The organism is Mesorhizobium sp. M0029 (assembly GCF_040323735.1).
Classification (GTDB): Bacteria; Pseudomonadota; Alphaproteobacteria; order Rhizobiales; family Rhizobiaceae; genus Mesorhizobium.
The window spans coordinates 366,135-480,430 of the sequence record NZ_JAMYVF010000003.1 but is presented as its reverse complement, the minus strand read 5'-3'; the positions used below and the strand labels follow the sequence as shown (position 1 = coordinate 480,430).

Below are 114,296 nucleotides of genomic sequence, written 5' to 3'. Positions count from 1 at the left end.
CCCGGTGTACACATCCGCAATTCTGGCCAGACCCCGGCGGCCGCTAAACCCCCCCCCCCCCTCCCCCCCCCGGGGGGGGTGGCCGGCCCCCCGGCCCGGGGGGGGGCCGGTGCCGCACCCCCACCCCGCTGCTGGGCAGCGACCCTCCCCACAAGGGGGAGGGTAAGGGGCGGCGCCATCCTTCGCCATGACACCATATGGATCAGAGGCTGGACATCGTGACCTCTCATCGTCTCTCATCCGGCGGTCTCATCGACCGTTCCACCCCCCTCACCTTCCGCTTCGACGGCACGACATTTTCCGGCTTCCAGGGCGACACGCTGGCGTCGGCGCTGGTCGCCAATGGCGTCAAGCTGGTCGGCCGCTCGTTCAAATACCATCGTCCGCGCGGCATTCTGACTGCGGGCTCGGAAGAACCCAACGCGCTGGTCGAACTGCGCACCGGCGCACGGCGCGAGGCCAACACCAAGGCCACGACGGCCGAACTCTATGAAGGCCTCGAAGCGGCCAGCCAGAACCGCTGGCCGTCGCTGCGCCACGATGTGATGTCGGTGAACCAGCTGTTCGCACCGATCTTCGTCGCCGGCTTCTACTACAAAACCTTCATGTGGCCGGCAAAATTCTGGGAAATGGTCTACGAGCCGGCGATCCGACGCGCCGCGGGTCTGGGTCGCGCGGCGGTCACCCCCGATCCGGATCACTACGACAAGGCCTGGGCGCATTGCGATGTGGTGATCGCCGGCTCTGGTCCGGCCGGTCTCGCCGCCGCACTCGCTGCAGGCCGCAGCGGTGCGCGCGTCATCCTGTGCGAAGAAGATTTTGCGCCCGGCGGCCGTCTGTTGTCGGATGGCGGCACGATCGACGGTCTGCCGGCCGCGGAGTGGCTGTCGCGCACACTGGCCGAGCTCAGCTCGATGCCGAATGTCCGCATCATGACCCGCACGACCCTGTTCGGCGTCTATGACGGCGGTACCTATGGCGCGATCGAGCGGGTCAACGATCATCTGCCGGTGCCGCCCGAGCATCAGGTGCGCCAGCGCCTGTGGCGCATCGTGGCCAAGCGCTGCGTCGTCGCCGCCGGCGCGATTGAGCGTCCCATCGTCTTTGCCGGCAATGACACGCCCGGCGTGATGATGGCGTCCGCCATCCGCACCTACGTCACACGTTATGCGGCGACGCCGGCAAAGCGGATCGCGCTGTTCACCAACAATGAGGATGGCTGGCGCACGGTCGAGACGGCACTCGGCGCGGGGCTGCAGATCGCGGCGGTGATCGACGCGCGGCCTGACGTCTCGCCTGCCCATCGTTCTCTCGCTTCCAGGAACGGCTTCACCGTGCTGCATGGTTCGGTCAGCGGCGTCGACGGCGGCAAGGACGGCGTAAGAAAAATAGCGGTGTCGCTGACCGGCGGCGCGCGCGCCGAGGTCGAGGCCGACGGGCTTGCCGTTTCCGGCGGCTGGAATCCGGCGGTCGGGCTCACCTCTTACCATCGCGGCCGGCCGAAATGGCGAGACGACATCGCCGCCTTCGTGCCGGACGGCGCGCCGCCCGGTATGGTCGCCGCAGGTGCGGCTAATGGCGACTTCGGGCTAGGCGCCTGCCTGCGCGCAGGTTTCGAGGCCGGCGCCGCAGCGGCGCGTGACGCCAGCCGGATCGGCAATGCGGGATCGGCACCGGTCGCCGACGACGAGGCGTTCTCGCTGACCCCGCTCTGGCATGTCGCTGGCAAAGGCAAGGCTTTCGTCGACCAGCAGCATGATGTCACCGCGTCCGACATCGAGCTGGCGCAGCGCGAGGGTTTTGAATCGGTCGAGCACCTGAAGCGCTACACCACGCTCGGCATGGCGACCGACCAGGGCAAGACGTCCAATGTCGCCGGCCTCGCCATCATGGCGGCGGTGTCGGGCAAATCCATTCCCGAGACCGGCACGACCATCTATCGGCCGCCTTACGTGCCTGTCGCCATCGGCGCCTTTGCCGGCCATCATCGCGACGAAAATTTCCATGCGACGCGGCTGACGCCGTCGCATCACTGGGCGGCCGAACAAGGCGCGATCTTTGTCGAGACCGGCCTGTGGAAGCGCGCGCAATGGTATCCGCGCGCGGGCGAGAAGGACTGGCTGGAATCCGTGACCCGCGAGGTCAAGGCGGTGCGCTCGGGCGTCGGCTTCTGCGATGTCTCGACGCTGGGGAAGATCGATGTGCACGGCCCCGATGCCGGCGCCTTCCTCGACCGCGTCTACATCAACACCTTCTCAAACCTTGCCGTGGGAAAAGCCCGCTACGGGCTGATGCTGCGCGAGGACGGCCTCGTCTATGATGACGGCACGACCTCGCGGCTGGCCGATGACCATTATTTCCTCACCACGACCACGGCGAAGGCCGGGCTGGTGATGCAGCATCTCGAATTCTGCCGGCAGGTGCTATTCCCCGAACTCGACGTGCAACTCACCTCGGTCTCCGACCAGTGGGCGCAATTCTCGATTGCCGGGCCAAGGACGCGAGACCTGTTGAAGGAAATCGTCGACCCTGCCGAGGACCTTTCGAACGAAGGTTTTCCATTCATGGGCGTGCGCGAAGTCGCTTTGCGCGGCGGCATCAAGGCGCGGCTGTTCCGCATCTCCTTCTCCGGCGAGATGGCGTTCGAGATTTCGGTGCCGGCGCGTTACGGTGAAGCGATGGCACGCAATTTGATGCTGGCGGGAAAACCGTTCGGCGTGACGCCGTATGGCACAGAAGCCCTCGGCGTCATGCGCGTTGAAAAGGGCCATGTCGCCGGACCGGAACTGAGCGGCACGACGACCGCCGCCGATCTCGGTCTCGGCAAGATGATGTCGACCAAGAAGGATTTCATCGGTCGCGTCATGGCCGGCCGCGAGGCGCTGGTGGCGCCGGACCGGCAGGTCGTGGTCGGCATCAAGCCGGTCGACAAGGCGCGCCGCCTGCGCTCCGGCGCGCACATCATCCCGAAGGGCCAGACGCCCGGGCCTGATAACGACCAGGGCTACGTCACCTCGGTCTGCTTCTCGCCGACGCTCGACCAGTGGATCGGTCTCGGCCTTGTCGAGCGCGGCCGCGAACGCATCGGCGAGATCGTCCACGCGCATGATCCGCTGCGCGGTGAAGACTACGATATCGAACTCTGCAATCCCGTCTTCTACGATCCCGATGGAGGGCGCCAGCGTGGCTGACTTTTTCTGGGATGTTCGCAGCCCGCTCGAGCGCGCGCTCGCTCCTGGCGCTTGCGGCCCGCAAGGCGATGCCGGTGTGTCGCTGACCGAGATCCGCAATTTCGACCTCGTCCAGGTGATGGCACGGCGCGGCAAGGCGGGTGATTTGGCCGAGGCCGCGAACGCTCGTTTCGGCGTCGCGGCTCCGGAAACGCCGAAGGCAGTTGGCACCGCTGATGCGACGCTGATCTGGTCGGGACCGGATCAGTTTTTTGTCCTGTCGAAGGGTGGCAGGACTGAGGTGCTCGCTCAGACCTTTGCATCTTCCGCTTCGCTATCCGACCAATCGCATGCACGCGTGCTGATCAGCATCTGCGGCCTCAAGGCGCGCGCCATGCTGGCGAAACTGTCGTCGATTGATTTGCATCCCGATGCGTTTCCGGTTGGCGCTGCTGCCGCGACCTCGATGGATCACACCAGCGTCACCCTCTGGCGTGGTGGTGACAAGGCGGATGGGCAGGCGGTGTTCAACCTCCTGGTGTTTGCGACGTTTGCCGAAAGTCTGTGGCACACGATGTTGGATTCGGCTGCGGAGTATGGTGTGGCTATCGAGCATTCCGAGGAGCTTTAGCTCGATAGTTTCAGATGTTGGCGCCGCCCCTCATTGCCCTGCCGGGCATTTCTCCCGGTATAGTGACGGGGAGAAAGAAGCTGGCCGCAGCCTCGGCGCTCATCCTGCAACGTTGGCGATTGGCGAAGCCGGCGACGACAGCGTCCTTCGCCCCGTTTACGAGGAGAAGATGGCGGCGGCCAGATGAGGGGCAGCGCTGACGTTCGGAAGATAGGGCTGATCGGCAAGGTTCGGCCTTAGCGACCGCGGCGAGAACGCCACCCTCCACCTTGCCAAACCCAACCGCGCTGCTATTCTTGCTGCTAAAATAATTTTACACACAGGCAAACTTGTTTCTCGAACCGCAAGGCTGAGATGAGCCAGTCGCCCTACCCCTCTGTCGCAGCCGGACCGCCGCGGCCGAGCCTCATCCTGAGGCCCGGCCAGATCGCGCTGCCGCCGGGCATGGAGCGGTATACGATCCAGGGCAATGGCGCGGTGCTGATCGAGGTCGAGGCCGGCGATGCGTTCACCGTGCGCAATGTCGAGGGCGGGCAGGCTTGCGAGTTGCTGGCCTGGGGCAGGACCGGCGCCACCGATCCTTCCATCCTCGGCGAAAAGTCCAACAGCAATGCCGCCGGGATCAAGGCGCTTCTGGCCGAGGGCGATGACAGCCTGGCTTCCGTCCGTCGTGGCCTTGAGCGCCGCCAGGTGCAGCTCGACGAGCCCAAGGCGGTGCGTGTGTTCGGCGGCGCAACGCCTGCCGGCACCGAGCAGGCATTCACGGTCACGCGCGACGGCGCGATGCTGATTGCCGCGCCCGGCGGGCCGATGCTCGTCGACGGCCATGATACGGCAACGCCGCTCACCGTCATGGTGCGCCGCGCCACCGTGCGCCTGAAGACAAAGTCGCAGCTGGCCGATCCGCTTGCCGATCTGGTGCTCGATCTGCGCGTCCATTCGGCGACAGCCGAATCCTATTTCGTCAAGGCCGGCGACTACCTGCAGATCATCGATGTCGACGGCCGCCAGTGCACCGATTTCCAGTGCTTCTCGGCGCGCAAGCTGGACAAGGGGCTGGACCATCCGCTCGACGTTACGACCACGCGCACGCTGATGGGGTCGAGCTACCCGATGCCCGGCCTTCACTCGAAATATTACGACCAGGACATGGAGCCATTGGTCGAGGTTATCCAGGACACGTGCGGCCGGCATGACGCCTTCGCGCTCGCGTGTGCGGCCAAATATTATGACGACATCGGCTATCCCGGCCACACCAACTGCTCGGAGAATTTCAATCGCGCGTTGGCCGACAAGGGCGTGACGCCCCGCGCCGGCTGGATGGCGATCAACTTCTTCTTCAACACGGAGATCGACGCCCATGGCGTGATGGTGTCGGATGAGCCGTGGTCGCGCGCCGGCGACTATGTCCTGCTCAGGGCGCTCACCGACATCGTCTGCGTCTCCTCCGCCTGTCCCGACGACACGACACCGGCCAATGGCTGGAACCCGACCGACATCCATGTGCGAACCTATTCCGGCCAACACAAATTCTCGCGAGCGATCGCCAGACGCATGAGCCCCGATTCGGAACCGAAAATGACCCGCGAGACCGCCTTCCATTCAAGCTTCGCCAAGCACACCCGCAACTTCGTGGAATACCGGGGTTATTGGCTGGCCAATTCTTTCGCCAAAGAGGGGCCGATCGCCGAGTACTGGGCCTGCCGGCAGGACGCGGTGATCATGGACCTGTCGCCGCTGCGCAAGTTCGAGGTCACCGGTCCCGATTCCGAAGGGCTGCTGCAATACACGCTGACTCGCGACGTCAAGAAGCTCGGCGTCGGCCAGGTCGTCTATTCCGCCATGTGCTACGAGCATGGCGGCATGATCGACGACGGCACGCTGCTGCGGCTCGGCAAGGACAATTTCCGCTGGGTCGGCGGCGATGACCTGTCCGGCGAATGGCTGCGCGAGACGGCAAAGAAGCTTGGCCTCAACGTGCTGGTGCGCTCGTCCACCGACCAGATGCACAATGTCGCTGTCCAAGGGCCGAAGAGCCGTGACATTTTGCGAGAGGTGGTCTGGACCTCGCCGCTGCAACCGTCGATCGACGAACTCGAATGGTTCCGCTTCGCTGTCGCGCGCATCGGCGGCGGCAATGGCATTCCGGTCGTGGTGTCGCGCACCGGCTATACCGGCGAACTCGGCTACGAAATCTGGTGCCACCCACGCGACGCCGAAAAAGTGTTCGATGCCATCTGGGAGGCCGGCCAGCCGCACGGGCTGAAGCCGATGGGCCTGCAGGCACTCGACATGGTGCGCATCGAAGCCGGGCTGATCTTCGCCGGTTACGAATTCTCCGACCAGACCGACCCGTTCGAGGCGGGCATTGGCTTCACCGTACCGTTGAAGGCCAAGACCGACGATTTCATCGGCCGCGAGGCTCTGATAAGGCGCAAGGAACATCCGCAGCACAAGCTCGTTGGCCTCGACATCGACAGCAATGTCGCCGTCGGCCATGGGGATTGCGTCCATATCGGCCGCGCCCAGATCGGTGTCGTCACCTCGGGCATGCGCTCGCCGGTGCTGAACAAAAACATCGCTCTGGCGAGGCTTGACGTCACCCACGCGGCAATCGGCACAGAGGTGGAGATCGGCAAGCTCGACGGTCATGCCAAGCGGCTGCCGGCGCGGGTGGTGGCCTTCGCTCACTACGATCCGCAAAAGACCAGGCCGCGATCCTGAGGGTTGCACCCCCGGCCCTTCGCAGGCTCAGGGCGTTCGAAGCTCGAAAGCAATTGGCTTTCCGTCCGCTACCGCGGACCGCTTCTCACCCCACAAGGGGAGAAGGACAAAGCGAGCGTTTCGCAACCGTGATGTGCACGACGCCACAAATCACTTGACGTGAAAGCGCGCCGGATCAATCTTCACTGTTAAGAAAAAAATACGACTGAGTGGAAACACTGGAGTCGTGCGGTCATGTACCGGGGAACAAGCTTCGCGAAGCCGAGGCATCACCGGCCGGGAACACAAAATGGGGAATTCAGACAGATGAGCACGATTACCACTGCCCTGGAGCAGCCCGCTGAAGGCAAGCTGCTCCGCAACATCGACTGGCGCGGCGCCTTCTGGGTGGCGAGCGGCGTTCCTGCCCTTGTCCTGTTTTCGATCGGCGGCATTGCCGGAACGACGGGAACGCTGGCCTTCGGGATCTGGATCGCTTCCATGATCATGGGCTTCCTGCAATCCTTCACCTATGCCGAGATCGCCGGCCTGTTCCCGAACAAGTCGGGCGGCGCCTCGATCTACGGCGCCACCGCCTGGCTGCGTTATTCCAAGTTCATCGCGCCGCTGTCGGTGTGGTGCAACTGGTTCGCCTGGTCGCCGGTGCTGTCGCTGGGCTGCTCGATCGCCGCCGCCTATATTCTCAACGCGCTGGCGCCGGTGCCGCTGTTCACCGAGGCGTCGCCGGACGTCGTCGCCTATATCGCGGCGCATGCCGGAACGGTGCCTGCCGACGCCATCGCCGCGGTGACCGCGGCGGCCACGCCGGCGATCCGCAACTGGACGCTGTTCAGCCACACGCTGGGTCCTGTCTCCTTCACCCTCAATGCCACTTTCTTCATCGGCGCGGTGCTGATGCTGATCATCTTCTCGATCCAGCATCGCGGCATTCTCGGCACCGCCAATGTGCAGAAGTATATCGGCCTCCTGGTCATCATCCCGATGCTGATCGTCGGTGTCGTGCCGATCGTCACCGGCCAGATCAACTGGGCGAACTTTTCGCCGCTGGTGCCGCTGGCGGCGGCTTACGCGCCGGAGCCCGGCTCGTGGAACATTGCCGGCTGGACGCTGGTGCTGGGCGGCATGTTCATCGCCGCATGGTCGACCTATGGTTTTGAGACCGCCGTCTGCTACACATCGGAGTTCAAGAACCCGGGCACCGACACGTTCAAGGCGATTTTCTATTCCGGCCTGCTCTGCATGCTTCTGTTCATCCTGGTGCCCTTCACCTTCCAGGGCGTGCTGGGCCTCAACGGCATGCTGGCGACGCCGATCGTCGACGGCTCGGGTGTCGCCGATGCACTGGCCGGCATGGTCGGGGGTGGCGCATTGATCCACAGCCTCTTGGTGATGCTGATGATCCTGGCGCTGGTGCTGTGCATCATGACGGCAATGGCCGGCTCGTCGCGCACGCTCTACCAGGGCTCGGTCGATGGCTGGCTGCCGCGCTATCTCAGCCACGTCAACGAGCATGGCGCGCCGACGCGCGCCATGTGGACCGATCTCGTCTTCAACCTGATCGTGCTGGCCATCGCCTCGGCCGACGCGACGAGCTTCTTCTTCATCCTCGCCGTGTCGAACTGCGGCTACATCATCTTCAACTTCCTCAACCTCAATGCCGGCTGGATCCACCGCATCGACAACGGCCACATCAACCGGCCTTGGAAGGCGCCGAGCTGGCTGCTCGGCCTCGGCGCCATCTTCGCCTATGTAAACGCCATCTTCATGGGCGCCGGCGCCAAGGTGTGGAACCCGATGGCGCTGTGGGCCGGCCTGATCACAGCCGCCTTGATCATCCCGGTGTTCTGCTACCGGCACTACGTCCAAGACAAGGGCAAGTTCCCCGACCACATGCTGGCCGACCTCGGCATGGCGGGCGCAGACCTCTCGGTCAAAAAGGCAGGCATGCTGCCCTACCTGACGCTGGTCGCCGGCCTGGTGGTGATGCTGCTCGCCAACTGGTACTTCGTCATCTGAAAGTGATGGCTTGAAAAGAATGGGCGCGCTTCGGCGCGCCCGTTTCTTTTTGTGGCAGACGTCAGCCGGCCTTGCGGATGACCGCTTCGGAGCCTTCGAAGAACCGGTTCGGCGGACGCTTCAGGCCGAGATTCTCGCGCAAGGTGGTGCCCTCATACTCGCGCCGGAAGAGCTTTCGCCGCTGCAGCTCGGGCACCACCTTCTCGGCGAAGTCGTCGAGCCCGGCAGGCAGATAGGGGAACATGACGTTGAAGCCGTCTGACCCCTCGGCAAGCAACCATTCCTCCATCGCGTCGGCGATGGTTTTAGGCGTGCCGACGAAGGCAAGGCCGGAATAGCCGCCGAGCCGCTGCGCCAGCTGGCGGACGGTCAAATTCTCCCGGCGCGCCAGCTCGATGACGCGCTCACGGCCGCTCTTGGAGGCATTGGTCTCGGGGATTTCGGGCAAGGGCGCGTCGGGGTCGAAGGCCGACGCGTCATGGCCGAGCGCGATCGACAGCGAGGCAATGCCGCTCTCGTAATAGACCAGGCTGTCGAGCTTGGCGCGTTTGGCCTGTGCTTCCTCGACACTGTCGCCGACGATGACGAAGGCGCCGGGCAGGATCTTGATGTCGTCGCGCGAACGGCCGAGCTTCTCGGCCTGGCTTTTGACATCGGCAAAGAAGCGCTGCCCAGCCGCCAGATCGGAATGGGCCGCGAAGATCACCTCCGCCGTTTCGGCTGCCAGCTGCCGCCCGGCCTCAGACGCGCCGGCCTGGACGATGACCGGCCAGCCCTGCACCGGCCGCGCAATGTTGAGCGGGCCGCGCACCGAGAGATGCTCACCCTTATGGTCGAGCACATGCAGCTTCGCGGGATCGAAATAGAGCCCGCTCTCGGCGTCGCGGATGAAGGCGTCGTCGGCAAAGCTGTCCCAGAGGCCGGTCACCACATCGTAGAATTCCCGCGCATTGTGATAGCGCTCGTCGTGCTCGACATGCTCGTCGAGGCCGAAGTTCAGCGCGGCGTCGGGATTGGATGTGGTGACGATGTTCCAGCCGGCGCGGCCGCCGCTGATATGGTCGAGCGAGGCGAAGCGGCGGGCAATGTGATAGGGCGCGTCGAAGGTCGTCGATGCGGTGGCGACAAGGCCGATATGGTCGGTGACGGCGGCAAGCGCCGACAGCAGCGTGAACGGCTCGAACGAGGTCACCGTGTGGCTGCGCCGTAGCGCCTCGATCGGCATGTTGAGAACGGCCAGATGGTCGGCCATGAAGAAGGCGTCGAACTTCGCCGCCTCAAGCGTCTGCGCGAAGCGCTTCAGATGGGCGAAGTTGAAGTTGGCATCGGGATATGAGCCGGGATAGCGCCAGGCCCCGGTGTGAAGACTGACCGGACGCATGAAGGCGCCGAGCCGCAATTGCTTGTTGTCTGCCATGGGATGATCACCTGATGCGAACGAGCATTGCCGCTCCGATATATAAGCAGGATCGGACGGCTTTGCCGCCCTGGAAAGGAATTCTGTTTTGCAAAACCGGCGCCGCGAAGCATTTTCATACAGGTGGCCGTTCAACCTATTTTGATGAACCCGCCTGGTGTTGAGATACTTGCCTGGGTGCTCGGTGGCACCGGCAAGGAGAAAGCCAGAACGCCGCACGTCAAGCGTACGGCGTTCCAGCATTTTCCAAGGTGCATCCTGTGCGCCGGCAGCGCCTACTCGGCGGCCAGCGCCAGTGGCGGCCTGTCATTGTCCTGCACCGCCTCATCAGCCGGCTTCTTGCCTTGCTTCGGCTCGCGGCCGAAGAACAGCGCGTAGCCTGCCGGCAGCACCAGAATGGTGAGTACGGTGGCGACGAGGATGCCGCCCATCATGGCGTAGGCGAGCGGTCCCCAGAACACCGCACGCGAGATCGGGATCAGCGCCAGCACCGCCGTCATCGCCGTCAGCACGATCGGCCGGAACCGGCGCACGGCCGAGCCGATGATGGCCTCCGATCGGTCCATCCCCCTGGCGATGTCCTGATCGATCTGGTCGACCAGGATGATCGAGTTGCGCATGATGATTCCGAGCAGCGCGATGACACCGAGGATGGCGACGAAGCCGAACGGCGCGCCGCTGATCAACAGAGCCGCCGCCGCACCGATGATGCCGAGCGGACCGGTGGCCAGCACGAGCATCGCCTTGCCGAAATGCTGCAGCTGGATCATCAGGAGCACGACGATGACGGCCAGCATGATCGGCGCCTTGGCAGCAATCGAGGCCTGGCTTTCGGCGGAATCTTCCGCACCGCCCTGGATCTCGATCTTGTAGCCGGGCGCCAGGCCGGCGCGCATGCCCTGCATGTCATTGTAGAGCTTGGTGACGACGTCGTTCGACTGCACGCCATCCGGCAGCGTGGCGCGCACCGAGATGGTCGGCAGGCGGTCGCGCCGCCATTCGACGCCCTGCTCGAGCACCGGCACCACCTTGGCCACCTGCGACAGCGGCACGAAGCCGCCGAAATCGGTCGGGATATAGACCGAGTCGACCGAGGACAGCAGGCTGCGGCTGGCGTCCGGTTCGCGGGCGACGATGGAAACCGTCTCCTCGCCATCACGGAAGTCATCGAGCGGCGCGCCGGACATCGCTGCCTGCAGCATCTGGCGGATGCGCTGCGAGGTGACGCCAAGCGCACGGGCGCGGTCCTGGTCGATGACCAGCTTCATCGCCGGTACCGGCTCCAGCCAGTCGTCATGGACGGCGCCGAGCAGCGGATTTCCGGCGAATTTCGCCTTCACCTGGTCGGCGATGCGGCGCACCTCCTGGCGGTCCGGACCCATGATGCGCATCTGCACCGGCCAGCCGGTCGGCGGGCCGAGGAACAGACGGTCGACCTTGGAACGGATCGAGGGGAAATCCTGCGCCAGGATTGAGCGCAGCTTGAGGATCAGCCGCTCGCGCGCCGGTTCGTCATTGGCCATCACCAGAAGCTGCGCATAGTTCGGATTGCGCAATTGCTGGTCGAGCGGCAGGAAGAAGCGCGGCGCGCCTTCGCCGATATAGGTGGCGATGAAGCGCTTGTCCTTGTCGTCCATCATCCGGGCTTCCAGCGCCTTGGCCTGCGTCTCGACTTCCTTGATCGAGGTTCCCTCAGGCAACCAGAGATCGACGAGGATTTCCGGCCGCGAGGATTGCGGGAAGAAGTTTTGTGGGATGAACTGGAACGCCCACAGGCTGGTGGCGAAGGTGACCAGCGTCATCACCAGAACGATGATGCGGTGGCGCACCGCCCAGCCGACCGTGGCGCGCAGCCGCCGGTAGAAGCCGGTGTCGAAGGCGTCATGATGGTTGCCGGCATGCTTGCGCTGCTTGAGGATCATGTAGCCCAGCCACGGCGTGAAATAGACGGCGACGAACCACGACACGACGAGCGCGATGCCGACGACATAGAACAGCGTGCGCACATATTCGCCGGCGGTCGAGGCGGCGAAGCCGACCGGGATGAAGCCGGCGATGGTGATCAGCGTGCCGCTCAGCATCGGGAAGGCGGTCGAGGAATAGGCGAAGCTCGCCGCCTCGATCTTGACCAGCCCCTCCTCCAGCTTGCGCTCCATCATCTCGACGACGATCATGGCGTCGTCGACCAACAGCCCGAGCGCGATGATCAGGGCGCCGAGCGAAATGCGCTGCAGATCGATGCCGAGCTCGTACATGATGGCGAAGGTGGCGGCCAGCACCAGCGGAATGGCAATGGCGATGACCAGGCCGGAACGCCAGCCGATCGACAGCAGCGAGACAGCAAGCACGATCAGCAGCGCCTCGCCGAGCGCCTCCATGAACTCGTTGACGGCGTCCTTGACAACCTCGGGCTGGTTGGAAATCTGGTCGACCGCAACGCCGTAGGGCAGCGCTTCCTCAAAGCGCTTGTAGGTCGCCTCGACATCCGTGCCGACGTCCCTGACGTTAAAACCCTTGGCCATGACGACGCCGACCTGGACGCTTTCGTGGCCGTTGAAGCGGTACTTGCGCTGATAGGGATCTTCGAGACCGGAACTCACGGTGGCAATATCGCCAAGACGTGTCACCTGACCACCGGCGCGCAGGCGCAATTCCCTGATGTCGGCAGCCCTGGTGACATCGCCCTCGACCGAGATGCGCACCGAGCGCAGGCCGGTGTCGACGGAGCCCGCCGGATCGACATTGTTCTGGCCCTTGATGGCGTTCTGCAGGTCGGTCAGCGTCAGGCCGCGTTCGGCCAGGGCCTTGGACGAGACGTCGATATAAAGCTTCTCCGGCTGGTCGCCGATGATGACGGCCTTCTCGACGCCCGGCGTCGTCAGCAGCATGTCGCGAGCCTGGGTGGCGAATTTCTTCAGCTCCGGATAGCTGTAGCCGTCGCCGCCGATCGAGTGCAGGGTGATGAAGGTGTCGCCGAACTCGTCGTTGAAATAGGGCCCGAGCAGGCCTTGCGGCAGGTCGCCGGAGATGTCGCCAACCTTCTTGCGCACCTGGTAGAAGGCGTCCTTCACCTCCTCTGCATTGGTGTCGCCCTTGATCTGGACGGTGATGATGGCGCTGCCGGCGCGGGTGTAGGAACGGACGAAGTCGAGGTGCGGCGTTTCCTGCAGCTTGCGCTCGATCTTGTTGACGACCTGGTCTTCCATCTCCTGGATCGAGGAGCCCGGCCAGATCGCCTGGACGACCATGACGCGGAAAGTGAAATCGGGGTCTTCCTTCTGGCCCATGCGCATCAGGCCGAGCGCGCCGGCAATGATGATCAGACCGAACAGGAAGCGCGCGATCGAGGGATGGCCGATGGCCCAGCGCGAAAGATTGAAAGGCTGCTTTTCAGTGCTGTCGGTGGTGGTCATCGGCGTCAGTCCAATTCGTTGATCGTGCGCGCATGGCTTTGCATGCAGCTAGGATATTCCGATGCTGGCTTCCGGGCGGCGAGGCTTTCCGAGCGGAGAGACACTCATCGCGGTGGGACGCGCGGATCGATGCGGGGGAACTCGATCTTGGCGTCTCGACCATCGGGCGCTCGCCGCCCGGAAACCCTGAATTCGCTTGCCCAGCCTTTTCGCCGAAGCGACGATCAAGCCGGCTTCATGCCTGCGGTCAGCGCAGGGCCTTTGCGGCATCGCCTTCCGCAGAGGCGGCCTGGACCGCATCGCCGGTCAGCTTGACCTTGAGATTCTCGGTCATGAACTGGGTGCCGGCGGCAACGACGACATCCCCCGGCTTGAGCCCGTCGGCGACGCTGACGCCCTCGGCGGTGAACTCCGCAACCTTGACCAGGCGCTCGTGCACCGTCTCGCCGGCGCGGTCGACGGTCCAGACAATCTTGCGACCATCCTTTTCCGCAAGCGCGCTGAGCGGGATCGACACCATCTCCTGCTTCTTGGCCACCGAGGCCTCGATGTTGGCGGTCATGCCGAGCAGCACGCGCGGGTCGTCGGGCAGCGAGACGCGGACGGCAAAGGTGCGCGACTGCTGGTCGGCGCTGCCGGCGACTTCACGCACTTTGCCGGAGAGCGCCAGCGCGTCATCGGACCAGAAGCTGGCCTTGACGTCCTTTCCCGGCTTGAAGGCGGCGATGTCCATTTCGGGAACCGCGATCAGCACTTCCTTTTCGCCGTCGACGGCGACGGTCATCACAGGCGTTCCGGCGCCGACCACCTGGCCGACATCGGCCGAGACCGCCGTGACGATGCCGTTCTCGCTCGCCTTGAGATCGGTGTAGACGACCTGGTTCTGCGCCTGGGCAAGGGTAGAGCGGGCGGCATCGCGCGTCGCTACCGCCTGGTTGTAGCTCAGCGTCGCCTGTTCGAGCTGCGACTTGGAGGTGAAGTTCTTGGCAAAAAGCTGTTCGGCGCGCTTGCGGGACAGATCGACCGTCTCGACCTGCCGCTCGGCGGCGTCGAGGCTGGCCTTGGCGCTCTTGACCGACAACTCATAGTCCGTGGGATCGATACGGGCTAGCACATCGCCTGTCGTCACATGCTGGCCGATGTCGACCAGACGCTCAGTGACCTTGCCCGAGATGCGAAAGCCGAGGTTCATTTCGGTACGGGCTCGCACCGAGCCGGAATAGGTGAGTTCGCGACTCTTTTCGGCCTGGCCGATCTCGACCACCTTGACCGGACGGATGATGTCCTGGACCTCGGTCTTCTCCTGGCTGCAGGCGGCGAGCCCGAGCGTGGCGACGATCAGGCCGGCGACCGGCAGCTTGCGGATGATGGAACTGGACAAAGACACTTTCGTACTCCCGACTGGAGATGAACGGTCGACACCGGCGCCCGGCGGGCGGCGGCTATTACTTCAGAGCCTTGATCGCGTAATCGATGAGATCGTCGGGCATCGCCCGATTGGTCTTGGCAAGGCACTGCGCCACCATTTGCGGGTGGCACAGAATGACGGTGGCGGCGCCGAAGCAGCGCGATGCGATGACCGGATCCTGGTCGGCAAACTCGCCGGCCTCGATGCCCTCGCGGATGACCTCGGCAAACAGGTCGTGAATGCTGTCGATATGCTTGTCGATGACGCCCCAGTCGCGCTCGAGCGCGACGATGACCATTTCGTGGACCTTCTGGTCGTCGAGCATGACTTCCAGCGTCATCTTGTACTGCGCATGCACGTAGCGGCGCAGCCGCTCCTCGGCGCTGATCGGCAACCGGGAAATCTCGTAGGCCATGTTGTAGCTGGCGAGGAGCATGCGGCCGCAGACGGCCTGGTGGATTTCGACCTTGGAGGCGAAGAAACGGTAGATATTGGCCGGCGACATGCCGAGTTCGCGGGCGATGTCGGCGACATTGGTCTTGCCGTAACCATAGTGCCGGAACAGGCGTTCGGCACAGTCGAGAATGCGGGTGACATTCTCCTGGCGGGTGGAGTCGGCCATTATGCTGGCGGCTTCGGACATGGCTCTCTGTCGATTTATGAGTGACGAATTTCAACTTTCGTCAGTCGTAAATCGAAAAGAGGGAAGTGTCAATGCGAATTCGACGTACGCGTATAATTTGGTGACAGAGGGTGTGCGCGAACTCGACCTTGCGCGTGCCGTTGCGCTCTGGAACTAAGATCCCTTCGCCATTTCCCGCAGCTGAAACTTCTGGATCTTCCCCGTCGATGTCTTCGGGATCTCGGCAAAAATCACCGCCTTCGGCACCTTGAAGCGGGCGAGCAGCGCGCGGCAGTGTTCGATGATCTCGGCCTCGCTTGCCACCTTGCCGGGCTTCAGCTCGACATAGGCGACCGGCACCTCGCCCCATTTGTCGTCTGCCTTGGCGACGACGCCGCAGGACGCCACGGACGGGTGTTTGTAGAGGGCTTCCTCGACCTCGATCGATGAAATGTTCTCGCCGCCGGAGATGATGATGTCCTTGGAGCGGTCCTTGAGCTGGATGTAGCCGTCGGGATGCATGACGCCGAGGTCGCCGGAGTGGAACCAGCCGCCGGCGAAAGCCTCGTCGGTCGCCTTCCTGTTCTTCAGATAGCCCTTCATGACGATGTTGCCGCGGAACATGACCTCGCCGATGGTCTCGCCGTCGGCCGGCGTCTTCTGCATCGTCTCCGCGTCCATCACCGTCAGGCCTTCGAGTGCGGCATAGCGCACGCCCTGCCTGGCCTTTCTGGCGCTGCGTTCGCCCTTGTCGAGACCGTCCCAGGCGGTGTGCCATTCGTTGACGACCGCCGGGCCATAGGTCTCGGTCAGGCCGTAGAGATGGGTGACGGCAAAGCCGGCATCGGCCATGCCTGACAGCACGGCTTCCGGCGGCGGCGCGGCAGCGGTGTTGAAGGTAACGGTCTGCGGGAAGTGGCGCTTGTCCTCATCGCTGGCGTTGATGAGCACCGACATGACGACCGGCGCACCGCAAAGATGTGTGACGCCGTGGTCGGCGATGGCATCGTAGATCGGCTTCGGCCGCACCCAGCGCAGGCAGACATGGGTGCCGGCCTGGACGGCCATTGTCCATGGGAAGCACCAACCATTGCAGTGGAACATCGGCAGCGTCCACAGATAGACGGCGTGCTTGGCGATGCCGGCATGGATGGTGTTGGTGTAAGCCATCAGGGCAGCGCCGCGATGGTGGTAGACGACGCCCTTCGGATTGCCTGTCGTGCCGGAGGTGTAGTTGAGCGAGATGGCGTCCCATTCGTCGTCGGGCATCGACCAGGCGTAGCCCTGGTCACCGCCGGCGACGAACGCCTCATAGTCGATCGCGCCGATGCGCTCGCCCTTGGGATAGGGTGCATCGGCGGCATAGTCGGGATCGTCATAGTCGATGACCAGCGGCTTCACCTTGGCCAGTGCCAGTGCCTGTTTGACGACAGCAGCGAATTCGCGGTCGACGATGAGCACCTTGGTCTCGGCATGGTCGAGCTGGAACGCGATGACGGCGGCATCGAGCCTTGTGTTGAGCGAATGCAGCACCGCTTTGGCCATCGGCACGCCGAAATGCGCCTCCAGCATGGGGGGCGTGTTGGACAGCATGACGGTCACCGTATCACCCTTGCCGATGCCGCGCTTCGACAGAGCCGAGGCGAGCTTCAGCGAGCGCTGCCAGAAGGTGCGATAGGTGATGCGCTGGCTGCCATGGATGATGGCGACATGATCGGGATAGGTGCTTGCCGCCCGCTCCAGATAGGTGAGCGGCGTCAGCGGCTGATGGTTGGCGGCGTTCTTGCCGAGATCCTGCTCGTAGGGACTGCCCATCCCGTGCTCCCCGAATTTTCATTGTTGAGAACTTCTAACCACAGCTTCCCGCCACGTCACCATCGGCGATTCCCGACCGGGCACATTTGGCGCAATGATCGTCCAGATTCGATGGGCAAAGAGGTATCGTGTACCCACGCCAGTTTGACTTTTGTCGAGAGCCGTGAATAATGTCAGCCGAGGAGACGGCATGGCGATCCGACCGGCAGAACAGCTTATCCACAAGGCCGCATGGCTCTATTATGCCCATGGCCTGCGCCAGGACCAGGTCGCCAGCCAGCTTAACATCTCCCGCGCCTCGGTCGCCATGTATTTGCGCAAGGCGCGCGAGACCGGCATCGTCAACATCTCGACCTCGACGCAGCTGTTCACCGACGACGTGCTTGCGCGCCAGCTCGAGGACGCGCTCAAGCTTGATGCGGTGTGGATCGCGCCGGAGAATGCCTATGTCGTCGACCCTTCGACGGACGTTGCGGTGCTGGCGGCGGGCGTCTTTCTCGAACTGGTCAAGAAGGGCGACCGGATCGGCGTCGCCTGGGGCCGCACCGTCTACACCATCGCCGACGTCATGTCCTATGCCGACCTGCAGGACGTCACCGTTGTGCAGCTCTGCGGCAATCTCGGCGCGCCCTACTCCTACCGTCCCGACCAGTGCACGATGGAGATCGCCCGGCGGCTCAACGCCAAGGGCCTCAATTTCTACGCGCCGCTGGTGCTGACGACGGAATTGCTGGCGCATGGGCTGCGCGCCGAACCGGTGATCCGCGAACAACTGGCCGATATTGCCAACTGCGATCTGGCGCTCTATTCGGTCGGCACCGTCGATGGCGACAGCCATGTCGTCAAATGCGGCGCGCTCAGCCCCGGCGAGATGGGGCTGTTGCGCGAAGCGGGCGCCGCCGGCGTCGTTGCCGGCCAGATCATCGATGCCACCGGCAAGGCGCTCGACTGCAGCTACAACCGCCGCGTCATCTCGGCCTCGCTGTCGTCACTGCGCCAGATCGAAAAGCGGCTGATGGTGGTGCAGGAAGACAGCAAGTTCGAACCGCTGCTCGCCGCGCTCGCCGGCGGACTCTGCACGCATCTCGTCGTCGGCGCCAGCATGGCGCGGCGGCTGCTCGACCATGCCGGAGCCAGTGCGGGGGCAAAAAAGGCTTCCTGACCAACGAAATCCCAGCAGCAGGCGCATTGTCATCAAGGCGTCGCGGCACTCCTGTTCACAGCAACATCAAAGACAGCAAAGCGGACATAGCGACATGAAGAACCTTTGGAATGACGGCGACGCGGAAAGACTGGTTGCCGACTATGCGAAAAAGGGCGTTGCCCGCGACCTCGCGCTGCGCGTCTACACGACCCGGCTGCTCGGCGGCGAGCCGCGGCTGGTGCTGCATGGCGGCGGCAACACCTCCTGCAAGACCAAGGCCACCGATCTCGTCGGCGACGAATGGGATGTGCTGTGCGTCAAGGGCAGCGGCTGGGACATGGGTGTGATCGAGCCGCAAGGCCTGCCGGCGGTCAAGCTCGGCGCGCTGCTGAAGGCGCGTGCGCTGGCCAGCCTCGCCGACGAGGACATGGTGGCGCTGCAGCGGGCGAACCTCATCGACCCCGCCTCCCCCAATCCATCGGTCGAGACGCTGCTGCACGCCTTCCTGCCGCATAAATTCGTCGACCACACGCATTCGACCGCGATCCTCGCCATCGTCGACCAGGCGGACAGCAAGCCGCTGATCAAGACCGTGTTCGGCGACAAGATGGGGTACGTGCCCTACATCAAGCCGGGCTTCGACCTCGCCAAGGTGGCCGCCGATGTCTACGACGCCGACCCCGGCGTCGAAGGCCTGATCCTCGACAAGCATGGCATCTTCACCTTCGGCGACGCTGCGAAGCAGGCCTATGACCGCATGATCCATTATGTGAACGTGGCCGAAGACTATGTGGCGAAGAACGGCAAGCCGAAGGCAGCGAAAGCCGCACTGCCGGCCAAGCTCGCAACGCCGGCAGCGATCGCGCCGATGCTGCGTGGCGCGGTGGCGGTGGCGCGTGGCGAAGGCCGCTTCGACCGCATGATCAGCGATTTCCGCACTTCGGACGCCATCGTCGATTTCATCAACTCAGCCGGCATTGCAGACTATGCCGGACGCGGCGTGTCGACGCCCGACCTGTCGATCCGCATCAAGACCGGACCGATGGCGGTTCCGGCGCCAGACGCCGACAAGATTGGCGACTACAAGGCCGTCATCAAGAGCCATGTCGACGCCTTCGCCAACGACTATCGCGCCTATTTCGAAACCAACGATGCGCTGGACGACGTCCAGCGCACCATGCTCGACCCGATGCCGCGGCTGACGCTGGTGCCGGGCCTCGGCATGTTCGGCCATGGCCGCACGCTGAAGGATGCGAAGATCGCATCTGATGTCGGCGAGATGTGGATCGAGGCGGTGCGCGGCGCCGAGGCCGTCGGCAGCTTCCATCCTCTATCGAAGGCCGACCTCTTCCCGCTGGAGTACTGGTCGCTTGAGCAGGCCAAGCTCGCCTCCAACAAGCCGAAGCCGCTGACCGGCCAGGTGGTGCTGATCACTGGCGGCGCCGGCGCGATCGGTGCTGCGACGGCAAAACTGTTCGCCGCCAATGGCGCGCATGCCGTCGTCGTCGATCTCGATGCGGCCAGGGCGGCCGAGGCGGCAAAGGCAGCCGGCAACAATTCGATCGGCGTCGGCGCCGACATCACCAACCCGGCCGAGCTGCGCGCCGCCTTCGACAAAGCTGTCGCTGTCTATGGCGGCGTCGACATTCTGGTCTCCAACGCCGGTGCCGCCTGGGAAGGCCGCATCGGCGAGCTCGACGATGCCCTGCTGCGCAAGAGTTTCGAGCTCAACTTCTTCGCCCACCAGTCGGCGGCGCAGAACGCGGTGCGCATCATGCTGGAACAGGGCACCGGCGGTGTGTTGTTGTTCAACACCTCCAAGCAGGCGGTCAACCCGGGTCCGAAATTCGGCGCCTATGGTGTGCCGAAGGCGGCGACGCTATTCCTGTCCCGGCAATATGCGCTCGACTACGGCGCGCACGGCATCCGCTCCAATGCGGTCAACGCCGACCGCATCCGCTCCGGCCTGTTGACCGACGCCATGATCGCCAGCCGTTCCGGCGCGCGCGGCGTGTCGGAGAAGGAATACATGTCGGGCAATCTGCTCGGACAGGAGGTGACGGCAGAAGACGTGGCGCAGGCCTTCCTGCACCAAGCATTGGCCGAACGCACCACCGCCGATGTGACGACGGTCGACGGTGGCAACATCGCCGCAGCGCTGCGCTAGACATAGACCTGGAGCGGTTCATCGTTCACCAAAACGACGAACCGCTCTCCCACCTGAAGGACTCCAGGCGGAGAACTGCTTTTGCAGGTCGTGCTGAAAAACTGCTCGAACTGGTCAAAATCCACTCCAATCCTTGGCCTATTGCTCGACCACTTTAGGGCGCGCCTTGTGTTTCGCATGCGAGCTCCGACCCTGATCCTTGGTGGAGTTGTCGATGGCTGCGAAGAGACTTCGTGTCGGCGTGCTGTTCGGCGGGCGCTCCGCCGAGCATGAGGTTTCGCTGCTTTCGGCAACCATGTCATGCGTACTCTGGATCGGCGAAATACGACTCCGTTCCCACCTTCGTCACCCGCGAAGGCCAATGGCTGCTGAGCGATTTCAAGGACGGCGCGCTGGCGACACCGTCTGATGGGACGCAGCTTTGCCTGCCGCATGGCGGATGCTGGCGATCCCGCCAAGGGCGCCGCATGACCTGCCTGCCATCGAATATGGTGTTCCGGTGCTGCACGCCTGCATGGCGAGGACGGCGCGGTGGCTGGTGCGCGTCGGGCGGTCATGATGCAGGGGCAGATTCCTAACAGATATTGTTAGATCTTGTTGGCTGCATTATAATGTGGGTATGAAAAACGAACCTATGCGCACCCTCACCATATCCCTTACCGCGCAGCAGATAGCTCGCCTGCAAAGCGCTATCGAAGGTGGCGGTTATGCTTCCAACAGCGAGATTGTCCGCGACGCCCTGCGCTTATGGGAGCAGCGCGAGGAATTGCGCACGCTCGAACTCCAGCACTTGAAGCGGGCCTATGCCGACGGGATGGGCAGCGGCAAGCCAGTGGCTGTCGACCACACCGAGTTCATTCGCAGCCTGAAGGCAGAACGCCGCGCCCGTGGCTAGCCATCGGCTCACACCGCGCGCTTCGCAGGATTTGCGAGACATCTGGCACACCATCGCCGCCGACAATGAAAAGGCAGCAGACAGACTGTTGATGCGCATTTTCGAAAGACTGGAGCTGGCGGCGCAGCACCCCAAGATGGGCAGCGCACGGCCCGAGTTAAGCGCAACGGCCCGCGTGCTCGTCGAAGACCGCTATATCATCATCTACGAGCCGCAGCCCGATGGTGTTATCGCTGTGGCGATTGTCCCCGGGATGCGCGATCCAGACCATTGGTTGTAGGCCGGCAGGCTTACCATCAATATGAAAAGAGCGGCCCATAGCCGCCCTTCGCATCTATCAGACGACCGATCCTACTTCGCGTTCGGGTTCGGCATCCAGGCCGGCATGGCGACATCGGCATGGGCGAATTGCGGCAGCTTGGCCGACAGGTCCTCCATGTTCTTGATGTCCTTGTCGATCAGGTCCTTCTGGGTGATCAGCGTCGGCGGCACGACGACGTTGTGGCCGGGATCTTCACCGGCGAGCAGCTGCGCCAGCGCGCGCACCGAGACCTGGCCGACGACGGCAGGGTTGGTGGCGGCGGTGGCGGCCCAGGCGCTGTCGGTCTCGCGCATGGCCGCGATGTCCGAGGTAGAGATGTCGGCGGAGTAGATCTTGATCTTCTTGTTCAGCCCCGCCTCGTCGACGGCGATCTTCACACCCTTGGCGAACTCGTCATAGGGCGCGAACATCACATTGATGTCGGGATGCGCCTGCAGCACCGAGCGCGCCTGGTTGGCGACCGAGTTGGCGATCGGGTTGTCGAGCGTGCCGAACATCGCGACTTCCTTGATGCCGGCATGTTTCTTCTTCACGTCGACCCAGGTCTCGTTGCGGCGGTCGAGCGGCGCGATGCCAGCGACATAGACATAGCCGGCGTTCCAGCTCTCGCCATTGTCCTTGACCGCCTGCTCGAGCGCCAGGCGCGCAAGGTCCTTGTCGGACTGTTCGATCTGCGGGATCTTGGGGTTTTCGACATTGACGTCGAAGGCGACGACCTTGATGCCGGCATCGACCGCGCGCTGGGCGGCGTCCTTCATCGATTCCGTCAGGCCGTGCTGGATGATGATGCCCTGCACGCCGAGTGCGATGGCCTGGTCGACCATGTCGGATTGAAGGGCGGCGTCCTGGCGGCTGTCGAGCACGCGCAGATCGATGCCGAGCGCCTTGGACTGGGACTCGACGCCCGAGAGATAGGCCTGGAAGAAATCGCCGGTCGAGAGATAGCGCACCAGCGCGATCTTGACGCCGGGCTTGTCGAACGGCGCCGGCTTGTCGGCGGCAAAGGCCGGGACCTGCATCAGCATTGTTGCGCCGGCCAATCCGAGCGCGACCTTCCCCAAAAGTCGTCTTGTGATGTTCACGTTCTTTCCTCCGTTTGTTGAACCCAAAACTGTCCCGGCAGCCATTCTATCTCCTGCCCCGGCCGGAAAGGGCGAAGGTAAAGACAAGGGCGACGACGAGAACCACGCCCTTGACGAAATCCTGCGTGTAGTAAGGCGCGTTCATCATCGTCAGGCCTTGCAGCAGGATGCCGACGAACAGCGCGCCGATGGCGGTGCCGAAGGCGTTCGGCTTGGCGGCGCCGAGCACCGCGTAGCCGATCAGCGCCGCGGCAACCGCATCGAGCAGCAGATTATTACCCGACGCGATGTCACCGCGTCCAAGCCGTGCGGCCAGCAAAATCCCGCCGATCGAGGCAAAAACTCCTGAAATGACGTAGGCCCAGATTTTGTATGCCTTGACAGGCGCGCCGGCGAGTTCGGCGGCCCGTTCATTGCTGCCCACCGCATACATCATGCGGCCGAAGCGTGTGTATTCGAGGAAGAACCAGATCAGCACGGCGAGCACGATCAGCACGACCACCGAGACCGGAATGAGGTTCGGGATGAAGAAGTCGAAGCGGTGGCGGCCGAGCGCCAGGAAGGCGTCGGAGAATTTGCCGTTGGCGACCGAGCCGTCCGGCATTGTCATACCGGTGGCGATGGAGCGTCCTTCAGTCGGGATGCGCTGGAGGCCGACGAGCAGGAACATCATGCCGAGCGTCGCCAGCAGATCGGGCACGCGCATATAGACGATCAGCCAGCCATTGATGAGGCCGACAAGGGCGCCGATGAGCAGGCAGATGAGGACAGCGACGACAACGTTCTGCTCCAGCACCACCATGACATAGGCAGCCGCCATCATGGCCGATGTGGCAACCGAGCCGATCGAGAGATCGAAGCCGCCGACAACCAGTGTGGCGGTGACGCCCAGCGCCAGCACGCCGGTGATGGCGACCGACTGGAAAATGAAGACGGCACTTTGCGGCGAGACGAACCCGTCGGCGGCGATGGCGAAATACGCGATCAGCCCGAACAGAAGCACGATGAACCCGTAGCGGATAGCGTAATCGCGCAGCGTCATTCAGCGCCCGCCGTCAATACCCAACTCAAACCCGTGCACTCCATTCCAACCCTCAGTTCTTCAATCATCGTGGCTCAGGCCGCACTGTGCAACGGCCCGCCCGCGACTTCGGCCAGCAGACGGTCGAGATCGACATCGGCGTTGCGGTGTTCGCCGACGATGGTCTGCTCGGACATCACCAATATGCGATCGGCCGTCTCCAGTGCCTCGTCGAGTTCGGTGACGAACAGCAGCGTGGCGCGGCCATTGGCGCTGGCCCTCAGCTTGGCGGCGATGTCGCGCCTGGCGGAGATATCGACGCCCTGGAACGGTTCGTCGAGAATGAACAATCGGGCGTCCTGCGCCATCCAGCGGGCCACCATCACCTTCTGCTGGTTGCCGCCCGACAGAGTGGTCATGTCGTCCTTCTCCGAGCGGCAGACGATGCCGAGATCCTCGATCTGCCGGCGGGCAATAGTGCGTTCAAGGCCGCGTTTGAGAACTGAAAAGCGCGACATGCGCTTGTGGAAGGGCAGGCTGATGTTTTCCTGGATGTTGAAGCCGCCGACGATGCCGTTTTCGCCACGGTCCTTGGCGACCAGAAACACGCCGGCGGCGATGGCTTCGCCCGTCGACCCAGGCGCATAGGGCTTGCCATATAAAGTCATCGTACCGGACAGCGGCTTGCGCAGGCCGAACAGCGTCTCGGCGAGCGCTGTCTTGCCGACGCCGACGAGGCCGGTAATGGCAACGACCTCGCCGTCGCCGAGAGTCAGCGAGAATGGCCGGGCACCAGGGGCGATGCGGAAGGCATCGACGGTCAGGATCGGCTCGGCAGAACTCCTGGCTTCGATGCGGTCAAGATGGATCTTGCGGCCGAGCATGGCGTTAACGGCGCCCTCATAGTCGAGAGGCTTGCTATCGAAGACGCCTGAGATGACGCCATCGCGCATCGAGACGATGCGGTCGGCCAGCCGCCTGATATCCGACATGCGATGCGAGATGTAGAGGATGGCGACGCCCTGCTCGCGCAAGCGGTCGAGCAGCGCAAACAACCGGTCGGCCTCGGCGCTGGACAGCGACGAGGTCGGCTCGTCGAGGATCAGCACTTTCGGCTGGTGCGCCATGGCGCGCGCGATGGCCACCATCTGGCGATCGGCCAGCGACAGGTCGCTGATGCGGGCCTTGAGGTCGATGGCGAGCCCCATGCGGTCGGCCACCGCTTTGGCTTCGCGGCGCACCCGGCCGGGGTTGAACAGCAGCGGCGCGCCCTTGCCGGTCAACCGGTCGAGCGTCAGATTGGTGGCGACATCGAGATCGGCGACGACGCCGTCATTGATGTTTTGGTGCACGGTAACGACACCGGCGCGGATCGCCTCTGCCGGCGTGTTCGGCGCAAAGTTGCCGCCAGCGAGGTGCATGATGCCGCCTTCATGGTCGTAGACGCCGCTGATGATCTTGACGAGGGTGGACTTGCCGGCGCCGTTGGCGCCCATCAGCACGGTGATCTCACCGGCATGCAGTTCGAGCGAGACGCCGCCAAGCACCTCGATAAGGCCGAAGGATTTCCTCAGCCCGTCCACGCGGAACACGGCATCATTGCCCATTCGTTCCTCCCTGACGATGACGCTATGGGCTACGTGATCAATTGTCAACTCGATTGACAATTGCCAGTCAGCTTCCTAGCTTGGCCTCACCGCCATCGCTCCACTATGATTGGAGCGAGCAAGCGGGAGGGTGAGGAATGACTGCGAAATTGCCGTTTGAAGCACTGTCGGTGGAGACGCTTGCAACGCGCCTCGGTACGAACGAAGCGCTGTGCGCCAAAATCGGCAAGGGCCCTTGGAAGGTGCGCGAGGTCGGCGACGGCAATCTGAACCTCGTCTTCATCGTCGAAGGCGGCTCGGGTGCGGCCGTGGTCAAGCAGGCCCTGCCCTATGTTCGCCTCGTCGGCGACAGCTGGCCGTTGCCGCTCAAACGCTCCTTCTTCGAGTATCACGCGCTGACGCGGCAAGAGGCGCGCGCGCCGGGCTCGGTGCCGGCGATCCTCCATTTCGACGAAGCCCAGGCGCTGATCATCATGGAATATCTGGCGCCGCCGCACATCATCCTGCGCCGTGCCCTGATCGACGGCCGCGAGTTGCCAAATATCGCCCGCGACATCGGCCTGTTCATGGCCCGCACTTTGTTCCGCGGCTCTGATCTCTCCATGCCCACCAAGGACCGCAAGGCCGACCTGGCGCTGTTTGCCGACAATGTCGAGCTCTGCGGCATCACCGAAGACCTGGTGTTTTCCGACCCATATTTCGATGCCAAGCTGAACCGGCACACCTCGCCGCAGCTCGACGGCCTGGTTGCCGAACTGCGCGCCGACCGCGACCTCAAGGTCGAAGCGCAGCGGCTGAAGCATATCTTCGCCGCCAACGCCGAGACGCTGCTGCATGGCGACCTGCATTCGGGCTCGATCATGGTCACCGACACCGAGACGCGGATGATCGATCCGGAGTTCGCCTTCTACGGTCCGATGGCCTTCGATGTAGGCATGCTGCTCGCCAATTTCTGGATGTCCTACTTCTCGCAGCGCGGCCATGAACAGAAGGGCAAGCGTGACGCCATGCGTGCCTATCTGCTCGGGGTGACCAACGACACCTGGACGGTGTTCCGGGCCGAGTTCTCGCATCTATGGCGCACCGAGCGCACAGGCATGCTTTACCAGAAGAGCCTGTTCGAGGATCAGGGCGACATTCTCGCCTCGGAGCAGGCGCTCGACCATGTGCTGCACCAGATCTGGACCGACCTCTTGGGCTTTGCCGGCATCGAGGTGCACCGGCGCATCCTCGGCCTCGCCCACAATGCCGATTTCGAGACCATCGAGGACGAGGATCTGCGAGCCTCCTGCGAGGCCAAGGCGCTAAAATTCGGCCGTCACATCGCCGTCAACCGGCGCCAGATTCACGGCATGGACGAGGTCAATAATCTGGCCGCTTTGATCGAACGGGAGAGCAGGATTTGAACGTCGGCGAGCGCCACTACCGCACCATCTGGCTGAGCGACGACCAGCGTTCGGTCGAGATCATCGACCAGCGCTGGCTGCCGCACGAGTTCCGGGTCGAGACGATCGGGAGCGTTGCCGGCATCGCCACCGCGATCCGTGACATGTGGGTTCGTGGCGCGCCGCTGATCGGCGTCACCGCGGCCTACGGCGTCGCCATCCAGATGGCGGACGATCCGTCTGACGAAGCGCTCGACGCGGTGTGGGAGACGCTGCACAAGACGCGGCCGACTGCGATCAATCTACGCTGGGCACTGGACGAGATGCGGCGGTTCCTCAGGCCGATCGTATTGGGACAGCGCGCGGAGGCGGCCTATAAGCGCGCCGCGGAAATCGCCGACGAGGATGTCGATCTCAATCGCGCCATCGGCGAGAACGGGCTTGCCATCATCAAGGAGATCGCGGCACGCAAGAAGCCGGGCGAGCCGGTCAACATCCTCACCCATTGCAACGCCGGTTGGCTGGCGACGGTCGATTACGGCACCGCCACGTCGCCGATCTATCTCGCCGTCGAGGCCGGCATTCCGGTCCATGTCTATGTCGACGAGACGCGCCCGCGCAACCAGGGCGCCCAGCTGACCGCCTGGGAGATGGCCGGCCACGGCGTGCCGCACACGCTGATCGTCGACAATGCCGGCGGCCATCTGATGCAACGTGGCGCGGTCGACATGGTGATCGTGGGCACCGACCGCACCACGGCCAATGGCGACGTCTGCAACAAGATCGGCACCTATCTCAAGGCGCTCGCCGCCTCCGATAATGAGGTGCCCTTCTACGTCGCTCTGCCCTCGCCGACCATCGACTGGACGGTGGGTGATGGCCTGACCGAAATCCCGATCGAGGAACGCTCCGGTGACGAGGTGTCGCTGGTCTGGGGCAAGACGGCGGACGGCAAGATTGCGCAGGTGCGGGTTTCGCCCGAAGCGACGCCGGCGGCAAATCCGGCATTTGACGTGACGCCGGCACGGCTGGTGACGGGGCTGATCACCGAGCGCGGTGTGGCCAAGGCTTCGCGCGAAGGGTTGAAGGCAATGTTCCCCGAACGCGGATAATCTCCCCCTCGAGGGGGGAGATGTCGCCAAAGGCGACAGAGGGGGTCGGCGCGTCCTGACGCGACCTCCCAGCACCGACAGATGACGCTAGCGCTCCAGTCGAACCGACCCCCTCTGGCCTGCCGGCCATCTCCCCCTCAATGGGGGAGATTAGCGCCTCACCGGCTGGCTACCGGATTTCAGCCCTGCAACAAGAATTGCGGCCTCGATGGCGGCTGACGGTTGCGGTTCTGGCGAAATCCGGCCAGAAGCATCTGGCCGGCAACCGGCCGGCCCGCGACGTTGCGCTTGAAACCAGATACGGGAGACTATTGGGTGGCTCGCATAACACTGAGACAATTGCTCGATCACGCCGCCGAGTACGGCTACGGCGTACCCGCTTTCAACATGAACAATATGGAACAGGGCCTCGCCATCATGGAGGCGGCCGAGGAGACCAAGTCGCCGGTCATCCTGCAGGCAAGCCGCGGCGCCCGCGCCTACGCCAATGACGTGGTGCTGGCCAAGCTGATCGACGCGCTGGTCGAAATCCACCCCGACATCCCGGTGTGCATGCATCTCGACCATGGCAACAACGAAGCCACCTGCGTCACCGCCATCCAGTACGGCTTCACCTCGGTGATGATGGACGGCTCGCTGAAAGAGGACGGCAAGACGCCGGCCGACTATGCCTACAATTCCGGCATCACCCGGCGCGTCGTCGACATGGCGCATTGGGGCGGCGTGTCGGTGGAAGGCGAGATCGGTGTGCTCGGTTCGCTTGAGAGCGGCGGCGGCGAGCAGGAAGACGGCCACGGCGTCGAAGGCGCGATCAGCCACGACCAACTCTTGACCGACCCAGTGCAGGCGGTCGAGTTCGTCAAGGACACCCATGTCGATGCGCTGGCGGTGGCCATGGGCACCAGCCACGGCGCCTACAAATTCTCGCGCAAGCCGGACGGCGCGGTGCTGGCGATGAATGTCATCGAGGAAATCCACCGCCGCCTGCCCAACATGCATCTGGTCATGCACGGCTCGTCCTCGGTGCCCGAGGACCTGCAGGAGATCATCAATAGATATGGCGGCCAGATGAAGCCGACCTGGGGCGTGCCGGTGGAAGAGATCCAGCGCGGCATCAAGCACGGCGTGCGCAAGATCAACATCGACACCGACAACCGCATGGCGCTGACCGGCGCCATCCGCAAGGTGCTGACCGAAAACCCGTCGGAGTTCGATCCGCGCAAATATTTGACGCCGGCCATGGCGGCGATGCGCAAGCTGTGCAAGGAGCGCTTCGAGCAGTTCGGCACCGCCGGCAATGCCCAGAAGATCAAGCCGTTGCCGGTGGCTGAGATGGCCAAGCGGTACAAGTCGGGCAGCCTTGATCCGAAGTTTGGCTAGGGCTCTTAATGGATAAAAAAGGCCGGGCGCGAAAGCGGCCCGGCCAAAAGAAGGTCAAGAACCTTCAGAGGGGAACACCGTTCGGTGGAATGGGAGGAAACCGCCGAACGGTAATTCCTATGTGCGCGCATTCGCTGCGGTTGGCGACGAACGGCTTTCTAAAACAACGCGGGATGCAGAAATTTCGTTCTTGTCTTCGAAGATTTCAGCCGGCTGAGGCGCCAGTTTCCAGGAGATCGGCGTAGTGCCGGCGCGCCACGTCGGGATGCGAGCGCAGGCGGCTTTTCAGCACATTGGTGCCGACATTGCGAAACAGCGGATTGTCGGGATCGCTGGCCGGACCCCGCGCCTCGGCCGCCAGTTCCTCGGGCAGGTCGAGCAGCGGAATCGTGGCGTCGAGCCGGGCGCTGAAGAAGAACGGGACCGAGACGCGCTCGACGCCGGCCGGCGGTGTCACCACACGGTGGACTGTCGCCCGGAGATAGCCGTTCGACGCCAGTTCGAGCAGTTCGCCGATGTTGACCACCAGCGTGTCGGGCAGCGGATCGACGTCGACCCAGGCGCCGTCATATTCGACCTGCAGGCCCTTGCTCTCGTCCTGCAGCAGAAGCGTCAGGAAACCGCCATCCTTGTGCGGGCCGACGCCCTGGTTGTCGCCGGTGGCGTCGCGGCCGGGATAACGCACGATCTTCATGCGATGGTTGGGCTCGGCCCGGTAGATCGGATCGAAGGCGTCCTCGGCCTGGTCGAGCGACAAAGCGAAGGCCCTAAGCAGCCGGATCGCCACCGCGGTCGCCTTGGCCTGCCATGCGAGCAGCGCCGGCTTCAGCTCGGGCAGCGTGGCCGGCCACTGGTTGGGCCCTTGCAGCCGCGTCCAGGCGGGCACGCCGGGGCCTTGCTCGATGGCCGGGCGTTCGACGCCGATGTCGAGCTGTTCGCGCCAGTCGGCCTTGCCTTTGGTCAGCTCGCCGCCGGCGCGCGTATAGCCGCGGAACTGCGAGGACTTCACCATTTCGATCGCCAGTTTGTCGGCTTCCGGCAAGGCAAAGAACCGGCGCGAGGCGTCGAGCACTTCTGCGGTATCCGCAGCCGATATGCCGTGGCCGGTCAAATAGAAGAAGCCGACATCGCGCGCGGCCGTGCGCAGGTCGAAGAGAAACGTTCGCCGTTCCGAAGCGCCCTGTTCGAGGCGGCCGAGATCAAGCACGGGTACGATCCTGGGCATGGTCAAGCTCCTTGTTCCGCTGTCACGGTGGCACGCAGGCCGGTCCGATCAAAGCAACGCGCAATCCAATCTCGGCGCCGATGGAGAAAGCCGGCGCTGCGTTTGGCAGCCTGCCGGCAAATAACGTTCGTGGCCGCTTATCCGCGCCGGTCCAGCCTGGCGACCAGCCGGTCGCCGACCCACTGGATGCCGCAAACGAGGATGATCAGCACAATGACCACGGCGACCATGACGCTGGTCTCAAAACGCTGGTAGCCGTAGCGGATGGCGAGGTCGCCAAGCCCGCCGGCACCGATGGCGCCGGCCATGGCCGAGGCGCCGATCAGCGTTACCAGCGTCACCGTGAAACCAGCAACGATGCCGGGCAAAGCTTCGGGCACCAGCACCTCGCGGATGATCGTCCAGCGATTGCCGCCCATGGCGCGTGCCGCCTCGATCAGGCCGCGATCGACCTCGCGCAGCGACACTTCGGCGATGCGGGCATAGTAGGGCGTCGCCGCAATCGACAACGGCACGATCGCCGCCCAGGTGCCGATCGAGGTGCCGACGATCAGCCGCGTCACCGGGATCAGCGCCACCAGAAGGATGATGAAAGGCACCGAGCGGAAGCCGTTGATGACGGCGCCGAGCGCGCGGTTCACCCACAGGCTTTCGGCAATGCCGCCGCGCTCGGTGGCAATCAATGCCAGGCCGAGCGGCAGCCCGAAGACGAGCGAGATGAGGCCCGATGCCGCCGTCATCAGGACCGTCTCCCAGATCGAGCGCAGCAGAAGTTCAAACAGAACCGGCGACATGGCCAAGCACCTCCACCCGTGCGTCGCGGGCCTTCAGGAATGCGATTACTTTGGACAGATGTTTCGGATCGTTGCCCGCGACCGCAAGGAACAGCGTGCCGACCGGCTGCTGCTGGACATGGTCGATGCCACCATGGACGAGGCGGAACCGTCCCGGCACGGCCACCGCAAGATCGGACAGCAGCGGACCGCGCGCGGCCTCACCGGCGACGTCGACCCTGAGGATGAGCTCGGCGCCGCCTCCGGGAGCAAGCCGGCCGGCAATCTCGGCCGGCAGTTGCGGGCGGATGCCGCCGAGCAGGCTCCTGGTGATTTCGGAACGCGGCTCGGCAAAGACCGACCACACCGGGCCTTGTTCGACGATGCGCCCGGCATCGATCACCGCGACGCGGTCGGCGATCGAGCGGATCACCTCCATCTCGTGGGTGATGAGCAGGATGGTGAGGCCGAGCTGCCGGTTGATGTCTTTCAGCAAGGCCAGGATGGAGCGCGTCGTCTCCGGATCGAGCGCTGAGGTCGCCTCGTCGGACAGTAGCAGCGCCGGCCGCGCGGCCAGCGCCCTGGCGATGCCGACGCGCTGCTTCTGGCCGCCCGACAGCGAGGACGGATAGGCCTTCGCCTTCTCCGACAGGCCGACGAGGTCGAGCAATTCGGCGGCGCGCGCCAGCCGTTCGGCCTTTGGGCGGCCCTCGATCTTCAGCGGCAGCGCGACATTGTCCTCCACGGTCTTGGCCGACAGCAGATTGAAGTGCTGGAAGATCATGCCGATGCGACGCCGCAGCGGCTGCAATTCACGCTCGCCGAGCCGGCCGATCTCGCGGCCCTCGATGAAGACGTCGCCGGAGTCCGGCCGCTCCAGCCCGTTGAGGCAGCGGATCAGCGTCGACTTGCCGGCGCCGCTGCGGCCGATGATGCCGAGGATCTCGCCCTTCTTCACCGTCAGCGAGACGCCGTCGAGCGCAGGCGTCGCGCCGAAGCGGCGCTTGAGGTCGACGAGGCGTACGACATCTTCCTGCCCGGCCGATATATTGACCGGACCGGATGCTTCGGCCGTGACGTGCTGGTTCATCTCACTGTCCGTTTCGACGCTCGACAAATGCGACGGCGGCCCGCTCAACAGCGGGTCGCCTGCTCCTGACAACCAGGCGCCGATCAATAGGCGCTGATCCCGGTGCCCTTGTAGACCTTGTCGAACTCGGCCTTGACCTTCTCGTTCTGGTAGGACGCGACCAGCGTCTTTACCCAGCCCTCGTTCTCGTTGCCGGATTTGACGGCGATGAAGTTGCGGTAGGGGTTGTCAGCCACCGGCTCCTGGGCGATGCGGTTATCCGGGCCGAGACCGCTCTTCAGCGCCCAGTCGGTGTTGACGACGGCCGCATCGAGATCCTCGACCGAGCGCCCGACAATGCCGGCATCGAGTTCCTTGATGACGACCTTCTTCGGGTTCTCGGCAATGTCGGCGGTAGTCGCCAGGATGCCGGTGCCGTCCTTCAGCTTGATCACGCCTTCGTTCTGCAGAACGCGCAGCGCGCGGCCCTCATTCGAGGGGTCGTTGGGCAGGCCGATGACGGCGCCTTCGGGCAGGTCGGCAACCTTGGTGTATTTCTTGGAGTAGAGGCCGATCGGCCAGACGCCGGTGTAGCCGACGCGCACGATGTGGTACCCTTGAGTCTTGATCTGGTTGTCGAGATAGGGCTGGTGCTGGAAGGCGTTGGCGTCGATCTCGCCGCGTTCGAGCGCCTCGTTGGGCTGGGTGTAGTCGTTGAACACCACGGTCTCGACGGTCAGGCCTTTTTCGGCGGCCTGGGCGACGACGACGCGCCAGACGTCCTCATCCTCGCCGCTGATGATGCCGACCTTGATAGACTTCTTGTCGTCGGCGAAGGACGGCGTCGGCTGAGCCAGACCGGCAAGCGTGACGGCCGAGGCAAAAAGTGCCGCAAGGGCAGCTCGCCGGCTGATGGCTGAAAAAAGAAGAGAGCTGGAAGCGTTTCCACGTTCGGACATTGTCGATCCCTCGTAATCCTGAAGTCATTGCGGCGAGGTGGAATACCAAGCCTTGACGACATCATCGGCAATGCTGCTTGCCGGATCAAAGAACCGCATTTCTTCTCGAACACGAAGCCGGGAATATTCTCTCAAAGATTTCACAATTGCGAGAACGCTCACGCCGGACCGGTCAGAATGTCTCGACAAAGGGCCGCAGCTCGACCTCGAAGCTCCAGGCGCTGCGATGCTGGCGATGGGTCGCGAGATAGGTCTGCGCGATCGCATCGGGCGACAGCTGGCTGTCCGGTCGCTCGGGCTTCGTCCCGACCGGCTCGATCTGGCCGTCGATAATGAAATGGGCGACATGGATGTTCTTCGGGAAGAGTTCGCGCGCCATCGACTGCGCCAGGCCGCGCAGGCCGAATTTCGGCATGGCAAAGCCGGCGGAGTTGGGAAAGCCCTTGATGCTGGCCGAAGCGCCGGTGAACAGGATCGAGCCGGAGCCGCGCGCAAGCAGCCGCCGCGCCGCCTGCTGGCCGACCAGGAAGCCGCCATAGGCGCCAACCAGCAGCGCCTGTTTGACCGCATCGGGATCGACCTCGGCGATCGGGCCGCGCGTGCGGCCGCTGGCGTTGAAGACCGCAAGCGCCAGCGGACCTTGCTTGTCGGCGGTGTCGAACAGGCCGGCGACGGAGGCCGGATCGGCGACGTCGGTTTCGACGGCCAGTGCGCCGGTTTCCCCGACCAGCGCCGCGAGCTTGGCCGTGTTGCGGGCGGCCAGCACCACGCGGAAGCCTTCCTTGGTGAGAAGACGGGCCAGCGAGCCGCTCAGGCCTGCGCCCGCGCCCGCGATCACTGCGACTTCGGATGCCATGCCGTTTCTCCCTGGCGATTGATGTGCTTGTTCCATAGCTGGCGTCTTGAACGGCAAGAGGCAAGAACGGCGTTGCTCGATTTTCGCTGTTCGGTGAAAAACTCTGCCGGCAGGTTCGGAGCAATCGACCGCGGCCAGGGTCTTGCCTGGCGAGACAATCCGTCCGACAGGTGATTGCGTTGGAATCGCAAACGGTGTCGCAAGGGAGTCGACCGTGGAACCAATCTGGGCCGTCGGCCTGATGACCGGCACCGTGCTTGACGGCAATATCGACGTGGCGCTGATCAAGACCGATGGCGAGCGGATCGCCGATTTCGGCACCTATACGCTGGCCCCCTACCCCGCAGCGATCCGTGCCTTGCTGGAGGAGACGCTGCGTCAGGCCCGGGTGTGGAATTTCGACGGGCCGGAGCCGGCGATCTTTGCCGAAGCCGAGGAGGCGCTGACGCGGGCGCAGTCGGCGGCGGTGAAGGACCTTGTCGAAAGCTACGGCCTAACCATGGGCGATATCGGCGTGGTCGGTTTCCACGGCCAGACCGTACTGCATCGCGCCCCGCAACCCGGACGCCTCGGCGCCACGCGCCAGCTTGGCGACGGCGAGCTGATGCATTCGATCCTGGGCGCCAAGGTCGCCTATGATTTCCGCTCGGCCGATGTGCGCGCCGGCGGCCAGGGCGCACCGCTGGCAGCCGCCTATCACGCGGCGCTTTTGAGGGAAGCCGACGCCAGCGGCGACACGGCGGTGCTCAATCTCGGCGGTGTCGGCAACGTCACCTGGTGGGACGGCAAGGACAACATCGTCGCCTTCGACACCGGCCCGGCCAACGCGCCGCTCAACGATTTCATCAAGGCAAACGGACTCGGCGAGATGGACCGCGACGGCGCACTGGGCGCGGCCGGCACCGTCGATGAAGTGCGGCTGGCCAAATTGCTTCAGCATCCGTATCTGACCAAGCCCTATCCGAAATCGCTCGACCGTTTCGACTTCGGCGCCGCCATGGCCGACGGCCTCAGCGCAGAGGATGGGGCGGCGACGCTGACGGCCTTCACCGTCTCGGCCGTCGGCAAGGCGCTCGATTTGTTGCCGCGCCGGCCGAAGCGCCTGGCGGTCAGTGGCGGCGGCCGCCGCAACCCGACGATGATGGCGATGCTGGCGAGGCGCGCCAACGTCGAGGTGGTGCAGGCCGAGACACTGGGCTGGAAAGGCGATGCGGTGGAGGCCGAATGCTTTGCCTTCCTTGCCGTGCGCGTGCTGCGCGGCCTGCCGATCAGCTTTCCCAGCACCACCGGCGTGCCGCAGCCGATGCAAGGCGGGCGGCTGGCAGGTTAGAGCTTCTTCTGCAGGAAGATGCGGCTGCGGCCGACGGGAAAGTCAGGCAGTTCGCCGAAGCGCCGGTAGCCTTGCCGCTCATAGACTTTGGCCGCTGTCGGATTGAACGTGTCGATCCAGGCGTTCTGGCAGCCCCGGGCGACTGCTTCGCGCTCGGCAGCGTCCAGCATGTCGCCGGCCATATGCTGGCCGCGCAGGCGTTCGTCGACCCACAGCCATTGCACATAGAGCCAGCCCCAGGCGGTGTATCCCGAAATGCCAGCGACGACAGCGCCGTGCTCGTCACGAACGAAGACCGCGATCGGCTTGCGGCCGGAGGGGCCGACATCGCCGTCATTGAACGCCGTCAGCCGCTCGGCCAGGAAGGCGAGGCCGTCTGACGAGGGGTCGGCAGTGGTTTCAAGCGTCGTCTTCATCCGGGCGGGGCTCGTATGGCAAGCCAAGCTCTAGCGAAGGACCGGATGAGGACGCAAGCTTTACGGCTTGATGGGCGGCGGCGACCGCCATGACCCCGCTGCTGCCGCAACCAGCATCAGCACGGCGGCGACGATCGCGCAGATGGCAAAGCCGAACGATGAATAAAGCGGCCCGAAGCTGGCGGTGCCGATGAAGACGGCGAGGTAGGTGACCGAACTGTTCAGGCCCATGATGGTGCCACGGCGCGACGGATCGAGCGCGGTAAGGCGCATCACCAGCACGTTCAGGCCGAAATGATTGGCAAGGCCCCATATGGCGATCATAGCCAGGATCAGCACGAAATTGCTGCTTGCGAGCGCGATGGCGACATAGACGACGGCGACCAGCAGATAGGCGAAGGGCATGACGCGCCGCGCGCCGATGCGGTCGATGACGCCGTCGAGGAAGGCCGCGGCGCCGAAGCCGGCGCCATAGGCGAGCGCGGCCAGCGCATTGGCGCTGACGGGCTCGCCCAGATCCTGGTGCAGATGATCGCCGAGATAGCCGTAGACGCCGTAAAAAGCGGTCATGAAGGCGGTGCAGGCGATGAGCAGCGGCACGATCCCCGGAATGGCCAGCGCAACGAACGGCGACGGCGCCGGGCCGCTCTTCCTGACGTCGCTGAGCGAGGTCATCGACAAGGCAGCAAGCGCAATGGCGGAAAGCACCGCGACGGCGGCGAAGACGGCGCGCCAGTGCACGAGATCGGCAAGCACGGCCGACAGCGACACGCCGGCCACCATGGAGACCGTCCAGCCGGTCAGCACGACGCCGATCGTGCCGCTTTCGCGGCCGGGCGGCGCAATTGCCGCTGCACTGGCATAGATGGCCGGCATGGCGACGCCGGCGGCGATGCCGGCGACGGCCTGGGCCGCGACCAGCATGATCACCGTCGGCGCCAGCGCGCTGGCGAGAAGCCCGACGGCCAGAAGAAGCAGCGCGCCCTGCAGCATGCGGCGGGCGCCGACGCCGTCGATATAGCGGGCGAGGAACAACGCGCTGGCCGAAGTGCCGAGGCCGAAGGCGGCCGACGCGGCCATCACCGCCGGCACGCTGGTGCCGAAGGATGCGGCGACTGCCGGAGCAATTGGACCCAGGACCAGCGAGTTCGAGCCGATGACGGCGATGCAGCCGGTCAGGAGATAGGCCAGCGCCGGGATCGGCTGATGGAGCGTTGCAGCTTGATGCGCGTTCGTCATCGGGTCATAATGGCCGAACTGAATTCCGCGACAACAAGGAATTTCGATATGGACGAAGAAACAGATGGGGTTCTGCAGAACAAGGTAGCTCCCCGCGAGCTCGACGCAATCGACCGAAAAATATTAGGCGTGCTGGTCGAGGATGCGACGATCAGCTACGCCGAACTTGGCGAACGCGTCTGCCTTTCGCCGCCGGCGGCGCATGAGCGGGTCAAGCGCCTGCGGCGCAGCGGCGCCATCCGCGGCACGGCTGTGATCATCGACCCGAAGGCGGTGAAGAAGCCGCTGCTCACCTTCGTGCATATCGATACCAAGGGCTGGGGCAAGACACCGGAGCTGATGGCCGTCTCCCAATATCCTGAGGTCGAGGAAATCCATTCGGTGGCCGGCGACACCTGCATGCTTCTCAAGGTCCGCACCGAGGACACCAGGGCGCTCGAAGGCCTGCTGGCGCGTCTCTACGAAACGCCCGGCGTCACCTCGACGCGAAGCTATGTCGTGCTGTCGACCTATCTCGAGCGCCCGGTGCAGCCCGAGATCACGGCGCAATGGCCGACGCCCCGGCATATGGCCACGCCGTTGTACTGATCTGCGCTATCTTCGTCTTGCCGGGGCCACAACAATCCTTCACAAACGGCACCCTATATTGATGCCAGGCATTGATTTGGGGTGACGAGAGGCGCGGCTTGGAATTCGAACTGAAAACCATCGAGGCGCTGGCCCCCGATCAGGCGTCGCTAAGCGCCGCCTCGAAGCTCACCAAGCGCTCGAACTGGCCGCGGCTGGAGAAGAACGAGCAGCAGGCGCTGATCTGGGGCGAATGCCAGGGCTCGGGATCCAACCCCTATCGCACCGTCGTCGACACCGGCGACCACGGCTACAAATGCACCTGCCCGTCGCGAAAATTTCCCTGCAAGCACACGCTGGCGCTGATGTGGATCGCCGCCACGGCGCCGGCCAGCTTCACATCAGCCGAAACAACGCCGGAATGGGTCAATGACTGGCTTGGCCGGCGCAGGAAGACTGCGCCCCCGCCGGTCGACGCAAAGCCTGGCAGGGGCGCGTCTGGCAAGAGCACTGGCGAGGCCTCGCAGGCGGAGGAAAGCACCGTCGATGACGCCGCCGCGACGGAGCGCCGCGAGACGGCGCAGCGCAAGCGGGCGGAAGATACGCGCACCGCGGTGGCAGGCGCGCTGGACGAACTCGACCAGTGGATTGCCGACCAGCTGCGGCTCGGCCTTTCCGCCTTTGCCGACGCCAGCAGCGAGCGCTGCCGCCGCATTGCCGCGCGGCTTGTCGACATGAAGGCGACGGCGCTTGCCGGACGCATCGACGAAATCCCGGCCCGGCTAATGGCGCTGCGCAGCGAGGAACGGCCGGACGCGGCGATCCGCGAACTCGGCAAGCTGGTGCTGCTGGCCAAAGCCTGGCGCTCGGCGCCCGACGATCCCGAGCTGAAGCGACTGGTGTCGGCGTCCGAAACCCGCGACCAGGTTCTGTCCAGTCCCGACGCGAAGCAGGTCGACAGCCATTGGGAGGTCGTCGGCGAGAAGATCGAGACCCGCCGCGACGGTCTCGTCAGCCATTCGACCTGGCTGCTCGATCTGAAAAGCCCGACGCCGCAGTTTGGGCTGCTGCTCGATTTCTTTCCGGCTTCGGCCGGCCGCCGCTCGGCGGCGTTCACGCCCGGTGACCGGTTTCACGCCCGCCTGGTATTCTACCCGTCGCGCCAGCCACTGCGGGCCTTGGTGGCGGAGCGCAAGGGCGACGTCGTGTCGGGCGCCTGGCCGGATTTCGGCCTCGACGCTGTCAAGGACCCGCTCGCGGCGCATGCGGCGCACCAGGACGCAGCGCCCTGGTCGACCGATAGCCCGCTGATGCTGCCTGCCGGCGCGATCCTGCTCGATGAGCGCGGCACCGCCTGGTGGCAAGCGGCGCACGACCCGCAAGGGATCGCCCTGCCTGTTAGCGGGACCGTCGATCAGACCGTGCTTGGCCTCGAACTCGCGGCCACGGCGGCACTCTGGAACGGCGCGCGGCTCGATCTGCTGGCCGCGCAAAGCGGCTTCGGGAGGCTCGATCTGTCATGAACGAGCTCGAACTAACCGGCCTGGCGACGATGCGCGACTGCTGGATCACCGGCGGAACCGCGTTCGATCTGGCGCCAACCGCATGGAAGGAGATCGCGCGTGGCGCAAGCCCGGACGAACGGGAGCGACGTCTGCTGGCGATCGCGGCGCAGGCGCTCGATGTCGGCCTGCGGCCGTCGGCGCCGAAGACGCTGAAGCGGCGCCCGCCGCTGCCGAGGCTTGGCCTGCCGCTGCTGCCGGAGCGGTTGCGGCCGCTGTTGCGGGCGGCCCTGAAGAACGCCGCCGATGCGCGGCGCAAGTCGAGCGTCGCGACGCTCGTCGCCAGCCGCGGCTACGTGCTGCATCCGATGGACTGGATGCCGTCGGCATCAGACCAGAACAGCCCTGACATCTATGCGCCGTGGATCGACTGGCAGGCCAGCGTCGAGGGGCTGAAGATTGCCCCGCAGGAGCAGCTGACGGCGCAGAACTGGGATGACTTTTACCCCGCCGCGCGCCGTATCGCGTTGGCCGAGATGCGCCGTCGCGATCCGGCCACGGCCCGCAGCCTGATGGAAGCCAAGGCGACGGGCGAGCCGGCTGAAGTCCGGCTGGCGCTCATCGAACTCATGCATTTCAACCTGACGCCCACGGACGCGCCATTCCTGAAAAGCCTGGCCACCGACCGCTCCGGCAAGGTGCAGGAGCTGGCGGGCCGGCTGCTGGCAAGGTTGGGCGAGCATGGCCGGCCGGGCAACGACGGAGCCGACGACCCCGTTGCCGAACTCGCCGCCTTCATCACAGAAGGCAAATCCGGCTTCATCCGCCGCCGCACCACATACACGCCGGCAAAACTCAAATCGGCTGCGCAAGAAAGTCGTCGCGTCGACCTGTTCGCAAGCTGTTACCTGGTCGATCTTGCGGCGCATTTCGGCAAAACAGAGTCCGATTTCATCGGGGCATGGCAATTCGGTGCCGATGACAGAGCGGATCTGTCTCTCGTTCGGATGGTCGCCGTGTCCGGCAGCGATGCCACGGTGGCGCTGTTGGCGGATACGCTTGTCGCCGAAGGTGGCAAGTCGGCATTGTTTGTCTTCCACCTCATGTTGCGTTTGGACAGCGGCAGGAAGCGGAACCTGATCAGGCGGATCCTGAAGGACGCTCAAAATCTTGAAGCGCTCAACCTGGTCGAAGGCGCCGAAGCGAGTTGGCTTGAATGGGACGATTTGACAAATGGCAAGGCGCTGTCGGCACTGCGCACCATGGTTGCGGGAAACGACGAGCCCGCGAAGCGAAGCGCGGACCACGCCCTGGAAACGATAGGCTTTCTTGCCACAGCGGAGACCGCTGAACGGTTGATCGGCGACATTGTTGCGGCCGGCATGCTGCCGGCGGCAGCCTCGCTCGTTTTCCTGCGCCTCAACGCGGCAATGACGGGAACCAAAACATGACAATCCGGAGAACAGCACCATGAACGCAGCCATCCGCCTCCCTGTCGAGCAGGCCTATGCCGCTGAACTGCAGGCGCTGGCGCGCAATGACGAACGCCAGAAGCCGGCCGGATGGAGCTTGTCGCCGAAGGCCGTGCTGACCTATCTGCTCGGCGGCAAGGCAAGCGACGGCACCGTGATATCGCCGAAATATGTTGGTCGCCGCCGGCTGATGGAAACCGCGGTGGCGACACTCGCTACCGACCGCGCGCTGCTGTTGCTCGGCGTTCCCGGCACCGCCAAGTCCTGGGTGTCGGAACATCTCGCCGCCGCCATCATGGGCAACTCGACGCTGATCGTGCAGTGCACGGCCGGCACCGACGAGAACCAGATCCGCTACGGCTGGAACTATGCGCAGCTTTTGGCCAAAGGGCCGAGCCAGGAGGCGCTGGTGCCGACGCCGCTCTACCGCGCCATGGAGAGCGGCAAGCTATGCCGGCTAGAGGAACTGACGCGCATGGGCTCGGACGTGCAGGACACGCTGATCACCGTGCTGTCGGAAAAGATGATGCCGATCCCGGAGCTCAACACCTCGCTCTATGCCCAGCGCGGCTTCAACATCATCGCCACCGCCAACAATCGCGACAAGGGCGTCAACGAACTGTCCTCGGCGCTCAAGCGCCGCTTCAATGTGGTGGTTCTGCCGCTGCCCGAAGACATGGCCGAAGAGGTGGCGATCGTCTCCAAGCGGGTCGACGAGATGGCCGGCGGCCTCGACCTGCCGGTGCCGAAGAATGTCGGCGAGGAGATTGCGCGCGTGCTGACCATTTTCCGCGAGCTGCGCTCGGGCGCAACCGCTGACGGCAAGGTGACGCTGAAGACGCCTTCGGGTTCATTGTCGACCGCCGAGGCGATCGCCACCATGGTCGGCGGCCTCAGCCAGGCGGCGTGGTTCGACAGCGGCAAACTCGGCGCCGAAGGCCTCGCCGCCAGCCTTGTCGGAGCGATCGTCAAGGACCCGGTGCAGGACAAGGTGGTGCTGGAGGAATATCTCGAAACGGTGCTCAAGAAGCGGCCGGACTATGCCGGCTATTACGCGGCACTGAACGCAGCGATCTGAGGTCATGAGCGACGTCGCCTATTTCGGCATCCGCCATCACGGGCCGGGCTCCGCCGACAGCCTGATGCAGGCGCTGCGGGACTTGCAGCCGGTCGCGGTGCTGATCGAAGGGCCGAGCGACGCGTCCGCCCTGCTGCCATTGCTGGCGCGCCCGCAGATGCAGCCGCCGGTGGCGCTGCTCTGCTACCCCGAGGACGACCCGGCCGCGACAAGTTTCTGGCCGTTCGCCGAGTTCTCGCCGGAATACCAGGCGGCGGTGTGGGCGGTGGAGAACAAGGCGGCATTGCGGTTCATCGACCTGCCGTCATCGGCACGGTTCGCGGCACCGGCAACCGACGACACCGACAAAACGGCTGACGCCGACAAGCCCGAACCCAAGGACGAAACCGGTGAGGATGGCGAGCCCGCATCGCATCGCGACCCGATCGGCACGCTGGCTGCGGCCGCCGGCTATGAAGATGGCGAAAGCTGGTGGGCCGACATTATCGAGCAGAATCCGCAGCCGGGTCCAATCTTCGCTGCCATCACCGATGCGATGACGACGCTGCGCGACGGCGAAGGTGCGATCGCGCCGTTCGAGGCCAAGCGTGAAGCGCATATGCGATTGGAAATCGCTGCCGCGCGCAAGGAATTCGCCGGACCGATCGCCGTCGTCTGCGGCGCATGGCATGTGCCGGCCCTGCAGGCCGCGCACACGCAGAAGAACGACCAGGCGCTGATCAAGGGAATTGCCCGGCGCAAAAGCATCATGACATGGGCGCCATGGACCGGGCCGCGTCTTGCGCTGGGCTATGGTTATGGCGCTGGCGTCGTCGCGCCCGGCTGGTGCAAGCATCTGTGGCGCACACGAGGGCGGCGCGACGCCGCGACGCTGTGGCTGGCGACGATCGCGGCGGTGCTGCGGGCGAAGGGCCATCTGGTGTCGACCGCGTCGCTGATCGAGGCCGAGCGGCTTGCGCGCACACTGGCTGCCATTCGCGAGCGGCCGAAGCCCGGCTTCGAGGAATTGCGCGATGCCGCGATCGCGGCGCTGTTCAACGGCGAAGCGGTGCTGTGGGCGCTGGTCGAGGCCGAGCTGCTTTTGGGCGCGGATGTCGGCGAGATTCCGCCCGACACGCCGCTGGCGCCGCTGATCGAGGACCTGCAGCGCAACCAGAAGGCGGCGCGGCTGAAGCCGGAGGCGCTGGAACGCGAGCTGTCGGTCGATCTGCGCAGCGAAAGCGGACTGTTTCGTTCGACATTGCTGCACCGGCTGAACGTGCTTGGCGTGCAATGGGGCAGGCTGGCCGACGCCGGCCGCAGCCGCGGCACCTTTCGCGAAAAATGGACGCTGGCCTGGGAGCCGGAATATGCCGTGCGCCTGGTCGAGAACCTGATCTACGGCCCGACTATCGAAAAGGCCGCCAATGGCCGCCTGATCCAGATGCTCGGTGCGGCCGCGAGCCTCGACACGCTTGCCGCCCTTGTCCAGAGCGCCATTACGGCGGATCTGTCGGAGGCCGCGAGCGCCGGCCTTGTAGCGTTGGAGGCGCGCGCAGCGCACAGCAGCGAATGCCTGGAGATGCTGGCCTCGGTGCCGCCGCTTGCCGACATCATCCGTTACGGCGAGGCGCGCAAGACCGAAACCAACCGGCTGTCCGGTTTGTTGGAACGGTTGATCGTCGAAGGCGCGATCGCGCTGCCCTATGCGGTGCGCGACCTGGACGAGCAGGCGGCCACCACGCTGGTCGGTGCTGTGCGCAAGGCCGACACGGCGATCCGGCTGGTCGAGCCCGGCGAAGGCGTGCTCGATGCATGGCGCAACGGCCTGACCGGCGTGCTGGAAGGTCCGGGCTCGACGGCGCTGCTCGCCGGCTGCGCCGCGCATCTGCTCTATGAAGCCGGCCAACTGTCGGCAGAGGACGCCGCCGGGCTGCTCGGACGCAGGCTGTCGCCGGGGACGCCGGTCGCCCAGGCAGCGGGGTTCTTCGAAGGTTTCTTCAGCACTGCCGGCCAGCGGCTGATCTACGACGAGGGCCTGCGCGGCGCCGTCGATGGGTGGCTGAAATCGCTCGACGAGGACGCTTTCATCGCGCATCTGCCATTGCTGCGCCGCGTCTTCTCCAATCTGGACTCGATGGAGCGGCAGCGGTTGATCGAGGCCGTGCTCGGCCGCACCGCAAGGTTGCCGGCCGGCCTGACGCCGGCGCCGGATGGCGGCGAGGGCTGGCGCCGTCACCTGGAGCGGCTTGGGCCATTGCTGGCGGGCGGAGTGTGACAATGGATGACGAAGCCGAAGTGCCCGAACCCGGCCCGGCATCCTCCGATAGCTGGCGCGAGCGCCGCTGGCGGCTGGCGATCGGCGCCGATGACGAGGCTTCCTCCGCCCTTTCCAGTGATGACAAAAAACTGTCTTCGGCGCTCGATGCGCTTTACGGCGACGGCGCCAATGCCGATGCCGACCCGCGCAAGCGGCGCGGCGGGCTCGGCCGCTCGGCGCCACGCGTGGCGCAATGGATGGGCGATATCCGCTCCTTCTTTCCCGCCCAGGTGGTCCAGATCGTCCAGAAGGATGCCTTTGAGCGGCTGAACCTGAAGCAGATGCTGATGGAGCCGGAATTCCTCAAGGCGATCGAGGCCGACGTCAACCTCGTCGCCGACCTGATCTCGCTGCGTTCGGTGATGCCGGCCAAGACCAAGGACATCGCCCGCACCATCATCGCCGACATCGTTGCCAAGCTGATGCAGCGGCTGGAGCAGAAGACCGCCGAGGCGATCCGTGGCGCGCTCGACAAGTCGCGACGCACCAACCGGCCGCGCCAACGCGACATCGACTGGCCGCGCACCATCTCGGCCAATCTTCGCCACTACCAGCCTGAGCACAAAACCGTCGTGCCGGAAAAACTGGTCGGCTTCATGCGCAAGCAACGCCGGCTGGTCGATCTCGACGAAGTGGTGCTGTGCGTCGACCAGTCCGGCTCGATGGCGAGCTCGGTGATCTACGCCTCGATTTTCGCCGCGGTGATGGCGTCGCTGCCGGTCGTGCGCACCAAGCTGGTCTGTTTCGACACGGCCATCGTCGACCTGACCGAAGAGCTCAGCGACCCGGTCGAGGTGCTGTTTGGCGTGCAGCTCGGCGGCGGCACCGACATCAACCAGGCGGTCGCCTATTGCGCCGACCGCATCGAGCGGCCGACCAAATCCCACTTCGTGCTGATCACCGACCTCTATGAGGGCGGCAACGGCCAGGACTTGCTGCGGCGGCTTGCGGCGCTGGTCCGGTCCGGCGTCAATGTCATCGTGCTGCTGGCGCTGACCGATCAGGGCCGGCCGGGCTATGATCCGGCGATGTCGGCTTCGGTCGCGGCACTTGGCATACCGGTCTTCGCCTGCACGCCGGACCTGTTTCCCGACATGATGGCGGCGGCGTTGCGGCGCGAGGATATCGGCGCCTGGGCAGCCGGCGCCGACATCAAGCTGATCCGCGCCGAGACGGAGCCGAGCAGTCAGGCCTGACTATTCGAACGAATAGGCAAACCCGTCAGTGGAAGCGCTGACGGTCACCTTGGTCATCTTCTCGCCGTCGAGCGACCGGTTCAGCACGCCGCGGCTGAGTTCCGGCAACAGCGTGTTGGTGAGGATGGCGTCGATCATGCGGCCACCGGACTCGATTTCGGTGCAGCGCGCCTTGACCAGCGCCATGACGCCGTCGCCGATCACCAGTTCGGCGTCGTGGCTGGCGCGCAGCCGCCGCGCGATCTTGCCGAACTGATGCCGCGTGATGGCCTCGATCATCGAATCCGAGAGCGGATAGTAAGGGATGGTCACGACGCGGCCGAGGAACGCTGCCGGAAAGACTTTCAGCAGTGGAGCGCGCAAGGCTGCATCAAGGCCGTCGAGCCCCGCCCTCACCGTGCCGTTTTGCGTCCGCTCCATGATGACTTCGGAGCCGACATTCGATGTCAGCAGTATCAGCGTGTTCTTGAAGTCGATGCGTCTTCCCTCGCTGTCATCCATCATGCCCTTGTCGAAGACCTGGAAAAAGATTTCGTGGACGTCGGGATGCGCCTTCTCGACCTCGTCGAGCAGGATCACCGAATAGGGTTTTCTGCGCACGGCCTCGGTGAGAATGCCGCCTTTGCCGTAGCCGACATAGCCGGGAGGCGCGCCCTTGAGCGTCGAGACGGTGTGGGCTTCCTGGAACTCGGACATGTTGATCGAGATCAGGTTCTGTTCGCCGCCATAGAGCGTCTCGGCCAAGGCCAGGGCCGTCTCGGTCTTGCCGACGCCGGAGGGGCCGCAGAGCAGGAACACGCCGACGGGCTTTTCCGGCGCTCCGAGCCCGGCGCGGCTGGTCTGCACGCGCTTGGCGATCATCTCCATGGCGTGATCCTGGCCGACGACTCGTTCGGACAAAGTGTCGGCGAGCTTGAGCGCCTTTTCGGTCTGGCTGGACAGCATCCGTCCCGTCGGGATGCCGGTCCAGTCCTGGACCACGGCAGCTACCGCATTGCGGTCGACCGACGGCAGGATCAGCGGCGTCTCGCCTTGCGCCGTGGCAAGCTCGGCCATGAGTTCACGCAGCCGCGCCAGATCGGCGACAGGATCTGACGGCGCAGCTTCGGCAGCCGGCGCTTCGGTCTCGGACGCTTTGGCCTTCGGCTTTTCAGGCTCGGACGTTTCGGCCTTGGGCGGTTCAGCCTTGGGGACCTTGGTCTTTTCTTCGTCCGGCGCTGCTGGTTCGGCATCGGCCTCAGCTGCCGCCACCGCATCTAGCGGGACGCCGTCGCCGCGCAGCCGCGCGCGCAGTTCGAGGATCTCGGCAACCAGCGCCTTTTCGCGCTCCCAGCGCTCCTCGGCGGCGGCGAGCATGGTCCCGGTCTCAGTGAGCCCGGCCTCGACCCGCGCCTGCCGGTCAGTTACTTCGATGCCGATCGCTGCCTCGCGGCCGATGATGCCGCTTTCGACCTCGAGCGCCTGGCGGCGCCGCAAAATGTCCTCGACCTCGGCCGGCGTCGCATGCTGCGAGATCGCGACCCTGGCGCAAGCCGTGTCGAGCAGGCTGACCGCCTTGTCGGGCAATTGCCGCGCCGGGATGTAGCGATGCGACAGGCCGACCGCCGCCTCGATCGCCTCGTCCAGGATCTGCACCTCGTGATGCTGTTCGAGCACGCCGGCTACACCGCGCAGCATGAGCACGGCCACCGCTTCCGACGGCTCGTCGATCTTGACCACCTGGAAACGGCGGGTCAGCGCCGGGTCCTTTTCGATGTGCTGCTTGTATTCGGCCCAGGTGGTTGCGGCGATGGTGCGCAGTTCGCCACGTGCCAGCGCCGGCTTCAGCAGATTGGCGGCATCGCCGGTTCCCGCTGCACCGCCGGCGCCGATCAGCGTGTGCGCCTCGTCGATGAACAGGATGACCGGCGTTTCGGATGACTGAACTTCGTCGATCACCGCCTTCAGGCGCTTCTCGAACTCGCCCTTGACGCTGGCGCCGGCCTGCATCAGGCCGACGTCGAGCATGCGTACGCTGATACCCTGGAGTGGCGGCGGCACGTCGCCCTGGGCGATGCGCAGGGCAAAGCCCTCGACCACCGCAGTCTTGCCGACGCCGGCCTCGCCGGTCAGGATCGGGTTGTTCTGCCGGCGCCGCATCAGGATATCGATGATCTGCCGGATTTCCGGATCGCGGCCGACGACCGGATCGATCTTGCCGTCATGGGCGCGCTGGGTCAGGTCGGTGGCGTATTTGGCCAGCGCGGAGTCCCCGCCCGGAGCTCGCCGCGGCGCCTCCGCGGTGGGAGCCACTGCTGCCGTGGCGCCGGCTTCGAGCGAACCGTCCACCACCTCGGCAAAGCGGGCGATGACCCCGTCGGCGTCGATCTTGTCGAATTCGCCGCTGATCTTCGCCACCAGGCCTTCCAGCACCGGCGTCTTCAGGCAGGCGAGCACGACATGGGCGCTGCGGACCTCCTCCATGCCGAATTCCAGCGTCGCCAGGTTCCAGGCCTCCTGGATGGCGTGAAAGATGTGGTCGGAAAATTCCTCGATCGAGGTGGCGCCGTAGGGCAGCTTGTCGACGGCGCGGGTCATTTCGCTGGTAAGCCGGCTGGCATCGACGCCGGCATCGGCAATGATCATCTGCACATCCGAACGCTCGGACAGCACCAGTTGTTCTATGAAATGGACGAGTTCGACGTAAGGATTGCCGCGCAGCTTGGCGCTGTCGGCGGCGGCCTTGAAGGCGCGCAGGCAGACCGGATTGAGCTTGCCAACCAGTTCCTTGCGTTTGAACCCCTGCGACGACCGGCGCTGTTCCATCGAACGTGCTCCTGCAATCTGCCCGTCGACAGCCTGCCACATAAGCAGCCGCTTGACAAAGCGCTTGATGCAGCCGGCCTTTTCCCTTTGTGGAGAGTCCCGCGCCGCCAAATGCAGACAACCACGATTTTTTCTAATCCTATGCGATGCGCTTCACATACGAGGTTGGCCAAGCACGCCATGAATTGCGCCATCCGAGACGCAGTTGCACCGACATTCATTAGCGCTCGTTAACTTTTGAGCGGATGGCGAATTGTGGGAATATGCAACCGTGTGCTAACGTTGGGTCACGTACGGTTTTAGAGCCGGTCGCCGGGGGTATCTGTGATCGATCTCGCACTCTGGCTTGCTCCGCTGGACGGTGAAAATCCGTCAGGCGAAGACTTGCGCAACGATCCGGCTTTTCATGAGCTGGAGCGGCTCACGGAGCCGCAGGTCAAGGTCGTCCATGACGGGCGCAACAAGCCAGCCGCGCAATCGACCATTCCGGTCGACTGGCCTGCCGTGCTCGGCAAGGCCGAGGAGTTGCGTTCGCATGGCCGCGACCTGCGCCTGCTCGTCATTGTCGCCCGGGCGCTGGCCAATGAAGAGGGATTGGCCGGACTGGCACAGGGCCTGACCCTGATTGCAAGGACCTTCGAGACGCATTGGGAGACGATGCACCCGGCGCTGCGGGCCAGCCCCCAACCACGCGAGGCCGCCTTGCGCCGCCTCAACGCGCTGGCCGACCTGCAGAACGGCCAGGAAGGCCTGCTGGCGAACCTCAGGCAGATGGTCTTCTTCGCGCCGCGTCCCATCGGGCCGATCAGCGGACGCGATCTCGAACAGGGTGCGCTCGACGATCGCGTCATGCTTCAGGAAGCGGCGTCGGGATTGAATGCCACGGAGAAGGCAGCACTGGTCAGCGCGCACGGACAGCTCCTGAACCGGGTGGGCAGCGGTTGTGCCGCCCATCAGGACCAGGCCGGTGAACAGATGACGGCGCTCATCGCCGGGGCGCACGCAGCGATCGAGGCGCTCGACGCGGTCGATGCGGCGCTGAATGCCCGCCTTGACAGCAACGGGGCCGCCGTCCCGGACCTGAAACGATTTTTGCAGCGCGTGCTGACGACGCTGGAACGCAATACGGCGGTCGAGACCACGGAAGAGGCAGCGACGAAGGGGGCGGCCAGCCCGGCTGCTCCCCCGGCAAGCCCGGCCGCGCCGGTCAGAAACGGTCATGGAGCCGAGACGATGGCAAGCTACGCGGAGACCGGTGCGGGGCTCCCGGACAGGATTTCCTCGCGCGACGATGTGGTGAAGTGCCTCGACCTTGTGGTCGCGTTCTACGACCGCACCGAGCCGTCGAGCCCGATCCCGCATCTCGCCCGCCGGGTGCGCAGGATGGTGCACATGGATTTCGTTGAACTGATGGAAGACCTCGCCCCGTCGGGGCTCAAGGAATTCCGGCTGCTCGCCGGCGTTCCCGACGCCAAGAAGACTGCCCAGAAGGATGAAAGGTAGCAACACATGCCAGCCGAAAGCAAAGCGAAGGTCATCGAGCGAAATCGCGCCCCGCGCGTGCAGATCGCCTACGATGTCGAAACCTACGGCAGCCCGACGACGATCGAACTGCCGTTCGTCATGGGCGTGATGGCCGACCTGTCGGGCGCATCGCAGACCAGGGAAGCGTCCAAGACGGTGCTCGACCGTTCCTTTGTCGAGACCGATGCCAACCGCTTCCCCAAATTCATGGAAGCGCTGGGACCCAGGGTCAAGGCGCGGGTGAAGAACACGCTGCCGCAGGCCGAGGGACAGGAGCGCGACGAAGAACTGGCGCTCGACCTGACCTTCACCAAGATGGGCGATTTCGCCCCCGACAAGATCGCCGAACAGGTCCCGCAACTGGCCGAAATCCTCAAGATGCGGCGCCAGCTCGAGGAGCTGCTCGGCTTCATGGACGGCCGCGTCGATGCCGAAAAGCGCATCGCCCAATTGCTGAACAACCAGCCGCTGCTTGGCCAGATCGCCGCCCAGGCGCTGTCCGACGACAAGGGTGAGGAATAGATCATGGCCGAACAGCAAAAGACCGCAGCATCCGTCGCCGAGGCCGAGGCCGTCGATCTCGGCGAATTCAGCCAGCTCTTGGAGAAGGACTTCAAGGTCAAGAAGGACGACAGCGAGAAGCTGCAGCAGCTGGTTCGCAACCTGGCTCTGGCGGCGCAGTCGCGCTCCGAGACGACGACGATTTCGTCCAACTCGATCAAGTCGATCAAGTCGTTGATCGCCGGCATCGACAAGATGCTGACGACCCAGGTCAACGAAATCCTGCACGCGCCGGAAGTGCGGCAGATGGAAGGCACCTGGCGCGGCCTCTGGTACCTCATCAACAATACCGAGACGGATCAGAAGCTGAAGATCCGGGTGATGAACATTTCCAAGGAGCAGCTGGCCGATACGCTCGAAGACTATGAAGGCCAGATGTGGGACCAGAGCCCGATCTTCAAGAAGGTCTACACCGACGAGTATTCGATGCTCGGCGGCGAACCGATCGGCTGCGTCATCGGCGCCTACGAGTTCTCCAACCACCCGCGCGACGTCGGCCTGTTGCGCAACATCTCCGGCATCTGCGCCTCGGCGCACACGCCATTCATCGCCGCCGCCTCGCCACGGCTGTTCCGCATGGACAGCTGGCAGGAACTGCCCAACCCGCAGGACCTGCAGCAGATCGTCTCCAACCCGGCCTACGCCTCGTGGCAATCGCTGCGCGAGAGCGAGGATGCGCGCTATATCGGGCTGACCATGCCGCGCGTGCTGGCGCGGCTGCCCTACGGCTCGGAGACAGTCCCGGTCAAGGGCTTCTCCTTCGAGGAGGAAGTGCAGGGCGATCACAACAAATATGTCTGGATGAACGCTGCCTTCCCGATGGGCGTCAACATCAACCGCAGCCACAAGCTCTATGGCTGGGGCACCCAGATCCGCGGCGTCGAAAATGGCGGCACTGTGCTTAACCTGCCGGTGCACTCCTTCCCGACCGATGACGGCTCGATCGCGATGAAATGCCCGACGGAAGTCGCCATCGACGACCGGCGCGAGGCGGAACTGGCCAAGCTCGGGCTGATGCCGATCCTGCACCGCAAGAACACCGATCTCGCGGCCTTCATCGGCGCCCATTCGCTGCAGGACGATGAGACGCGGGCGGGCCGCCTGGTCGACCCCGACGCCCAGTCCAACGAGCGGCTCTCCGCCAACCTGCCCTATCTGTTCCCGGTCTCGCGCTTTGCGCACTACCTCAAGGCGATTGCGCGCGACAAGGTCGGATCGTTCAAGGAACGCACCGACATGCAGATCTGGTTGACCGAATGGATCAACCGGTACGTGCTGGCCAACCCGGCCTTCGCCGACGACAAGGCGCGCGCCAAGCGTCCGCTTGCCGCCGCCGAGGTGCAGGTCGACAGCGTGGAGGGCCGGCCGGGCTACTACAACGCCCGCTTCTATCTGCGCCCGCACTACCAGCTGGAGGGCATCAATGCCTCGCTCAGGCTGGTGTCGGAATTGCCGTCCGTGAAGACCTGATTGCAGCAACCAAACCTTTGTTTGAAAGCGTGGAGAACGAAAATGCCCACAATGAAGATCGACGGTTTTCTGAAAGTTCCGGATATCAAGGGGCCCAGCACGCGCGACGGCCATGACGACGAGATCGAAATCCATGGCGTCGATTACAAGATGGTCGCGCCCTACGACCCCAATTCCCTCTCGCGCCGAGGCCGCGTGTCGATGGGCATGATCAAGTTCACCAAGCACTACGACAAGGCCTCACCCTATCTGGCCAAGGCCCTGTTCGAAAACAAGGCGCTGGACGAGGTCAAATTCTCCGCTCGGCGGACCATCGACGGCGAGAGCAAGGACTATCTGGTCGTTACCCTGACCGACGCCTCGATCATGGAATACGACATGTCGCAGGCCGATGATGAAGCCGACCTGATCCAGGAGGAAGTCTCCTTCGCCTACAAGAAGATCAAGTTCGTCTATGACGACAATGACGAAGCCGAAATGGATGTCTATGTCGGCAAGTGAGGGGCGAGCAAAGCGCCCTGCCGCCGACAAGGTACAGGCGGGCGGTTCACGGGCCAAGCGCGAGGCGGTACAGCCTTCGCTGTGGGACCGCCTCGTCAACGACCTGCCGGGCCTGAGCTCGGAGATAGACGGGCTCAGGCAGGCTCTGCAGGAGGAGCTTGGCGCAGAGCGCCTGGACGAGCTGCTGGCAGACGGACCGAGGCGCATCGACGCCGATGACGCATTGAACCCCGATCAGAAGCGCCGGCTGCACCGGCTGGCGTTTCAGAACCGGCACCGTGGCGAGCTTGAAAGCCGAGGCATCGTGGTGTCGCCCGATGTGCTGCGCGAGGCCGTGCGGCGCGACATCGAGGCGCTGTTCAACACCGAGCGTTTCGAATCCGCGCCGCTGCTATCCGATCTCGAGGCCGAGCAGATGACCGACAGTCCGACATCGCTGGCCGACTTTCCGGAGGTGCGCCGCAGCGTTGTCAATTATGGCGTGCCGTCCTTCTCCGGCCGGTCGTCGCGCGACTTCGATCGCGATGTTCTGGCACGCGAGATCCGCGCCGTGCTCGCCGCATTCGAGCCGCGGCTGAAGGAGAGCGCGACGAAAGTCACGGTCAACCTCGGCGACAAGACCGGCCTGAAGATCGAGATCGACGCCGTGCTGATCATGACGCCGACGCCCGAGCGCATGCGCCTGCGCACGACGATCAATCTCGACAACGGACTGGCGCGCACCGAGTTCAGGGAAGCCTGAGAGATGGACCGGGTCTTCGTAGAATATTACGAGGAGGAACTGTCCCACATACGCGGGCTGGCGGCGGAGTTCGCCGACATGCATCCGGCGGTTGCCCGCAATTTGTCGCTGGATACGGTGCCGTGTCCCGACCCCTATGTCGAGCGGCTGCTCGACGGCGTCGCCTTCCTCGCCGCGCGCACGCGCCTGAAGGTGGATGCCGAGCGCTCGCGGTTTTCGCGCAGCATCCTCGACGTGCTTTATCCCGATCTCGTCACGCCGGTGCCGGCAACCGCCATGGTGGTGCTGAAGCCCGGCCAGCAGGTGCAGACAATGCTTGCCGGCCACGTCGTCAAGCGCGGCACGCGGCTGGTCTCCAGCCTGCAGGCCGGCCTGTCGACACGCTGCACCTTCACCACCGCGCAGGACATGACGCTGTTTCCGATCGCGATCAGTTCGGTCGGCTATTTCCAGGACCGCAGCGCGCTTGCCGCCGCCGGCATCGGCCCGATCGCCGGCAAGGCCGGCGAAGCGGCACTTCGCATCACGCTGGCGCGGACCGGCAAAGGCAAGCTCGACGAACTGGCGCTCGACCGGCTCGACTTCTATTTCGCCAACCGCACCAAGGCGCCGCTAATCTTCGACGCCATCTTCGGAGTCTGCTCTGGTGTCGGCGCTCGACCGGAAGGCAAGACCAATCCATTGTCGCCGCTACCGCCGCCGGAGATGGTCGGCATTGCCGATGCCGAGGCGCTGATGCCGCGCACGCGGCCGACCTTCGAAGGCTACCGCCTGCTGCGCGAATATTTCATGATGCCCGAGCGCTTCCATTATGGGCGCGTCACCGGCTTGCTGCCGGTCGTGCGCAAATGCCAGGCCGGGCTCGAAATCATCTTCCTGTTCCGGCGTCCGGTGCCCGAACTCGCCGATCTGACGCCGGCGGATTTCGATCTCTTCGCCACCCCGATCATCAATCTCTTCGAGCGCGAGTGCAACATCGTCGAGCTCGACCAGCGCAAGACACGCCAGGTGCTGCATGCCGACCGCACGCGGGCGCGCGACTTTGAAATCTACCGCGTCATCCGCGTCGAAGACGCCGATGCCGAGGGACCCGACGCGGAGATACCGGAACTCTTCAGCCTTGGGCAAAATCGCGGCAGCGGCTGGGTCTATTCGACGGAGCGGCGGCCGCGCCGGCCGACCGAGGACGAGCGGCGCCAGGGCGTGACGCGGACCTCCTATGCCGGCGACGACGTCTTCCTGGCGGTGTCGCGCCCAGTCAACAGTCAGGCCAACCGGCCGCTCAAGCGCGTCGATATCATGGCGCTTTGCACCAATCGCGACCTGGCCATCCTCGACGACACGCCGACCCTGACGCTGGAAGCCGGCGACCCTGTGGAGACGGTCCGGCTGCTCGGCGCATTGCGTTCGCCGCAGCCGGCGATCCCGGCAGCGCTGCCGACCGGCGCCGACGGCGAGTCGCGCGCCGACGACCTGGCCTGGCGGCTGGTGTCACAGCTGGCGCTCAACTTCCTCAGCCTGGCCAAGGAAGGCCGCGGCGTCGATCCGCTGCACGCGCTGCTCGATCTCTATGCCGAGCGCGGCGACCCCGGGCTCGCCCGCAATGTGCGCTCGATCGTGCGCATCGACTCGCGCGCGGTGATCGAAAGGCTGGCGATCGAAGGGCCGATGTGCTTCGGCCGCGGCACGGAAGTGACGCTGCATGTCGACCAGTCGGTGCTGGCGGGACAGAGCACTCTGCTGCTGTCGGGCCTGCTGTCGCGGCTGTTTGCCCGCCATGCCGGCATTAACGGGTTCGTGCGCACGCGCACGCGGTTGCTCCAGAAACAGGAGGATGTGCCATGGCCGATGACGCCCGGCAATCGCTACCTGATCTAGAGCGAGCCGCAACCCTGTCCGAGAGTTTCGACTTTTTCGAACTGCTGCGCCGGCTCGAACGGCAAGGCGGCCTGTTCGGCCATTCCGGCCGGCCGGACCGCGAGCCGGCAAGGCTCGGCCAGAATGTGCGGCTGTCCTTCGCAGTGCAGGACGTGGTGGATTTCCGCGAGCCGACGGACAAGTCGCCGGCACGCGTCACGGTCAACAATCTCGGCCTGCTCGGACCCGAAGGGCCGATGCCACTGCATCTGACGCGCTGGGTGCTCGATCGCCTGTCGCAACGCTGGTATGCCGGCGCCGAGGCGCGGCAGACGAGCGACACGACCTTCGTCGATTTTGTCAATATCCTGCAGCACAGGATGATCGCGCTCTACTATCGGGCCTGGGCGGATGCGCATCCGGCCGTGCAGGTCGAACGCGGTGTCGGCGGCCGCGTCCGTTCCATGCTGGAAGCGATGGCCGGCATCGGGCTGCCGGGCACGCAGGATGCCGAACTCGATACAGTAAAACTTCGCCAGGCCGCCTCGCTCGCTGCCCAAGTCGACGGCCCCGAGCGACTGACGCTGTTCCTGGCCGAAGCCTTCAAAGTGCCGGTGGTGCTGAAGGAGTTCGTCGCGGCCTGGATGACCATCCCCAAGGCGCTGCAGACGCGGCTTGCCGGCAGCTATGCCACGCTCGGCCGCAGCGCCACCATCGGCCCGCGCAGCTTCAGCCGGCAGAGCCGCATCGAGCTGCGCATCGGCGCGCTCAGCTATATCGATTACAAGGCCTTCCTGCCGGGCGGTGAGCGGCTGAAGCTGTTGAAGCAGGCGGTGCGCGACCTGATCGGCGAGACCATCGATGTCGATCTCAGGATCGTGCTTGCGGCAAAGGCAGTGCCGCCGGCGAAGCTCGGCACCGTCCAGCTTGCCCGCACCACCTGGCTGGCGCGACCGGTCGAAAAGGGGGACGCCGACGACATGCGGTTGCGGACCATCGTCGGCTGGCGGGAAGAGGTGGCGGCATGAGCCTGCTTCTGATTCTCGAACAGGGACCACGCGCGCAAGTCACGCGGCAGGCGCGGCTGGACGAGGGCGAGCTGGTAATCGGCCGCAGCGCCGACGCCGACTGGCAGATCAACGATCCCGACATGTTCGTCTCGCGCGCCCACTGCAAGATCACCAGCAAGCAGGGCGGCTATTTCGTCACCGATACCTCCAGCAGCGGGTTGTTCATCGACGATGCCGCCAGCCCGCTCGGCGCGGGAAATACCGCGCGCCTGCAAAGCGGCATGCGACTGCGACTGGGCGACTATGTGGTGTGGGTCGATTTGCAGACGGCGAAGACCGAGGCGCCGGCCTCCAGGCCTTCAGCGCCTGCCAGCAAGCCGGCGGCGTCGCGGGCGCCGGTCAGCCTCGGCGGCGACGATTTCTTTTCGTCCACCACGGAAGAAGAGCCGGGACGGCCACGCCCTGCCAACCTGCCCGATCCATTCGAAAAGCCGGTGCCCGGCGCATTCGCGCGTGCGCGGTCCGATGAACGCAGCTCGCAGGCGTTCGACGATCCGTTCAGCCTCGACCCTGTGGCAACGCCGGTGGCCGAGCCCACTGACAGAAACGGCGCCAAGCCATCGTTCGACGATCCCTTCGGCCTCGACTCCGCGCCGCGGTCGAGAGAGCCGAGCAGATCCAATCCTGAGAAGCTGCCGGCCTACGATGACGGGTTTGGTTTCGGCCCTGCCGGGTCCACCAGCCTCGACGCCGGCGTGACGGATGGCGGTGCAACCGATGCGCCCTCGCCTGCCCCCTCTGCAGCGCCCTGGGATCTGCCAGTCCGCGCGGTCGAGCCATCGCCACCGCAGCCACCGCCTCCCCCGTCTCCACCGCCACCACGCGCTCCTGTCCGCCAATCCGCGGCGCGGCCGTCAGCCGGACCGTCGGACGCGGAATTGCGCGCCGCTTTCCTGCGCGGCATGGGCATGGACGAGGCCGATTTTCCCGGCGGCGATCCGGTGGCCGACATGGAAAAATTCGGCCGCGAGTACCGGCTGATGATGGAAGGGCTGATGCAGCTTTTGCGCAAGCGCGCCGAAGAGAAGGGCAACGCTCGCGTCGCTCAAACGGTGGTTGGCGCATCCGAAGTCAACCCGCTCAAATTCCTGCCCTCGGTCGACGATGCGCTGGTAACCATCCTGGCCGAGCGCAGCCCCGGTTTCCTCGGCGCCGAGGCGGCGATCAAGGACGCGGTGCGCGATCTGGCGCAGCATCACGTTCGCGCCTGGCGCGGCGTGCAAGGCGCGCTCAAGCGCATGATCGACCGCTTCGATCCGGCGGCGATCGAGCAGGAACTGAAGTCGAGTTCGGCGATCGGCAATCTGCTGACCGGCGGGCGCGGAGCCAAGCTCTGGGAGTTGTACCAGAAACGCCACCGTGAAATCGCTCGCAGCGCCGAGACGCGTTTTCTGGGCGAGATCGGCGCTGATTTTCGTGATGCATATGAGGAGGACTGAGACATGATCGACAGACGCGAATTTATCCTTGCCATCGGGGCGACGGGACTGCTGACGGCTTGCCAGAGCGGCCCGCCGAAACCATCCGTCATCACAGTGAATCTTGCCGGCGGCGCCGGCATGAACCCGGGACCGGGCGGCGGCGACAGGCCGGTGACGGTGATGATCTTGCGCCTGAAGAGCACCGGCGCCTTCAACTCGGCCGACTATTTCGCCCTGCAGGGCGGTGCCGGCGCGGCACTTGGCGGCGATCTCATCGGCTCCGACACGGTTTCCGTCGGACCCGGCAAGACCGCATCGAAGACCATCACGGTCGAGCCGGAAGTGGCAGCACTTGGCTTCGTCGCGCTGATCAGGGAACCCGGCGGACGCAACTGGCGCACGACCAAATCGGTTTCGCCGGGATCGAAGTTCACGGTCAATGTGAAGCTCGGCAGCGGCGGGATTTCCGCCTAAAGCGCGTCGCGTTTGAACGGATTCAGGCGACGCGCTTTAGATCTTTATTTTTATGCATGTCGTTCTCTCAAAACCGTGACCACTTTTGAGCGACATGCATGGGCGGCAAAAGTCCGCAAGGCCGCGCCAACGTGATGAGCAGGAAGCAGAGAGTGCCGGCATGAACGATGCAAACAGGGTGCTGTGGTCGGAGGGACTGTTCCTCCGCACCCAGCATTTCCAGCAACAGGACCGCTTCTTCGAAGCGACGGTGCGCGGCGCCTTGCAGGCCGGGCATCTGCATACGTTCGGCTTTCGAACGCTGACGCTCGATCAGGCACAGCTCGATGCCGGCCAGATTTCGGTGCTCTCGGCACGCGGCATCTTTCCAGACGGGACGCCGTTCGCGATCCCCGAGACGATGGATGCGCCGCGGCCGCTGGCGGTGACGCCGGAAATGGGCGCGGGACCGGTGCTGATCGCGCTGCCGCTCGAACCGCCCGGCGGCGTCGGCTTCGACCCCGCTCATGCCGAGCCGTCCGGCGCGCGCTATCGCGGCCGGATCGTCTCGGTGCGCGACGCCGTGCATGGCGGCTCCGATCCCGAGGAAATCGAGATCGCGCGACCACAGGCGCTGTTGCTGGCGCCGGGCACGGCCGTGGGCGGCTACACCGCGCTGCCGGTTGCCGATCTCAAGGGTGTGCGCGCCGATGGCGGCGTGGCCCTGGACGATACGTTCCTGCCGCCGACCTTGGTCATCGGCGCGGCGTCCTGGTACAGCCGCCTGCTGCAGGAAGTGGTCACCGGCGTCGACCAGATCGCCGAGGCGCATGGCAAGATGGTGCTGGGCGGCCCCGGGCGCAGCGTCGAGGATCTTCTGATCCTGAACCTGGTCAACGCCGCGCGGCCGCGGCTGGCGCACATGCTGGCGCAGGACGTGTTCCATCCGGCCGAGGTCTACATGGAACTTGCCGGCCTTGCCGGCTCGATGGCGACCTACGGCTCGAGCGCAAGGCGGCTCGGCGAACTGCCCGTCTATGACCACATGGCACCGGGCCCCGCCTATTCGGCGCTGGCCGACGCGCTGCGTTCGCTGATCCTCAGCCTGCGCTACATCGAGCCGAAATCGCGCGCGCTGCCGGTCATGCGCCATGCCACCAATGTGTGGAAGATCCGCATCGACAACCCGAAACTTCTGGTGGCGAGCCGCATCGTGGTGCGGATCGGCTCCGAACTGTCGGAGGATGCCTTGCGCAAGATTTTCGTCAACCAGGCGACCGTCGGCTCGGCCAGCGAATTCGAAGGGCTGTGGAAATCACGCCTGCCCGGCATTCCGCTAAAGCCACTGCATTCGCAGCCGCGCGAAATTCCCTATGACGGCGACCGGCTGTGCCTCGAACTCGACCAGAAAAGCGAGCACTGGGCCTCGCTGCTCGAAGCGCCCGGTTTCGTGATCGGCGTTTCGGGCGTGCTGCCCAGCGAACCGCAGGTCGACTGCTACTCGGTCAACAGGTGAGATGATGAGCAGGGACGATCCATTCGGACTGTCCGAGGATCGGGAGCGGACGCGCATTCGGCTGAGCGGAGCGCCAACGCCGCGCGCCATGCCGCTGCCGGCGTCAGGGGTGACTGCGAAACGCTCCGCGCGCGCGCATCCGAACGTGCTCGTCAACGCGTTCTCGCCGCTGCTGGAATTTGCACCCGAACTCGAAAACGCGCAGCCGCCGGAGAACCCGGAAGCCCTGCGCACCAGGCTGCTCGACGAACTTGTGCGCTGCCGCGACACCACCATGGCGCAGGGCTCCTCGCTCGAGCGCGCCGACCAGGCCGCGTGGCTGGTGGCTGCGTTGCTCGATGATCTGGCGCTGAATACGCCGTGGGGCGGAGCCAGCGCGTGGCCACGCCAGCCGCTGGTGGTGATGCTGCGCGGCGACGTCGATGCCGGCGCGCAGTTCTTCGCCCGGCTCGAAGAGCTTGAACGCCATCCCAATCGCGACCGCGAAATGCTGGAGTTGCAGTATCATTGCATGGCGCTCGGCTTCCGCGGCAAATATCGAGTGCCGGGCCGCTCCGGCGACCGTTCGCTCAATGCGGTGCGGGTGGCCGCGGCGCGTTTCCTGCGCGACAGCGACGCCGAAGGCGCACCGCTTTCGCCCAACTGGAAGGGCGTGATCGCCTCCGACGAACCGCAGCGCTTCATCGTGCCGATCTGGGTGATGGTTGCGGCGGCGGCGGTGATCGCCACCGCCATCCATATCGGCCTGTCGATGAGCCTGAGCAGCCAGGCGGTCGAGCTTTCGGCGCTGGTTCGCGCCTTGCCGCCGCCGACGCGTACGGATGTCACCCGCGCTTCGCCGAAGGTCGACGCGCCGTCGCCGGTGGCGGTGGATTTCGCGCTGCTGCCGGAATTCCAGGCGGCAGCACCCGACGAGCTCAAGAGAGCGCTGAGCGGCACGGAGAGCGTGTCGCTGGCGCGGCTGGTCATCCAGGCCTCCAATCCCGAACTCTTCCAGTCGTCGCGCGCGCAGCTGACAGACGGCTTCGATCCGCTCATCGCCTCGGTCGCCAAGGTGATCCTCGAGAACCAGGAGCTGATCGGCGATATCACCGTGGTCGGCCACACCGACGGCGTTCCCTTGCAAAAGACCAACCCACTGTCCACCAACCAGCGGCTGTCGGAAGCCCGCGCCGCGGAAATTGCCGATATCCTGATTCAGAACGGCGTGCCGAAGGAGCGCGTGCGCTCCGAAGGCCGGGCCGCCACCGATCCGGTGGCCGACGACGGCACACGCGAAGGCCGGGCCTTGAACCGCCGCGTCGAAGTGCTGGTCGAAAAGAGGCTGTGACATGTTCATCCTGCGCTTCCTCTGGGCGGTCCTGACTTCGCGTTTCCTGTGGACGCTCATCGGCCTGGCGCTGCTGTCGCTGATCATCTGGGTATTCGGCCCGATCGTACGGGTTGGCGACTATGTGCCGATGGCGTCGGAGACGGTGCGCATCGTCATCATCGCTCTTCTGGTGATCTTCTGGCTGATCTGGCTGATCGTCGCGCAGCGCCGCGCGATCCGCGCCAACCGCATGTTCGTCGCCGAGATTTCCGCCCCGGTCGAGGAAAAGCGGCTCAGCCCGGGCGAGGAAAACGTCGCCGCGGTCGGCGCCAAGTTCCAGGACGTCATGGTCGAGTTGAAGCGCCGCAAGCTCGGCGGCCGCAAGTTCCTGCGCGAGATGCCGTGGTATGTGATCGTCGGCCCGCCGGCGACCGGCAAGACGACGGCCTTGCGCCAATCCGGCCTCAACTTTCCGATCGACCTGACCGACGATCTGCAGGGCATCGGCGGTACCCGTAACTGCGACTGGTTCTTCTCCGAAAACGCAGTGATGATCGACACCGCTGGCCGCTATGTCCAGCAGGAAAGCCAGCCCGATGTCGACGCCGTGGAATGGCTGGGCTTCCTCGACCTGTTGAAGAAGCACCGTGGCCGCCGGGCGCTGAACGGCGTCATCGTTGCGCTTGGGATCGACGCGCTGTCCGAGGGCGACGAAGCCGTCAAGGCGCATGGCCGCAAGATCCGCAGGCGCCTGGCCGAGCTCGAAGAGCGGCTGGAAATCCGCCTGCCAGTCTATCTGATGCTGACCAAGGCCGATCTGATCAGAGGCTTCGAGGCCTTCTTCGGCGGCCTGTCGACGGCGGCGCGCGAACAGGTATGGGGGACGACCTTCCCGCTCGATGCACGCGTCGACGCCAAGACGATCGCGGGCGAAATCACGACGCTGTCGAGGGAGCTGGAAAAGCGACTGGTGCCGCGGCTGGAAGACGAGGACAAGCTGGCCGAACGGGCCGAGATCTTCCGCTTTCCCGCACAGCTGCAAAGCCTGTCCGAGCCGATCCAGGTGCTGGTCGAAGCGATGTTCGGCGAGAGCCGCTACGAGGAGGCAGCCTGGCTGCGCGGCCTCTATCTGACCTCGGCGACCCAGGAAGGCGCGCCGATCGACCGGCTGACCGCGGCGCTGGCCTCCTCCTTCGGCCTGCCGGCACGACGCACGATGCCGGCGCAGCGCTTCGAGAAGCGCAGCTTCTTCCTCAAGAACCTTCTGACCGAGGTGATCTTCAAGGAGGCCGGGCTTGGCACCTTCGATCCGCTGGCGCAGCGCCGCCGCAGCTGGATCTGGCGCGGTGCCGCCGCTGCCTGCGCGGCTGCGGCCATACTCGCCGGCGGCCTGTTCACCTGGTCCTACTACGACAACCGCAACGCCATCGCCGCGCAAGCCGGCCAGTTCGAAGCACTGCAGGCGCCGCTGACGTCGACCGCCGCGACGCCCGCCTCGGTGCTGCAGCCGGCTATGGACGTTGCGCTGACCGCCATGGACGAAGTCGTCAATGCCAGGACTGCGCCTCCGAACAAGGCGCAGGACCTGCTCGGACCATCGGCTTCGGCCGAGATGATGCGGGCGCAGACCGACACCTATGACCACGCTCTGCGCAACGTGCTGGAGCCGCGCATGGTGGCGCTGCTCGAAGCGATCATGTGGCGGCAGATCCGCGATCCGGACTTCATGCTGGGCGCACTCAAGACCTACCGCATGATGACCGGCCTGTCTCAGATGGACTCCGACTTCGTCGAGAATTGGTGGGTGAACGACCTGCCCGAATTCGCGCCGGCCGCGCCCTTCCCGACCGCCGATGCGGAAGAACACCAGTTGGCCGCGATCCGGCGCATGGCGGTCGACGACAGCTACATCGCGCCCGACCAGGCGCTGGTCGCCGAAGCGCTGAAAACGGTCTGCACGATCTCGCTGCCGGCGCGGGCCTACAAGCAATTGCTGGCCGATCCGGCGGTGGCCGGATTGAAGGAATGGATCCCCGCCAATTTCGCCGGGCCGAACGGCGCCAAGGTGTTTTCGCGACGCTCCGACAAGACGCTGCGCGTCGGCATATCAGGCGCCTTCACCTATGACGGCTTCCACGATGCGATCCTCGACCGGGTCGAGGATGTCGCCGCCCAGGCGGCACTCGACCGCGCCGTGTTTGCCGGCGGCTGCTCGGAAAATTCCGAGACGTCGGTGTCGGCGCTGTCGGAAGATATCCTGAAGCTCTACTATGACGACTATATCGCGCAGTGGGATAGTTTCCTGCGCGACATGCGGCTGGCGCCGCTGAGCGATCTCAACATTGCCAGCGAGAATCTGAAGGATCTTTCCAGCGCCGATTCCGCGCTGAAGCGGCTGTTGACGGCGGTGGTCCAGGAGGTCGACCTCACCCGCTCGGACGACGCGCCGGCCGGTGACGACAAGGCGGCGGCGAAGGGCGGCTCGAAACTGCTGGGCAAACTCGGCAAGCTTGGCAAGATCGTCAAGACCGGCGCCAAGCTGCTGCCGCGCGCAGGATCGGCCAGCGAAGTCGACCTGACCGGCACGTTGGTGGCCGAGCACTTCAAGCCGCTCAAGAGCACGATTGCCGAGGTCGACGGCCAGCCGCCGGCGCTCGATGCCGCGGTCGTCGCGCTGACGGCGCTGTCCAACGTGCTGCAGACGGTGACCGCCAATCCCGACCCGCAGGACGCGATCAAGAAACAGGGCGGGCTTGCCGAACTGACCGGCGCCGTCGCCCGCCAGGCGCAAATCCTGCCCGACCCGGTCAACACCTGGCTGAGCGGCATTGCCGGCGACACCAGCGGGTTGACGCAGAAGGCCGTGGCCTCCGAGCTCAACGCCATCTGGCGTGCCGACATCCTGCCCTTCTGCCAGGCCGCGCTCAACGACCGCTATCCGTTCAGCCCCGACAGTGCCGTCGACGTCAACGTGCGCGACTTCGCCCGCCTGTTCGGACCGGCAGGGATGATCGACGGCTTCATCAACGACCATCTGATCGGCTATGTCGACACCTCGGCGCAGCCTTGGAAATGGCGTGCCGATTTCGGCCTCGACCCGTCCGCACTTGCCGCCTTCGAGCAGGCGCGGCGCATCCGCGACGATCTCTTTCCCGGCGGTCAGGGCCCGGTGATGGCCTTCACGCTCGAGCCGACCGACCTGTCGCCCAACGTGACCCGCGTCACGCTCAACCTCGACGGCCAGAACCTGGTCTATTTCAACAATGCGACGCGGCCGCAGCCGATGACCTGGCCCGGCAAGGACGGCACCGGCGTCATCTCGCTCGCCTTCCAGCCGATCGACGGCTCGCCCGAAATCATGCTCAACGAGACGGGAAGCTGGGCGTGGCTGAGGATGCTGCGCGGCGGCCGCTTCACCGGGACGTCGCTGTCCGATGTCTACAGCCTGCGGCTGGGGACGAAAGGCATGTACGCCGATTTCAAGCTCAAGGCGGCGAGCGTGGAAAATCCCTACAACCTCCAGATGTTCAAGAAATTCTCATGTCCGCCGCAGATCTGAACACCGGCTTCTTCGGCAAGATTCCGGCGACCGGAGATTTCGTTGCCGTAAACCTGCCGCGGACCTTCATCGACCGCTGGGACCGCTGGATGTCGATGGAGTTGCGCGAGAGGCCAGACGAGGGGGAATTGGATTCGCGTGTTTGGCGCTTCATCGTCAAGAGCGGCATTTTCGGCGACCGGCCCTGTGCCGGCGCATGGCGCATGAGCGAGGACCGCGTGGGACGCCGCTATCCGTTCGCGATCATCGGGATTGGGGCTACACCGGCACCTGACGATGCATGGTTCGACGGCGTTGCGTCAATCGTTGATGAAGCGGTCGAATTGCAGAGGACGCAGTCCTGGATAGCCGAAGGCTTGGCCAACCTTGCCGCGCCCAGCAACAGCCATGGCGATCCGAACCGGATTGGCTTCTGGCTCGACGACTGGTCGGTGCATGAGTTCGCGTTCTCGGATATTCACGACCTGGCGGCCAACGCCCTGCCGAAAATGCGCGCCCCGCGCCCTGAGACGGAATAGCTCTGATGGGCAGCACAGTCTTTGCTGAAGGCATGGGCTTCTTCCACAAAGGAAGCGGCGGCAAGGGCGTGGCGCCGGGAGATGTGTGCTTGAGCCCGCCTTCCCCGCCGGCAGGCCCGGTTCCGGTTCCATACGTCAACATGCTGTCTTCCAGCGATCTCACCAAAGGCAGTAAGAGCGTCAAGATCGAAGGCAATCCGACCGCGCTCGAAAGCTCGTCGGAGGTTGCGACCAGCACCGGCAACGAGCCGGCCACCCAAGGCCTCGGCGCGGGGGTCATAACGCACAAGATCAAGGGCAAGGGAGTGTTCAAGCTCTGGTCGTTCGTCGTCAAGGTGGAGGGTAAGGGTGTCTGCCGCCATGGCGACACCATGGAGCAGAACACGGCAAGTCCACTCCCGAACACCATCGATACCGCCGCCTTGGTCAACTTCCGCAATGCTCTTCTGGTGAAAGAGAAGAAGAAATGCACGACCGATTATTGCTACGACGATCATTACACCCAGCCAACAGGCCCGCAGAAAGCCAAGGTTCAGAACCGGCCATGCTGGGAATGCAAACGTAACCTTGACAGGTTGAAGAAACGCACGACCGGCAAGAACAAGACCGCGATCAAGCGACTGGAGGCCAAGGTCAACCGGCAAATTTCGGGGAAGGAAGCCCCGCTGATCGCCGATCACCAGCCGACGCAGAAGGCAGCGTGGTACGCGGGTGGATGCAATATAGAGATCGTCCCACAAGGCTTCAAGGATGCGATGAAAGCGCTTTACGTCAGGCCGCATTGCTCCAGCCACAGCAACAGCCAGCCGGGCCGGCAGTCGAAGGTGGACAACAAGGCGATTAGGAAGTTCATGAACGCTCGGGGGATCTAGGCGATGAGTGCAACGGGTTTTGCCGATCTCGACGCTGACTATACGGCGATAATCGATGCGTGGACCGCAGAGCTCCACGCCGTCATGCCGGCGATCGAGGAATGGTGGGGCGCACTGCAGCAGCGCCTGAACGCCTCCGGTGAGAACATAGCCAATCTGCATTGGCCCGCCGGGCTGGTGGCCCATCCACGGATTCTGGCGATCTACCGCAAGCACTACTTCAAGGTTCACGGCCTGAACCTTGAACGGTACGCCCGACAGACCGATGATGACGACGAGGACGATGAATCGAACTGGGGTGAGGATGGCGACGAAGCGGACGCCAGCGGTCCCGTGCCGCCCAATCTGCTGCTGGTCGAAATGATGTCCGAATACGACACGGAACTATTCAAGTACTTCAAGTACTTCGTCTATGTCCCGATCGGCGAGGATCCATCTCTCGAAATGTGCTGAGGCTAGAAGAAGATGGCAATGCGGATTGATCATAGTGTCGAACTCGGCCTGAACCGGCTTCTCAACGCACCCCAGGACGTTGTCGGTCCCGATCATGGAATCCGCCTTTCGCGCCGCGAGGCCTCTGCTGCCTATAGGTCCCTGTTCAAGGCCTACCTCGCTGACTTGCAGGAGACGTTCGAGGTGGCTTCCGAGATCTGGGAAGCTGGCCTCGACGAACTGGTCGATGGCGGCCTGACCGTCAATCAAGCGATCACGGCCCAGCTGGATGATGCAGCGGCCGGCCCGGCGAATCATCCGGCGGTGGTGTGGCTCGTGCGGGAATACTGGCTGCGATGCGTTGCGGTGGGGGAAACGCTGCCCGCGGCCGACCGCCTCGCGCCTGAGGTGTTCCTGCTGCAATGGGTCGTCGATGAAGGCAACAAGGAATATGTAGAACTGCTGACGGCCATGCCCTATTGGCCGATCGGGCTTGATGAAAACGGCCGGTGGTGCTGAACGATGGCCTTCGATGTCTGGCTGGAAAACAGGACACCCTTCGCCGCCGCGACGCACGTCCAATTGAATGCTGACGGCCAAGAAACTCTGATTGTCATGCTATCGGCAAGTTTCACGGCGACGGATGAAGGAAAGGAATTCCAGCCAGCGGCCGAACAGGTGCCGGTGATCTTTGGCGATGAGCCTTTTGGCGATCCGGCCCTTTCATCGACCCGCTACGAAGCGGACATCGCGCCCGTCAAGCCTGGCGCCGAGGTGATCGTGAATGGCGTCGCGCACGCGCCGGATGGAAGGCCGGTACGCGAGATGCAGGTTGGCCTGCGTGTCGGTAACTCGATCCGCAAGGTATTGCAGGTCGTCGGGGACCGGATCTACGACTCCGGCGGCTACAGCGCACCGGCGCCTTTCCGGACCATGCCGATCGTCTATGAACGCACCTATGGCGGCACTTTGGAAGACTTGCGCACGGACCAGCGCAACCCAGTCGGCGTGGGGTACCATAACGCCCGGTCTGCAGATCCTGCGGTCAGAACCGAGGCGCCCAACGTCATGTATCCGGGCGAAGCGCAAGCCCGACCTGGGGAATCCCTGAGGCCGGCGGGATTCGGGACGATTGGCCGGGGCTGGCAACCGCGCCTGGCTTTCGCCGGAACCTACGACAAGGCTTGGCTCGAATCCCAATGGCCGCTCGCTCCCAAAGACTTCGACACGCGGCATTATATGTGCGCCCCAGCCGATCAGCAGATGGCCGGCATCGGCAACGGCGAGGATATCACGGTGATCGGCATGACGGCTTCGGGCAGATGGGATTTCCGCCTGCCGCGCATCACGGCCCCGCTTCGGCTCATTTATGACGATCGTGTAGAAGAAAACGCGTTCAAGCCTGACACCGTGCTCATCGAGCCTGACTTGAAGCGCGTGACCCTTAAGGCTCGTTTGGCAGTGGTAATCCGGCGCAACGTGCCGGCGCTGCGGGAAATCGCCTTCGGCCACATTTCTCCTGTTTGGATCAATGCGCGCCGCAAGCGAAAACTCTATCTCAATCTTCTCGGCGGCGACGGGGCCCTGCGCGATCGCTCGGCGTGGCAGCCGTGAAGCGGCCGCTCTACATCTCGGTTGGTGGCGCCGTCACGCCTGCTGGATTGAACGCGCGCCAGACCATCTCAGCCATTCGCGCCAACCTGTCAGCATTTCAGGAGGTGCCTCTTTCAGAGCCGTTTCCCACCACACAGATCGTGGCACGCATTCCAGCCAAGGCGGGCCTGCGACGCAATGACGGGGTATGGCTCGCCAGCATGGGCGCCCGCGCTCTCAAGGAGGCGATGCTCGACAACAAGGCAACGCCGGACCAGACCGCTGTTCTGCTCGCGCTGCCGGAGAGTTTCCGCGACCATCCGGCGTATGAAGAGGTCGAGCGGGGGCGCCTTTTGAATGCCATTTTCGAGCGATGCGGCCTGCGCTTCAATGCCGGCTCGCGGGTATTTGACGGCGGTGCCGCAGCCAGCGCCGGACTGCTCGACTATGCCGGCGACATGCTAGAATCCGGGACCGTCGCGCAGGTGCTGCTGGGTGGTGTGGACAGCCTCGTCAACGGGACCGACATTGCGCGCTTGATGCGAGCCAATCGTCTGAAATCCGAAAACAATGCTCAAGGGGCAGTCCCTGGCGAGGGCGCTGTCTTCGTGCGCCTGACGCGAGCGCCGGGGAGCGGGCCGGCTGCAATGATTTGCGGGGCGGGCCTGGCTCAAGAGATCGACAGCGTTCTTTCCGAACGCCAGAGTCAAGGCCGTGCGATGGTGGCTTCGCTGCTTGCTGCCTTCAGCGGGTCCGGACCCAAGGAACCCGATATCGAGTTCCTTGTCAGCAATGGAAACGGGGAACGGTACAGCGGGCTCGAACAACTGGTCGGTCGCTCGCGCTTCTACCGCACGCACCGCGAGATATTCCCGACAGCCTACCCTGCGATGACGGTCGGCGACATTGGAGCCGCTAGTGCGGCACTTGTTCTGATGCTGGCGGCCGACAGTTTTATAAGCGGTTACGCGCCGGGCCGCGTCGCAGCCTGCGAGCTTGCATCCGAGGGTGGCAACCGGTCGGCGATCGCGCTTACCGACCTCCGCCAACGCTGAACGGAGGGACAAGCCTTCCCTCGGCGAAAGCGATCACATCCACGCCGGGAACTTGCGTGTCCTGCGCCAGTCTGCCAGCGGCGCCTCGGGCGTGGCGATTGCCGCGCGCAACGCATCCACCCTGAGCCTGCGCATCGAACGGAACAGACGATGGTTGCGCCCGCCGCGCCCTTCGTCCCACCATGCTTCGACGCGATCGGCGGCCGGCAGCGAGCTGTCGTCGAGTTGGGCAAAGCCCTCGCCAAGAACAGCTGGATCGGCAACGAAAAGGTCGGTGTCGCCGAAGTCCACCTCGAACAGATCGCGAAGTGCTGCACCCGCTGCGGATGCCAGTTCCGGCTCGCGCATCTTCTCGATCAGCCACGGCACCACCGCTTGGTCGCCGAGCAGCCCGATCGATGCCGTGGCCGCGATGCGCAAGACAGGCTGTCCGAGACGTGATTGCAGCCAGGCCTTGCCGGCCTTCGGCGGCGTCGTCAGCAGGCGCAACTCGATCGCCGCCTGCGCATGGTCCGTCTCCGTCAGCACGATCTTGTCGATCACCGAGTGCGCGGACCGAGCCTCGCCAAGCAGGCAAGCAGCGAAGGCGGCCGCAAGACGTTCTTTCGTTGTCTCGCCGTCAAGCCCAGCCAGGACTTCCGGAAGCAGGTCGCGCCGCCTGAGCACGCCGGCGAGCCGGACGGCGCGCCAACGCACGTTCGCATTGGAATGGCTGGCCAGATCATGCAGGCGCTGTCCCGGATCGACGCGATGATGCCAGAGCGCAGATAGCCCAAGACAGCGCAGCCGCGCGTCGCGCGTGTCCAGCCACTGCGCCACGAACGGGCGCAGGTTTTCGCCCGGCGTGCGCGCGATCGCGGCAGACAGGCTCGATATGCCGGCGTCACCTAGGCTTGCGCCCGCGTCGATTGCAGAGGTCACCAATTTGGCATCGCTCCAACGCATTGCCAGAGTGCCAAGCACGAAAATCTCGCCCGGTTCGGCGTAGTCGGCGAAGCGCGCTTGAGCAGCTTCCCAACCGGCCTTGCCGGCTGCCATGAGCCCTTCGAGATTGGCTTCGAGACGCTGGTCGATGCGGCCGATATCGGTCTCGTCGAGGATTGGACCGTCGATCTCCAGACGACGTCGAAGCCACAGGAACGCCGCGTCCTCGGCGTGTTGGTCCACGATCGCCGCAATGGTCGCGATGCTGTGCATCGGCAATGCCTCAGTTAAGATGCACGGCCCCGCCGCGGATGCGGTTGGTGCCACTGGCCTGGCTGGTCAACTGGGTGCCACGAATGGTCACGCGTCCATTCTTCTCCAGAATGATCGATGCCAGGCCGCAGCGCAGTTCAATGCGCTCATCGCCGTTGATGACGACACGTTCGCCGTCGCGGACGACTTCGAGGCTCCTGCCGCGGGGCGCAGGATCGACGATGCGCCCGACCACCAGCGGCCGCGCCGGGTCGCCGCCCTCGAAGAGCAAAGCCAGTTCGGATCCGACGGCCGAAACGTCCAGCTCCGTCAGGCTGCGCGCCGCTATCGCGGTCTCGCGCGGATTGCCGACGAAGACAACCAGCGGCGCCCCGCCTTGGAAGCCGATCAGCAGGCCGATCACGACGCCGTCGATACGCTCCAGCACTTCCATGATGATGCCCTCAATTGTTGTTGATCGTGCTGCCCTTGACGATCACCTCGCCGTCGGCCTTGACGGTGATCTTGCCGCTGCCCTTGAGGGTAATATCCTTCCCATCAGCGACAATGGTGCCATCCTTTTTCATCGTGATCGAGGCCGAACCGCATTTGAGCGTGATCGAGTCGGCCGCCTCGATCATCAGATTCTTGCCGACCTTGATCACACTGTCTTCGGCTATCTGGATTCCGCTGCCTTTGCCGACCTTGAGCGCGTGCCCGCCGCCGACATCGGTTGCGTCGTCCGCAGCGATTTTTGCCGACCTGCCCTTGCCGATCTGCGACGACTGTGCCCCGCCGATGGTGAAACTCTGATCGGCGCCAACATTGACGCTTTGCGCCGCCGCGATGTTCCAGCTATCAGCCGCGCCGATATCGTGGCTCTGCGCAGCACCTACGGTGACCGACCGCGTCGCACCGATCGTGTTCGTCTGCGGACCGCCCACAGTTCGGGTCTCGGATGCTCCGACCGAATCGACCCGCGCCGCGCCAACAGTCACCGTCTGCACGATCGCGACGGTCTGGGTGTGGTTGGCGCCGATCGTCTCGGTCGAGTTCGAGCCGATGTTGATCGTCTCATCGACCCCCACCGTCAGTGAGCGGTTCTTGCCCACCGTCTCGGTGTCGTTCGACCCGATATTGGTCGTCTGGTCGACGCCGACCTTGACCGTCTTGTTGTTGCCGACGTCCTCGTCGAGGTTGTGGCCGACGGAGTGCTTGGCGTCGTGGTCGATGCGGTCGGACTGGTCGTGCTGGACCAGCTTCTGGCGATCATTCTTGATCAGAAGGTGGTGGTCCTTCTGCGCCTGGAAGTTGACCAGCTCCGAGCCGGCCTTGTCCTCGAACATCAGTTCGTTGTAGCCGCCACCGCCCTTCGACGAGTTGGACTTCCAGCCGGACTGCGTGGCGTTGCCAGGCAGTCCGTAGGGCGGCATCTGCGAGGCGTTGTAGACCCGGCCGGTGATGATCGGCAGGTCCGGATTGCCTTCGATGAAATCGACGATCACTTCCTGGCCGATGCGCGGGATCTGGATGAAGCCCCAGCCGCTTCCGGCCCAGGTCTGCGACACCCGCACGAAGCAGGAGCTCTTCTGGTCCTTCTTGCCGAGGCGGTCCCAGTGGAACTGCACCTTCACCCTGGCATATTTGTCGGTGAAGATCTCCTCGCCGGACGGACCGACGACCGTCGCCGTCTGCGGCCCGCGCATGATCGGCCTTGGCGTGATGCGCGGCGGCCGATAAGCAACTGAGGTCGGCGCCACACCGAGCACCACCTTGAAATTCTCGCCATCGGTGTCGACGCCGGCGCGATAGCCCGGATCGAACAGCCGGTACTCGGCGCTGATCACCAGATACTCCTTGTTCTGGTCGTCGCGCGGAAAGCCGTCGAGCTTGAAGGTGCAGCCGGAGAACAGGCCGCGCACGGTGCCGACAGCGGCAATGCGCATATGCGGCGCCTGGATTTCTTCGCGCCTGATCGCCGCCAGGCTGTCGCCGCGCCCGACTTCCAGATGCGCGCCGGGGTGGCGATAGTTCTCGCCGGCGGCCTGCTTGTGGCCGAAGGGCTGCGCCGACTTCGCCATCAAATCGGCGGCGGGTTTTTCGAAGTCATAGTCGGTGTGGGCATAGGCGCCGGGGCGCACCGCGCTGCCTGGAATCCAGTCGGTGATGTACTCGACGTCGCGGCGCGAGCCCTGCCCTTCGAACTGATAGAGCACCGTCTCATAACCCGGCGTCGGCTTGAGCTTGCTCATGGCGTCGGCCAGGATCAGTGTGTGCTCACCCTCGGCATGCTCGAAGAAGTACATTATGCCTTCATGCTCGAGCAGCCGCTGCACGAAATCGAGGTCGCTCTCGTCGTACTGCACGCAATATTCGCGCGACGGATAGGAGCCTTGCAAGCGCTTCTCGAACTTGGCGATGCCGCCATATTTGGAGAAGATCTCCTCCACGATCTCGACGGCAGTCTTGTCCTGGAAAATGCGGCAGTCGGTGGTATTGCCGAGGAACCACAGCCACGGCCTGACGACCGCCTCGTAGTGAGCCAGCCGATCTTCGATGCGGGTAAGGCGAAACTCGGCGATGAGGCCGCTGAACCAGCGCTTGGGGTCGGCCTCCCCTTCGATCGAAACGGCGCCGCCCAGCATCTTCAGCGGGTCGATATCGGCATTGGTCGAGACAAATCCAACGGTGTAGGCAAGGCAGCGGCTGATCTCGTCGCGGCCGACGAGATGCGTGAAAGTCAACAGTTCGGCGCCGACCGGCGTCTGCACAAGCGCGGCGCGTTGTTCACTCGGCATGGGTCGTGCCCCTCCTGAGCGCTAGTGTGGCAGGTTCGAAGCCCTTCTTGTGTTAACGACCTCACGTTCAGGGATATTCCGCAACTTGCCACCCAAGCCATGTTGAGCCTACCACATGTTCTATGGCAGACCAAAGAGGACAAGCGGCAGGCAGTTGCTGTTTGCGCCGCTTTCGCCAGTGTGAAACGCCGCTCTCCCGCTGTGCCCGCAAGCTGCTAGACTGTGGCACATCGGATCAATGGAAACGGCAGCGGTCGACGGTCCATAGCGCATGTTCATCAGTCTGCAGATCAGCAATGTCGATGTCCTGCCTGCCGGGCTGCCGCCCGGCTACGCATCGCGCGACCGCGGCTTCGAGATCGGGCGGGAGAACTGCGCCTGGACCTTGCCCGATCCGGACAAGTTCATCTCCGGCCGACATTGCGAAATCCGCTACGAAGGCGGTGCCTTTTTTCTCCACGACGTCTCGCGCAACGGCACATTCGTCAACGGCTCGAGCCAGCGCCTGACCGGCCCGCACCGGTTGGCGCAAGGTGACCGGCTCCGGATCGGCCGCTATATCGTCTCGGTATCGATCGATGACGGGAACCCAGCCTTCGGCGGCCATGGTTCGACGCAACGGCAGATGCCCATTGCTGGATCCTTTCCAGACCGTGCCGCTTCGCCACGGCCACCGACCGCGCCACCCGCTTCGGTCTCCAGCCGGCCGCAGCAAGCCGACGAGATCCTGCGCGCGATTGCCGCCGGCGCCGGCATTCCGCCAGAGGTGCTTTTGCTGCGCCAACCGCAGGAGGTAGCCGGCGAGATCGGCGCGGTGCTGCGCATCGTCGTCGACGAGCTGGTGTTGCTGTTGAAGGCGCGCGCCGCTGCAAAAGTCCTGGCCAAGACCAGCGACCGGACCATGATCAATCCCGCCGACAACAATCCGCTAAAGTTCGTGCCGGGGACAGACGAAATCCTCGACATCATGTTCGCGCGGCGCAGGGCCGGCTATCTCGATGCCAGGCACAGCATCGAAGACGCTTTCCACGACCTCAAAACACATGAATTCGCCACCTTCGCCGCCATGCAGGCAGCGCTGTCGCGGTTGCTTGACGATCTGTCGCCCGAGGCGATTGCGAAAAAACTGCCGCCATCCTCCTTTGCCTCGAAGAAAACGCGCGCCTGGGACGCGCTGGTCGCGACCTGGCGGGCCAAGGAGGAAGCGCACGAGAATGGCATGCTGGACATATTCCTCACCTATTTCAGTGAAGCCTATGCCAAGGCCGCCAAACCGAAGACCGGCAAGGGCTAAGCCCGCGCACCGCTGAAGACACCGTGAAGGCGACCCGAGCACGGGCCGGCCACCAAAATTGCGCCGGGTTTCCATCGCAACCTTCTGAGACTACGATCACATACGACGATTGAGCACGCGGGTACGGTTGGTCGACCTCGGGGGTCTGCGGCACATGTCATGTCACGGCGAGATAGCGTCCTGCGGTCCGCGTTTGCGCGGACATGGCGCTGTGCGTCGCGGCGCGCGGGCGTAGAGGCAGGGATCGGCGATGAGCTCGAAGGATGATCCTTTCGATCCGACCGGCAAAACCGTCATCCGCCCCAGCCGCCCCAATCCCGGCCGCAAGCAAAAGACGGTTCTCGCCCGCGATGCGCCGGCCCCCGGCAGTACGGTGATCGCCCCTGCCAGCGTCCCGGAACCCACGGTTTCCGATCCCAACGCCGGCCGCCAGCCGCCGTCCGACGTCACGGGGACGGTGATCTATCAGGGAACGCCCTTCGCCAACGCGCCGGCCGATCCGCCCGTTCACGGCTCAGCCGGGACGGCGGGGAAACCGCCATGGGATGCGCTGCTCGGCGCCAGCGATGCCGTCGATTATGGCGCGGCCAACCCGATCGTCGCTGCCGCGGCGCCCTTGCTGATACTGCTTGGGCATCTGCGGCTGATGGCTGTCGAAAGACCGGCCGAGCCGCTGGCGCAGCATGTCGCCGGCCTGATCGAGGATTTCGACCGCAAGATCGCCAGGACCGATACCTCGGAAGAGGATGCGCGCATCGCCAGCTATGTGCTTTGCGAAACCGCCGACGATATCGTCGCCAATCTGCCCGGTTCCAGCCGGGATGCGTGGGCGCAGGACGCCATGCTGCAGCGCTTCTTCCAGGTCAAACCCACCGGTGCCGGTTTTTTCCAGGCGCTGAACACGGTGCTGGCGACGCCGGAACCTCATCGCAATCTCATCGAGCTGATGCATGTCTGCCTGTCGCTTGGCTTCGAAGGCCAGTATCGCGGCCAGCCGCGCGAGAGCCTCGAACGGGTCCGCCGCGACGTCTACGAGACATCAGCCTATTTCCGCGTCCTCGGTGACGACGACATCTCGCCGCGCTGGCAAGGCTTGTCGGTCACATCGGCGCAAGGCTCCAGACGGGTTCCGCTCTGGGCCATAGCCGCTGCAACCGCGGCAGTTTTGACCGCAGCCTTTTTCACGCTGCGCGTGCTCATCACCAATGATGGCGAGGCTGTTGCCAGCGAGTTGCTGGCGCTCAATCCGGCGACGCCGGTCACCATCGAGCGCACCGGCTTCGTCCCGCTGACCGAGGAGGTGAAGGTCGTCGCAGCGCCAACGACGATTGCGCAGGTCGATCGCATCCGCACTGCCTTGGCCAAGGAGATCGAAGCCGGCGGCGTCAGCGTCGGCACCAAGGGTGATTTCATCATCGTGGAAATCAGCAACGCCCTGCTGTTCCAGTCGGGACGAGCCGAGGTCAAACCGGAGTTCGAGCCGGTGGCCGCCAGCATCGCGGCGGCTCTCGATGCGGAGCGCGGGCCGATCCGGATCGTCGGCCACACCGACAATGTCAAACCGAAGAAGACCAGCGCCTTCAAATCGAATTTCGACCTCTCCGTCGCACGTGCCCAGTCGGTGGAAAAGAGGATCGCAGCGCATTTCAGCGATCCGTCGCGGACAAAGGTCGAGGGCAAGGGCGAGGACGAGCCCATCGCCGACAATGCAACGCCGGAGGGCCGCGCCAAAAACCGCCGTGTCGATGTAATGATCCCGCGGGAGGAGATGCTGTGACCGGCTGGCTGCTGCGCATCTTCAGCGCGCTCGCGCTCGCCGGCTTTGCAGCCGCGGTCTGGTACGCCGGCCCGTTAATCCGCTTTGCCGGCGCCCGGCCGTTGGATCCCATCTGGCTGCGGGCAGCGATCATCGGCATCGTCGTCGGAACGGTGGCGATCATCTATGCAACCCGGTTCTGGCGCAGGCGCAAGGCGCAGAAGGCGCTGGAGGCCGCCATGGCCAGCGCCGAGGATGACGGCAGCGATGCAAAGGTGCTGGAAGCTCGCATGAACGAAGCGGTCGCGACGCTCAGGCAATCGAGCGGCAAGCGCAACTTCCTCTACGACGTGCCCTGGTACATCGTCATCGGCCCGCCGGGCGCCGGCAAGACCACCGCGCTGGTCAATTCCGGCCTGAACTTTCCGCTTGCCGGGTCGGGCCAGGCGCAGCCGGTGGCAGGCGTCGGCGGCACGCGCAATTGCGACTGGTGGTTCACCGACGAGGCGGTGCTGATCGACACGGCCGGGCGCTACACGACGCAGGATTCCCATGCACGGACCGACAGCAAAAGCTGGCTGGCGTTCCTGTCGCTGCTCAAGCGGCACCGGACGCGCCAGCCGATCAATGGCGTCATCCTGGCGATCAGCCTTTCCGATCTGATGGCGGACAGCGAGCAGGCGGCCCGCGTCGCCGAGATCCGCAGCCGCCTGCAGGAAATCCACGAGGTCCTGAAGGTCCGCTTTCCCGTCTATGTGCTGTTCACCAAGGCCGACCTGGTCTCCGGATTCATGGAATATTTCGGCGGTTTCGACGAAGCACGCCGGCGCAAGGTGTGGGGCGCGACCTTCCAGACCGCCGAGCGCGGCCTGAACATGGTCGCGGAAGCGCCAGCCGAATTCGACGCGCTGGTGAAGCGCCTGACCGAAGAGATGAGCGAGCGGCTGCAGGCGGAGACCGATCCGGTCGCGCGCATCGCCATTTTCGGCTTCGCCGCGCAGCTCGGTGCGCTGAAAGGCCGGATCGTGAATTTCCTCGAGGGCGTTTTCGAGCCGACGCGCAAGCAGCTGAACGCCCCCCTGCGCGGCCTGTATTTTTCTTCCGGCACGCAGGAAGGCACGCCGATCGACCAGTTGCTGGGCAGCATAGGCCGCAGTTTCGGCAGGAATGCCCAGGCGCATCTTTCCGGCACCGGCAAAAGCTTCTTCCTGCACGATCTGTTGAGCCGCGTCATTTTCGCCGAGTCCGGCTGGGTGTCCTATGACAGGGCGGCCGACAGGCGCGTTGCGATCGCCCGCTACGCCGGCCTGACAGCGATCGCGGCCATAGCGATCGCCGCGCTTGGCGTTCTCGGCCTGAGCTTTACGACCAACAAATCGCTGGTCGCCGCGACCGGCCAGGCGGCAGGCCAATACCGCGCGACAGCCGCGCCGCTGCTGGCCAGCACGACGGTGTTGGATGCCGACCTCGAAACCGTCATCGGCGCGCTCGATGCGCTGCGCGGCCTGCCGGCCGGCTACGATACGAGAGACCAGCCCACCCCGGCCACGGCGACGTTCGGCCTCAGCCAGCGTGAGCGTATCCTTTCGGCCTCCGAGACCGCCTACCGGCAGGGGCTGGAGCGGATGTTCCGCTCGCGCCTGCTGTTCCAGCTCGAACGCACGATCGAGGCCAGGATGGCCGATCCGATGGCGCTGTACGAGCCGTTGAAGATTTACCTGATGCTGGGCGGCAAGGCGCCGAAAGTGGATGACGAGCTGGTCGTCACCTGGCTGAAGCGGGACTGGGAACAGAACCGCTATCCCGGCGCCCACAATCGCGACGGCCGGGCGCAACTGGAGAAGCATTTGCGCGCCATGCTGGCGCTCGACGATGACCAGGATCCCTCGTTCGAACTCAACCGCGCGCTGGTCGAATCCGCCCAGCGCTCGCTCGGCCGCATGAGCCTTGCCGATCGCGCCACCGCGCTCATCCAGTCGGCCACCTATGCGGCGGCGCTGGACGATTTTTCGGTGTCATCGCAAGCCGGCGCGGAGGCGCCGATGCTGTTCGAGCGCAATGACGGAAACGATCTCGCCGGCCTTCGCGTCCCCGGTCTCTACACCCATGCCGGCTTCGACTTCTATCTGGCGCAACTTGCCAGGAGCGCGCAGGCGCTGGTCGACGATCAATGGGTGATCGGCTCGAGCGGCGAGCAAGGCGGTTTCGACCAGGAATTGCTCAAGCTCGGCCCGGAGCTGCTCGATCGCTATGGCAAGGGCTTTGCGGCGGCGTGGAACGAGGTGCTCGACAGGTTGAAGTTCAAGGCAATGGCCGCCGACAAACCGCAATATCTGGCGCTGTCCGCAGCGGGATCACCGAGTTCGCCGCTGATGCAGCTGTTCGAGGCGATCGCGCGCGAAACAGCTTTGACGCAAGAGCGCAATCCGGCTGCGCCGTCTCAAGACAGCGGCCAGGAAATCGCGGCACGCGCCAAGGGCCTCGCCCGCATCGGCATCGAGCTTGCAGCGCGCAAATCGCAGAGCAGGGCCGGGACCGCCTTTGTCAGTACGCAGAACCAGGATCCCGGCGCCAACATCGAAGCCCAGTTCCGGTCTTTCCAGGCTTTGGTGGCCGGGGCGCCGGGGCAGCGGCCGCTCGACGCCCTGACCCAGAATTTCCGCGAAATCTATCAGAGCGTGCGGCTGGCCGCCGATGTCCCCGCCCAGACGGACCAGGCCAACGCCAATCTGCAGCTGCAGATATCGACTCTACGCGCCAACGCCTCGCGGCTGCCGAAGGCGCTGGCCAGGATGGTGAGCGCGGCGGCGGACGATTTCGAGGGCACCGTCGCCGAAACATCGACCACGCATCTCAACGAGATGCTGGAGGAGACCGTCGGCCGTCCGTGCGAAGAGATGATTGCCGGGCGCTTTCCATTCGCCCCCGCCGGTACCGACGATGTCGCCATGGCGGATTTTGCCAGATTGTTTTCTCCGGGCGGGGTTCTCGACCGGTTTTTCGCGCAGAACCTGGCGTCGCTGGTCGACATGAGCGGCCAGGACTGGGACTGGAAACAGGACACCAGGTTCGGCCGCAATCTGGCGAAATCGACGCTGAAGAACTTTCAGCTCGCGGCACAAATCCGCGCGGCTTTCTTTCCGCTCGGCGGGCCGGTGCCGTCGATCAACATCACCTTCACGCCGCTGTCGCTGCATGGCGATGCCGACATGGCGCTGCTCAATATCGACGGCCAGGTGCTGCAGGCCACCCAAGCCGGCAACACGCCGGGCCTGATTCCGTGGCCGGGCAAGACCGGTTCGGCCAGTCTCAGCCTGACGCCGGAGCTGCCCGGCCGCGAGTCCGCAATCAAGTTCGACGGTCCCTGGGCGTTGAAACGATTGCTGGACAAGGGGCAGGTCACCGCCAATGGCGACAGTCTCGAAGCGCATTTCCTCATCGGCGGGCGCGATGTCGCCTACACGATCAAGACCGGGGAGGACGGTAATCCGTTCACGCTGCCGGCGCTCTCCGCGTTCAGCTGTCCGAAGGCTTTCTGATGGGGAATTGCATGGCAGGACCAGCGATTGCAGGACGCAGAGACAGCGGCGGCACCACACCGTCCGTCATCAGCGGCTTAGATTTCGATACTCTAATGAATGGGGCTGTGGCAGACTGGCCAGGCACGTCAGCCAAGGCGTTGCGGAGCGTAGGCAAGTGAACGATGCCGCCTTTGAGAGCTACGGCGTGAGCCACAAGGGCTGCGTGCGCGACCACAATGAGGACAGCTTTCTGGTCGAGCCGCGGATCGGCCTCTGGGTGGTGGCCGACGGCATGGGCGGGCACGAGGCCGGAGAAGTCGCTTCGGCAAGCATTGTCGAGCATCTGGCGACGATCGGCATCGCCAGTTCGGCGCCGGATCTGCGCGCCCGCTTTGAGGATCGGCTGAACCGGGCGCATGCCGAGATCCGCCGGATTTCGCGCTCACGCGGCGTGACCATCGGCTCCACCGTTGCCGCACTGCTGGCCATGGACGGCAGGTTCGCCTGCCTGTGGTCGGGCGACAGCCGCGTCTATCTCGTGCGCAACGCCGCGATCTCGCAGATTTCGCGCGACCACACCGAGGTCCAGGAACTGCTCGACAGCGGCGCGATCAGCGCGGCCGAAGCGGAGAACTGGCCGCGCCGCAACGTCATCACCCGCGCCATCGGCGTCAACGACGAAATCGCCATCGACTTCCAGCAGGGAGAGACCCTTGCCGGCGACATTTTCATCCTCAGCACGGACGGCCTGACGGCGCATGTCAGTGACGCGGAGATTGCGGCTGCAGTGCTCTCGGCAGCGCCGCAGGCTGCCTGCGAAAAGCTGCTTTCCATGGTGCTTGAGCGCGGCGGCACGGACAACGTCACCATCGTTCTGGTCAAGATCAGAGACAAAGGCAATGGCCTGTCCCGAGCAGAAGGCCGTGACCGATGAGCTCCGACGACAAGACCCGGCTATTGCCCAACATGGCGGATACCAGCGTCGGCACGCAGCTCAGCGGCATCTACGAGCTCGACGAACGCATCGCGTCGGGCGGCATGGGCGAAGTCTATCGCGGCCACAACATCCAGACCGGCGATCATGTCGCGATCAAGATCGTGCTGCCGGAATTCGCCCGCGATCAGACGATCCTGTCGCTGTTTCGCAAGGAAGCCTCGATCCTCAACCATCTGTCGCATGACGCGGTCGTGCGCTACCACGTCTTCACCATAGATCCCGGCATCGGGCGGCCCTATCTGGCGATGGAATTCGTCGACGGCCAGTCGCTGTACGACGTCATGCGCGGCGGGGCGATGGCGACTCCGGATGTGCGCAAACTGTGCCACCGGCTGGCCTCGGGCCTGAGCGCCGTGCACCAGGCCGGCGCCATCCACCGCGATCTGTCGCCCGACAACATCATCCTGCCGGGCGGCCGGGTCGAGCGGGCAAAGATCATCGATTTCGGCATTGCGCGATCGGCCGCGGTCGGTGGCGAGACGCTGATCGGCGGCAAGTTTGCCGGAAAATACAATTACGTCTCCCCCGAGCAGCTCGGGCTCTATGGCGGCGAGGTCAGCGAACAGTCCGACATCTACAGCCTGGGGCTGGTGCTGGCGGCGGCGCTGCGCGGCAAGCCGATCGATATGGGCGGCTCGCAATACGAGATCGTCGAAAAACGGCGGACCGTCCCTGATCTCTCCGGCATCGATGCCGATTTCAGGGACATTGTCGAAGCGATGCTGCAGCCTGACCCGGATGATCGACCGGCCAGCATGGCCGAAATCGCCCGGTTGACGCGCGACGACAGCGACGCAACCTTGCCGCCGGCATCGCTCGCGCCCCGGCCCGGTCTGCCGCGAACCGGGCAGACCGCAGGGCCTGTCTCGAAGGTCGGGGACTCGCCGGCCCAAGGCTTCGGTTCGGCCCCGCCAAGCGGCACGGCGGAGCCGTCTTTCGTGCCGCACGTGCGCCCGGCGCACCTGTCGCAGCCGAAACCGGCTGCTGAAACTCCCAGACGAGCAAGCACACCGCCGAAGCGTGCTACTACAGGCAGAAATCTGACGATCGCGGTGCTGTCGGCGGTGGCCGTGGTATCGCTTGGAGGGCTCTATGCATCGGGTATCGTGGGATTCGGAGACCGGCCTCGCGTCACCGACACCGGCAAGCCGCTCCAACCCGAACTGACAAAGCCGATCGTCGCTGACAAGCCCGTTCCGGACACTGCGCCGGTCGAGAAGACGGTGCCAAAGCCGCAACCAGCGGAGACTGCGGCTGAAGATCAGGCCAAAGCGCCGGTCGAGCCGCAGCCGACGCCACCAGTCGCGTCGAGCGCTACGGCCCCGCTGCCGGCCGCACCAATCGACAAGACCGTCGCGCTGCAACCGCCATCCGGCCCGTCACAGTCCGATGCCGCGAAGAACCCCGAGCCTGTCAGTCCGCCGGTAGAGCCCAAGGCGACAGCGCCGGCCACGCAAACACCTGAACCAACGGCCCAGGCACCCACGCCCACAGCACCGGCGCCGCAACCCACCGCTCAACCGCCCGAGCCCAAGGCGCAGGCGCCTGAACCGACCGCGCAGGCGCCCAAGCCGGACACGCAGGCGCCCAAGCCGGACACGCTGGCCCCCAAGCCGGACACGCAGGCGCCTGAAACGACCGCAGAGCCCAACCCAAGCCGGCCCAACATCGCCAGCGGCGAGCAGGCCGACAAGTCCGCAGAGCCCGACATTGCCATGAACGTGCCCAAGCCGGAGGTGCCGCCACCGGCCGATGCGGCCGCGGAGCGGGTCACCTGGGTACGCGCCTTCAATGGTGGTGATTGTTTTTTTGCGACGGTGACGTCGGCCGCCGACAAGGGCGTCGCGATCGAGGGCTTCGGCACGTCGGTGCCACCCTTCGAACAGTTGCTTGGGGAATTCCAGGCGAAGTTCCATGTCGAGCCGGATATCAGCGTCCGCCTTATCCAGCCCCCGCAATGCGGGATCACCGGCTTCCTGCGTTTCATGGGCGCGAGCACGGCCGACAGGCCGCAGCTTGTCCTCGACCAGACATCGGTGCCGGACGGCTCGCCGATCGACGGCACGCTGATGACGCATGGCGGGCTGGTGTCGAGCGTGTTCCTGATCGACCACAGGGGCATCGCCTTCAACCTCGACGATCATGTTGTCGTACAAGCCGACAAGGCGACCTTCTCGATCCCGATCGGGCTCGGCGCCGCCGACAAGGCGGCAGGCAAGGCGTTGCCGCAGATCATCATGGTGATCACCGGGCCGCAGGACATTAAGGCGGCGGACTTCACAACGCCGACGCCGGCCTCGGTGCTGTTGCCCAGGATACTCGACGAGATCGGCGCCAGGAGTTCGGCATTTTCGGCGACCGCCAAATATTTCCGCCTCGGCGGCTAGCACCGACGCCGATGCAACGTCGTCGCCGAGATCCCGTCCTGCTTGCCCGGAACGTGCGGGTGAAGCTCGCCGCGAGCGCGGTCGCGACGCTGTTGCTGGCGCTTCTTTCCACCGGGCAAGCGCGCGCCGAATTCACCGTCTGCAACCAGACGCTCGACGTCGTCAATCTTGCCGTCGGCCAGAAGGTCGACGATGCCGACCAGACCGATGGCTGGTGGACCATCGGCGCCAATCAATGCGTCAACGTCATCCGCGAGGAGCTGACCAACCGCTACATCTACATCTACGCGACGGATGTGTTCGGCCACGCCATTCTGGCAGGCTCCACCGACATGTGCATCGAGCGGCGGCGGTTCTCGATCCGCGGCATCGATGAATGCTGGCAGCGCGGCCATATCGCGGCGAAGTTTCTCGAAGTCGACACCCAGGAACAGGTGCGCTGGACCTTCTTCCTGACCGGAAGCGCGCCGTGACGCACAGCATCGACACCAGCTTCAAAGCAAAGAAGCAGGCGCGCGCCGCGCTGCGCAGGCGCAGGATCTGGCTCGGGCTGGCGGCTGGCCTGGCGACAATCGTCCTCGCCGCGATTGCCACCGGCTTTTATCTTACCGCCGACTACTGGTCGTTCGGCGACGAAGACGAGGAACTGCACGCCGTCGAAGGCTCGGACGACGTGCCGGCCGACGCATCGGTCTACGTGCCGGCCATCATCGACCTTGCCGGCGACCCGATGTGGATCACACTGGCGCCGGAGGCGGGCGCTGCCAAGAGCCGCGGGATGCCGCGCCCGGCGGAGCTCGACCAGGCCGGCATCTCCCCTCAGATCATGGTTCTCTCCGACGTGATGCTGAGCGCCAGCGAAAAATTCATGACGACGATCCCCTCGACGCAAGAGGATTTCGCTTTCTTTCAGGCGCAGCGGAAGACCGCGGTCGCGCCACCCGCCGAACCCAGCGATCCGCAGAATGACCTGCAGAACGATCTTCAACCATCGCCCGGCGCGGACGGGGCTCCGGCGGCCTCCGGCCCAGCTCCTGACCCGCAGGTCGCTCCGGGTGCATCGGCGGCGGCCGATGACCCCGAGGCCGGCTGGGGCGAGACCATCGATGAGGGCGAAGCAGCACTCCCCGCCTTTCAGAAGACACCGGTCGAAAACAACACCAGCGTTGCCAACGTCAGCTCGGAATACCAGCGCTTCGAGGCGACCCAGGACATTTTCGTGAAAATCCTCAACGACCGCAGCCTGGACAGCGTGGCGCTCGATGCGCATTTTTCCGCCGACGACGCAAAGCTTGCCGGCGAGGCGCTGAAGGCGCTGTTCGACAAGGACGGCCTGCAGCCTGGTTATGTCGTGGCGATGCGCGGCTTTAGGCCGACGCGCGAGACCACGACGATGTCGCTGATGCAGGTCTCGATCTACGCCAGGAACGTCTTTGTCGGCACGCTGACACGCAACGCGGCCGGTGCCTTCGTGTCGGGCGTCGACCCGTGGGTGCGCGAGGACCTGTTCAATTATTCGGGCGCCGAGACCGAAGGCACGCAGAAACGGCAATACCGCCTGCTCGACGCGATCTATTCGACGGCGGCCCGCAACAATGTGCCGAGCGGCATCATTGGCGAAGCCATCATGTATCTGTCGCGCGGACAGGATCTGGATGCTTTCGCCAGCGAGGACCAGCGTCTTGTGCTGATCTATTCGCAGACGCCGCGCGGCAAGAACGAGACCGACGGACGGGTGCTCTATGTCGGTATCCAAGGCACGCAAAAGAGCTTGGATTGTTTCGTTTTCCAGCAGAGCGACGGCCAGTTTTCCTGCGTCTCGGGCGATGACCAGGTGCGCTCGCTGACGGTGGCCAACGGCATGGTGACGCCGGTCAACGGTGTCATGACGTCGACCTTCGGGCCGCGCAAGCATCCGATCCTGGGCGTTGTTCGCATCCACAAGGGCGTCGACTGGGCAGCACCCGTGGGGACCCCGATCGCAGCAGCCTTCGACGGCGAGATCATCTTCCAGGGCGACGGCGGCGGCTACGGCAATGTGATCAAGATCGCCCATGGCGGCGGCCGCGAGACGCGCTACGCGCATATGTCGAAATTCGCCATCGCCAGCGGTGTCGGCACCAAGGTGAAGGCCGGCGACATTATCGGCTATATCGGCACCACCGGCCTGTCGACCGGGCCACATTTGCATTTCGAACTCTATCAGAGCGGTCAGGCGATCGATCCGCTCGGAACAGTGACCGCTGCAATCGCCGTCACTTCCAGCGATCCCGCCGTCGAAACGCTGACCGACCGTATCGTCCACGTCGAATCGGGCGGTAGCGCGCGGGCCAAGAACCCGCTGTCTTCGGCGACAGGCGCCGGCCAGTTCATATCCAAGACCTGGATCCGGATGATGAACACCTATCGTCCCGAACTGGCGCGCTCGCTGTCGACCGCAGACCTGCTCGCTTTGCGCTACGACGCCACCATCTCGCGTGAGATGGTGCGCAATCTGGCGCGCGAGGGCGAAGCCTATCTCAAGGCGCGTGGCCACCAGATCACCGCCGGCCGGCTCTATCTCTGCCATTTCCTCGGCATGGAAGGCGCACATCAGGTGCTGGCGTCGCCGGGATCGGCGCAGTTGAGCGCCGTGCTCGGCTCGTCCGTTATCCAGGCCAACCCGTTTCTTGCCGGCAAGACCGCCAGCTACGTCGTCGACTGGGCGGAACGGAAGATGGGCCGCAAATTGCCGACGCCCGCCACCACCGATGCGGGCCAGCAGACGACGACGGAAGTCCGCCAGACATCGCCGGAGTTCGAAAAATACAAGCAGGCGATAACGGCACTGGTCGGCTCGATCCAAAATACGCTCGAGCCGGGCTAGAGCTGGCAGTTTGCCCCGGCTTTCGCCAAGCCGATTGGTTCTGAGGCCGGCGAATGGTATGTTTGCGGATATTTGGGAAGGTTTTTGGGTCCTTGTGAACCAAAACTGTGGCTGGGATCACATACGCCCAACAGCCATTTTGGCAAAAGCGATACAGTCGCTGGTGAAATTTAGCATGCGCAGCCATCAATAACGCGCCCCATTGGGGCGGAGGGCCGATCCCATGAAAGCGTTTGCCGTCCTTTTGAGCGGATTTTTTCTGTTAATGCTGACCGCGCTTGGCACCGTCCAGGCGGCGGCGCCGGATGCCGGTGGCGTCAAACGCGTCGCGCTGGTCATCGGCAACAGCAAATACGTCCATGCCGTCGAATTGCCCAATCCGGCCAATGACGCGCATCTCATCGCATCGACGCTGCGCAATGCCGACTTCGAGGTGATCGAGGGCGTCGACCAGGACAATGCCGGCATGCACAGCCTGATCAGCAAATTCACCAAGCAGTCCTCCGATGCCGACCTCGCCGTCATTTTCTATGCCGGCCACGGCATGCAGGTGGACGGCAAGAACTTTTTGATCCCGGTCGACGCCGAACTGACGTCACCTGCCTATCTCAAGACCCGCACTGTCCAGATCGACGACTTCATGGCCGCACTGCCGCCCGACCCGGCGGTCGGCGTCATCATCCTCGATGCCTGCCGCGACAATCCGCTGGCACGCACACTGGCGGCCGCGATGCCGAAGACCCGCTCCACCGCGCTGGGCACCGGCCTGGCGCCGATCGACCCTAAATCAGAGGGCGTCGGCACCGGCGGCATCCTGATTGCCTATGCCACCGATCCGGGCGCCATCGCCTTTGACGGCAACGGCGTCGACAGCCCCTACTCGACCGCGCTCGCCAGGCACCTGACCGAACCCGGCGTCGAGATCCAGAGCGCGCTGACGCGGGTGCGCGGCGAAGTGGCCGAGACCACGCAAGGCCGCCAGCGGCCATGGCACAACGCATCGCTGGGCCGCGAGGTCTTCCTTGGCAAACCGGCCGCCGAAGCCGCACCGATGGTAAAACCGGCCGCCGATGACGCGAACGCCGCGGCAGCGCCCGCTCCTGCTCTCGTCACCAGCGAACCGCCTTCGTGGGAAGTCGAGCAGCGGCTTTGGGACGAGGCCTCGAAGCGCAACACCGCGCCATTCTACGAAGCCTATCTCGAACAGTTCCCGAATGGCCGCTTCGCCACGGTGGCGCGGCTCAACATCGATGCGCTGAACGATCCGAAAGCCCAGGAACGGCAGGTGGCAGCGCTCGATGCCGACGAAGCGAACTCGGGTTCTGCCGTGCGCACCTCGGTCGGCATTTCGGACGACATGAAGAAGGTGCTGGGCACCGAGGCGACGGAGAACGCGATCGGTCTCGATCGCCAGGGCCGCATCGACCTGCAATTGCGCGTCGAGGCGCTGGGCAACGAGCTTGGCCGCGTTGACGGCAATATCGGCGCCAAGACCCGGCAAGCGATCGGCGACTGGCAAGAGGGGAACGGGCTGCCTCCGACCACCTTCCTGACGCGCGAGCAACTGGCATTCCTGGTTATCCAGACGGATCCGATGATGGAGGCCGTGCGTGCCAAGCATGAGGCCGACCAGGCCGGCGTGGACAAGCCGAAAAAACAGATGGTGCAGAAGGCCCGCACGCTGAAGCCGGTGGCGGAAAAGCCACGCAAGAAGCAGTACGCCCAGAAGCCGCGCCGACAACAGCAGTTCGTGCAGAAAAGGCGCAACCGGGAGGTCGTGCGCGAGGATGAGCCGCCGCCGCGGGACAACAATGATTTCCTGACCAAGGCGCTGATCTTCGGCACCGGCGTAGCGGTCGGCGGCGTGCTCAAGAACTGATCGATCACATCGAACGACAAAAACGCCGCGTGTCCGTTGGACGCGCGGCGTTGATGGCCGGAAAACGCAGCCGGCGACGCTACTGCGCCCTGATCCGCATCTCGACCCGGCGATTGACGGGATCGTAGGGGTCGGGGTTGCGTGGATTGGCCTCGCCGAGACCGACCGCCTTGATGCGGGTGGCTTCGATGCCGTTGGATTCGAGGAAGGCCGTCACCGACTGCGCCCTGCGCTGCGACAGCCCCTCATTGTAGGTCGCCGAGCCGGATGCGTCGGTATAGCCTTCGACGACGAAGGACAGCTTGCTCAGCCGATCGTCCTTCAGCGCCTTGGCGAATTCGTCGAGTTCGCTGCGCGCCTTGGCGTCGAGCTCGGACGAATCCAGGCTGAAATTGATCAGCATATCGAGGCCGGTCTTCTCCGGAGGCTTTTCTTTCTGGCCGGTCTTGCTCTTGCACTCGTCCTCGGTGCCGACACAAATCCCGCGTGCCGCGCCGTGATCGATCGTGCCGGCAAAGAACTTCACAATGTCTTCCGATTTCTGAAGTGGGTCGGCATAGACGTGAGTCGAGAAAAGCACGGTCGCCAATGCCAAGACTGAAATGTGCCGCTGCATAACGGTTACTCCCGTTTCGAGCATCCGATTTTCACTCAGGCCCGATCCATGGATCCGGGCCAACTCTTCCCTTCGACAATGATCTGTCGAGATCACGGTCGGCTGTGGAATATACCAAACCGTGAGGCGTTTGTCTGTGAACAACGTCATGGACATGTGGTGGTCGACAGACTTGACCCGCGCCTCGCAGGCGGGTTGAGTGAGGGCTGGGGGAGGATAACAGCAGCGATGGTCAACGGGCTTCGATTCCAGACCGCACGCGATCTCTTCGCCGCGAACACGGCTGTCGCCCGGGACATGACGGCCGTTCCGACCGACCAACCCTCGCTCGAGTTCTGCCGCCGGCTGATGGCCGGGCGCATCCCCGAGGAAGCGATTACCTTTTGCGCCTATCTCCTGCCTGACCGGGCCGCAATCTGGTGGGGCCATGAGTGCCTGGGGCATCTGACCGAGCTGCTCGAAGAGCAGGACCTCGCAACGCTGACACTGATCCAGGAGTGGGTCGGCGACCCCAACAATGCAACCCGCCGGGAGGCTGTCGCCGGGGCGGCGATGACGCAGCAGCACACGCCTGCCGGCTGGATCGCGCTAGCGGCGCAACGGCACATCAATGGCCTGACGCCGCAGACCAACGGGTCGAGGCTGCGGCCGCTGCCGGCTGCGCATGCCGTCAATGCCGGCATACTGGCCGGACTGGCGCGGGTTGCGGTGGCGGACCGTTTCTCCGTGCTCACCGCCTTTGTCGAGATGGGCATCCATCTGGCCGAAACCGAGGCGCTGCGCCGAGCCTGATTGCTCTGGATCGTGATGAGATTTCATTGAAATCTGATCCAACCCATTGTTGGCGGTCTCATTTGCAGCCGTTTTGCGCCCATTTGCCGAGTGCCACCTTGAAGCGCGTGCCCAGCGGGTGTTGCAGGCGCAACACCGAGGCATCATTGGTGACGTAGGTCTTGGCCTGGTCGCACAGCCGCTCCTCGGTCCATTGATGACAGTTGCTGCACTGGTTGTCCCAGACGGACTTTTCCAGGCCCTCGACCGGACTGAAGTGCGGCTTGCCCTGGATGAGTTGGGCGATGCTCTTGCCGTCGATCGCCGGGTCGCCGAAATTGACCGGAACATCGAAAAGGATTGGCGCGTCCGAGCCCAGCTTCGGAATTTCCTCTCGCAGCTGTTCCAGCGCCTGCTCGCCGGCGTCCGTACCCGGCGGATTGGCGGCCGCGCCGGTGCGCGCCTGCGTATCGCCTTCGGGCGCAGCCGGGCCGGAATCGCCGACGATCAGCGGCGCCTTGAGATCGACCTTGTGAAGCACGACATCGGTGGTCAGCGAAACGTTGATCCAGGGCCGCTGGCGTCCGGCTGTGGCCTTGAACACATCCGACGTAACCCGGTTCATCGCTTCGGTGATCGAGACGTTGACCTCGCCGATATGGGCAAGCAGCGCCGCCGAAAATGGCGAGTGCTCGCCCGGTCCGTCATAGGCGAGCTGGTTGGGACTGGCAGCGAAGGCGACCAGCGTGCCGGCGCCGCCATTCTCGATCGGTATTTCGGCAAGGCCGCTGCTTGCCGTGCTGTCGCCGCCAGTCTCCTTGGCAAGCACATCGGCGAGCGGGTTGTCGCGGCAGGCGTCGAGGAACACCAGCCTGATGCTGGTCTCGCGCGACATCTGCCGCAGGATGAAATCCACCTGCACGGCTTCGAAGTCGAGCGAGGTCTCGTCCTCCAGCGCCGCATCGACAGCCAGCAGGAAATTCCTGCCCGAGACCTGCAGGCCATGACCGGCATAGAAGAACAGCGCGATATCGGCGCCACGCACCTGCCTGGCGAATTGCGCGATCTTTTCCTGCGTCTGCGCCTTGGTGAGATCGAGGCCGGAGACGATTTCGAAGCCCAGCCCCTTCAGGCGATCGGACATTGCCTGCGCATCGTTCACCGGATTGGGCAGCACGGGCGCATTCTGGTAGTGGGAATTGCCGAGCACCAGGGCGATGCGGCGTTCGGCACTGGCCGCGGTCATGGTAATGGTCATGGTCAACGCAAGCGCCAGCACCGCGAGGCCGATGCCGCGCATGAAGTTGCCGCAACTTGCAATCATGTCCAAACGCACCGGATTCCTTTTCGGTTGACGGGCCTTCTCAGTTAAGGACCGGCTCAGTTGGCGAGCGGCGTGGCGGAGAACTCGATCCGCCGGTTCAGCGCCTTGTTCTTCGGCGTATCGTTCGGCGCCACCGGCTTTTCCTCGCCATAGCCGGAAGCCGTGATCTGCGCCGATGGAATGCCCGCAGCGATGATCGCGTCGGCGACCGCCTTGGCGCGCCGTTCCGACAGGTTCTTGTTGGCCGTCGGCGAGCCGTCGGAATCGGTATGGCCCGAAACCTCGACCTTCAGTTTCGGACATTTGCCGACGACGCCGACCACCTCGGCCAGCAGCGGGCGGCTCTTTTCATCGAGCCGAGCGCTGGCTGGGCGAAAATAGACGGCGCCGGTGCGCGACAGCACCTCGAACCTGTTCAGGCATTCATCGTCGCTGAAGGACGTCTTGCCTGCATCTGTGGCGACCGGCCCGGCATCGGCTGGGGCTGCGGCCGCGACGGCAGGCGTGGCCGCAGGCTTGGCGCCATCAGCGGCGAAGACGAAGTCGAACGACACCGAAGCCGTCGGGACGATGCTGCTGACATTGGCCGCCTGCTGGAGTTTTTCGATGTTGGGCAACAGGCCGAAATCCTCGACATGCACGGCGACCGGCGCCTCCGAGGCGATCGACACCATGCTGTCGGTGATCATGGTGACCACGACATTGGCCTCAAGGTCCTTGTCGACGCCGTGCAGGCTCAGGCGAAACGGGATATGCGCGCTCATGCGCCGTTTGGTGGCGAGATCGGCAAAAGCGGCGGGATCGACTTTCGCCGTCACTTCCGCCGTCGGGAATTTGAAGGTTTCGAAGAACAGGAAGCGCATGCGGACATTGCGAAGGTCGATACCGGTGTCGACCGAGTTGAGGTCGAACGTGACCTTGGCGGCGCCATCCGATGTCAGCGTGCCCGAGAGGTTCCTGATCTTGTTGGTTTCGACAATGGTGTTCTTCTTCACCGATTGATAGGTGAGTGTCGAATTCGCCGGATCGAGCGTCCAGTTCAGCTGCGCGTTGGCCGCCTGCGGCGCAAGCAGCAACAGACCGAACACCACGACCACCAGAGCGGGCGGACGCCAGCGCTGCGACGACTTTCCATGCCTTACTAATCCGACGACCCCGAACATGCATGTCCCCCGTGACAACACATTTCAGTTGCGATGACGGCGGTCGAACGCCGTGACCTCAGCCAGCATAGAGCGTTAGCCGCGGCTTAGCGAGTAGCGGAGGCGTGATATCGCCGTTGCTTGCTCGGACAGGCCCCGGTTACCGGCTGGCCCACAGCACCCCACGCTCGAAGATGGTGCGCATTTGCGGGACGGAAAACTCATCCGCGGTGTGGCCGAGCGCGCTGAAGAAGACGCGGCCCTTGCCGTAGCGGCGCTTCCAGACCACGGGCATGACGACGCCGTCGATGAAGTCGAGATGCTCACCGCTGAACGTCGTCGTCGCCAGCACCTCGTTGCTCGGGTCGACATGCATGTAATACTGCTCGGAATGGTAGGCGAAACCCTCGATACCCCTGACGATCGGATCGTCGCTGATGATGTCGACACGGTAGTCGATGATGTCGCCGGGGTGCGCGACCCATTGGCCGCCGGTCATGAACTGATAGGCCGGCTCGTTGCGAAAACTGTCGCCCATTGTGCCGTGGAAGCCGGCAAGGCCGGTTCCGCCGCTGACGGCGGCGGTGAGGTTTTGCAGCTCCGGTTTCTCGATCGTCGACATGGTGATCACCGGCACGACCAGATCGATGACCGGGAGCTGCGGATCGGCGAGCGCGGATGTGCCCTCTTCTATCCGCACCTCGAAGCCATGCCCGGTCAATATCTCGCTGACGACAGCGGCGCTGCGGGCCGGCGTGTGACCCTCCCATCCGCCCCAGAAAATCAGTGCCGTCTTGCTCATGCTCGTCTCTCCTTTGGTCGGCAATATTGATAGGCAAGCGGAACGCTTTTGTCTTCCCTTCCATGATGGGCATTCTGGGACGGGCATTTCTGGTCGGAAATCACGACCCGGCGATGAATTCCGTGGATGAGGACCGATTGGCCGCGCTGGCGTCTTGTTTCAATGCCGGGCTGCACTCAAATCAGCTGTCTTCGCGTTTGCGCAGACATCGGTCCGATCCGCCGCAACCAGCCGGAGCCTTCCGGGGAGACCGCTCTATGAGTTTCGACCAGACGACTGTCGCCGCCTATCTGGAAGTCATCACCATCAACCTTGTGCTGTCTGGCGACAATGTCGTGGTGATCGGCATGGCGGCCGCAGGCCTCGCCAAGGCGTTGCGGCAGAAGGCGATCATCGCCGGCATTGCCGCGGCGGCGGTGATCCGCATCGTCTTTGCGGTGATCGCGGTGCAGCTGCTGGAAATTCCTGGGATCATGCTGGTCGGCGGCATGCTTTTGTTCTGGGTGTGCTGGAACATGTTCCAGGAGTTGCGCTCGGCCGGCGACGGCGAGGACGTCGACACTGAAGCCGCAGCACTTGCGACGGCGCGGCCGGCCAAGGCGCTGCGCACCGCGATCCTGCAGATCGTCGTCGCCGATGTCTCGATGTCGCTGGACAATGTGCTGGCCGTGGCGGGCGCCGCCGCCCACGACATGAATGCGCTGGTGTTCGGTCTCATCCTGTCGGTGGTTCTGATGGCGGTCGCCTCGACGCTGGTGGCGGCGCTGCTTGCCAGGTATCGCTGGATCGGCTGGCTCGGTCTGGCGATCATCGTCTATGTCGCGGGAAATATGACTCTGGACGGCGTCGAGCAGATGAGAACGGTCGACTTCCACGCGCTGCTCTCGCCAGTTGCAAGCTAGATCCTCCTGGCGATCAAATGATATCGAAAATCCGCCCTGGGTTGAGAATGTTGTGCGGATCGAACGCCACCTTCAGCCGGCGCATGGCTGATAGTTCGGCGTCGCTGCGCACGAGGTTCAGCCATTTCTTCTTGTCGAGGCCGATGCCGTGCTCGGCCGAGACGGCGCCACCGCATGCCGCCACGCCGCGATAGATGATCTCATAGGCGGCCGCCGGTTCCGTGGTGTCGACCTGATAGTGCAGATTGCCGTCGCCGAGATGGCCGAAGACGTAGATCTCGGCGCTGCTGTCGACGGCGTGGATCGCGGCTTCGGCGTTGCGCAGGAAATCCGCCATGGCCGCCAACGGGATGCTAATGTCGACGCCGAGCATTCCCTCGATCGCAAACAGGAATCGGTTGGCCCCTTCGCGCACATCCCATAGCGCACGGAATTCGCGTGGCGACTGCGAGACGACCACGTCGTCGACGATGCCGTCCTCGACCGCCTGCATCAGCACCGAAGCGAAACGCTCGCCGTCCAGCTCGGCCTGGCTGCCCTGGATCTCGGCCAGCACATAGACGGGCGCGCCGACAGGCAGCGGCGCCGGCGCGGCCATGCCGGCAATCATGGCGCCGTAGAGCGGCGAGAAGTTTACCTCATAGGCCGAAAGCAAGGGCCCGAGCCGCTGCTTGAGCAACCCCAGCAACGCAATCGCCGCCTCCAGCGAGCCAAGGGCGCAAAAGGCGGCAACCTCGGTGGCGGGCTTGGGATGCAGCCGCAGGCAGGCGCGAGTAACCACGCCCAGCGTGCCTTCGCTGCCAATGAAAAGCTGGTTGAGATCGTATCCCGAATTGTCCTTGGCCAGGCCACGCAACGAAGTCAGGATCGAGCCGTCGGCAAGCACGGCCTCCAGCCCCAGCACCTGGGCGCGGTACATGCCGTAGCGCAGCACGCGAATGCCGCCAGCATTGGTGGCGATGTTGCCGCCGACCGTCGCCGTGCCGCGCGCGCCGATATCGACGCCGAACATCAGGCCGGACGCATCGGCCGCTTCCTGCACCATTTGCAGCGGCGCGCCGGCTTCCGCGATGATGGTTGCCGCGGCGCGGTCGGGCGCTTCGACCGCGGTCATGCGCTCCAGCGACAGCACCGCTTCGCCCGGCTGCACGCGCGCGCCGCCGGCCAGCCCGGTGCGGCCGCCATGGACGACCAGCTTCTGGCCGATACCACTGCATAGGCGCAGGATTTCGGCGACGTCGGCGGCGTTGCGCGGACGCAAGACCAGTTCGGGCTGGCCGCCGCCCTTGCCGGAGAGGTCGTCGCCATAGCGCGGATCGATAGCATCGCCGATCACAATCGCGGCGGCATCGAGCCGACGATATAGCTGGGAAAGAAGCCGATCGATCTGTTGTGTCATGGTGCCTGGACTTTTCAGCGCTCTTTGTGACCGAGACTTTGATGCGCGACAATTTTCGCGTCAATTGAACAAATTTACGCACGGTATAATCTGTCATTGCGCGTTGAACCCACTGACGTTTCCTGTAAATTTCGTCTGCCGTTGCGTGGCGGACGCGCCGGCTGCAGGACCGTGGGCAGCGTCAAGGGATGACCGAGGTTCTGGCGCGTGCCAGACGAGGATTGAATGCCAATGACGCACAAGACGATGGAGGATTTCGCCCGCTCCTGCGGCGTCTCCAGGCCGACGCTGTCGAAATATTTCGACGATCCGACCAGCGTCAAGCCGGCAACGCGCAAGCGCATCGAAGAGGCGTTGCGGTCGTCCGACTACCAGCCCAATCTGTTTGCCCGCAACCTCAACCGCAAGCGCACCCGCGCCATCGGCATTGTCGTACCGACGGTCACCGATCCCTTCTATTCCGAAATGGTCAGCCGCATCGAGCTCAGGCTGCGCGACGAGGGCTACTGGCCGATCGTCATCTCCTCGCATGGCTCAACCGAGCTCGAAATGGAGGCGACACGTACCATCCTGTCGCTGAAAGTTTCGGGCGCGCTGATCGCGCCGCTCGGCTTGCGCTCGGACCGGCGCACGCTGGAGAAGCTGACCCAGACAATGCCGGTCGTCTATTTCGATACCTATCTCGAAGGCGGCACGCCCTTTGTCGGCAACAACAATGCCCAGAGTGTCTCGACCATCGTCGACTATCTCTGCCGCTCCGGCGACGCCCCGGTCTATTTCGATATCCCGCATGTCAATCACAATTCGCCGGAGCGCCTGAACAGTTACATCGCCGCGATGCATCAGCTTGGCCAGGACCCGGTGGTTATCGGCAACACCCGAGACTACACATGGGATTTCGAGCGCATCGGCTACGAGCAGATGGAACAGATGCTCGGGGCCAGCGGCCTGCCGGGCAAGACCATACTGTGTGCGAATGACCGCCTGGCTTTCGGCGTGATGGCGGCAGCCTTCGCGAAAGGGCTGAAGATCGGCCGCAAGGCCGATTGCGACCTGCGTATCGCCGCCCATGACGACCATCCGCTGAGCCGCTACACCTGCCCCGCACTGACCACCATCGCGCAGGATTTTGCCGCCATGGCGGGGCGCAGCGTCGAGACATTGCTCGCTTTGCTCAACGAGGATAGGGCGAACGTCGCGCCGAAGGTCAGCCTTGACGCCGCCCTGGTCATGCGTCAGTCCGCTTGAAATTTCCAAAGGCGGGATCGAAGCTGAGCCACGCGGCAATGGCGGCGGCAACCGCCTGTCTCGCTGCCGGGCCGTGACGGCCCATAGAGACGAAGCCGTGGATCTGACCGGGCCAGTGTTCCAGCACGACCGGCACGCCGGCCTCGTGCAGACGCCTGGCATAGGCCTCGCCCTCGTCGGCGAGGATGTCGTGACCGGCGATGGCGATGAAGGCGGGCGGCGCGCCGGCGAGGCTATCCGCCTTCAGCGGTGAGATGCGCCAGTCGACGATGTCGGCGGCGTCGCGGATGTAGTGATCTCGGAACCAGGCCATGGTCGAGGCGGTCAGGCCAAAGCCTGCGGCGAAGCGGCGATAGCTGTCGGCCGTCTGCCCGGCATCGGTGTTGGGATAAAACAGAAGCTGCGCTGCCGGCGGATTTTTGTCCCCCCGCGTGAGCAGGCCGAGCACCGTGGCGAGATTGCCGCCGGCGCTGTCGCCGGCAACCGCGATGCGGGCAGCGTCGATGCCGAGTTCGTCCGCGGCGCTTTGCATGAAGGCAAGTGCCGCTCGGCAATCCTCTATTGCCGCCGGGAATTTGTGTTCCGGCGCCAGCCGGTAGTCGACGGAAACGACGACAGCGCCTGCCTCGTTGGCGAACCAGCGGCAGATCTCGTCATGCGAGTCGAGATTGCCGATCACCCAGCCGCCGCCATGGAGATAGAGCAGCGCCGGAGCGCCTGCCGAAGGCGCGCCCTGCCCGCGATAGATCCTGAGCCTAAGTGGTCCGCCGGGTTCGGCGACGATGCGCTCGCTGAGTGCTGCGACCGGCTCACGCTCGCCTTGCAGGTTTGGGAAGCCCTCATTGTAGGCAAGGCGCGCCTGTTCTGGCGTTCCCGTTTCGAACGGCGGCGCACCGGCTTGGCTGCCGAGCTCGAGCACATGCCGGGCCTCCGGATCGAGTGTCGGCAGGGACGGTGGCGATGTCACGGACGAACCTCCCGTCAGGCAAGCAGGGTTGCCGCTTCCTCTTCGCCAAGCAGCGGCGGCTGATCGACCGTGCCGTTGATGGCAACCGAGCCACGGCTTTCGCCCGAAGCCAGGATCGCCTCCATGATCTCAAGCACATGCAGCGCCAGCTCACCGGAGGCGCGCGGCTTTCTGCCCGTGGCCAGCGCGCCCGCCAGATCGGCGACGCCGAGCATGCGGTAATTGGCACGGTCGGGCGCCACATAGGGCCAGTTGCGGGCGCCGTAGAGTTCGTTCTCGCTGGCGAAATCGGCCCAATCGGCGCCACGTTCCGACAGCGAGACCGTGCCGCCGAACGTGTCGGGATCGGGTAGCCTGAGCGAGCCTTCGGTGCCGTGCAGTTCGATCGGATGGTTGGAGTGTTTGAACACGTCCCAGGAGGCGCCGAAGGTGACGGTGGCGCCGGAACGGAATTCGAGCAGCGACATTATGTTGGTCGGCGTGCCGACCTTGAATGTCGTGTTCTTGAACGGCCCGTCGGCCGTGATCAGCCTCTCCTCCTGGCCGCGCGTCGCCGTCGCCATGACGCGCTCGACCGGCCCGAGCAGATTGACCAGCATGGTCAGGTAATAGGGACCCATATCGAAGACCGGGCCGCCACCGGGCTGATAGTAGAATTGCGGATTGGGATGCCAATGCTCCATGCCGCGCCCCATCATGAAGGCAGTGCCGGTCACCGGCTTGCCGATGGCGCCGTCATCCATCAGCCGGCGTGCCCGTCGGCCGGCGGCGCCCAGGAATGTGTCCGGCGCCGAGCCGATCAGCAGGCCGCGCTTCGCGGCCTCGGCGACAAGGCGGCGGCCGTCGGCGGCAGAGGTTGCCAGCGGCTTTTCGGTGAAGACATGCTTGGCCGCCGAGAGCGCTGACAACGAAATGTCGAAATGCGCCGCCGGGATGGTCAGGTTCAGCACGAGGTCGATGTCGGGGTCGGCGAGCAGCGTGTCGACGCCAATCGCTCGGATGCCGTATTCCCTGGCGCGCAGCTCGGCCATGTCAGCGGAAATGTCGGCGCAGGCGCGTAGCTCGACACCACCGAAGAGCGCTGCATTGCGCAGATAGGTCATCGAGATGTTGCCGCAGCCGATGACACCGATGCCGAGCTTTGTCTCTGATTTTCCGTGCATTTCCAGCTTTCCTCCGAAGCCAAGGGCATGCTGCGCGAACCGTTGCAGTTCCCACGATCCCCCCGCAATCCGCTATACAGGATTTTAAATATTGACGCGCGTAAAATTTTTATAGAACTTGTGAGAATTCTGGGGCGCATTGGGAGGCCGCCAGCGTGAGGAGGAGAACATGACCGGCATCAAAAACGGCCGACGGCCGCTGCGAAGCCCGTGGGTCATGCGCGCTTTCCGTCGCGCATCAGAGACCGGGATGGGTTCAGGCATAGATCACCTTGGCCCCGATCCTATCAAGCTCGTTGCGTATTGGACCGGGCAGGCCATCGTCGGTGATCACCACGTCGACGGCCGACAGCGAAAATGCCTTGGACGTCCCGCCGACGCCCCATTTGCTCGAATCGGCGAGCAGGACAACGCGCCGGGCCATGCGAACGAGGTTTCGCTTCGTCCGCGCCATGTCTTCGTTCACGTCGACCACATCCAGTGACGAGTCTATCGCATGCGCCCCAACAAAGACCTGATGCGCTACCAGGCCGCCGAGAGCCGTATCGGCATCGGTGATCAGCGTGCTCACCGTGTCGGGATAGACTCGGCCGCCGATCATGTGAACGTCGAGCCCGGGACGATGCATCAGATGCTGCACGATATTCATGGCCGTGGCGGCGACCACGACATTGCTGAGCGGCGGTAACTGCATGGCAAGCTGCATCAAGGTCGAGCCACCGTCGAAGATGACCGACTGGTTGTCCTCGAAAAGGTCGAGCGCCGCCCGGGCGATGCGCTTCTTTGCGTCGAGGTTCGTTTGCATCCGCCGGGCGAACGCGGCAGTCGTCGAATCGGTGGTCCGGGTCACCGCCCCTCCACGGGTCTTGGTCAGCAGTCCCTTGCGGTCCAGTATTTCGAGGTCGGAGCGCACCGTGACCTCCGACACGCCAAACCCGTCCGACAGGTCCTTGATGCGAACCTGTCCGCTGCGTTGCACCTCACCCAGGATCGATTGGCGTCTCTGCTCCGACAACATTGCCCTGCCCTTGTCTTCCCGCGCCACGCAATCGCCCTGGCCTTGGCTCACCTTACCGAGAAATATGGAGATTCGAAAGCTTTCGAAAGATTGTTTTTCTTTTTTCTTTCGGAAACACTGGATCGAACATTTTTAAATCAACCGATCAGGGAATTTTGCACTCATGAGCCTAGGAACCAAGGTGCGTCTCGCGCGCCTCTTCTCGCATCCATCGGGGAACCTTTTTGGCGGCGCGGTCGACCACTTCGTCGGCTATGGCGACGTGCGCAAAGGCGGCCTTGCCGACCTGCCGGGTGCGCTCGCACGCGTCATGGCGGGCAAACCCGACTACGTCAGCATCCAGCCTGGCACCGCGCGCCATCTGTGGCCGCAATATGCGGGCAAAGCTTCCCTGGTGATTCAGGCGGGCTGCTTCACTGCGGACGATCGCATCAGCGAGTTGATCGCGACGCCCGAGGATGCGGTGCGGGCGGGCGCCGATGCGTTGGCCGTGGCCATTCCGGTGCGCGGCGCGACGGAGGGCAAATACATACGCTGGCTGACCGATTCGGTGAATGCAGCAGCCCGCTACGGCATGCCCGTGGTGGCGCATATCTACCCTCGCGACTTCACCGATGGGGCAAAAATCGTCTTCACCCCCGACGAGATCGCCTACGCGGCGCGCATCGGCTACGAGTCCGGCGTCGACGTGATCAAGATCGGCTACACCGGGGATTTCGAGTCATTCAAAGAGACCGTCCGGACCTGCCCGGTGCCGGTTGTCATCGCGGGGGGGCCAAAGACCGATACGCTGCTCGGCGCGCTTCAGCAGACGGCGGACGCCATCCGTGCCGGCGCGCGCGGCGCCGTGGTAGGCCGCAATCTCTGGGGGCACGGCGATCCGGAGAAGGCAGCGCTTGCCTTTCGCGGCGTCATCCATGACGGCCTTTCGGCGCAAGACGCCTTGGCGAAGGCGGGCGCCTGAACGATGCCCACCGTCCCCGCCACCCTCGGCTTCGGCGCTATTGCGATAGACGACATCGTCTACGTCGATCAGCCATTGTCGGCGGGCAAGGGTAAGGTTCTGCAAAGTACCCGCGCTTTCGGGGGAAATGTCGCGACGGCGCTTGCCGCCGTCGCGCGGCTCGGCGGAACCGCCGGGTTCGTCGGATGGCTGGCCAGTGCCGCGGACGACGCCGTTCTGCTCGATCTCGTGGCGAGCGGTATCGAAACCGCATTCGCGCCGCGCCATCCCGACGCGCGCCCGGTGCACTCGCGGATCACCGTCGGCTCGGATGGGGAACGGTTCATCGCGTATGACGACGATGCGATGCTGGGCACCGCTCCGGACTTTCCGGACGATATCCTCAGCCGCGCGACCGTCCTGATCGTCGATAGCTATGCGACCGGGTCGCTGGATGTCGTGGCTCGGGCTCGCGATCTCGGCCTTGCGATCCTGGGCGACATCGAATGGAGCAGCGGTCCCGCCACGGAACGGCTGATCGCGCTCTGCGACCATCTCATCCTTCCACTTAGCTTTGCACGCACTGCCACGGGGCGCCGATCGCCTGCCGAGATGCTCGATGCCTTGTGGTTGCCATCGCGGTCCGCGGTGGTTCTGACCGATGGCGGCAGGGGTGTGTACTATCGCGGCCGTGAAGAGACAGGTCTCTGGCACCTGCCCCCGCACCGGGTTGCGGTCGTAGACTCCACAGGCGCGGGTGACTGCTTTCATGGCGCCTATGCCCATGCGTTGACGCGCGGAGCCGACACCGCGGGCCGGGTGGCATTCGCGGCCGCGGCGGCGGCCGTTTCGATAACTGGGCGTGGCGGGCGCGAGGCGCTTCCGACCGAGGACCAGGTCACGCAACTCCTGGCATCGGCGAACGCGCCGTCAGCAGTCGACCTGAAAAATGCGCATGCCGATGCTGGACCATGACCTGAAACGATCCGAGGAAACATTTCGCAGGCGAACACAAGCCCAGGAGAATTATAAAGATCAGGGGTTATACTTGTGGAGGGAGGAATATGGCAGAAGTCATTCTTGAGAATATCTGCAAAACCTACGGGAACAGTTTTCGCGCAATCGACCAGTTGAACCTGTCGGTCAAGGACGGCGAGTTCTTGATCCTCGTCGGGCCTTCCGGCTGCGGCAAATCCACGGCGTTGCGAATGATCGCGGGGTTGGAAGACATCACCAGCGGCAGCCTTCGAATCGGCGGGGTCGACGTCGTCGACATGCCGCCCAAGGACCGCGACATCGCGATGGTGTTCCAGAGCTACGCGCTCTACCCGCATATGACAGTATCCGAAAACATCGCCTTTTCGATGCGGCTGGCAGGCAAGCCGAAGGCCGAGCGCAAGAAGCGCGTGGACGAGATCGCTAAAACTCTTCAGCTGACGTCTTTGCTGGACAGCAAACCCGCGAATCTTTCGGGCGGACAGCGTCAACGGGTTGCCATGGGCCGCGCCATGGTGCGCGAGCCGGCCGCCTTTCTCATGGACGAGCCGCTTTCCAATCTGGATGCGAAACTGCGTGTGCAAATGCGCGCCGAAATCACCAGCCTGCAGAAGCAGCTCGGCGTCACGACCATTTACGTGACCCACGATCAGATCGAAGCGATGACGATGGGCGACAGAGTCGCGGTGTTGAAAGGCGGTGTGCTGCAGCAGGTCGACACACCCAAGAGGCTCTATGAATCGCCGGTTAACGCCTTCGTTGCCGGCTTCATCGGCTCTCCTTCGATGAACCTTTTCGAGGCGACCCTGAAGGGCGGCGAGCTCGCTTTTCGCGACTTCGCCGTCCGGCTGCAGGATGCAGCCTTCGTGCGCAGGCCGGCCTTGAGGTCGTATGCGGGGCGCAAGGTCGTGTTCGGGATCAGACCGGAGGATCTTTATGACAGCAGCCTTGAATCCGGTCGCAAGTATCAGACGATACCGGCCAGGGTGACCTCGATCGAGGAACTCGGCTCCGAACAGATCGTCCACATGAACATCGACGCGGTCCGGGTGGACTCCGGCGATCCGGATGCGGTGGACGATTTCGGCCTGGCGTCGAACGCGGTGGCGAGGTTCGAGCCGATCAGCGCCGTCCGCTCCGGCTCGGAAATCCGGTTGGCCGTGGATGATGCCAAGTTCCATTTCTTCGATCCCGAAACGCATCTGGCGATCTGAAGATCTGCGGAAGACCGCGGGCGGGAGCGAGGTGCCTGCGGAAGATACAAGAAGGCTTCTGAATGAACAGACGATCGTCCGCATTGTGCGGCCGATCTTGAAGAAGGAGGAGAAAATGATGTTTCGGATACGACCCGAGATGCTGAAAATAGCCGCGGCCGCATGGTTGCTTGGTGCAACCGGCGCCATGGCGGACACGACGCTGGAATTCACCCAATGGTGGGAGCCCGAATTGCCGGCGGGATCGCTCAGGGCAATCATGAACGACTTCGAGGCTGCAAACCCCGGCATCAAGGTGACGCTGGTCAGCGGTCCCTATGCGACCACGCGAGACCAGATCTCGGTCGGCGCCGCAACCGGAACGCTCAGCGACGTCGTCGGTCTCGACGGCGCCTGGGTGAACAATCTGAACGCGCAGGGTGCGCTAGCCGACATGAACCCGATGATGGATGCGAGCGGGTTCGACAAGACCCAGGTCGCGGATATCATCAAGGTGGACGGCAAGGCGGTGATGTTTCCCGTGGCTTCGTTCGTCTATCCGGTCTTCGTCAATCTGGACCTCGCCGCCCAGGCAGGCGTCACCAAGCTGCCGTCGACCCGCGCGGAGTTTCTCGAAGCCGCCAAGAAGATGACCCATGCCGACAAGAACCAGTATGGCTGGGTGCTGCCGCTGTCGCTGCAAACGCCGTCCGGTGTCCAGAACGACCTGATGTCGTGGGTCTGGGCCTCGGGTCAATCGATGATGGTTGAAGGCAAGCCGGCTCTCGAGGGCAAGCCGGTCGTCGATATGCTCACCTTCGTCAAATCGCTGAACGACGCCGGCGTCATCTCGCCCGGCATTGCCACCAAGACCGAGCAGGAAAAGGTCGAGGAATTCGTCAACGATCGGGTCGGAATGATGATCGACTCGCTCGCGCATGTGAATCTCATCCGCAAACGCAATCCCAAGCTGAACTTCGACCTCATCCCGGTCCCAGTCGTGGCGGACTACAACGGCAAGCGCGGCCTTCCCTATGCCTCCTGGGGCATCGGCATCTCTGCCGCCTCGAAACATCAGGATGAAGCCTGGAAGCTCGTCCAATATCTGATGAGTGAAAAGGTGAATGCCAAGCTCGTGTCGCTTGCAAACGCCTTCCCGGGGAACGTCAACGCCAAGCCCGATTTCGTGACCTCGGACAAGGCTTTCGCCAAGGCTTTCGAAATCTTCAAGACCGGCTATCTCGCCAACGAGTTCACGGGCCTGCCGGTGGCTGAAGACCTGATGACCCAGTTCGACGTGGAGGCTCAGAAGATGCTTGCCGGCGAGCAGTCTCCGGAACAAGCCGCAACCAACGCTCAAAAGGGCTGGATGGCGAAATTCTGAGCGGCCCATTGCCCGTTTGCTATCTTCCACCGGGTGGCCCGGCCTCGGCCAGGCCACCCGTCAACAACGGATCGCAATTTGAGATGGACCTGTTTTTGAAGCGCACCTTCCTCCTGAAGGCACATCCCAGGGGTCGCACATGACCGGGCAGAAGCGCTCCCACCATCGACTGAAACGAGCGGTCGCACCCTATCTCTATCTGTCACCATCGCTCCTCATAATCGGCCTTCTGATGCTGCTGCCGATGGTGACGGTGATTGGCTATTCGTTCCAGAACAGCGCGGTGCTGCGTCGCGACCCGTCCTTTGCCGGACTGAAACACTACCAGGCGATCTTTGCCGATCCGGTGTTCTGGGCCTCGCTGTGGCACACGCTCTACTTCACCTGCATGAGTGTCGTCTTCCATATGACCATCGGCATGCTCTTCGCACTCATGCTGAACAGCGACCGCATCAATCCGACGCTGCGCAACATTCTGCGCGTGCTGTACATACTGCCCTGGCTGTTCACCGCGGTAATTATCGCGGTGATCTGGCGCCTTCTGCTTGAGCCGAATGGTGTCGTGAACAGTGTTCTCATGCAGATGGGCATCATCGGTTCCAAGGTCGAGTGGTTTTCCTCGCCCGCGACCGCGCTGCACGCCGTCACCTTCGCCAATATCTGGGCGGGCTACCCGCTTTTCATGGTCAGCCTGCTCGCAGGCTTGCAGGGCATTCCCAAGGATTTCTACGAGGCCGCCGATATCGACGGCGCGAAGGCCTACCAGAAGTTGATCTTCATCACCATTCCGCAGCTGATGCCGATCATCATCAGCATCTCGCTGCTCGACTTCATCTGGACCATGCAGGTCTTTCCATTGATCTGGATAACGACGGGTGGCGGTCCGATCTACTCGACCGAGGTCCTCAGCACCTACACATACAAGCTGGCGTTTTCGAGCTACAACCTGTCGCAGGCCTCGGCGAGCGCCGTGGTCATCCTGCTGATCTCTCTCGGCCTGACGCTGTTCTACATCCGCTATCAAAAGGCTCGGTAGTCACATGAGGAAAATGCACACGCCCAAAGACAGGCTGATCACCGCCGCGCTCCATGTCGCGCTTGCCGCAGGGCTCTTTTTCGCGGCCTTCCCGATCTACTGGATGCTGAGCAGCTCGTTCAAGTCGAATACCGAAATCTTTGCCCTGCCACCAACCGTCCTGCCGAAGGCCTTCACGCTGGAAGCGTATGCGGCCATCCTGGGCGACCCGGTAAAGCTGCGCTTCTTCTTCAACAGCTACTTCGTGGCCGGAGCGGTGACCGTGCTGACGGTGCTGATCGCCTTGCTGGCGGCCTATGGGTTCAGCCGTTTCAATTTCCGCGGCAAGGGCAGCCTCAACACTCTCATCATCAGCACGCAGACGATCCCGCCGATCACGCTTTTGATCCCCTTTTTCGGGCTTGTCGTCTCGTATGGCATCTTCGACACCTATGTCGCGCTGATCCTGACCTATCTGGTGTTTACGCTGCCCTATGCGATCCTGCTGATGACGGGATATCTGAACACCTTACCCCGCGACCTCGATGAAGCGGTGGCTGTCGACGGCGGCACCAGTTGGACCGCGCTGTGGCGGGTGATCGTGCCGATTTCACTGCCCGGTATCGTGGCGACGTCGGTCTACACCTTCCTGTTGTGCTGGAACGAATTTCTCTTTGCGCTGACGCTGACGAAGTCAACGTCCATGCGCACCGTCCCGATCGGCATCCAGCTGTTGATGGGACAACACGCCTTCGAATGGAACCAGATGATGGCGATGAGCGTGCTCGGCTCGCTGCCGCTCCTGGTCATCTACCTGGTTGCCCAGAGGTTCTTCCTCGCCGGCATGACCGCAGGGTCGGTCAAATAGGATGTCCCTCCAACGGAGAGTGGAATCAAGAAACGAAAGGATGACCGTGAAAGACCTGAAAGTCGGTTGCCAGACCTTTACCTGGGAAATGCTCGGCGACCGTTTTGCCGGCAGCCCGGACGATCTGCTCAAGGCGATCGCCGATGGCGGCTATGCCGGCATCGAGATCACCGACACGATGATCGGCCGCTATGCCGGCAAGCCAACGGAGTTCGCCGCCGCGCTGAAGTCATCCGGGCTGACGCTCGTCTCCTTCGCCTTCGGCTCCAAGAGCGGTTTCACGCTTAGGGATGAGATCGGCGCCGACCTGGAGACCGCCAAACGCTGGATCGACTTCGCCGCCGCCTTTCCCGGCGCGCTGGTGTCGATGGGCTCGGCCACGATCGTTTCCGACGGGCCGCGCGACGACAAGTTTGCCATCGCCGCCGAGGTCTACAACAAAGCCGGCGAGCTCGGGCGCGAGGCCGGCGTCCAGGTCGCGGTGCATCCAAGCTCGCATCACAACACGCTGCTGTTCGACCGCGCCGACTATGATCGCATCTTCGGGCTGGTCGACGCCTCGCTGGTCGGCTGGGTGCCGGACACCGGCCACATCTTGCGCGGCGGCCAGGACATGGCGGATACGCTCACCACTTATCGCGACCGCATCCGCTATGTGCATCTGAAGGATGTCGACGCGAATGGAACCTGGGCGATGCTCGGCAAGGGCGTCTGTGACACGGCGAAGGTGATCGAGATCGCTGGTGCTGCACCCAATTTCAACGGCTGGCTGGTGCTGGAGGAAGAGTCCGAAACGGCCGCCGCCGACCCTGCCGGCGCCGTCAAAACCAACCGCCAGACAATGCGCGGCTACGGAGCCTGAGACGATGACGACGAACAAGCCCCTGTCCGGCCCCGCCGCAATTGCCGCCCTGCCGCGCAACCGGCTTATCGGCGAGTTTTCGCTGTGGTCGGCCGACCTCGCCAATATGGAGCGCGATTTGAAGCGCATCGAGACCCATGCCGATGTCCATCATATCGACGTCGCCGATGCCCGCTTCACCCCTGGCTTCCTGTTCTTCCCGGACCTGGTGGCGCACATCGCCAAGCTCACCGCAAAGCCTATCCATGTCCATTTGATGGTCGAAGCCGAGATCGTCGAGGAACAGACGCGCCAGTTCATCGAGGCCGGCGCCGACCTGATCAGTGTGCACGCCGAAAACGGCGAGACCGGTCTGCGCGCCGTGAAACTGGCGCGTGAACTCGGGGCCGAGGCCGGCGTGGTGCTGCGGCTGGAAACACCGGTCGCGGCCGTCACGCCCTTCCTGCCGGAAGTGGCGTTCGTGACGCTGCTCGGCACTTCCATCGGCGTCAAGGGCCAGAGCCTGTCCGATCAAGCGTGTCCGCGCCTGATCGAGGCGCGCGCGCTGATGCGCAAAGCCGGCCGCGAGGCCGACATCGTGCTCGCCGCCGATGGCGGCATCCGCCATGAGACAGTGCCTTTGCTGCGCGCCGCAGGTGCGCAGACCGTGGTGCTGGGCTCGCTGGCCTTCGGCGATCCCGACCTTGCCCGGCGCATGGCCTGGCTGCACGGACTGGAGGTCGCCGCCTGATGAACAAGATTGCGCTCGCCTTCGATCTCGGCGGCACGGCGCTGCGCGGTGCGCTGGTCGAAAGCGATGGCAATATCGTCGCCCATGCTTCAGCGCCGACGCTTGCCGGTGCGGGATCGGAGGCGGTGATCGGCCAGATCGTCGCTCTGGCAGGCACGCTGCTTAGGGAACACCCGCAGGCAAAGGTCGCCGGCATCGGCGTCGGAGCACCGGGACCGCTCGACCCCAAGGCGGGGATCGTGATTGCGCCGCCGACGCTGGCCGGCTGGCACGACGTGCCGCTGATCGACATTCTGGGGCAGCATTTCGGCTTGCCGGTGCGGCTGGAGAATGACGCCAATGCGGCGGCGCTCGGCGAATGGCGTTTTGGCGCCGGACGTGGCAGCGGATCGCTGGTGTTCGTGACCGTATCGACCGGCATTGGCGGCGGCGTCGTCGCCGATGGCCACATCTATCACGGCAGGCGCGGACTGGCGGCCGAGATCGGCCACATGACCATCACCGGTGAAGGCGACCGCTGCTTTTGCGGCGCCATCGGCTGCTTCGAGGCCGTTGCCTCCGGAACCGCGCTCGGCCGCCGCGCCACGCGACTGACCGCGCCGGGCGACGGCTCGCTCTTACGACGGCTGTCAAATGACGGCGACGTCTCGGCCAGGCATGTCGTAGAGGCTGCCAAGGCCGGCGACGCCAACGCTCTCGACCTGATCGAGGCGGAAGCACAATGGCTGGGCATCGGCTTCACCAACCTGCTTCATCTCTATTCGCCCGATCTGATTGTCATGGGAGGCGGCCTTTCCAACGGGTTCGACCTTCTGGCACCGTCGATCAGAGCGGTTATCCAGCAGCGGGCGATGCCGGCCTATCGCGACGTGCCGATCGTGCAGGCTGAACTCGGCGACCGGGCCGGGCTGATCGGCGCCGCCAGCCTGATCCTGTGGGAAGGCGAACCGGGTGCGCCGCTGGCGATGGCGCAGGACGACAAGGACAGAGGCGCGACAGCCGATGCCACGGAGGCACGCCATGGCTGAACTCGAGCTGCGCGGCGCGCGCGAAGATGGTGAATGGTCCAGTTTGAATGCAGCGCCAAGGTCCCCGAAGAGGACCCCTACCCTTCGCGATTCCAGCTGGCGTATTTTCGGATCGTTTGCCGCTTGTCTTCCGACAAGCCAAGGAGATTCTCCTCGAGATAGCCTTGCCGGATGAGATTGGCGAAGACCTGTATTAGCTGTGAATAGCGATAGTCGAACATCTGGTTGATCTTCCGTCGCTGCTGCCGCAGAAAGTCTTCGACATCCCATATTTCGGAAGGCGTTGCCGCAACGTGGGCCCTGCTCTTGAGTTCAGCCAACGTCTTGTCGAGCGCCACCTTCAGCGCTGCGTCATAGGCAGTGCGGGCGACTTTCTTTTCGGACGGAGACCATTTCTCACCAGCGGTCATCGACTGTCTCTATCGTGTTCGCGGCGGCCGTCATCCGGTAACCCTGGGACGCAGGACCCCGCCTTTGGGACCAATCTACTTTCCGCAATGGTGATCGTTGACCTTGTTCAGCGCATTCGCGTCCGGCCCGACCCGGTCGTAAGAGCACGGGCCGGCCGCCGTGGTGATCAGCATTTTGTCATAGTAGCGCGGGCCGCCGAACAGGGCGTAGATGAGGTCGCGATGGGCGGGGACGTAGCGTTCGGGTTCTGGCTGACGATGGCGATGCTTGTCTTTGGCGACAGCCGCTGTGGACAGGCTGCAGCCGACAGCGAGAGCGAGCATGCAGGTCGCAAAGATCTTGGTGGTCATCGGCAGTACCCCTTCTGACGGTTCGGAATCGCAGCATATCCAAAAGCGCCTGCCGAACAAAGGTTCCCTCGCCGGCATTGCCGGCCGGTGCCGAAATCAGCCCGCACTGCGCGCGCGCCGCCGTTCGGCTGCAACCAGGAGGTCGACGAAAGCGCGCACCTTGGCCGGCCTGAAGCGCGCCGGCGGGAAGACGGCATGGATGCCACCGGACGGCAAGGTCCAGTCCGCGAACACCCGCACCAGCCGGCCGCGCGCAATGTCGTCGGCGACACTGTAATCCGGAAAGATGCCGAGGCCGATGCCGGCCAGCACGCAGGACAGCACGCCTGGTGTCTTGTCGCAGCTGACGACGGGGTTGAGTTCGGCCAGCACCGTTTCCGTGCCCCTCGAGAACAGCCATTGGCCGACCCCGCGCAACTGGGCGTTGCCGACCCAGGGCAGCGACTTCGCCTGCCTGGGGCTGGCTTCCCCAGGCAGCCTGGCGGCCAGTTCCGGGCTGGCGACGACGAATTGCTGCAGGCTGCCCAGCCGCCGCGCCAGATTGCTGGAATCGGCAAGCCAGCCGACGCGGATGCCAAGATCGATCTGCTCGTCGACCAGGTTGCTGACCGCATCGTCGAAGATCGTCTCGACCCGCATTTTTGGGTATTTTCTGGTGTAGGCGGCGATGGTCGGCGCCACGACCTTCTCGCCATAATCGAGCGGCGCCGTCAGCCGCAGCGTCCCCGTCGGCTGCGCCGCTCGCTGCGAAATGTCGCCATAGGCTGCCTCCGCCTCGCGCAGGATGATCGCGGTCCGGTCATAGAACAGACGACCCTCTTCGGTCGCCGTCACGCGCCGGGTCGTGCGCCGCAACAGCGTAGCGCCAAGCTCTTCTTCGAGCTTGCCGACCTGATGGCTGACCACAGCCTTGGCAACATCGAGACGGTCGGCAGCGGCCGTGAACGAGCCGGTCTCCACCACGGTGGCGAAGTAGACGAGCCGATTGAGATTGAGGAGTTCGGTCACAGGCCACTCATTGTCTGATTTTATCAGACAGTTTGTATGATTGATCGCCATTTTTCGCAAGCGGTCCAGCTGTCATCTATCGGGCAACAGAATGAGGCCGCCATGACCAATGCAACCCTAACCTATCTTTTCGACCCGCTCTGCGGTTGGTGCTATGGCGCCACGCCGATGCTGGATCGACTGGCCGCCGGCGGGACCGCGCTCCAACTGCTGCCGGTGGGGCTTTTCTCCGGTGCCGGCGCGCGGCCGCTGGATGCAGGTTTTGCCGCCCACGCCTGGGACAATGACCAGCGCATCGCGCGGCTGAGCGGACAGCGCTTCAGCCAGGCCTATCTCGACAATGTGCTCAATGTCAGCGGCACCTTGCTCGATTCTTCCGCTGCCACCATGGGCATCAGCGCCGCCGGACTGGACGACTGGCGCCAGCGACTTGCGGCACTGAAGGCGATCCAGCATGCCCGCTATGTCGACGGCCGCGATATTGTGACGGTTGACGGCGTCGCCGCGGTACTGGCCGACGCCGGCATGAGCGACGCGGCAAAGCTTTTGAAAGCGCCGACGCAGGTGTTTCTGGCGAAGCATGACGACCTGGTCAGCCGCGGGCGGACATTGTTCCAGCGGCTGCATGCCAATGGCGTTCCCGCGCTGGCGGTGATCGGCCAAACGGCGCCGCGCCTGATCGGCGCCAACGCGCTGTTCGGCAGCTACGACAATCTCGTCGCTCACATCGAGGCGGCGTAGTCCCAGAAATTCTCCCCAGATGAAATTCTCCCCAGACGAAAGGAAAATCCCCATGAAAATCGCACTTATCGGCGCGTCCGGCCAGGTCGGCTCCCGCCTGCTTAAGGAACTCTCCGATCGTGGGCACAACATCACCGCCATTGCCCGGCATCCAGACAAGATCGCGGCACTTCCGGGCGTGACTGCCAAGAAGGGCGACGTCTTCGACAAGGATGGCCTTGCCGCCCTGATCAAGGGTCATGACGCGGTGATCTCCTCGGTTCATTTCCTCGACAGCGATCCCGATACGCTTATCGCAGCCGTGCGTGCTTCCGGCGTCAAACGCTACCTCGTCGTCGGCGGCGCCGGCAGCCTTGAGGTTGCGCCCGGCAAGCGCCTGGTCGACACGCCGACCTTCCCCGATATCTACAAGGCCGAGGCGCAGAAGGGCGCCGACTTCCTCGACACGCTGCGGACGGTCGACGATCTCGACTGGACCTTGCTGTCGCCTTCGGCGCTGTTCGTCGCCGGCGAGCGCACCGGCAAATACCGCATCGGCAAGGACACGCTGCTGACGTCAGACAAAGGCAGCAGCATTTCCTTCGAGGACTATGCCATCGTCATGGCCGACGAGATCGAAAAGCCGGCGCATATCAAGCAGCGCTTTACGGTCGGCTACTGAGTGCACTTCATTGACAGGCGGGCCACTCGACGGAGCGGCCCTCGTCGGTCCCTATCGACGATAGTGCCATCGGAGCCTCCGATGGCACTATCGCTTTCTTCCGTTTCCACTGCTGCCGCCGGTTTGCGAACTCTCATCCGGAGCGGTTCAGGACAGGAACGGAACATGGCAGACATCGCAAAATCGAAAATCATTATCGTTGGCGGCAGCTCCGGAATGGGGCTGGCGTTGGCAAGGCGGTGCCTGGTCTCAGGCGCCGAAGTCATCATAGTCGGCCGCAGTGAAGCCAGGCTCAAGCGTGCCGGCGAGGCGCTGCAGAACCCTTCCGGTTTGAGCGCCGTCGCGGCCGATGTTGCAAGGGAGGATCAGGTCGCTGACCTGTTCAGGCGGATTGGCCGGCTCGACCATATCGTCAGCACCGCCGCCGATATCGAAGGCGCCTATGAGTTATTGCCTGCGATCGACCTGAAGGCGGCGCAGAGAGTCGTCGAAAGCAAATTCTACGGGCCGCTGCTGCTCGCCAAGCATGGCGCGCCGCAGCTTTCGGCCAACGGCTCCATCACCTTCACCTCAGGCATTGCCGCCTACCGGCCGGCGGCGCGCGGCTCGGTCGTTGCCGCTGTCAACGCTGCGCTGGAAGGGTTGGTGCGGGCGCTGGCGGTCGAGCTGGCGCCGGTCCGTGTCAACGCCGTCTCGCCGGGCTGGGTCGACACGCCGATCTGGAGTTTTGTGGCCGGCGACAAGAAGGACGAGACGCTCGATGCAATGGCCAGGCGCCTGCCGGTCGGCCGCGTCGGACAGCCGGACGACATTGCCGATGCCATCGCCTTTCTGATGGGCAACGGTTTTACGACAGGGACGGTTCTGCATGTCGAGGGCGGTCACCGGCTGATCTGAGCGCAGCGAAATTCCTGGCCGCGGCCGCCAGCAGCAGTTTCAGCGCCGGCGGCTGAACCCGCCGGCGGCGCCAGATCAGGACCAGCGACGCCGTGCGGGCCGACCCCGGCCACGGCAATTCGACGATCTCGCCGCGATCGAGCGCGTCGGCAACGGCCAGCCACGGCACCAGGCCCATGCCGACACCAGTCGCCACCAGGCCCGCAATGGCGCCGATGCTGCCGACTTCGGCGGCAAGTTCTGGCGCTGCCATCTCGGCAAAGGCAGTGTCGAACAGATGCCGGTAGACGCATCCGGTTTCCGTCACCACGAAACGCATCGCGGCGAGCGCGGCCAGGTCGCTCTGCCCCGATGCGGGCGCATGTTCGGGTGAGGCGACAAGGACCAGCGGCTCGGCCGATATCGTGCGCCGGGCCAGACGTTCGTCCAGACCGCCTTTGTCGAAACAGAAGGCGACGTCGATCTCGCCTTCTTCGAGCTGCCGCAGCAGGGCATCGCTGCCGGCGATTTTGAGCCGCAGACCGATCTCCGGGTGGTCGCCTCGAAAGGCCGCCAGCCATTGCGGAAGTTTGACAGTGGCAATCGTCTCCAGCGCGCCGACCGTAACCGTTCCGGCGGTCATTCCCGTCGTTGCCTCGACGGCAATACGCGCCTCCTCCGCCAGTTGCAGAATCTCTTCCGCATAGGGTTTCAGCGCGCCGCCGGCCGTCGTCAGATCGAGGCCGTGGCGCGAGCGGATGAAGAGGACGATACCAAGTTCGCTTTCCAGCGACTGGATCTGGTCGCTGACGCTCGACTGCGCCAGATGAACCTCCCGCGCTGCGCGGGTGATGTTGCGGTGCCGCGCCACGGCGAGGAAGGTCTTGAGCAATCGTGGGTGCATGCCGTTTCCGGATCTGGTCTCAGTCCGATATTTCGGGCTTGGCCGGTCCATTTGCAACCCTGGTCCATTTGCAACCCCGGTCCATTTGCAACCCATTGACGCCGGCGTCATCTGGTTGCGGCAGACCAAGGGGCCAGAATTTCGCGGCAATGACCCGCAAGTTTTCCCACGGCCGGCGCGGTGGCCCAAGAGATCGCCTCTGGCAGATCGCATCGCACGTATGCTCTATGCCAAGCTGATTTCCAGCACCGATGGAAGGACCGACATGCCCCGCCCGCAAGGAACCATCGCCCCGATCCTGACGCCGTTCGAGAACGATGGCCGCATTGCCCGTGACCTGTGGATCTCACATGCCAAATGGGTGCTGGGCCAGGGCGCCCATTTGCTGTCGCCGTTCGGCACCACGGGCGAGGCACTGTCGCTCTCGCTCAATGAGCGCATGCAGGCGCTGGAATGGCTGATCGAGGCCGGCATTTCGCCGGCGCGCATGATGCCCGGCACCGGCGTCACCGCACTGCCCGAAACCGTCGAACTGTCGAAGCACGCGGTCGGCCTCGGCTGCGCCGGCGTGATGGTGCTGCCATCGTTCTTCTACACGGCCGCCGGGGATGAAGGCCAGGCGCGCTACTACAGCGAGCTGATCGAACGGGTGGCCAACCCGGCGCTGAAGATGATTCTCTACCACATCCCGCAGAACTCCGGCGTGCCGGTAAGCCCTGCCCTGACCGCCCGGTTGAGCGCGGCGTTTCCAGAGACGGTCGTCGCCTACAAGGATAGCGCCGGCGACTGGAACAACACGGCGGCGGTGATTGCCGCCGCACCCGACGTCGCGGTGTTCCCCAGCTCGGAGGCGCAACTGACCAAGGGGCTCGCCAGTGGTGCTGCGGGCTGTATCTCCGCGACCGTCAATCTCAACGCCGCGGCCATCCGCGCCCTCTACGACGCGACGATCGCTGGCCAAGACGTCACGGAAGCGGACGCCGCGATCAGGGCGTTCCGCAAGGTGATCCAGGATGCAGGCCTGATCCCGGCAATGAAGGCCGTGCTGGCGGTGCGCTCCGGCGACAAACGCTGGCTCAACCTGCGCGCGCCGCATGAGAATGCGACGCTGGAACGCGGCAAGGCGCTGCTCACGGCGCTCGGTCCCGCAGCCGATCACATTGGCCGAGGTCACGCATGATGGCGGTTGGCGCAACCCGCATGCTCGCATCTTTTCAATCGGCCTAAAGTGACGAGCCTGCCGCCTCTAACGCCGACACGGGCTTAGGCAGCCGCGGACGATCAGCCCCTTCCAGGCACAGTGCGATACCGCCATTGGCCCTTGAACGGTCAAAATGGAGGCGTACCATCGCGGCATCTGAAACTGAGTCTTCTTCATTCGTCTGGGCTAATGTCCGGACCGGATTGGATATTTCCTTGGCAATGGACGCAACCAGCGGCGCGGCGGAGCGCGGCAAATCGTTTGCCCATGTGGCGGAGGCGTCCTGGGGCAAGGGCCTCAGCACGCTGCTGCGCATCCTGCGCATGACGTTGCGCCATCCCTGGCAGGTTGCGATCACCATCGCCTCGACCTTCATCGCCGCGACGCTGCAGCTGTTCATCCCGCGCCTGCTGGGCCACGCCATCGACCAGGCGCAAGGCGTGATGGCTGGAGGCGGCGGCGCGGCGGCTGAGCAGGCGCTGTGGACGACGGCGATCACCTTGCTCGTCGTCAGCATTCTGCGCGG

92 protein-coding genes and 1 pseudogene (1 of these 93 only partly in view) are annotated in these 114,296 nt (G+C 64.3%); 62 read left to right on the top strand and 31 right to left on the bottom strand.

All coding sequences use genetic code 11. The features are described 5' to 3' along the window. The first annotated feature begins 197 nt into the window (after window positions 1-197). The 4 genes from NKJ76_RS08235 to NKJ76_RS08220 all read left to right on the top strand — a co-directional run bounded on the left by NKJ76_RS08235 (window position 198) and on the right by NKJ76_RS08220 (window position 8,541). Window positions 198-3,191 (top strand): sarcosine oxidase subunit alpha, encoded by a 2,994-nt coding sequence (locus NKJ76_RS08235; RefSeq protein WP_031245881.1) that lies wholly within the window; start codon window positions 198-200, stop codon window positions 3,189-3,191. Next, a complete protein-coding gene (locus NKJ76_RS08230) occupies window positions 3,169-3,801 on the top strand; it encodes a sarcosine oxidase subunit gamma (RefSeq protein ID WP_084558897.1) in 633 nt (210 codons plus the stop codon). The genes NKJ76_RS08235 and NKJ76_RS08230 overlap by 23 nt, the downstream gene beginning before the upstream one ends. Before the next feature lie 354 nt (window positions 3,802-4,155). After that, window positions 4,156-6,525: a trimethylamine N-oxide demethylase gene (locus tag NKJ76_RS08225; RefSeq protein ID WP_352537172.1), complete on the top strand. Its 2,370-nt coding sequence runs from the start codon at window positions 4,156-4,158 to the stop codon at window positions 6,523-6,525. A 306-nt stretch (window positions 6,526-6,831) separates the two neighbouring features. After that, window positions 6,832-8,541, top strand: coding sequence for a trimethylamine N-oxide permease (locus tag NKJ76_RS08220; RefSeq protein ID WP_023668560.1), 1,710 nt, complete (start codon window positions 6,832-6,834; stop codon window positions 8,539-8,541). Window positions 8,542-8,602: 61 nt separating this feature from the next. On the opposite strand, the gene NKJ76_RS08215 is transcribed toward NKJ76_RS08220, so the two are convergent. From NKJ76_RS08215 to NKJ76_RS08195, 5 genes are all read right to left on the bottom strand, one after another. After that, the gene (locus tag NKJ76_RS08215) at window positions 8,603-9,958 is read right to left on the bottom strand and encodes an LLM class flavin-dependent oxidoreductase (RefSeq protein WP_352537171.1); all 1,356 of its coding nucleotides are present in this window, start codon (window positions 9,956-9,958) and stop codon (window positions 8,603-8,605) included. A gap of 275 nt (window positions 9,959-10,233) precedes the next feature. Then, window positions 10,234-13,371 carry an efflux RND transporter permease subunit gene (locus tag NKJ76_RS08210; protein ID WP_352537170.1) on the bottom strand — a complete coding sequence of 1,046 codons (3,138 nt, stop codon included), beginning with the start codon at window positions 13,369-13,371 and terminating at the stop codon, window positions 10,234-10,236. A 247-nt stretch (window positions 13,372-13,618) separates the two neighbouring features. Then, window positions 13,619-14,758 carry an efflux RND transporter periplasmic adaptor subunit gene (locus NKJ76_RS08205; RefSeq protein WP_023738427.1) on the bottom strand — a complete coding sequence of 380 codons (1,140 nt, stop codon included), beginning with the start codon at window positions 14,756-14,758 and terminating at the stop codon, window positions 13,619-13,621. Between the two features lie 58 nt (window positions 14,759-14,816). Next, window positions 14,817-15,422 carry a TetR/AcrR family transcriptional regulator gene (locus NKJ76_RS08200; protein WP_023668564.1) on the bottom strand — a complete coding sequence of 202 codons (606 nt, stop codon included), beginning with the start codon at window positions 15,420-15,422 and terminating at the stop codon, window positions 14,817-14,819. 153 nt (window positions 15,423-15,575) lie between these two features. Further along, window positions 15,576-17,216: an acyl-CoA synthetase gene (locus NKJ76_RS08195; protein ID WP_352537169.1), complete on the bottom strand. Its 1,641-nt coding sequence runs from the start codon at window positions 17,214-17,216 to the stop codon at window positions 15,576-15,578. A gap of 190 nt (window positions 17,217-17,406) precedes the next feature. Here NKJ76_RS08195 and NKJ76_RS08190 point away from each other — a divergent pair, with 190 nt between their 5' ends. From NKJ76_RS08190 to NKJ76_RS08170, 5 genes and pseudogenes are all read left to right on the top strand, one after another. Continuing rightward, window positions 17,407-18,378 carry a sugar-binding transcriptional regulator gene (locus NKJ76_RS08190; RefSeq protein WP_023684445.1) on the top strand — a complete coding sequence of 324 codons (972 nt, stop codon included), beginning with the start codon at window positions 17,407-17,409 and terminating at the stop codon, window positions 18,376-18,378. Window positions 18,379-18,472: 94 nt separating this feature from the next. Continuing rightward, window positions 18,473-20,527 carry a bifunctional aldolase/short-chain dehydrogenase gene (locus tag NKJ76_RS08185; RefSeq protein ID WP_352537168.1) on the top strand — a complete coding sequence of 685 codons (2,055 nt, stop codon included), beginning with the start codon at window positions 18,473-18,475 and terminating at the stop codon, window positions 20,525-20,527. A gap of 208 nt (window positions 20,528-20,735) precedes the next feature. Then, window positions 20,736-21,067, top strand: a pseudogene (locus tag NKJ76_RS08180) (D-alanine--D-alanine ligase A); the annotation flags it as partial. Window positions 21,068-21,161: 94 nt separating this feature from the next. Beyond that, entirely contained in the window at window positions 21,162-21,422 is a 261-nt protein-coding gene (locus NKJ76_RS08175; RefSeq protein WP_023704832.1) for a ribbon-helix-helix domain-containing protein, read from the top strand. Then, window positions 21,415-21,702 carry a type II toxin-antitoxin system RelE/ParE family toxin gene (locus NKJ76_RS08170; RefSeq protein WP_023704831.1) on the top strand — a complete coding sequence of 96 codons (288 nt, stop codon included), beginning with the start codon at window positions 21,415-21,417 and terminating at the stop codon, window positions 21,700-21,702. The genes NKJ76_RS08175 and NKJ76_RS08170 overlap by 8 nt, the downstream gene beginning before the upstream one ends. A 71-nt stretch (window positions 21,703-21,773) precedes the next feature. Here NKJ76_RS08170 and NKJ76_RS08165 read toward each other — a convergent pair whose 3' ends face one another. From NKJ76_RS08165 to NKJ76_RS08155, 3 genes are all read right to left on the bottom strand, one after another. Beyond that, complete coding sequence (locus tag NKJ76_RS08165) at window positions 21,774-22,826, bottom strand: substrate-binding domain-containing protein (RefSeq protein ID WP_023687049.1); 1,053 nt, start codon at window positions 22,824-22,826, stop codon at window positions 21,774-21,776. Between the two features lie 46 nt (window positions 22,827-22,872). Further along, window positions 22,873-23,868 carry an ABC transporter permease gene (locus NKJ76_RS08160; RefSeq protein ID WP_023668572.1) on the bottom strand — a complete coding sequence of 332 codons (996 nt, stop codon included), beginning with the start codon at window positions 23,866-23,868 and terminating at the stop codon, window positions 22,873-22,875. A gap of 74 nt (window positions 23,869-23,942) precedes the next feature. After that, window positions 23,943-25,454, bottom strand: coding sequence for a sugar ABC transporter ATP-binding protein (locus NKJ76_RS08155; RefSeq protein WP_352537167.1), 1,512 nt, complete (start codon window positions 25,452-25,454; stop codon window positions 23,943-23,945). 137 nt (window positions 25,455-25,591) lie between these two features. Between NKJ76_RS08155 and mtnK the strand changes: the two genes are divergently transcribed. The 3 genes from mtnK (at window position 25,592) to fba (ending at window position 29,331) form a co-directional block, all read left to right on the top strand. After that, on the top strand, window positions 25,592-26,860 hold the full coding sequence (mtnK, locus tag NKJ76_RS08150) for an S-methyl-5-thioribose kinase (RefSeq protein WP_023668574.1): 1,269 nt from the start codon (window positions 25,592-25,594) through the stop codon (window positions 26,858-26,860). Further along, window positions 26,857-27,951, top strand: a complete 1,095-nt coding sequence (gene mtnA, locus NKJ76_RS08145; protein WP_023668575.1) for an S-methyl-5-thioribose-1-phosphate isomerase — start codon at window positions 26,857-26,859, stop codon at window positions 27,949-27,951. Before mtnK ends, mtnA begins: the two co-directional genes overlap by 4 nt. Window positions 27,952-28,266: 315 nt before the next feature. Further along, window positions 28,267-29,331 carry a class II fructose-bisphosphate aldolase gene (fba, locus tag NKJ76_RS08140; protein WP_023749737.1) on the top strand — a complete coding sequence of 355 codons (1,065 nt, stop codon included), beginning with the start codon at window positions 28,267-28,269 and terminating at the stop codon, window positions 29,329-29,331. A gap of 205 nt (window positions 29,332-29,536) precedes the next feature. Here the strand turns inward: fba and NKJ76_RS08135 are convergent, their stop codons facing one another. From NKJ76_RS08135 to NKJ76_RS08115, 5 genes are all read right to left on the bottom strand, one after another. Further along, window positions 29,537-30,556 (bottom strand): isopenicillin N synthase family dioxygenase, encoded by a 1,020-nt coding sequence (locus NKJ76_RS08135; RefSeq protein ID WP_352537166.1) that lies wholly within the window; start codon window positions 30,554-30,556, stop codon window positions 29,537-29,539. Window positions 30,557-30,693: 137 nt separating this feature from the next. Continuing rightward, window positions 30,694-31,350 (bottom strand): methionine ABC transporter permease, encoded by a 657-nt coding sequence (locus NKJ76_RS08130; RefSeq protein ID WP_023668578.1) that lies wholly within the window; start codon window positions 31,348-31,350, stop codon window positions 30,694-30,696. Further along, window positions 31,331-32,419 carry a methionine ABC transporter ATP-binding protein gene (locus NKJ76_RS08125; RefSeq protein WP_023729258.1) on the bottom strand — a complete coding sequence of 363 codons (1,089 nt, stop codon included), beginning with the start codon at window positions 32,417-32,419 and terminating at the stop codon, window positions 31,331-31,333. The genes NKJ76_RS08130 and NKJ76_RS08125 overlap by 20 nt, the downstream gene beginning before the upstream one ends. Before the next feature lie 83 nt (window positions 32,420-32,502). Then, window positions 32,503-33,357, bottom strand: coding sequence for a MetQ/NlpA family lipoprotein (locus NKJ76_RS08120; protein ID WP_352537165.1), 855 nt, complete (start codon window positions 33,355-33,357; stop codon window positions 32,503-32,505). A 172-nt stretch (window positions 33,358-33,529) separates the two neighbouring features. Continuing rightward, on the bottom strand, window positions 33,530-34,213 hold the full coding sequence (locus NKJ76_RS08115) for an SDR family NAD(P)-dependent oxidoreductase (RefSeq protein WP_352537164.1): 684 nt from the start codon (window positions 34,211-34,213) through the stop codon (window positions 33,530-33,532). 214 nt (window positions 34,214-34,427) lie between these two features. Between NKJ76_RS08115 and NKJ76_RS08110 the strand changes: the two genes are divergently transcribed. Then, window positions 34,428-35,543: an anhydro-N-acetylmuramic acid kinase gene (locus tag NKJ76_RS08110; RefSeq protein WP_352537163.1), complete on the top strand. Its 1,116-nt coding sequence runs from the start codon at window positions 34,428-34,430 to the stop codon at window positions 35,541-35,543. Here NKJ76_RS08110 and NKJ76_RS08105 read toward each other — a convergent pair. Together NKJ76_RS08105 and NKJ76_RS08100 are read right to left on the bottom strand one after the other, a co-directional pair. After that, window positions 35,540-35,959, bottom strand: coding sequence for a GNAT family N-acetyltransferase (locus NKJ76_RS08105; protein WP_352537162.1), 420 nt, complete (start codon window positions 35,957-35,959; stop codon window positions 35,540-35,542). The genes NKJ76_RS08110 and NKJ76_RS08105 overlap by 4 nt on opposite strands. A 60-nt stretch (window positions 35,960-36,019) precedes the next feature. After that, window positions 36,020-37,198: an MFS transporter gene (locus NKJ76_RS08100; RefSeq protein ID WP_352537161.1), complete on the bottom strand. Its 1,179-nt coding sequence runs from the start codon at window positions 37,196-37,198 to the stop codon at window positions 36,020-36,022. Between the two features lie 48 nt (window positions 37,199-37,246). Between NKJ76_RS08100 and NKJ76_RS08095 the strand changes: the two genes are divergently transcribed. The 6 genes from NKJ76_RS08095 to NKJ76_RS08070 all read left to right on the top strand — a co-directional run bounded on the left by NKJ76_RS08095 (window position 37,247) and on the right by NKJ76_RS08070 (window position 45,312). Continuing rightward, complete coding sequence (locus tag NKJ76_RS08095) at window positions 37,247-37,786, top strand: Lrp/AsnC family transcriptional regulator (RefSeq protein WP_023687041.1); 540 nt, start codon at window positions 37,247-37,249, stop codon at window positions 37,784-37,786. 98 nt (window positions 37,787-37,884) lie between these two features. Beyond that, window positions 37,885-39,288 carry an SWIM zinc finger family protein gene (locus tag NKJ76_RS08090; RefSeq protein WP_352537160.1) on the top strand — a complete coding sequence of 468 codons (1,404 nt, stop codon included), beginning with the start codon at window positions 37,885-37,887 and terminating at the stop codon, window positions 39,286-39,288. Beyond that, window positions 39,285-40,718 carry a DUF5691 domain-containing protein gene (locus NKJ76_RS08085; protein ID WP_352537159.1) on the top strand — a complete coding sequence of 478 codons (1,434 nt, stop codon included), beginning with the start codon at window positions 39,285-39,287 and terminating at the stop codon, window positions 40,716-40,718. Before NKJ76_RS08090 ends, NKJ76_RS08085 begins: the two co-directional genes overlap by 4 nt. Window positions 40,719-40,737: 19 nt before the next feature. Next, a complete protein-coding gene (locus NKJ76_RS08080) occupies window positions 40,738-41,817 on the top strand; it encodes an ATP-binding protein (RefSeq protein WP_023701533.1) in 1,080 nt (359 codons plus the stop codon). A gap of 4 nt (window positions 41,818-41,821) precedes the next feature. Beyond that, window positions 41,822-44,074 (top strand): DUF5682 family protein, encoded by a 2,253-nt coding sequence (locus tag NKJ76_RS08075; protein ID WP_352537158.1) that lies wholly within the window; start codon window positions 41,822-41,824, stop codon window positions 44,072-44,074. A 2-nt stretch (window positions 44,075-44,076) separates the two neighbouring features. Continuing rightward, entirely contained in the window at window positions 44,077-45,312 is a 1,236-nt protein-coding gene (locus NKJ76_RS08070) for a VWA domain-containing protein (protein ID WP_352537157.1), read from the top strand. On the opposite strand, the gene tssH is transcribed toward NKJ76_RS08070, so the two are convergent. After that, window positions 45,313-48,117 carry a type VI secretion system ATPase TssH gene (tssH, locus tag NKJ76_RS08065; protein WP_352537156.1) on the bottom strand — a complete coding sequence of 935 codons (2,805 nt, stop codon included), beginning with the start codon at window positions 48,115-48,117 and terminating at the stop codon, window positions 45,313-45,315. Between the two features lie 324 nt (window positions 48,118-48,441). Between tssH and tssA the strand changes: the two genes are divergently transcribed. The 18 genes from tssA (at window position 48,442) to NKJ76_RS07975 (ending at window position 68,573) form a co-directional block, all read left to right on the top strand. Beyond that, on the top strand, window positions 48,442-49,620 hold the full coding sequence (gene tssA, locus NKJ76_RS08060) for a type VI secretion system protein TssA (protein ID WP_023687034.1): 1,179 nt from the start codon (window positions 48,442-48,444) through the stop codon (window positions 49,618-49,620). 6 nt (window positions 49,621-49,626) lie between these two features. Next, window positions 49,627-50,163 carry a type VI secretion system contractile sheath small subunit gene (gene tssB / locus NKJ76_RS08055; protein WP_023673718.1) on the top strand — a complete coding sequence of 179 codons (537 nt, stop codon included), beginning with the start codon at window positions 49,627-49,629 and terminating at the stop codon, window positions 50,161-50,163. A 3-nt stretch (window positions 50,164-50,166) separates the two neighbouring features. Next, a complete protein-coding gene (tssC, locus tag NKJ76_RS08050) occupies window positions 50,167-51,672 on the top strand; it encodes a type VI secretion system contractile sheath large subunit (RefSeq protein ID WP_023682611.1) in 1,506 nt (501 codons plus the stop codon). A gap of 51 nt (window positions 51,673-51,723) precedes the next feature. Then, window positions 51,724-52,173, top strand: a complete 450-nt coding sequence (locus tag NKJ76_RS08045) for an Hcp family type VI secretion system effector (protein ID WP_023673716.1) — start codon at window positions 51,724-51,726, stop codon at window positions 52,171-52,173. Then, the gene (gene tssE, locus NKJ76_RS08040) at window positions 52,160-52,915 is read left to right on the top strand and encodes a type VI secretion system baseplate subunit TssE (protein ID WP_023673715.1); all 756 of its coding nucleotides are present in this window, start codon (window positions 52,160-52,162) and stop codon (window positions 52,913-52,915) included. Before NKJ76_RS08045 ends, tssE begins: the two co-directional genes overlap by 14 nt. Before the next feature lie 3 nt (window positions 52,916-52,918). Next, window positions 52,919-54,793: a type VI secretion system baseplate subunit TssF gene (tssF, locus tag NKJ76_RS08035; RefSeq protein ID WP_023682613.1), complete on the top strand. Its 1,875-nt coding sequence runs from the start codon at window positions 52,919-52,921 to the stop codon at window positions 54,791-54,793. Next, window positions 54,757-55,800, top strand: a complete 1,044-nt coding sequence (tssG, locus tag NKJ76_RS08030) for a type VI secretion system baseplate subunit TssG (RefSeq protein WP_023673712.1) — start codon at window positions 54,757-54,759, stop codon at window positions 55,798-55,800. Before tssF ends, tssG begins: the two co-directional genes overlap by 37 nt. Continuing rightward, window positions 55,797-57,281 (top strand): type VI secretion system-associated FHA domain protein TagH, encoded by a 1,485-nt coding sequence (gene tagH / locus NKJ76_RS08025; RefSeq protein ID WP_023834860.1) that lies wholly within the window; start codon window positions 55,797-55,799, stop codon window positions 57,279-57,281. Before tssG ends, tagH (NKJ76_RS08025) begins: the two co-directional genes overlap by 4 nt. A 3-nt stretch (window positions 57,282-57,284) precedes the next feature. Further along, window positions 57,285-57,737, top strand: coding sequence for a type VI secretion system lipoprotein TssJ (gene tssJ / locus NKJ76_RS08020; protein ID WP_023673710.1), 453 nt, complete (start codon window positions 57,285-57,287; stop codon window positions 57,735-57,737). Between the two features lie 160 nt (window positions 57,738-57,897). After that, window positions 57,898-59,232, top strand: a complete 1,335-nt coding sequence (tssK, locus tag NKJ76_RS08015) for a type VI secretion system baseplate subunit TssK (protein WP_352537155.1) — start codon at window positions 57,898-57,900, stop codon at window positions 59,230-59,232. A gap of 4 nt (window positions 59,233-59,236) precedes the next feature. Continuing rightward, window positions 59,237-60,562, top strand: coding sequence for a type IVB secretion system protein IcmH/DotU (gene icmH, locus NKJ76_RS08010; RefSeq protein WP_352537154.1), 1,326 nt, complete (start codon window positions 59,237-59,239; stop codon window positions 60,560-60,562). 1 nt (window position 60,563) lies between these two features. Next, window positions 60,564-64,103: a type VI secretion system membrane subunit TssM gene (tssM, locus tag NKJ76_RS08005; RefSeq protein ID WP_352537153.1), complete on the top strand. Its 3,540-nt coding sequence runs from the start codon at window positions 60,564-60,566 to the stop codon at window positions 64,101-64,103. Further along, window positions 64,085-64,621: a type VI secretion system-associated protein TagF gene (gene tagF / locus NKJ76_RS08000; RefSeq protein WP_023704809.1), complete on the top strand. Its 537-nt coding sequence runs from the start codon at window positions 64,085-64,087 to the stop codon at window positions 64,619-64,621. Before tssM (NKJ76_RS08005) ends, tagF begins: the two co-directional genes overlap by 19 nt. Before the next feature lie 5 nt (window positions 64,622-64,626). Beyond that, window positions 64,627-65,493 carry a DUF4150 domain-containing protein gene (locus NKJ76_RS07995; protein ID WP_023682619.1) on the top strand — a complete coding sequence of 289 codons (867 nt, stop codon included), beginning with the start codon at window positions 64,627-64,629 and terminating at the stop codon, window positions 65,491-65,493. A 3-nt stretch (window positions 65,494-65,496) separates the two neighbouring features. Beyond that, window positions 65,497-65,946, top strand: coding sequence for a hypothetical protein (locus NKJ76_RS07990; RefSeq protein WP_023682620.1), 450 nt, complete (start codon window positions 65,497-65,499; stop codon window positions 65,944-65,946). Between the two features lie 18 nt (window positions 65,947-65,964). Continuing rightward, window positions 65,965-66,444 carry a hypothetical protein gene (locus NKJ76_RS07985; RefSeq protein ID WP_023682621.1) on the top strand — a complete coding sequence of 160 codons (480 nt, stop codon included), beginning with the start codon at window positions 65,965-65,967 and terminating at the stop codon, window positions 66,442-66,444. 3 nt (window positions 66,445-66,447) lie between these two features. Beyond that, window positions 66,448-67,539 carry a DUF2169 family type VI secretion system accessory protein gene (locus tag NKJ76_RS07980; protein ID WP_023682622.1) on the top strand — a complete coding sequence of 364 codons (1,092 nt, stop codon included), beginning with the start codon at window positions 66,448-66,450 and terminating at the stop codon, window positions 67,537-67,539. Further along, the gene (locus tag NKJ76_RS07975; protein ID WP_023682623.1) at window positions 67,527-68,573 is read left to right on the top strand and encodes a hypothetical protein; all 1,047 of its coding nucleotides are present in this window, start codon (window positions 67,527-67,529) and stop codon (window positions 68,571-68,573) included. Before NKJ76_RS07980 ends, NKJ76_RS07975 begins: the two co-directional genes overlap by 13 nt. A 33-nt stretch (window positions 68,574-68,606) precedes the next feature. On the opposite strand, the gene NKJ76_RS07970 is transcribed toward NKJ76_RS07975, so the two are convergent. From NKJ76_RS07970 to NKJ76_RS07960, 3 genes are read right to left on the bottom strand one after another with little or no spacing between them, the layout of a single operon-like run. Next, window positions 68,607-69,770, bottom strand: coding sequence for a hypothetical protein (locus tag NKJ76_RS07970; protein ID WP_023704807.1), 1,164 nt, complete (start codon window positions 69,768-69,770; stop codon window positions 68,607-68,609). Window positions 69,771-69,780: 10 nt separating this feature from the next. Continuing rightward, window positions 69,781-70,206, bottom strand: a complete 426-nt coding sequence (locus NKJ76_RS07965) for a DUF6484 domain-containing protein (protein WP_023682625.1) — start codon at window positions 70,204-70,206, stop codon at window positions 69,781-69,783. A gap of 7 nt (window positions 70,207-70,213) precedes the next feature. Then, complete coding sequence (locus tag NKJ76_RS07960) at window positions 70,214-72,547, bottom strand: type VI secretion system Vgr family protein (protein ID WP_352537152.1); 2,334 nt, start codon at window positions 72,545-72,547, stop codon at window positions 70,214-70,216. A 271-nt stretch (window positions 72,548-72,818) separates the two neighbouring features. Here NKJ76_RS07960 and tagH (NKJ76_RS07955) point away from each other — a divergent pair, with 271 nt between their 5' ends. The 8 genes from tagH (NKJ76_RS07955) to NKJ76_RS07920 all read left to right on the top strand — a co-directional run bounded on the left by tagH (NKJ76_RS07955) (window position 72,819) and on the right by NKJ76_RS07920 (window position 87,247). After that, the gene (gene tagH / locus NKJ76_RS07955; RefSeq protein ID WP_352537151.1) at window positions 72,819-73,841 is read left to right on the top strand and encodes a type VI secretion system-associated FHA domain protein TagH; all 1,023 of its coding nucleotides are present in this window, start codon (window positions 72,819-72,821) and stop codon (window positions 73,839-73,841) included. 250 nt (window positions 73,842-74,091) lie between these two features. After that, window positions 74,092-75,618: a type VI secretion system protein TssL, long form gene (gene tssL, locus NKJ76_RS07950; RefSeq protein WP_352537150.1), complete on the top strand. Its 1,527-nt coding sequence runs from the start codon at window positions 74,092-74,094 to the stop codon at window positions 75,616-75,618. Further along, a complete protein-coding gene (gene tssM, locus NKJ76_RS07945) occupies window positions 75,615-79,136 on the top strand; it encodes a type VI secretion system membrane subunit TssM (RefSeq protein WP_352537149.1) in 3,522 nt (1,173 codons plus the stop codon). Before tssL ends, tssM (NKJ76_RS07945) begins: the two co-directional genes overlap by 4 nt. A 157-nt stretch (window positions 79,137-79,293) precedes the next feature. Continuing rightward, window positions 79,294-80,052 (top strand): PP2C family protein-serine/threonine phosphatase, encoded by a 759-nt coding sequence (locus NKJ76_RS07940; protein ID WP_023692196.1) that lies wholly within the window; start codon window positions 79,294-79,296, stop codon window positions 80,050-80,052. Beyond that, window positions 80,049-82,502, top strand: coding sequence for a serine/threonine-protein kinase (locus NKJ76_RS07935; RefSeq protein ID WP_352537148.1), 2,454 nt, complete (start codon window positions 80,049-80,051; stop codon window positions 82,500-82,502). Before NKJ76_RS07940 ends, NKJ76_RS07935 begins: the two co-directional genes overlap by 4 nt. An 11-nt stretch (window positions 82,503-82,513) precedes the next feature. After that, window positions 82,514-82,975: a DUF1036 domain-containing protein gene (locus tag NKJ76_RS07930; protein ID WP_023667922.1), complete on the top strand. Its 462-nt coding sequence runs from the start codon at window positions 82,514-82,516 to the stop codon at window positions 82,973-82,975. Further along, the gene (locus NKJ76_RS07925; protein WP_352537147.1) at window positions 82,972-85,368 is read left to right on the top strand and encodes a M23 family metallopeptidase; all 2,397 of its coding nucleotides are present in this window, start codon (window positions 82,972-82,974) and stop codon (window positions 85,366-85,368) included. The genes NKJ76_RS07930 and NKJ76_RS07925 overlap by 4 nt, the downstream gene beginning before the upstream one ends. A 265-nt stretch (window positions 85,369-85,633) precedes the next feature. Beyond that, entirely contained in the window at window positions 85,634-87,247 is a 1,614-nt protein-coding gene (locus tag NKJ76_RS07920; RefSeq protein WP_352537146.1) for a caspase family protein, read from the top strand. A 79-nt stretch (window positions 87,248-87,326) separates the two neighbouring features. Here the strand turns inward: NKJ76_RS07920 and NKJ76_RS07915 are convergent, their stop codons facing one another. After that, a complete protein-coding gene (locus NKJ76_RS07915) occupies window positions 87,327-87,863 on the bottom strand; it encodes an OmpA family protein (RefSeq protein ID WP_352537145.1) in 537 nt (178 codons plus the stop codon). A gap of 228 nt (window positions 87,864-88,091) precedes the next feature. Here NKJ76_RS07915 and NKJ76_RS07910 point away from each other — a divergent pair, with 228 nt between their 5' ends. Beyond that, window positions 88,092-88,655, top strand: coding sequence for a DUF6931 family protein (locus NKJ76_RS07910; RefSeq protein ID WP_023687008.1), 564 nt, complete (start codon window positions 88,092-88,094; stop codon window positions 88,653-88,655). A gap of 58 nt (window positions 88,656-88,713) precedes the next feature. Here NKJ76_RS07910 and NKJ76_RS07905 read toward each other — a convergent pair whose 3' ends face one another. The 3 genes from NKJ76_RS07905 to NKJ76_RS07895 form a co-directional block, all read right to left on the bottom strand. Continuing rightward, on the bottom strand, window positions 88,714-89,958 hold the full coding sequence (locus NKJ76_RS07905) for a caspase family protein (RefSeq protein WP_352537178.1): 1,245 nt from the start codon (window positions 89,956-89,958) through the stop codon (window positions 88,714-88,716). A 56-nt stretch (window positions 89,959-90,014) separates the two neighbouring features. Further along, window positions 90,015-91,121 carry an OmpA family protein gene (locus tag NKJ76_RS07900; protein WP_352537144.1) on the bottom strand — a complete coding sequence of 369 codons (1,107 nt, stop codon included), beginning with the start codon at window positions 91,119-91,121 and terminating at the stop codon, window positions 90,015-90,017. A gap of 139 nt (window positions 91,122-91,260) precedes the next feature. Further along, window positions 91,261-91,902 (bottom strand): ThuA domain-containing protein, encoded by a 642-nt coding sequence (locus NKJ76_RS07895; RefSeq protein WP_352537143.1) that lies wholly within the window; start codon window positions 91,900-91,902, stop codon window positions 91,261-91,263. Window positions 91,903-92,159: 257 nt separating this feature from the next. Here NKJ76_RS07895 and NKJ76_RS07890 point away from each other — a divergent pair, with 257 nt between their 5' ends. Continuing rightward, the gene (locus tag NKJ76_RS07890; protein WP_352535444.1) at window positions 92,160-92,804 is read left to right on the top strand and encodes a YjbE family putative metal transport protein; all 645 of its coding nucleotides are present in this window, start codon (window positions 92,160-92,162) and stop codon (window positions 92,802-92,804) included. 13 nt (window positions 92,805-92,817) lie between these two features. Here NKJ76_RS07890 and NKJ76_RS07885 read toward each other — a convergent pair whose 3' ends face one another. Then, on the bottom strand, window positions 92,818-94,203 hold the full coding sequence (locus NKJ76_RS07885) for an FAD-binding oxidoreductase (protein ID WP_352537142.1): 1,386 nt from the start codon (window positions 94,201-94,203) through the stop codon (window positions 92,818-92,820). Between the two features lie 225 nt (window positions 94,204-94,428). On the opposite strand from NKJ76_RS07885, the gene NKJ76_RS07880 reads away from it, so the two are divergent. After that, a complete protein-coding gene (locus NKJ76_RS07880) occupies window positions 94,429-95,451 on the top strand; it encodes a LacI family DNA-binding transcriptional regulator (RefSeq protein ID WP_352537141.1) in 1,023 nt (340 codons plus the stop codon). On the opposite strand, the gene NKJ76_RS07875 is transcribed toward NKJ76_RS07880, so the two are convergent. The 3 genes from NKJ76_RS07875 to NKJ76_RS07865 form a co-directional block, all read right to left on the bottom strand. Then, on the bottom strand, window positions 95,432-96,418 hold the full coding sequence (locus NKJ76_RS07875) for an alpha/beta hydrolase (protein WP_352537140.1): 987 nt from the start codon (window positions 96,416-96,418) through the stop codon (window positions 95,432-95,434). The two genes, NKJ76_RS07880 and NKJ76_RS07875, sit on opposite strands and share 20 nt — an antisense overlap. Before the next feature lie 14 nt (window positions 96,419-96,432). Further along, window positions 96,433-97,581 carry a Gfo/Idh/MocA family protein gene (locus NKJ76_RS07870; protein ID WP_352537139.1) on the bottom strand — a complete coding sequence of 383 codons (1,149 nt, stop codon included), beginning with the start codon at window positions 97,579-97,581 and terminating at the stop codon, window positions 96,433-96,435. A gap of 256 nt (window positions 97,582-97,837) precedes the next feature. Continuing rightward, entirely contained in the window at window positions 97,838-98,599 is a 762-nt protein-coding gene (locus tag NKJ76_RS07865) for a DeoR/GlpR family DNA-binding transcription regulator (RefSeq protein WP_023714870.1), read from the bottom strand. Window positions 98,600-98,762: 163 nt separating this feature from the next. On the opposite strand from NKJ76_RS07865, the gene NKJ76_RS07860 reads away from it, so the two are divergent. The 9 genes from NKJ76_RS07860 (at window position 98,763) to NKJ76_RS07820 (ending at window position 107,618) form a co-directional block, all read left to right on the top strand. Beyond that, window positions 98,763-99,563: a beta/alpha barrel domain-containing protein gene (locus NKJ76_RS07860; protein ID WP_023667906.1), complete on the top strand. Its 801-nt coding sequence runs from the start codon at window positions 98,763-98,765 to the stop codon at window positions 99,561-99,563. A gap of 3 nt (window positions 99,564-99,566) precedes the next feature. Next, on the top strand, window positions 99,567-100,517 hold the full coding sequence (locus NKJ76_RS07855) for a PfkB family carbohydrate kinase (RefSeq protein WP_352537138.1): 951 nt from the start codon (window positions 99,567-99,569) through the stop codon (window positions 100,515-100,517). An 89-nt stretch (window positions 100,518-100,606) separates the two neighbouring features. Next, window positions 100,607-101,752: an ABC transporter ATP-binding protein gene (locus tag NKJ76_RS07850; protein ID WP_352537137.1), complete on the top strand. Its 1,146-nt coding sequence runs from the start codon at window positions 100,607-100,609 to the stop codon at window positions 101,750-101,752. Between the two features lie 115 nt (window positions 101,753-101,867). Continuing rightward, window positions 101,868-103,115 (top strand): ABC transporter substrate-binding protein, encoded by a 1,248-nt coding sequence (locus NKJ76_RS07845; RefSeq protein WP_023709986.1) that lies wholly within the window; start codon window positions 101,868-101,870, stop codon window positions 103,113-103,115. Window positions 103,116-103,254: 139 nt separating this feature from the next. Then, window positions 103,255-104,151 (top strand): carbohydrate ABC transporter permease, encoded by an 897-nt coding sequence (locus NKJ76_RS07840; RefSeq protein WP_023682645.1) that lies wholly within the window; start codon window positions 103,255-103,257, stop codon window positions 104,149-104,151. A gap of 4 nt (window positions 104,152-104,155) precedes the next feature. Next, window positions 104,156-104,998, top strand: a complete 843-nt coding sequence (locus NKJ76_RS07835) for a carbohydrate ABC transporter permease (protein WP_023686993.1) — start codon at window positions 104,156-104,158, stop codon at window positions 104,996-104,998. 40 nt (window positions 104,999-105,038) lie between these two features. Further along, window positions 105,039-105,860 carry a sugar phosphate isomerase/epimerase family protein gene (locus NKJ76_RS07830; RefSeq protein WP_027050140.1) on the top strand — a complete coding sequence of 274 codons (822 nt, stop codon included), beginning with the start codon at window positions 105,039-105,041 and terminating at the stop codon, window positions 105,858-105,860. Window positions 105,861-105,864: 4 nt separating this feature from the next. Continuing rightward, on the top strand, window positions 105,865-106,590 hold the full coding sequence (locus tag NKJ76_RS07825) for a ribulose-phosphate 3-epimerase (protein WP_027050141.1): 726 nt from the start codon (window positions 105,865-105,867) through the stop codon (window positions 106,588-106,590). Next, window positions 106,590-107,618, top strand: a complete 1,029-nt coding sequence (locus NKJ76_RS07820) for an ROK family protein (protein WP_023823540.1) — start codon at window positions 106,590-106,592, stop codon at window positions 107,616-107,618. Before NKJ76_RS07825 ends, NKJ76_RS07820 begins: the two co-directional genes overlap by 1 nt. Window positions 107,619-107,695: 77 nt before the next feature. Here NKJ76_RS07820 and frp read toward each other — a convergent pair whose 3' ends face one another. The 3 genes from frp to NKJ76_RS07805 all read right to left on the bottom strand — a co-directional run bounded on the left by frp (window position 107,696) and on the right by NKJ76_RS07805 (window position 109,387). Continuing rightward, on the bottom strand, window positions 107,696-108,028 hold the full coding sequence (gene frp, locus NKJ76_RS07815) for a fluorescence recovery protein (protein WP_352537136.1): 333 nt from the start codon (window positions 108,026-108,028) through the stop codon (window positions 107,696-107,698). 75 nt (window positions 108,029-108,103) lie between these two features. Then, window positions 108,104-108,379 carry a hypothetical protein gene (locus NKJ76_RS07810; protein WP_023729215.1) on the bottom strand — a complete coding sequence of 92 codons (276 nt, stop codon included), beginning with the start codon at window positions 108,377-108,379 and terminating at the stop codon, window positions 108,104-108,106. Between the two features lie 96 nt (window positions 108,380-108,475). Then, window positions 108,476-109,387: a LysR substrate-binding domain-containing protein gene (locus NKJ76_RS07805; protein ID WP_352537135.1), complete on the bottom strand. Its 912-nt coding sequence runs from the start codon at window positions 109,385-109,387 to the stop codon at window positions 108,476-108,478. Between the two features lie 102 nt (window positions 109,388-109,489). On the opposite strand from NKJ76_RS07805, the gene NKJ76_RS07800 reads away from it, so the two are divergent. The 3 genes from NKJ76_RS07800 (at window position 109,490) to NKJ76_RS07790 (ending at window position 111,686) form a co-directional block, all read left to right on the top strand. Beyond that, window positions 109,490-110,128 (top strand): DsbA family protein, encoded by a 639-nt coding sequence (locus NKJ76_RS07800; RefSeq protein ID WP_352537134.1) that lies wholly within the window; start codon window positions 109,490-109,492, stop codon window positions 110,126-110,128. Window positions 110,129-110,180: 52 nt separating this feature from the next. Beyond that, entirely contained in the window at window positions 110,181-110,789 is a 609-nt protein-coding gene (locus tag NKJ76_RS07795; RefSeq protein WP_352537133.1) for an NAD(P)-dependent oxidoreductase, read from the top strand. A 165-nt stretch (window positions 110,790-110,954) separates the two neighbouring features. After that, a complete protein-coding gene (locus NKJ76_RS07790) occupies window positions 110,955-111,686 on the top strand; it encodes an SDR family oxidoreductase (RefSeq protein WP_352537132.1) in 732 nt (243 codons plus the stop codon). On the opposite strand, the gene NKJ76_RS07785 is transcribed toward NKJ76_RS07790, so the two are convergent. After that, the gene (locus NKJ76_RS07785; protein WP_352537131.1) at window positions 111,637-112,569 is read right to left on the bottom strand and encodes a LysR family transcriptional regulator; all 933 of its coding nucleotides are present in this window, start codon (window positions 112,567-112,569) and stop codon (window positions 111,637-111,639) included. The genes NKJ76_RS07790 and NKJ76_RS07785 overlap by 50 nt on opposite strands. A 265-nt stretch (window positions 112,570-112,834) precedes the next feature. Between NKJ76_RS07785 and NKJ76_RS07780 the strand changes: the two genes are divergently transcribed. Both NKJ76_RS07780 and NKJ76_RS07775 read left to right on the top strand, forming a co-directional pair. Then, window positions 112,835-113,749 carry a dihydrodipicolinate synthase family protein gene (locus tag NKJ76_RS07780; protein ID WP_352537130.1) on the top strand — a complete coding sequence of 305 codons (915 nt, stop codon included), beginning with the start codon at window positions 112,835-112,837 and terminating at the stop codon, window positions 113,747-113,749. A gap of 242 nt (window positions 113,750-113,991) precedes the next feature. Beyond that, a protein-coding gene (locus NKJ76_RS07775) for an ABC transporter ATP-binding protein (protein ID WP_502902279.1) crosses the window boundary here: on the top strand, window positions 113,992-114,296 show its 5' end (the start). 1,552 nt of this gene lie beyond the right edge of the window; only the first 305 of its 1,857 coding nucleotides appear in the window; the start codon lies at window positions 113,992-113,994; its stop codon lies beyond the right edge, outside the window.

Excerpts from the sequence above, each read along its gene's own strand:
- NKJ76_RS08085 (WP_352537159.1), top strand. The coding sequence starts at position 39,285 with ATGAACGAGCTCGAACTAACCGGCCTGGCGACGATGCGCGACTGCTGG.
- NKJ76_RS08130 (WP_023668578.1), bottom strand. The coding sequence starts at position 31,350 with ATGTCGCCGGTTCTGTTTGAACTTCTGCTGCGCTCGATCTGGGAGACG.
- NKJ76_RS07960 (WP_352537152.1), bottom strand. The coding sequence starts at position 72,547 with ATGCCGAGTGAACAACGCGCCGCGCTTGTGCAGACGCCGGTCGGCGCC.
- tssM (WP_352537153.1), top strand. The coding sequence starts at position 60,564 with ATGTTCATCCTGCGCTTCCTCTGGGCGGTCCTGACTTCGCGTTTCCTG.
- NKJ76_RS07780 (WP_352537130.1), top strand. The coding sequence starts at position 112,835 with ATGCCCCGCCCGCAAGGAACCATCGCCCCGATCCTGACGCCGTTCGAG.
- NKJ76_RS08195 (WP_352537169.1), bottom strand. The coding sequence starts at position 17,216 with ATGGGCAGTCCCTACGAGCAGGATCTCGGCAAGAACGCCGCCAACCAT.
- NKJ76_RS08070 (WP_352537157.1), top strand. The coding sequence starts at position 44,077 with ATGGATGACGAAGCCGAAGTGCCCGAACCCGGCCCGGCATCCTCCGAT.
- NKJ76_RS08190 (WP_023684445.1), top strand. The coding sequence starts at position 17,407 with ATGGCGATCCGACCGGCAGAACAGCTTATCCACAAGGCCGCATGGCTC.
- NKJ76_RS08225 (WP_352537172.1), top strand. The coding sequence starts at position 4,156 with ATGAGCCAGTCGCCCTACCCCTCTGTCGCAGCCGGACCGCCGCGGCCG.
- tagH (WP_023834860.1), top strand. The coding sequence starts at position 55,797 with ATGAGCCTGCTTCTGATTCTCGAACAGGGACCACGCGCGCAAGTCACG.
- NKJ76_RS07905 (WP_352537178.1), bottom strand. The coding sequence starts at position 89,958 with ATGATTGCAAGTTGCGGCAACTTCATGCGCGGCATCGGCCTCGCGGTG.
- NKJ76_RS08210 (WP_352537170.1), bottom strand. The coding sequence starts at position 13,371 with ATGACCACCACCGACAGCACTGAAAAGCAGCCTTTCAATCTTTCGCGC.
- NKJ76_RS07920 (WP_352537146.1), top strand. The coding sequence starts at position 85,634 with ATGCTGACCGCGCTTGGCACCGTCCAGGCGGCGGCGCCGGATGCCGGT.
- NKJ76_RS07910 (WP_023687008.1), top strand. The coding sequence starts at position 88,092 with ATGGTCAACGGGCTTCGATTCCAGACCGCACGCGATCTCTTCGCCGCG.
- NKJ76_RS07890 (WP_352535444.1), top strand. The coding sequence starts at position 92,160 with ATGAGTTTCGACCAGACGACTGTCGCCGCCTATCTGGAAGTCATCACC.
- NKJ76_RS07835 (WP_023686993.1), top strand. The coding sequence starts at position 104,156 with ATGAGGAAAATGCACACGCCCAAAGACAGGCTGATCACCGCCGCGCTC.
- NKJ76_RS07845 (WP_023709986.1), top strand. The coding sequence starts at position 101,868 with ATGATGTTTCGGATACGACCCGAGATGCTGAAAATAGCCGCGGCCGCA.
- NKJ76_RS07830 (WP_027050140.1), top strand. The coding sequence starts at position 105,039 with ATGACCGTGAAAGACCTGAAAGTCGGTTGCCAGACCTTTACCTGGGAA.
- tssL (WP_352537150.1), top strand. The coding sequence starts at position 74,092 with ATGAGCTCGAAGGATGATCCTTTCGATCCGACCGGCAAAACCGTCATC.
- tssH (WP_352537156.1), bottom strand. The coding sequence starts at position 48,117 with ATGGAACAGCGCCGGTCGTCGCAGGGGTTCAAACGCAAGGAACTGGTT.
- NKJ76_RS07785 (WP_352537131.1), bottom strand. The coding sequence starts at position 112,569 with ATGCACCCACGATTGCTCAAGACCTTCCTCGCCGTGGCGCGGCACCGC.
- NKJ76_RS08235 (WP_031245881.1), top strand. The coding sequence starts at position 198 with ATGGATCAGAGGCTGGACATCGTGACCTCTCATCGTCTCTCATCCGGC.
- NKJ76_RS08200 (WP_023668564.1), bottom strand. The coding sequence starts at position 15,422 with ATGTCCGAAGCCGCCAGCATAATGGCCGACTCCACCCGCCAGGAGAAT.
- NKJ76_RS07870 (WP_352537139.1), bottom strand. The coding sequence starts at position 97,581 with ATGCACGGAAAATCAGAGACAAAGCTCGGCATCGGTGTCATCGGCTGC.
- NKJ76_RS08185 (WP_352537168.1), top strand. The coding sequence starts at position 18,473 with ATGAAGAACCTTTGGAATGACGGCGACGCGGAAAGACTGGTTGCCGAC.
- NKJ76_RS07880 (WP_352537141.1), top strand. The coding sequence starts at position 94,429 with ATGCCAATGACGCACAAGACGATGGAGGATTTCGCCCGCTCCTGCGGC.
- NKJ76_RS07980 (WP_023682622.1), top strand. The coding sequence starts at position 66,448 with ATGGCCTTCGATGTCTGGCTGGAAAACAGGACACCCTTCGCCGCCGCG.
- NKJ76_RS07865 (WP_023714870.1), bottom strand. The coding sequence starts at position 98,599 with ATGTTGTCGGAGCAGAGACGCCAATCGATCCTGGGTGAGGTGCAACGC.
- NKJ76_RS07800 (WP_352537134.1), top strand. The coding sequence starts at position 109,490 with ATGACCAATGCAACCCTAACCTATCTTTTCGACCCGCTCTGCGGTTGG.
- NKJ76_RS08075 (WP_352537158.1), top strand. The coding sequence starts at position 41,822 with ATGAGCGACGTCGCCTATTTCGGCATCCGCCATCACGGGCCGGGCTCC.
- NKJ76_RS08155 (WP_352537167.1), bottom strand. The coding sequence starts at position 25,454 with ATGGGCAATGATGCCGTGTTCCGCGTGGACGGGCTGAGGAAATCCTTC.
- NKJ76_RS07930 (WP_023667922.1), top strand. The coding sequence starts at position 82,514 with ATGCAACGTCGTCGCCGAGATCCCGTCCTGCTTGCCCGGAACGTGCGG.
- NKJ76_RS07915 (WP_352537145.1), bottom strand. The coding sequence starts at position 87,863 with ATGCAGCGGCACATTTCAGTCTTGGCATTGGCGACCGTGCTTTTCTCG.
- NKJ76_RS07850 (WP_352537137.1), top strand. The coding sequence starts at position 100,607 with ATGGCAGAAGTCATTCTTGAGAATATCTGCAAAACCTACGGGAACAGT.
- tssE (WP_023673715.1), top strand. The coding sequence starts at position 52,160 with ATGTCGGCAAGTGAGGGGCGAGCAAAGCGCCCTGCCGCCGACAAGGTA.
- NKJ76_RS08175 (WP_023704832.1), top strand. The coding sequence starts at position 21,162 with ATGCGCACCCTCACCATATCCCTTACCGCGCAGCAGATAGCTCGCCTG.
- NKJ76_RS07825 (WP_027050141.1), top strand. The coding sequence starts at position 105,865 with ATGACGACGAACAAGCCCCTGTCCGGCCCCGCCGCAATTGCCGCCCTG.
- tagH (WP_352537151.1), top strand. The coding sequence starts at position 72,819 with ATGTTCATCAGTCTGCAGATCAGCAATGTCGATGTCCTGCCTGCCGGG.
- icmH (WP_352537154.1), top strand. The coding sequence starts at position 59,237 with ATGAGCAGGGACGATCCATTCGGACTGTCCGAGGATCGGGAGCGGACG.
- NKJ76_RS07990 (WP_023682620.1), top strand. The coding sequence starts at position 65,497 with ATGAGTGCAACGGGTTTTGCCGATCTCGACGCTGACTATACGGCGATA.
- NKJ76_RS08095 (WP_023687041.1), top strand. The coding sequence starts at position 37,247 with ATGGACGAAGAAACAGATGGGGTTCTGCAGAACAAGGTAGCTCCCCGC.
- NKJ76_RS07970 (WP_023704807.1), bottom strand. The coding sequence starts at position 69,770 with ATGCACAGCATCGCGACCATTGCGGCGATCGTGGACCAACACGCCGAG.
- NKJ76_RS08160 (WP_023668572.1), bottom strand. The coding sequence starts at position 23,868 with ATGACGCTGCGCGATTACGCTATCCGCTACGGGTTCATCGTGCTTCTG.
- NKJ76_RS07895 (WP_352537143.1), bottom strand. The coding sequence starts at position 91,902 with ATGAGCAAGACGGCACTGATTTTCTGGGGCGGATGGGAGGGTCACACG.
- NKJ76_RS07855 (WP_352537138.1), top strand. The coding sequence starts at position 99,567 with ATGCCCACCGTCCCCGCCACCCTCGGCTTCGGCGCTATTGCGATAGAC.
- NKJ76_RS07790 (WP_352537132.1), top strand. The coding sequence starts at position 110,955 with ATGGCAGACATCGCAAAATCGAAAATCATTATCGTTGGCGGCAGCTCC.
- tssB (WP_023673718.1), top strand. The coding sequence starts at position 49,627 with ATGCCAGCCGAAAGCAAAGCGAAGGTCATCGAGCGAAATCGCGCCCCG.
- tagF (WP_023704809.1), top strand. The coding sequence starts at position 64,085 with ATGTCCGCCGCAGATCTGAACACCGGCTTCTTCGGCAAGATTCCGGCG.
- NKJ76_RS07810 (WP_023729215.1), bottom strand. The coding sequence starts at position 108,379 with ATGACCACCAAGATCTTTGCGACCTGCATGCTCGCTCTCGCTGTCGGC.
- NKJ76_RS08105 (WP_352537162.1), bottom strand. The coding sequence starts at position 35,959 with ATGAAGACGACGCTTGAAACCACTGCCGACCCCTCGTCAGACGGCCTC.
- NKJ76_RS07985 (WP_023682621.1), top strand. The coding sequence starts at position 65,965 with ATGCGGATTGATCATAGTGTCGAACTCGGCCTGAACCGGCTTCTCAAC.
- frp (WP_352537136.1), bottom strand. The coding sequence starts at position 108,028 with ATGACCGCTGGTGAGAAATGGTCTCCGTCCGAAAAGAAAGTCGCCCGC.
- tssJ (WP_023673710.1), top strand. The coding sequence starts at position 57,285 with ATGATCGACAGACGCGAATTTATCCTTGCCATCGGGGCGACGGGACTG.
- tssC (WP_023682611.1), top strand. The coding sequence starts at position 50,167 with ATGGCCGAACAGCAAAAGACCGCAGCATCCGTCGCCGAGGCCGAGGCC.
- tssK (WP_352537155.1), top strand. The coding sequence starts at position 57,898 with ATGAACGATGCAAACAGGGTGCTGTGGTCGGAGGGACTGTTCCTCCGC.
- NKJ76_RS07900 (WP_352537144.1), bottom strand. The coding sequence starts at position 91,121 with ATGTTCGGGGTCGTCGGATTAGTAAGGCATGGAAAGTCGTCGCAGCGC.
- NKJ76_RS07820 (WP_023823540.1), top strand. The coding sequence starts at position 106,590 with ATGAACAAGATTGCGCTCGCCTTCGATCTCGGCGGCACGGCGCTGCGC.
- mtnK (WP_023668574.1), top strand. The coding sequence starts at position 25,592 with ATGACTGCGAAATTGCCGTTTGAAGCACTGTCGGTGGAGACGCTTGCA.
- NKJ76_RS08135 (WP_352537166.1), bottom strand. The coding sequence starts at position 30,556 with ATGCCCAGGATCGTACCCGTGCTTGATCTCGGCCGCCTCGAACAGGGC.
- NKJ76_RS08080 (WP_023701533.1), top strand. The coding sequence starts at position 40,738 with ATGAACGCAGCCATCCGCCTCCCTGTCGAGCAGGCCTATGCCGCTGAA.
- NKJ76_RS07995 (WP_023682619.1), top strand. The coding sequence starts at position 64,627 with ATGGGCAGCACAGTCTTTGCTGAAGGCATGGGCTTCTTCCACAAAGGA.
- tssG (WP_023673712.1), top strand. The coding sequence starts at position 54,757 with ATGGCCGATGACGCCCGGCAATCGCTACCTGATCTAGAGCGAGCCGCA.
- NKJ76_RS07860 (WP_023667906.1), top strand. The coding sequence starts at position 98,763 with ATGAGCCTAGGAACCAAGGTGCGTCTCGCGCGCCTCTTCTCGCATCCA.
- NKJ76_RS08115 (WP_352537164.1), bottom strand. The coding sequence starts at position 34,213 with ATGGCATCCGAAGTCGCAGTGATCGCGGGCGCGGGCGCAGGCCTGAGC.
- NKJ76_RS08100 (WP_352537161.1), bottom strand. The coding sequence starts at position 37,198 with ATGACGAACGCGCATCAAGCTGCAACGCTCCATCAGCCGATCCCGGCG.
- NKJ76_RS07935 (WP_352537148.1), top strand. The coding sequence starts at position 80,049 with ATGAGCTCCGACGACAAGACCCGGCTATTGCCCAACATGGCGGATACC.
- NKJ76_RS08120 (WP_352537165.1), bottom strand. The coding sequence starts at position 33,357 with ATGTCCGAACGTGGAAACGCTTCCAGCTCTCTTCTTTTTTCAGCCATC.
- NKJ76_RS07840 (WP_023682645.1), top strand. The coding sequence starts at position 103,255 with ATGACCGGGCAGAAGCGCTCCCACCATCGACTGAAACGAGCGGTCGCA.
- NKJ76_RS08045 (WP_023673716.1), top strand. The coding sequence starts at position 51,724 with ATGAAGATCGACGGTTTTCTGAAAGTTCCGGATATCAAGGGGCCCAGC.
- NKJ76_RS07885 (WP_352537142.1), bottom strand. The coding sequence starts at position 94,203 with ATGACACAACAGATCGATCGGCTTCTTTCCCAGCTATATCGTCGGCTC.
- NKJ76_RS08230 (WP_084558897.1), top strand. The coding sequence starts at position 3,169 with ATGGAGGGCGCCAGCGTGGCTGACTTTTTCTGGGATGTTCGCAGCCCG.
- tssF (WP_023682613.1), top strand. The coding sequence starts at position 52,919 with ATGGACCGGGTCTTCGTAGAATATTACGAGGAGGAACTGTCCCACATA.
- NKJ76_RS07795 (WP_352537133.1), top strand. The coding sequence starts at position 110,181 with ATGAAAATCGCACTTATCGGCGCGTCCGGCCAGGTCGGCTCCCGCCTG.
- NKJ76_RS08215 (WP_352537171.1), bottom strand. The coding sequence starts at position 9,958 with ATGGCAGACAACAAGCAATTGCGGCTCGGCGCCTTCATGCGTCCGGTC.
- NKJ76_RS08220 (WP_023668560.1), top strand. The coding sequence starts at position 6,832 with ATGAGCACGATTACCACTGCCCTGGAGCAGCCCGCTGAAGGCAAGCTG.
- NKJ76_RS08125 (WP_023729258.1), bottom strand. The coding sequence starts at position 32,419 with ATGAACCAGCACGTCACGGCCGAAGCATCCGGTCCGGTCAATATATCG.